This window comes from Acidobacterium sp. S8, assembly GCF_009765985.1.
GTDB lineage: Bacteria > Acidobacteriota > Terriglobia > Terriglobales > Acidobacteriaceae > Alloacidobacterium.
On record NZ_LMUM01000023.1, the window covers coordinates 1 to 89,177 of the forward strand.

Annotated in this window: 76 protein-coding genes and 1 tRNA gene; 36 read left to right on the forward strand and 41 right to left on the reverse strand. The window is 55.2% G+C overall.

Annotated elements, in window-relative coordinates; translation table 11 throughout:
- Nucleotides 1-66: 66 nt before the first annotated feature.
- Together GSQ86_RS08195 and GSQ86_RS08200 are read right to left on the reverse strand one after the other, a co-directional pair.
- On the reverse strand, nucleotides 67-444 hold the full coding sequence (locus GSQ86_RS08195) for a helix-turn-helix transcriptional regulator (RefSeq protein WP_158749483.1): 378 nt from the start codon (nucleotides 442-444) through the stop codon (nucleotides 67-69).
- Between the two features lie 19 nt (nucleotides 445-463).
- A complete protein-coding gene (locus tag GSQ86_RS08200) occupies nucleotides 464-856 on the reverse strand; it encodes an AraC family ligand binding domain-containing protein (RefSeq protein ID WP_158749484.1) in 393 nt (130 codons plus the stop codon).
- Between the two features lie 57 nt (nucleotides 857-913).
- On the opposite strand from GSQ86_RS08200, the gene GSQ86_RS08205 reads away from it, so the two are divergent.
- Complete coding sequence (locus GSQ86_RS08205; protein WP_158749485.1) at nucleotides 914-1,894, forward strand: zinc-binding alcohol dehydrogenase family protein; 981 nt, start codon at nucleotides 914-916, stop codon at nucleotides 1,892-1,894.
- A gap of 101 nt (nucleotides 1,895-1,995) precedes the next feature.
- Here the strand turns inward: GSQ86_RS08205 and GSQ86_RS08210 are convergent, their stop codons facing one another.
- Nucleotides 1,996-2,556, reverse strand: a complete 561-nt coding sequence (locus GSQ86_RS08210) for a TetR/AcrR family transcriptional regulator (protein WP_216841060.1) — start codon at nucleotides 2,554-2,556, stop codon at nucleotides 1,996-1,998.
- Between the two features lie 193 nt (nucleotides 2,557-2,749).
- Here GSQ86_RS08210 and GSQ86_RS08215 point away from each other — a divergent pair, with 193 nt between their 5' ends.
- The gene (locus tag GSQ86_RS08215; RefSeq protein WP_158749487.1) at nucleotides 2,750-3,619 is read left to right on the forward strand and encodes an alpha/beta fold hydrolase; all 870 of its coding nucleotides are present in this window, start codon (nucleotides 2,750-2,752) and stop codon (nucleotides 3,617-3,619) included.
- Nucleotides 3,620-3,933: 314 nt separating this feature from the next.
- Here the strand turns inward: GSQ86_RS08215 and GSQ86_RS08220 are convergent, their stop codons facing one another.
- The 11 genes from GSQ86_RS08220 to GSQ86_RS23715 all read right to left on the reverse strand — a co-directional run bounded on the left by GSQ86_RS08220 (nucleotide 3,934) and on the right by GSQ86_RS23715 (nucleotide 12,580).
- A complete protein-coding gene (locus GSQ86_RS08220) occupies nucleotides 3,934-4,509 on the reverse strand; it encodes a hypothetical protein (protein WP_158749488.1) in 576 nt (191 codons plus the stop codon).
- A 101-nt stretch (nucleotides 4,510-4,610) separates the two neighbouring features.
- Nucleotides 4,611-5,522 carry an AraC family transcriptional regulator gene (locus tag GSQ86_RS08225; protein WP_158749489.1) on the reverse strand — a complete coding sequence of 304 codons (912 nt, stop codon included), beginning with the start codon at nucleotides 5,520-5,522 and terminating at the stop codon, nucleotides 4,611-4,613.
- A gap of 90 nt (nucleotides 5,523-5,612) precedes the next feature.
- Entirely contained in the window at nucleotides 5,613-5,903 is a 291-nt protein-coding gene (locus tag GSQ86_RS08230; RefSeq protein ID WP_158749490.1) for a DUF1330 domain-containing protein, read from the reverse strand.
- A gap of 160 nt (nucleotides 5,904-6,063) precedes the next feature.
- Complete coding sequence (locus GSQ86_RS08235) at nucleotides 6,064-7,065, reverse strand: zinc-binding dehydrogenase (RefSeq protein ID WP_158749491.1); 1,002 nt, start codon at nucleotides 7,063-7,065, stop codon at nucleotides 6,064-6,066.
- 58 nt (nucleotides 7,066-7,123) lie between these two features.
- A complete protein-coding gene (locus tag GSQ86_RS08240) occupies nucleotides 7,124-7,699 on the reverse strand; it encodes a nuclear transport factor 2 family protein (protein ID WP_158749492.1) in 576 nt (191 codons plus the stop codon).
- Nucleotides 7,700-7,754: 55 nt separating this feature from the next.
- On the reverse strand, nucleotides 7,755-8,042 hold the full coding sequence (locus tag GSQ86_RS08245; protein ID WP_158749493.1) for a muconolactone Delta-isomerase: 288 nt from the start codon (nucleotides 8,040-8,042) through the stop codon (nucleotides 7,755-7,757).
- Nucleotides 8,043-8,158: 116 nt separating this feature from the next.
- Nucleotides 8,159-8,848: a type 1 glutamine amidotransferase domain-containing protein gene (locus tag GSQ86_RS08250; protein ID WP_158749494.1), complete on the reverse strand. Its 690-nt coding sequence runs from the start codon at nucleotides 8,846-8,848 to the stop codon at nucleotides 8,159-8,161.
- Entirely contained in the window at nucleotides 8,845-9,420 is a 576-nt protein-coding gene (locus GSQ86_RS08255) for a hypothetical protein (protein ID WP_158749495.1), read from the reverse strand. Before GSQ86_RS08255 ends, GSQ86_RS08250 begins: the two co-directional genes overlap by 4 nt.
- Before the next feature lie 51 nt (nucleotides 9,421-9,471).
- Nucleotides 9,472-9,891, reverse strand: a complete 420-nt coding sequence (locus GSQ86_RS08260; protein WP_158749496.1) for a nuclear transport factor 2 family protein — start codon at nucleotides 9,889-9,891, stop codon at nucleotides 9,472-9,474.
- Between the two features lie 124 nt (nucleotides 9,892-10,015).
- On the reverse strand, nucleotides 10,016-10,858 hold the full coding sequence (locus GSQ86_RS08265; RefSeq protein WP_158749497.1) for an alpha/beta fold hydrolase: 843 nt from the start codon (nucleotides 10,856-10,858) through the stop codon (nucleotides 10,016-10,018).
- Between the two features lie 90 nt (nucleotides 10,859-10,948).
- The gene (locus GSQ86_RS23715) at nucleotides 10,949-12,580 is read right to left on the reverse strand and encodes a cyclic nucleotide-binding domain-containing thioredoxin-disulfide reductase (protein ID WP_158749498.1); all 1,632 of its coding nucleotides are present in this window, start codon (nucleotides 12,578-12,580) and stop codon (nucleotides 10,949-10,951) included.
- Between the two features lie 1,155 nt (nucleotides 12,581-13,735).
- Between GSQ86_RS23715 and GSQ86_RS08275 the strand changes: the two genes are divergently transcribed.
- Both GSQ86_RS08275 and GSQ86_RS08280 read left to right on the forward strand, forming a co-directional pair.
- Nucleotides 13,736-16,333 carry a sensor histidine kinase gene (locus GSQ86_RS08275; protein ID WP_158749499.1) on the forward strand — a complete coding sequence of 866 codons (2,598 nt, stop codon included), beginning with the start codon at nucleotides 13,736-13,738 and terminating at the stop codon, nucleotides 16,331-16,333.
- Complete coding sequence (locus GSQ86_RS08280; RefSeq protein ID WP_158749500.1) at nucleotides 16,330-16,962, forward strand: response regulator transcription factor; 633 nt, start codon at nucleotides 16,330-16,332, stop codon at nucleotides 16,960-16,962. The genes GSQ86_RS08275 and GSQ86_RS08280 overlap by 4 nt, the downstream gene beginning before the upstream one ends.
- Before the next feature lie 607 nt (nucleotides 16,963-17,569).
- Here the strand turns inward: GSQ86_RS08280 and GSQ86_RS08285 are convergent.
- The 3 genes from GSQ86_RS08285 to GSQ86_RS22960 all read right to left on the reverse strand — a co-directional run bounded on the left by GSQ86_RS08285 (nucleotide 17,570) and on the right by GSQ86_RS22960 (nucleotide 19,238).
- Nucleotides 17,570-17,656: transfer RNA gene (locus GSQ86_RS08285), tRNA-Leu, on the reverse strand.
- Between the two features lie 137 nt (nucleotides 17,657-17,793).
- Nucleotides 17,794-18,381: a LemA family protein gene (locus GSQ86_RS08290; RefSeq protein WP_371720453.1), complete on the reverse strand. Its 588-nt coding sequence runs from the start codon at nucleotides 18,379-18,381 to the stop codon at nucleotides 17,794-17,796.
- Between the two features lie 62 nt (nucleotides 18,382-18,443).
- Entirely contained in the window at nucleotides 18,444-19,238 is a 795-nt protein-coding gene (locus GSQ86_RS22960) for a YgcG family protein (RefSeq protein ID WP_158749501.1), read from the reverse strand.
- Nucleotides 19,239-19,302: 64 nt separating this feature from the next.
- Here GSQ86_RS22960 and GSQ86_RS08300 point away from each other — a divergent pair, with 64 nt between their 5' ends.
- Both GSQ86_RS08300 and GSQ86_RS08305 read left to right on the forward strand, forming a co-directional pair.
- Complete coding sequence (locus GSQ86_RS08300; RefSeq protein WP_158749502.1) at nucleotides 19,303-19,875, forward strand: hypothetical protein; 573 nt, start codon at nucleotides 19,303-19,305, stop codon at nucleotides 19,873-19,875.
- A 33-nt stretch (nucleotides 19,876-19,908) separates the two neighbouring features.
- The gene (locus tag GSQ86_RS08305) at nucleotides 19,909-20,595 is read left to right on the forward strand and encodes a M48 family peptidase (RefSeq protein ID WP_158749503.1); all 687 of its coding nucleotides are present in this window, start codon (nucleotides 19,909-19,911) and stop codon (nucleotides 20,593-20,595) included.
- A gap of 6 nt (nucleotides 20,596-20,601) precedes the next feature.
- Here GSQ86_RS08305 and GSQ86_RS23350 read toward each other — a convergent pair whose 3' ends face one another.
- The 4 genes from GSQ86_RS23350 to GSQ86_RS08320 form a co-directional block, all read right to left on the reverse strand.
- Entirely contained in the window at nucleotides 20,602-22,983 is a 2,382-nt protein-coding gene (locus GSQ86_RS23350) for an exo-beta-N-acetylmuramidase NamZ domain-containing protein (RefSeq protein WP_254062230.1), read from the reverse strand.
- A gap of 6 nt (nucleotides 22,984-22,989) precedes the next feature.
- Nucleotides 22,990-24,492, reverse strand: coding sequence for a sodium:solute symporter (locus GSQ86_RS23355; protein WP_254062231.1), 1,503 nt, complete (start codon nucleotides 24,490-24,492; stop codon nucleotides 22,990-22,992).
- 16 nt (nucleotides 24,493-24,508) lie between these two features.
- Nucleotides 24,509-26,590 (reverse strand): glycoside hydrolase family 20 zincin-like fold domain-containing protein, encoded by a 2,082-nt coding sequence (locus GSQ86_RS08315; protein ID WP_254062232.1) that lies wholly within the window; start codon nucleotides 26,588-26,590, stop codon nucleotides 24,509-24,511.
- 112 nt (nucleotides 26,591-26,702) lie between these two features.
- A complete protein-coding gene (locus GSQ86_RS08320; protein WP_158749504.1) occupies nucleotides 26,703-28,226 on the reverse strand; it encodes a YncE family protein in 1,524 nt (507 codons plus the stop codon).
- A gap of 174 nt (nucleotides 28,227-28,400) precedes the next feature.
- On the opposite strand from GSQ86_RS08320, the gene GSQ86_RS08325 reads away from it, so the two are divergent.
- Nucleotides 28,401-29,261, forward strand: a complete 861-nt coding sequence (locus GSQ86_RS08325; protein ID WP_158749505.1) for a DUF92 domain-containing protein — start codon at nucleotides 28,401-28,403, stop codon at nucleotides 29,259-29,261.
- A gap of 4 nt (nucleotides 29,262-29,265) precedes the next feature.
- Here the strand turns inward: GSQ86_RS08325 and GSQ86_RS08330 are convergent, their stop codons facing one another.
- The 3 genes from GSQ86_RS08330 to GSQ86_RS08340 form a co-directional block, all read right to left on the reverse strand.
- Nucleotides 29,266-30,021, reverse strand: a complete 756-nt coding sequence (locus GSQ86_RS08330) for a CAP domain-containing protein (RefSeq protein ID WP_158749506.1) — start codon at nucleotides 30,019-30,021, stop codon at nucleotides 29,266-29,268.
- A 123-nt stretch (nucleotides 30,022-30,144) separates the two neighbouring features.
- Complete coding sequence (locus tag GSQ86_RS08335) at nucleotides 30,145-30,519, reverse strand: septum formation initiator family protein (protein WP_158749507.1); 375 nt, start codon at nucleotides 30,517-30,519, stop codon at nucleotides 30,145-30,147.
- Between the two features lie 88 nt (nucleotides 30,520-30,607).
- Nucleotides 30,608-32,011 carry a phosphoglucomutase/phosphomannomutase family protein gene (locus GSQ86_RS08340; RefSeq protein WP_158749508.1) on the reverse strand — a complete coding sequence of 468 codons (1,404 nt, stop codon included), beginning with the start codon at nucleotides 32,009-32,011 and terminating at the stop codon, nucleotides 30,608-30,610.
- Between the two features lie 104 nt (nucleotides 32,012-32,115).
- On the opposite strand from GSQ86_RS08340, the gene cutA reads away from it, so the two are divergent.
- The 3 genes from cutA (at nucleotide 32,116) to GSQ86_RS08355 (ending at nucleotide 34,223) form a co-directional block, all read left to right on the forward strand.
- Nucleotides 32,116-32,433, forward strand: a complete 318-nt coding sequence (cutA, locus tag GSQ86_RS08345) for a divalent-cation tolerance protein CutA (protein ID WP_158749509.1) — start codon at nucleotides 32,116-32,118, stop codon at nucleotides 32,431-32,433.
- Between the two features lie 217 nt (nucleotides 32,434-32,650).
- Nucleotides 32,651-33,250, forward strand: a complete 600-nt coding sequence (locus tag GSQ86_RS08350; RefSeq protein ID WP_158749510.1) for a biotin transporter BioY — start codon at nucleotides 32,651-32,653, stop codon at nucleotides 33,248-33,250.
- 76 nt (nucleotides 33,251-33,326) lie between these two features.
- Nucleotides 33,327-34,223: an MqnA/MqnD/SBP family protein gene (locus tag GSQ86_RS08355; RefSeq protein WP_158749511.1), complete on the forward strand. Its 897-nt coding sequence runs from the start codon at nucleotides 33,327-33,329 to the stop codon at nucleotides 34,221-34,223.
- Nucleotides 34,224-34,400: 177 nt separating this feature from the next.
- Here GSQ86_RS08355 and GSQ86_RS08360 read toward each other — a convergent pair whose 3' ends face one another.
- Nucleotides 34,401-37,724 carry a TonB-dependent receptor gene (locus tag GSQ86_RS08360; protein WP_158749512.1) on the reverse strand — a complete coding sequence of 1,108 codons (3,324 nt, stop codon included), beginning with the start codon at nucleotides 37,722-37,724 and terminating at the stop codon, nucleotides 34,401-34,403.
- 239 nt (nucleotides 37,725-37,963) lie between these two features.
- On the opposite strand from GSQ86_RS08360, the gene GSQ86_RS08365 reads away from it, so the two are divergent.
- Together GSQ86_RS08365 and GSQ86_RS08370 are read left to right on the forward strand one after the other, a co-directional pair.
- Complete coding sequence (locus tag GSQ86_RS08365; RefSeq protein WP_254062233.1) at nucleotides 37,964-38,830, forward strand: ABC transporter permease; 867 nt, start codon at nucleotides 37,964-37,966, stop codon at nucleotides 38,828-38,830.
- A gap of 131 nt (nucleotides 38,831-38,961) precedes the next feature.
- Nucleotides 38,962-41,136, forward strand: a complete 2,175-nt coding sequence (locus GSQ86_RS08370) for a lipopolysaccharide assembly protein LapB (protein ID WP_216841061.1) — start codon at nucleotides 38,962-38,964, stop codon at nucleotides 41,134-41,136.
- Here the strand turns inward: GSQ86_RS08370 and GSQ86_RS08375 are convergent.
- The gene (locus GSQ86_RS08375; protein ID WP_158749514.1) at nucleotides 41,133-42,923 is read right to left on the reverse strand and encodes a long-chain fatty acid--CoA ligase; all 1,791 of its coding nucleotides are present in this window, start codon (nucleotides 42,921-42,923) and stop codon (nucleotides 41,133-41,135) included. The two genes, GSQ86_RS08370 and GSQ86_RS08375, sit on opposite strands and share 4 nt — an antisense overlap.
- A gap of 136 nt (nucleotides 42,924-43,059) precedes the next feature.
- Here GSQ86_RS08375 and GSQ86_RS08380 point away from each other — a divergent pair, with 136 nt between their 5' ends.
- Complete coding sequence (locus GSQ86_RS08380) at nucleotides 43,060-43,506, forward strand: DoxX family protein (RefSeq protein WP_158749515.1); 447 nt, start codon at nucleotides 43,060-43,062, stop codon at nucleotides 43,504-43,506.
- Between the two features lie 51 nt (nucleotides 43,507-43,557).
- Here GSQ86_RS08380 and GSQ86_RS08385 read toward each other — a convergent pair whose 3' ends face one another.
- A complete protein-coding gene (locus tag GSQ86_RS08385; protein ID WP_158749516.1) occupies nucleotides 43,558-44,754 on the reverse strand; it encodes a tetratricopeptide repeat protein in 1,197 nt (398 codons plus the stop codon).
- Between the two features lie 91 nt (nucleotides 44,755-44,845).
- Nucleotides 44,846-48,166 (reverse strand): carboxypeptidase-like regulatory domain-containing protein, encoded by a 3,321-nt coding sequence (locus GSQ86_RS08390; RefSeq protein ID WP_158749517.1) that lies wholly within the window; start codon nucleotides 48,164-48,166, stop codon nucleotides 44,846-44,848.
- A 346-nt stretch (nucleotides 48,167-48,512) separates the two neighbouring features.
- Between GSQ86_RS08390 and GSQ86_RS08395 the strand changes: the two genes are divergently transcribed.
- Nucleotides 48,513-49,925, forward strand: coding sequence for a glycoside hydrolase family 30 beta sandwich domain-containing protein (locus GSQ86_RS08395; protein WP_158749518.1), 1,413 nt, complete (start codon nucleotides 48,513-48,515; stop codon nucleotides 49,923-49,925).
- Nucleotides 49,926-49,936: 11 nt separating this feature from the next.
- Here GSQ86_RS08395 and GSQ86_RS08400 read toward each other — a convergent pair whose 3' ends face one another.
- The 4 genes from GSQ86_RS08400 to GSQ86_RS08415 all read right to left on the reverse strand — a co-directional run bounded on the left by GSQ86_RS08400 (nucleotide 49,937) and on the right by GSQ86_RS08415 (nucleotide 56,609).
- Nucleotides 49,937-51,028 (reverse strand): LacI family DNA-binding transcriptional regulator, encoded by a 1,092-nt coding sequence (locus tag GSQ86_RS08400; RefSeq protein WP_158749519.1) that lies wholly within the window; start codon nucleotides 51,026-51,028, stop codon nucleotides 49,937-49,939.
- A 67-nt stretch (nucleotides 51,029-51,095) separates the two neighbouring features.
- On the reverse strand, nucleotides 51,096-54,056 hold the full coding sequence (locus GSQ86_RS08405; protein ID WP_158749520.1) for a glycosyl hydrolase family 28-related protein: 2,961 nt from the start codon (nucleotides 54,054-54,056) through the stop codon (nucleotides 51,096-51,098).
- 154 nt (nucleotides 54,057-54,210) lie between these two features.
- Nucleotides 54,211-55,437, reverse strand: a complete 1,227-nt coding sequence (locus tag GSQ86_RS08410; protein WP_158749521.1) for a DUF5009 domain-containing protein — start codon at nucleotides 55,435-55,437, stop codon at nucleotides 54,211-54,213.
- On the reverse strand, nucleotides 55,437-56,609 hold the full coding sequence (locus GSQ86_RS08415) for a glycoside hydrolase family 18 protein (RefSeq protein WP_254062234.1): 1,173 nt from the start codon (nucleotides 56,607-56,609) through the stop codon (nucleotides 55,437-55,439). Before GSQ86_RS08415 ends, GSQ86_RS08410 begins: the two co-directional genes overlap by 1 nt.
- Before the next feature lie 127 nt (nucleotides 56,610-56,736).
- On the opposite strand from GSQ86_RS08415, the gene GSQ86_RS08420 reads away from it, so the two are divergent.
- Nucleotides 56,737-58,491: a glycoside hydrolase family 9 protein gene (locus tag GSQ86_RS08420; protein WP_254062235.1), complete on the forward strand. Its 1,755-nt coding sequence runs from the start codon at nucleotides 56,737-56,739 to the stop codon at nucleotides 58,489-58,491.
- 78 nt (nucleotides 58,492-58,569) lie between these two features.
- Entirely contained in the window at nucleotides 58,570-59,706 is a 1,137-nt protein-coding gene (locus tag GSQ86_RS08425) for an IS4 family transposase (RefSeq protein ID WP_158749524.1), read from the forward strand.
- Between the two features lie 1,041 nt (nucleotides 59,707-60,747).
- Here GSQ86_RS08425 and GSQ86_RS08430 read toward each other — a convergent pair.
- A complete protein-coding gene (locus GSQ86_RS08430) occupies nucleotides 60,748-61,119 on the reverse strand; it encodes a DNA-binding protein (RefSeq protein WP_216841062.1) in 372 nt (123 codons plus the stop codon).
- Nucleotides 61,120-61,319: 200 nt separating this feature from the next.
- On the opposite strand from GSQ86_RS08430, the gene GSQ86_RS08435 reads away from it, so the two are divergent.
- The 4 genes from GSQ86_RS08435 (at nucleotide 61,320) to GSQ86_RS08450 (ending at nucleotide 64,882) form a co-directional block, all read left to right on the forward strand.
- A complete protein-coding gene (locus tag GSQ86_RS08435; protein ID WP_158749526.1) occupies nucleotides 61,320-62,066 on the forward strand; it encodes a YebC/PmpR family DNA-binding transcriptional regulator in 747 nt (248 codons plus the stop codon).
- Nucleotides 62,067-62,169: 103 nt separating this feature from the next.
- Entirely contained in the window at nucleotides 62,170-62,895 is a 726-nt protein-coding gene (locus GSQ86_RS08440) for an acyloxyacyl hydrolase (RefSeq protein ID WP_158749527.1), read from the forward strand.
- A 10-nt stretch (nucleotides 62,896-62,905) separates the two neighbouring features.
- A complete protein-coding gene (gene ftcD / locus GSQ86_RS08445; RefSeq protein WP_158749528.1) occupies nucleotides 62,906-63,847 on the forward strand; it encodes a glutamate formimidoyltransferase in 942 nt (313 codons plus the stop codon).
- A gap of 69 nt (nucleotides 63,848-63,916) precedes the next feature.
- On the forward strand, nucleotides 63,917-64,882 hold the full coding sequence (locus tag GSQ86_RS08450) for a hypothetical protein (protein ID WP_158749529.1): 966 nt from the start codon (nucleotides 63,917-63,919) through the stop codon (nucleotides 64,880-64,882).
- Between the two features lie 71 nt (nucleotides 64,883-64,953).
- Here GSQ86_RS08450 and GSQ86_RS08455 read toward each other — a convergent pair whose 3' ends face one another.
- Both GSQ86_RS08455 and GSQ86_RS08460 read right to left on the reverse strand, forming a co-directional pair.
- Entirely contained in the window at nucleotides 64,954-67,467 is a 2,514-nt protein-coding gene (locus GSQ86_RS08455; RefSeq protein WP_158749530.1) for an ABC transporter permease, read from the reverse strand.
- A gap of 15 nt (nucleotides 67,468-67,482) precedes the next feature.
- Nucleotides 67,483-67,824 carry a PadR family transcriptional regulator gene (locus GSQ86_RS08460; RefSeq protein ID WP_254062236.1) on the reverse strand — a complete coding sequence of 114 codons (342 nt, stop codon included), beginning with the start codon at nucleotides 67,822-67,824 and terminating at the stop codon, nucleotides 67,483-67,485.
- A gap of 89 nt (nucleotides 67,825-67,913) precedes the next feature.
- Between GSQ86_RS08460 and GSQ86_RS08465 the strand changes: the two genes are divergently transcribed.
- A complete protein-coding gene (locus GSQ86_RS08465; protein WP_158749531.1) occupies nucleotides 67,914-68,666 on the forward strand; it encodes a class I SAM-dependent methyltransferase in 753 nt (250 codons plus the stop codon).
- Between the two features lie 32 nt (nucleotides 68,667-68,698).
- Here GSQ86_RS08465 and GSQ86_RS08470 read toward each other — a convergent pair whose 3' ends face one another.
- Nucleotides 68,699-70,444, reverse strand: coding sequence for a thiamine pyrophosphate-dependent enzyme (locus tag GSQ86_RS08470; RefSeq protein ID WP_158749532.1), 1,746 nt, complete (start codon nucleotides 70,442-70,444; stop codon nucleotides 68,699-68,701).
- Between the two features lie 199 nt (nucleotides 70,445-70,643).
- Complete coding sequence (thiC, locus tag GSQ86_RS08475) at nucleotides 70,644-72,134, reverse strand: phosphomethylpyrimidine synthase ThiC (RefSeq protein WP_158749533.1); 1,491 nt, start codon at nucleotides 72,132-72,134, stop codon at nucleotides 70,644-70,646.
- A 163-nt stretch (nucleotides 72,135-72,297) separates the two neighbouring features.
- On the opposite strand from thiC, the gene GSQ86_RS08480 reads away from it, so the two are divergent.
- The 4 genes from GSQ86_RS08480 to GSQ86_RS08495 all read left to right on the forward strand — a co-directional run bounded on the left by GSQ86_RS08480 (nucleotide 72,298) and on the right by GSQ86_RS08495 (nucleotide 74,691).
- A complete protein-coding gene (locus GSQ86_RS08480) occupies nucleotides 72,298-72,783 on the forward strand; it encodes a cytochrome c maturation protein CcmE (RefSeq protein ID WP_371720465.1) in 486 nt (161 codons plus the stop codon).
- A 101-nt stretch (nucleotides 72,784-72,884) separates the two neighbouring features.
- Nucleotides 72,885-73,547, forward strand: a complete 663-nt coding sequence (locus tag GSQ86_RS08485) for an ABC transporter ATP-binding protein (RefSeq protein ID WP_158749535.1) — start codon at nucleotides 72,885-72,887, stop codon at nucleotides 73,545-73,547.
- Nucleotides 73,544-74,023 carry a Cys-tRNA(Pro) deacylase gene (ybaK, locus tag GSQ86_RS08490; protein ID WP_158749536.1) on the forward strand — a complete coding sequence of 160 codons (480 nt, stop codon included), beginning with the start codon at nucleotides 73,544-73,546 and terminating at the stop codon, nucleotides 74,021-74,023. Before GSQ86_RS08485 ends, ybaK begins: the two co-directional genes overlap by 4 nt.
- Complete coding sequence (locus GSQ86_RS08495) at nucleotides 74,020-74,691, forward strand: heme exporter protein CcmB (RefSeq protein WP_158749537.1); 672 nt, start codon at nucleotides 74,020-74,022, stop codon at nucleotides 74,689-74,691. The genes ybaK and GSQ86_RS08495 overlap by 4 nt, the downstream gene beginning before the upstream one ends.
- Nucleotides 74,692-74,697: 6 nt before the next feature.
- On the opposite strand, the gene GSQ86_RS08500 is transcribed toward GSQ86_RS08495, so the two are convergent.
- A complete protein-coding gene (locus GSQ86_RS08500) occupies nucleotides 74,698-75,063 on the reverse strand; it encodes a VOC family protein (RefSeq protein WP_158749538.1) in 366 nt (121 codons plus the stop codon).
- A gap of 64 nt (nucleotides 75,064-75,127) precedes the next feature.
- Here GSQ86_RS08500 and GSQ86_RS08505 point away from each other — a divergent pair, with 64 nt between their 5' ends.
- On the forward strand, nucleotides 75,128-76,180 hold the full coding sequence (locus tag GSQ86_RS08505; RefSeq protein ID WP_158749539.1) for a 3-deoxy-7-phosphoheptulonate synthase: 1,053 nt from the start codon (nucleotides 75,128-75,130) through the stop codon (nucleotides 76,178-76,180).
- Nucleotides 76,181-76,234: 54 nt separating this feature from the next.
- Entirely contained in the window at nucleotides 76,235-76,945 is a 711-nt protein-coding gene (locus tag GSQ86_RS08510; RefSeq protein WP_158749540.1) for an HAD family hydrolase, read from the forward strand.
- 39 nt (nucleotides 76,946-76,984) lie between these two features.
- Here the strand turns inward: GSQ86_RS08510 and GSQ86_RS23360 are convergent, their stop codons facing one another.
- The 3 genes from GSQ86_RS23360 to GSQ86_RS08525 form a co-directional block, all read right to left on the reverse strand.
- Entirely contained in the window at nucleotides 76,985-80,197 is a 3,213-nt protein-coding gene (locus GSQ86_RS23360) for a hypothetical protein (protein ID WP_254062237.1), read from the reverse strand.
- 113 nt (nucleotides 80,198-80,310) lie between these two features.
- Complete coding sequence (thiS, locus tag GSQ86_RS08520; protein ID WP_158749541.1) at nucleotides 80,311-80,526, reverse strand: sulfur carrier protein ThiS; 216 nt, start codon at nucleotides 80,524-80,526, stop codon at nucleotides 80,311-80,313.
- Between the two features lie 19 nt (nucleotides 80,527-80,545).
- On the reverse strand, nucleotides 80,546-80,767 hold the full coding sequence (locus GSQ86_RS08525; RefSeq protein ID WP_158749542.1) for a hypothetical protein: 222 nt from the start codon (nucleotides 80,765-80,767) through the stop codon (nucleotides 80,546-80,548).
- 272 nt (nucleotides 80,768-81,039) lie between these two features.
- On the opposite strand from GSQ86_RS08525, the gene GSQ86_RS08530 reads away from it, so the two are divergent.
- From GSQ86_RS08530 to GSQ86_RS08570, 9 genes are all read left to right on the forward strand, one after another.
- Nucleotides 81,040-81,447 carry an NADH-quinone oxidoreductase subunit A gene (locus GSQ86_RS08530; protein WP_158749543.1) on the forward strand — a complete coding sequence of 136 codons (408 nt, stop codon included), beginning with the start codon at nucleotides 81,040-81,042 and terminating at the stop codon, nucleotides 81,445-81,447.
- Between the two features lie 62 nt (nucleotides 81,448-81,509).
- On the forward strand, nucleotides 81,510-82,004 hold the full coding sequence (locus tag GSQ86_RS08535) for an NADH-quinone oxidoreductase subunit C (protein ID WP_158749544.1): 495 nt from the start codon (nucleotides 81,510-81,512) through the stop codon (nucleotides 82,002-82,004).
- A gap of 86 nt (nucleotides 82,005-82,090) precedes the next feature.
- A complete protein-coding gene (gene nuoD, locus GSQ86_RS08540; RefSeq protein ID WP_254062240.1) occupies nucleotides 82,091-83,245 on the forward strand; it encodes an NADH dehydrogenase (quinone) subunit D in 1,155 nt (384 codons plus the stop codon).
- Nucleotides 83,242-83,613: a hypothetical protein gene (locus GSQ86_RS08545; RefSeq protein ID WP_158749546.1), complete on the forward strand. Its 372-nt coding sequence runs from the start codon at nucleotides 83,242-83,244 to the stop codon at nucleotides 83,611-83,613. Before nuoD ends, GSQ86_RS08545 begins: the two co-directional genes overlap by 4 nt.
- Before the next feature lie 66 nt (nucleotides 83,614-83,679).
- Entirely contained in the window at nucleotides 83,680-84,189 is a 510-nt protein-coding gene (gene nuoE / locus GSQ86_RS08550; protein ID WP_158749547.1) for an NAD(P)H-dependent oxidoreductase subunit E, read from the forward strand.
- Nucleotides 84,189-85,496, forward strand: a complete 1,308-nt coding sequence (gene nuoF, locus GSQ86_RS08555) for an NADH-quinone oxidoreductase subunit NuoF (protein ID WP_158749548.1) — start codon at nucleotides 84,189-84,191, stop codon at nucleotides 85,494-85,496. The genes nuoE and nuoF overlap by 1 nt, the downstream gene beginning before the upstream one ends.
- A 15-nt stretch (nucleotides 85,497-85,511) precedes the next feature.
- On the forward strand, nucleotides 85,512-87,860 hold the full coding sequence (nuoG, locus tag GSQ86_RS08560; RefSeq protein ID WP_158749549.1) for an NADH-quinone oxidoreductase subunit NuoG: 2,349 nt from the start codon (nucleotides 85,512-85,514) through the stop codon (nucleotides 87,858-87,860).
- A 21-nt stretch (nucleotides 87,861-87,881) separates the two neighbouring features.
- The gene (nuoH, locus tag GSQ86_RS08565; RefSeq protein WP_158749550.1) at nucleotides 87,882-88,937 is read left to right on the forward strand and encodes an NADH-quinone oxidoreductase subunit NuoH; all 1,056 of its coding nucleotides are present in this window, start codon (nucleotides 87,882-87,884) and stop codon (nucleotides 88,935-88,937) included.
- A 42-nt stretch (nucleotides 88,938-88,979) separates the two neighbouring features.
- The coding region (locus tag GSQ86_RS08570; RefSeq protein ID WP_174239950.1) for an NADH-quinone oxidoreductase subunit J at nucleotides 88,980-89,177 on the forward strand (198 nt) is incomplete at its 3' end.

Here is an 89,177-nt window from a genome sequence, read left to right on the forward strand (position 1 = left end):
TTCATGGGAATAGTCTCTCTCCGTTCCGGAAGACCTGCTCATCCACATTTATCAGGACTTAGAACTTCACTGCTGCTGAGCGTATACGCTAGGCGTCACTCCAACGATTTGGCGGAAGGATCGAGTAAACGCTCCGGCACTCTCATAGCCGACCTCAAGAGCAGTCTCCGTCACCGACCATCCCTCTGCCAGCAACTCGAGCGAGCGGAGTAGCTGCATCTGCCGACGCCATTGGCCTGGGCTCAGGCCGGTTTCCTTCTGAAAGTTGCGGAACAGCGAGCGCTCGGACAAGCCGACCTCGTGTGCCAGCGCTGCCAGATCCTTGGTATCTCCAGAAATCTCCCCCAGCCGCTCCGCCAGCCGCCTCAGCGCCGGGGCACGAGGTACCGGCAGGTGCAGATCGACCTGAGAGGCCGTACGAATCTCATCGTGCAACACATCCACCAAGCGCTCCTTGGCTGCATTAGCCTCCGGGTTTTCTACCCCAGGTCATCATGCGGACGACAATCTGTTTCAACAGCGGAGACAACGCCAGAACGCGAGGTTCGGCGGGGAGTCTTGCTCTTTTGCTTGTAGCTTTTTCATCTGTGGAGAGGCGCATCATCCAGCCACTGATCTTGCCGCACGACCGCAGGGAATGCACCATGCCGGAGGGAATCCACACGCAACGTCCGGGCGGGCACGTCCAGGCGCCGGCCTCTGTCTCCAAAATCGCGAGTCCTTGATCGAGACCGCACAACTGCGCCTCAGCATGGCTATGAGCAGGCGTTTGCCTAATGCTAGCTCGGGGCAGCTCCCACGCAACTACGCCCAGGCTTTCGAGAACATCTGGCAGTTTCGGTTCATCCTTTGGCATACATGGTCAAGCACGGTACAAACGGTTTTCCTAGACTACTTGAAGAGGAGCACACTTATGAAAGCAGCCATCGTAACGTCCGCTGGAATGAAACCCACCTTTGGCGAGTTCGACAGCCCCGTTCCGCGGGAAGGTTTCGAAGTCATCACGGTCACTGCTGCAGCTTTGACCAATCTGACGAAAGGACGAGCCGCCGGCTCGCACTACAGCGCGGATAACCACTATCCCTTTGTTCCCGGCGTGGATGGCGTGGGGACCCTCGCCGATGGGCGGCGCGTGTACTTCGCCATTCCCGAAGCTCCCTTTGGAGCGATGGCGGAACAGACCCTCGTCGACCCGCGTCGCACCATCACCTTGCCCAACAATCTCGACGATGTGAATGCTGCCGCGCTGGCAAATCCGGGCATGTCCTGCTTCGCCGCACTCGTTGAACGTGCCCGCTTCAAAGCTGGCGAGATTGTTCTCATCAACGGTGCAACGGGGGCCGCAGGGTTTGTTGCTGTTCAGGTCGCGAAAGCACTTGGAGCGGCAAAGGTGATTGTGACGGGCCGAAACGCACCGGAACTCGAAGCGCTGCGTTCTGTCGGTGCCGATGTCGTCATTCCGTTTGATCTTCGCCCTGAGAACGAACGTGGGGTTGAAGACTTTGAGGAGGCGCTCCTATCCGTATTTGCCGATGGGTTGGATGTCGTCGTTGATTACCTTTGGGGCAGCAGCGCGCGCACCATCATCGTCGCTGTAGCGAAAGCGGTTGAAGACGCGCACCCGGTCCGCTTCGTCCAGGTGGGGGAGGCCAGTCGTGAACCTGTAGAGGTTCCGGCCGCCGCATTGCGCTCCTCAGCGATCCAAATCCTGGGCAGTGGTCTCAAGTCTGTCCCTATGCCGAAGCTTTTGGAAGGCATCCGCCAGACCTTCGATCTGGCGGCGCAGGGCAAGCTCTACCTTCCTACGAAGGTCGTCCCGCTTGAAACGGTGGCAGAAAACTGGGAGGCTCCCGGCAAGCCGCGATTGGTATTCACATTACGGGAAAGTTTGTAGCAGGCAGGGCCATCCCGCAGGCCTGCGAGCCTTGATGCCAGGTCCCGATGAGTCGGCTTCTCGTCGGCGATTGCAGCTGACGAGAAGCGCGTCTCCCGGTACTAATTTTCAGCTGGCCTTCTAACCATCTGTTGCCAATTCGCCATAGCAATCTTTACTACCTGCGTGAGCGTCTTTAGCGAAGCGCCATCTCGTGATTGCAGCGCGAGGCCGTGAAGCACGGTCGAGAAGTACGCTGTCAGGGCTGTAAGGGATGCTGTTGTTGGCACGTCGCCATCGTGTTGTCCCTTTTTCAGGCGATCTAGGATGGATTGCGTAATTTGGCGACGTATCGCTAAGAGGTGCTCCTGCACGGTCTTGCTCTCCACTGGGCAATTGGTGGCTCCCAGAATCAGTAAGCAGCCTCCAGGCGAATCGGGCGCGGAATATGCATCCACGGCCGCCTGCAACATCGCATGGATTGCGTCACGAGCACTGTCTCCCGTTGCAAGGGCAGCCGTCGTACTTAAGCCCGCCGTTTGGCGGTAAAGCTCGACTGCCTCTTGGAACAACTGCTCTTTACTTCCAAACGCCGCATAGAGGCTCGCCTGCGTAATGCCCAATTCCGCGCGTAAGTCCGCCATCGAAATGGCGTCGTAACCGCGCGACCAAAAGAGCCGCATCGCTTTGTCTAGCGCCTGGTCTCGATCGAATTCACGCGGTCGACCTCGATCGCGTTTGGGACGTTCTGCATTATTTGTAGATCGAACGGTCTTTATATTTGCTTTTCTACACTCCGACATGTAAGTATTTATAGACCAGTCGATCTTAAAATGGAAGGGCTGGCCAATTCATTCCTCAAATCAGGAGCACATCATGAACCTCAACGATCACTGTTCGATATCGTTTCCGCCAGCCTTCGAGACCCGCGAGATAGAAACCAACGGTGTAACGATCCATACCCGTGTGGGTGGTCAAGGACCGGCAGTAGTCATGCTGCACGGCTTTGGCACAACCGGCGATATGTGGATCCCGATGGCATCCGCACTCGTAGCCGGCCATACCGTCATCGTGCCGGATTTACGCGGACTCGGACTGTCCTTAAGGGCGTCGGGAGGATACGACAAGAAGACGCAAAGCCACGATGTGGCAGGCGTGATGGATGCTCTAGGCGTGTCTCGCGCCGATTTCGTGACGCACGATATCGGGAACATGGTCGGCTACGCGTTCGCCGCTACGTCCTCAGACCGCGTGAGCCGTTTCATCCCCATCGACGCCCCTCTTCCCGGAGTCGGTCCATGGGAACAGATTGTGCAGGATCCCCGCATGTGGCAGTTTGGTTTTGGCGGCCCTGACATGGAGCGACTCGTCGCCGGCCGAGAACGCATCTATCTCGACCGTTTCTGGAATGAATTCTCACTCCACCCGGAGCGATTCGATGAAGCGAGGCGCCAGCACTATGCAGAACTCTATGCAATGCCCGGTGCGATTCGCGCAGGCTTCGCACAGTTCGCCGCTTTCGGACAGGACGCGCTCGATAGCAAGACCTATCTCGCCAAGGGTAAACTCACCATGCCTGTTCTTGCCATCGGAGGCGAAGCAGCGTTCGGAACCATGATGGCGACAGTGATGCGTATAGCTGCAACGGATGTGCAGGAGGCAATCGTCCCAGACTCCGGTCATTGGATTATGGAGGAGAATCCAGTCGCAACCACCAAACTCGTTGCTGCCTTCCTGAAATCGTGAGATCGGTGTGACTGTTCACTTCGTAAACCCCAGTTTGGGCTTCTCGTTACCAACTGCCTTTCGATCCACAGGTTGGTAACGGGAAGTCGGCTTGTGTTTACCGATGTGCTCTGCTTCAAGTGTCCGAATAACCGGCTATCCGGAATGCTGGTTAGATCCGAATAGGTCCTGATAAACGCGGTTGCGTTAACTGATCATTGGGTGAAATCCCGATCGCTCTTTCAGCCACTGACGGTTCGCTGCCGAGAGCCGTACCAATGGAACGCCTCTAACTGCTTACTATCCGAGCTTCAAGGTTAATAGGCTTGATTCCACTACTGCTGAGGCCAATCTTTAAAGGGCATGATCAGATAGAGCTCGGAGTGCCCTGGCAGATGTGAAACGTAAATCTGACCCGTAGAACCGTCGTGATTGAATTTTGCGATATCTTCATTGTGAGGGGTGATGATCATTGCATGTGGTCCCACATGATATGTGTGATCGACACTTGGGGACGTTCCATGCAGGTCCGGGACCCACGCTCCGGAGAACATATACATCACACCGATTTGGTCGATGTGGACAGGCCGGTCAGCGAGGCTGTCTTTGATCCATTGCATCGAAGTCTTATCCAGGCACATTGGTTCATCATGGGGATAGCCGGGAATTCCTGGCAGGCATGTCCAGTCGCTCTTGCCAGCTCGTAGAACCCGGTATTCAGCGTTTGGATCCTTCGGGTTCGTCGGCCAGTCTGCAAGGACAGCGTCCTTTGTGATGAACAGCGGTCCTGCCCGCAGAGCATCTGCGATTTTCTGTTTATCTGTGGATTGAGGCCCCGAAAGTTTCATATCCATTTGTGCTGAAGCGGCGAGCGAAGCTGCAAAGGTAATGGCGGCGACTAGCTTGTACATGTCTATCTCCCTACAAATTTTACGAATTTCTCATCTTCTGCAGATTGATACGCATTCGAATTGTAGAGGTGATTGGCGCAGTGAGTCTTGAAGGAAGCTGCTCAATGATGGCCTTTTCTGCTCCTGCGCCACTCGCCCGGACTCTCTCCTAAAACGCGCTTGAAAGATCTGTTAAGGGCGGATTGATCGGCAAAGCCGCACTTGCTTGCAACTTCTGCGAGTGTCAACCGTGAGGTTAGCAGGAGGTTTTTTACTGCGTCGATGCGACGTTCCATAAGCCAACGGTGCGGGGGTCGCCCAAAGGTCCGCCGAAAAGCGTGGGCAAAATGGCTTACCGATAAATTGCATTCGGCTGCTACGGAAGCCAAAGAAACATCACCATACAAGTTCGCGTCTAGGAACTCCATCGCGCGCCGCGACTGCCAAGGGACCAGTTGTCCCCGGATCGGACCGGGCGCAGCTGGAGTGGCCCCATAGATGGAGGTGGCATGCGCAAGGATGGTTTGACCGATGTAGTCCAAAAAGATCTTCGGTGTAGGCTCATTGCGCTGAATTGCGGAGAGAACGGCCATCCCCAGATGTTTGAGCGTTGCGTCCGTCTCACAATGGGGCCAACTGAGCGTATTCACCATGGCAATGCGGTTTTCGTAAGCAAACTCTTCAAGTGCCATGCGCGGTATATAGAACTGCACGACGTCAATAGGATTCGGAAAAAACGCAATTGGGTCTTCTTCGAGATCGAGGATCGTCACTCCTCCCGAAGGTCGTTTCCCGGTGGGCACCAATTTGCCAGAGAGCCACAGACGGCCTCCCTGGTTTGCGCGAAGATGCAGATGGATTGAAAAAGCCTTTTCTAACGGAATAGGACTTGTCGGATCGGTGAAGCCCATCGGTGCTTGAAGCCTGGTTACAGCTAGTTCGGATCTGCCGGAACCCAGAGCCGCGTGGATTGGCACCCCGGTAAGGTGTAGATAGCCAGCCATCCGTTCCCCGTATGCGCCGGCTTCGATCATGAGACTGCGCTCCTTAACATGAGGTCCGTCCTAAATAAGTTTCCCTACTTCGCAATGGCTATTTTGGGGAAACGAAGCGGATCGTTGTCGTTACACTCCCACCAGAATGCGAAAATCCCTTTCGACGCCGCCCATCATTGCCGCGAGAGCCACACGATAGGCTTCGCTCTCATAGGCGGCTTCCGCCATTTCCACGCTGTCAAACTCAACGATAACGGTCCGCTCGACCCAGCCTGTTTCGTGCGCCTCGATAGCTGTACCGCGCGACAGAAACTTCCCACCTGCAGCCTCAATAGCTGGACCCGCCAGCGCAGAGTAATTCTTTAGCGCTTCGGGATCTGTAATCATTCGATAGCTTGCAACCCAATAACCCTTTTTCATACGCTTCCTTCCGCTACCCGCGGTTGGCATAATGAAATGTCCTTGCTCTCACAACTACAAAAACAGATTCAACAGACCTCGGCCGTTCTTGGGCTAGCGCTGAACTTTCGTAGTCACGATTCTCAGTACCGAACGAAACTCGGCGATGCGTTTGGCCTCGTCAGTACCGGGGATCGAGCACGACAGCACCAACCACACGGCGCTCCTCAAGAAGACGGTGCGCTTCTGCGGTCTTGCTCAAAGGAAGGTGCACTGATACCTGGGCGCGAAGATTGCCGGCAACCGTCTGATCGACGAGATACTTCATGCCCTCTCGAATCAATTCTGGCTTTGCGTCAAAGACTGGGAGGTAAATGCCTGTCATGGTCTGCGATCTGCTCATCAGTCGTCGCGGCTCGAATGGTTTGCCCGGACCACGGGTCGAGCCAAAGATGATACAGCGACCAAAGGTCGCCAGACACTGGAAATTCTTCTCGAAGATTTCGCCACCAATGGATTCCAGGATGACGTCGACGCCGTTACCTGCAGTGGCGGCTAGCACGTCACTCGGCCAAGTAGGAAGGTCGTAATCGATCGCGACATCTGCGCCAAGACTCAAAGCGAATGCTCGCTTCTCTTCGCTTCCAGCGGAAGCAACGACCAAGCCGGCGCCCATCGACTTTGCGATTTGGACCGCCATGCTACCTACACCTCCTCCGGCTCCATGAATCAGGACGCTCTCGCCTGGGTGGAGTTGGGTAGATGAGTTCAACATCAGCCAGGCTGTCATTCCTTGGGTTGGCATGGCCGCGAACATCACGTCGTCGGCATCCTGCGGTATGCAGACTGTTCGATCAGCACGCGCGGTGACAAATTGGGCATATCCTCCGGAGGAAAGCAAGACCACCACCCTTTTGCCCACCAGACTGCGGTCACCCGCTGGACCTACTGCCACGACATTTCCGACGGCTTGCAATCCCGATATTCGTGGCAGCACCTTATCCTGGCCTACATGCGTCTCGGGCCGTGCGTAGACTCCCATGCGCTCTCTGATGTCAACAAAGTTGACGCCTGAGGCGGTAACCTCGATGAGGAGATCGTCGGCTTGTGGGAGGGGCTTTGCTACCTCAACGTATTCGAGGACATCCCTCCCGCCGAATTGAGAAAACTGGATAGCTTTCATCGCTTCCTTCCTCCATTTCGTAACGTCGGTCAAATTCGGATGTGTGGTCAAACCGCTGCTAGTCGGTCTGCGAAGGAGGCGGCGGGACAGGGATCGCGATATCACTCGCCATCTTCCAACCCTCCGGAGTCTTGACCCACTCCATCAGTATGAGGAAAGGTTTCGGGACTGCTTGCTGTCCCGCATAGCCGACCGTGATCTGAACTGGCACATAGGTTTCGGCGACATCACCACTGATGGCGACGGCCTTCGCCCTTGTGTAATCGGCCTCCATATGAAAAGGCCCCCCGAAGATCACATCATGAAGATGCTGGACCACCGCGTCGTGTCCCCAGAAGCCGGCCCAGTTTCCCTCGGCGGCGGTGGCTGTTTTAGCCACAAAAAGCGCCGACGGCGAGTTCCATACCATCTGCTTCACCGCGTCAAAATCCTTGCTGTTCTCGGCGTCGATGAGGCGCCGGTTGAGTGTTTGGACTTCTCGTAGTGCGCGTTCGTTGAGCGGTCCAGCATCGGACGCGGAGTTGGTCAGACCTCCAGGTTCTCGTAGCGCGGAAACCGAGGTTGGAAAGAGGCCGACCAAACAGGCGATTGCGAAGACAACGGAGGTGAGTTGTTGTATGAAAGTACGGTACATAGAGGCTCCTTTGATCCAGAACGGATGCAGTTGGCTCTGCCACATTGCCGGGCGACTACTTGTTCAGCTCCAGGGAGCCTGGGTGCTTGCAGAGGGCAGTGACTTCAACTTCCATGAAGGGATTGAGCGGCAGTGAGCTAAGGGTATCGTGTAACTCAGCAGGATCCTCGACATCGAAGATACTGATGTTCGAGTATTTTCCTGCCACCCGCCAAAGATGTGTCCACTTTCCCTGAAGCTGCAATTCCTTGGCTCGTTCGTGCTCTCGGGCGCTCAGATCTTTCAGCTTTTCCGGGTCGGTGTTGAGGGGAACGTGAACGTCAATACGCACATGAAACAACATAGATCTTCCTCCGGTTGGGGCGTTGGATGTTACTGGCCCGGGGGACTCCGAGCTGCGGCAGAGAGGCCGACTGCCCAGAGCCCGCGATTGCATTAGCAGCGCGCCAGTCGTCGTAGTTAAACCACCGTGACCGGGCTATGGCCGGTCATCAGATGCAACAGCGCGAGCGCATACTCCGACGCGGCGGACTGGTCCTGGCCGGTAATCAGCTTGCCATCGACCACGACTTTAGGCGTGTACGGCTGAATGCTGGTATAGACCGCGCCAGTCCCCTCGAGGACCGTCTGCGGATAATGCGGGATGATGAATCCGCTTCCAAACATCGCCTGAAGCTGCTTGTCCCCCTCAAGTGTGAATCCGGTCACCTGACGACCTTTGATCCGGTCGGGAATATTGCCGAGAGCGACGGCACCGTGGCAGATGGCGCCGACGACTTTATCCTTGGACCAGAAATACTCCAGCGCCTTCGCTACGTCCTCATTAGGAAAGAGATCGAAGGTGGCACCCCTGCCGCCTGCAACGTGGATCGCATCGTACTCGCTCAGATCAACGTCTTTCAGCTTCAGGGTCGTCTCTAGTTTTGCGATGGTCTTCTTGTCCGATAGAAAGCCCTTGCTTACGAGATCGTTGGGCTCAAGCGACCTCTCAAAATGTGGATCGCTATAAGGATCGAAGACGACCTTGCCTCCGTTTGGACTGGCGAAGTCGACTTCGACCTCGCGTTCCGTGAGGTGCCAATAAGGATGTGTGATCTCCGACAGCCAGAATGCTGTATCGGAGCTGCTGATGATGAACAGGACCTTCATTTCTTATCCTCCAAAGCCATGGAATTTGCTGCTGCCTGTGCGTGATCTAGCCCTAGTGCTTTTTGCTCGATACTCTTCGCGAACTTTGGAGTCTCCTCCTGATTGTGCGCATGCGATGCCTGCTGCCGAACTGCGTGTGCCTTCTCGAACTGAATGCCGTGTTCTTTAAAGAAGGTCAGGGTCTGATCGGTTGCAGTTGAGTGAATATGGTTCGTGTACTCGCATGTATGATCGTCGACCTTCTTGACACTGAGCTCCCAAACGACCTGCAATTTGGTACGCCCAGCAGGGGAGATGGAATCGGAGATCGAGACCATACGGCAGAAATGCGGTTCCTGAACTTCGGCCACATAATGCTGAACTACAAAGGCATCGCCGATTGTTTCAACGTTGATCGACATAGGACGCCCATCATCTGTTGTCGTTGCTCCCGCAGCGATGTGCGCCGTCGAACAACGCTGATACTCAGCATCGGGAAGATGAAGAACCCAATCGGCGATATTTACCTTCTCGATAGGAGCGTAAATCTTAGCGGTCACCGTAGAAAGCGAGAGTGTGTAGTCGTTCGACATATATTCCTTCTTTGCAAAGTTGGCGCCTGTTGGGACGCGGCAGTGTATCAGTTACTTTTTGTTGATCACATCTGCTATTCCGTTGGGAAACATGCCATCGGCGGCAGCTAATACATTGAGAGCCTCCCGCAGCAAAACGATCTTGCCATTGGCAGCAACACAGTGACCGAAGAACCGCTGATGCACATTCTTGCCGGAGATCCCCGACTTTTGGTGAATGGTGTATTCCCCGAAGGCCTGGTCGAGTGTATCGATATAGATCTTCACATCAACAAACCTGAAGTTCGGATACATCTTCTCGTGCAGGAAAGTAAGAAAGGTCCCAATATTTTTCGGTCCTTCATACCTCGGTTCGACACCGAGGTCGGCCAGATATGGCAATTCGAGTGCGCCTTTGTCCGCGAACAAGGCGGCGGACTCCAGCGCAGAACCACTGATATAGGCCTGGAGAAGTTCTTTTGCTGTCTTCATAGATGCGTCCTCCCTGACGCGCAATGTCTTTCAACTGGTGTGCGGGCCTGGAATGTTGCCCGAAGTTGTAATGAAGGAACCACAAACCGTTTGAGCAATGAGTTGTCCCGGTGAAATGTATTTGCTAGAGTTCCGCGTAACCGCCCTGGATAAAGTCGCACGCCAGTTTTCCGTACTCTTCGGCAGCATCCTCCCAGACAAAATGTCCGCAATCGATGACATCGAGCCGGCTCTTCGGTAATCCTCGATGCAGGCCTTCCGCATTGGAGACAGGGACGAAAGGGTCGTATCGACCGACGGTCAACTGGCAAGGGACTGTAACCTCAGATAGGCGGGTGGCGAGACGAGGAAGAGCTTGCGGATAATCTCGAACGAAGGCCATCGCATCCCAGAACTTTTGTCCAGCATAAGAGGCGATGTAATCCTGTAGTGCATGGTCCGGTAGTTTGTAGTGCTTCATATCTGCGACAGCCGCGCGAACGAACTGTTCTCCCGTCAGATCCTTGAATGGATCTAGGGATGGGGCGTTCACAATTCGGTCTAGGTCGCCGAGAATATCTGTGTGATCTGTTGCTCCGCTTCCGATCACGAGACTTTTGAAGACTCCGGGGTGATTTGCGGCTGCGAAGAGACAAGCAGGAGTTCCGATGTCCGGTGCTATCACGTGTGGCTGATTCATTCCGAAGGCGTCCACGATGCGGAGAACGAAATCTCCTACAACTTCCGGAGTTCTCGTATCTGCCCTGGTTTCCGAGCGGCCGAATGGAGGAAGGTCCACCGCAATGGTTGGCCCCAAGTCCGCAAACATATTCCACGTGGGAAGAAATGCGAGGATGCTCTCGGGCAGCGGACTGAGCAGCAAAATAGGGTCGCCACTCTTCTTGTCGTTCGTCGCAAAGCGAATCTGCAGTCCATCGATGGTTTTGTACTGCATTGCGTGCAGGCCAATTTTATTGTTGGCGCTCATCTTGTCTCCTTGTGTGGCCGTCGGCTTCGGCTGATCGCGGGCTTTAAAACATGGTCTGGCTAATTGCTCAAAGTGGACTGCAGATGGCTTCTACGGCTCCGTCAGCGCCTGGTGAACAAGATGAAGCACAATCGAACCCTCACCTACCGCCGAAGCCACACGCTTTACGTTGCCGGAGCGCGCGTCTCCAACAACGAACACTCCGGGCAGACTCGCTTCAAGCATGTAAGGCGGCCGATCGAGCAGCCAGGGAATCGGAGGTTTCGCGGTCTCAAGATCACGGCCTGTAAGAATGAACCCTTTCCTGTCCAGGGCTAAACAACTTGAGAGCCAGTCGGTCTTCGGGGAAGCACCTGTCATCATGAAGACGTGCCTGATGGGCTGACTGAATGTTTTTCCGGAGGTTTTATCGCGCCACTCTACGCATTCGAGATGCTCGTCGCCTTCGAGGCCTGTAAGTTCGCTTGAATAATGCAATTGAACCAGTGGATTTTCTTCAATTCTCTGGATGAGATAACGGGACATGGTGTCGGCTAGACTGTTCGACCGCACCAGCATCGTTACACCAGCAGTATTCTGCGAGAGGAAGACCGCTGCCTGTCCCGCCGAATTCCCTCCGCCTATAACGATGACCTGTTCACCGGTACAAAGCTGGGCTTCCATGAATGTTGAGTTGTAGTAGATTCCTTTACCGGAGAAGGACTCCAATCGCGGAAGAGCAGGTTTGTTGTATTGCGCTCCTATTGCGAGCACTATGGTTCGCGTGGGAATCTCATGGCCGTCATCGAGCGCAACCGTGTAGGGACGCTGATCGCAGCTGAGGCGTTCTACCGAGCGCGCCACCATAATGCGGGCACCAAACTTCTCAGCTTGCGCGATGGCTCGATCAGCGAGTTCCTGACCCGATAAGCCAGTTGGAAATCCTAGGTAGTTCTCAATTTTGGAACTTGATCCAGCTTGCCCGCCAGGGGCCGCTTTTTCGACGACCAAGACATCAAGTCCTTCGGACGCGGCGTACACCGCGGCAGCCAATCCAGCGGGCCCAGCTCCCACAATAACCAGATCTCTCACCTGAGAGTCATCAATGTTGCTGTTGAAGCCAAGGCACTCGGCAATCTCTTTTGTCGAGGGATTTTTCAATACCTGCGTGTTGTTGCAGATCACTACGGGGATATCGCTGATCGCGACGTCGAAGCGGTTGAGCAGGTCCTGCGTCACAGGATCGGAGTCGAGATCGAAGTAGTTGAACGGGTGACCATCACGGGTTAGAAATTCTCGTATCGCAAGGGTGTTCGTGGAATATTTCGAACCAAGAACCACCACATTGCCTTGTCCCGTCTCTTTCAACGAAAGGCGCCGGGCAAGGAACGCATTCATGATGATGTCACTGAGCTCTGCGTCTTTGCCAATCAGAGTTCGTAGATCTTTAGGGCACAGTGCGAGTAATGTCCCAGCTTCGACGGCCTGGCAACGGTAGATCGAACGTCGACCGGAGATCATTAGCAACTCGCCAGAAAACTGGGTGGGTCGATACGTCGTTACGGTGCGTTCTTTCTCTCCACCGACGGCCACGATCCTAATCGCACCGGATATAACCACATAGACTGGCGGTGTATCGAAACCTGGCTCGTAAAGAACCTCGTCCGCGACGACTTGTCGTGGCTTGGCATACTCGCGAATACGTTCGATCTGGTCTTCGGTCAAATACGGTGCATAAGCCATATATCCTCCTTTCTCGATCCAAGTCTGCTAATGGTCTTCAACTTATCGCTTTACTCACGTCCCATAAACCGCCATTCGGAGGATGGACCGATACTGCATTCGCCTGAGTGACTCATGGTTCTCTATCGTGAATTGGAAACCTGATAATCTTGCGGCCGAACATACGGGCATCAAGTGAGTACGCTCCAGGACCCAACACCCCTAGAGCCGCAGTAATCACTATCGAGATAATGATGGGGAATTCCGGCTGAGTTCCAGATCGGACAATTATGGCGAGTTCAATCAGGCAGCTGACTGTTGATGTGTAGGGAGTAAGAATACCGAGGCATAATGCGCCCGCTGGCAACGCAAGAATGACGACGGTTCTTGTCAAGGTAGCGAAGAGGGACTGTCGCCAACCGCACTCCAACAGAGCGGCGGCAGAGGCAAGCCTCAGGATTAGTAACGCAATGCCCGCCGCTCCTGCCGGAAACATAGAGAAGAGTCTCTGCACGGTCTGGAGGCTAACCATCTTCCAGTTGGGTCGCAATGCCAAAGGAGGGATACCGGGGCAGTTCTTTAGGAGGAGCAGAATTGTTGGCATCCGGAGTATCCTAAAACTCCCGGTCCTCCACACAAGCGGATACTATGGCTCTGACATTGCGTCAAAAGACACCTACAGCCGCGATCATTGTGAACCCGTCCCGATGTAGCTTTGTCGTCACACCGATCTACATCTCGAGTTCTCAAAAAACCGGGCGACACATTCGGGTGCTGTGGCCGACTTTATTTGCTCTGCTTCTATGTACTCCATTGTTCGCAATCGACCGGGATCGAAGGATTGATCAGATTTATCACACAAGCTGGACTCCTGAAAATGGAGTTCCTGAAAGTATTCGATCGATGGCGCAAACGTCTGACGGATTCTTATGGCTAGGAGCTCCGAAAGGATTGTTTCGGTTCGATGGAGAGCGGTTTGAGCGTTATCGACCACTCTCCGGGCCAGACTTCCCCCGAACGAACATTCTCTCTCTTCTCGCAACGCCAGATGGAGGTCTATGGGTCAGCTTTGATCGGACGATCGGTTTTCTAAAAGACGGAAGAGTCACTTATTACGGTCCTGAAGATGGGTTCCCGAAAGGGCGGACGAAGCAATTTGTGAGAGATCGGCGAGGAATGATCTGGGCAGTCAGAACGGACGGATTGGCAAGATTCAACGGTTCTCGCTGGAATCAAATTGCGAGCGACTGGAACGTCAATGGAGACTGTTATTCCGCCTACGCGGATTCTTCAGGAACTTTATGGGTCAGCACCGAACGCGGAGTGATCTTTCTACGTGAGGGAGAAACCAGGTTTCGAGAGGCGAGCGATTCGCATACAGTTGGCGGAAGCATGGCCCAGGCCAGGAACGGTGAGATGTGGATCGCGCAGACAGAGCGATCGGTTCATGCTGTTCCTGTTCTGTGGCAGACTGCGGGAAAACAGCGACACTCGGAGATTCGTGTAGGCTCGGATGCCATTTTGATCGACAATCAGGGCAGCTTGTGGATCACGACGCTCGGTGATGGCCTGCGCCGTGTCCCCTTTCCCGAACACCTCAACGGTCCGGATATCTCTGAGTTTGGTACCGAGATTGAGGCGTTTACACACGCTCAGGGCCTGACTAACGACTATGTACGATGCATCTTGCAGGACTTCGAAGGAAATATATGGGTCGGAACCAGTGAAGGCCTGGATCGATTTCGACAAGGGGCCTTCACCCCGGTCGCGCTGCCATCAGGCACTATCGGTTTGTCCCTTGTTGCGCGCGACAGCGGCGAGGTCTGGGTAGCAGCAATCAATCGTGGTCCCATGCGTATCGTGGACGGGAAATTCAATACGGAAGGACTGCCAAAGCATCTGGTCTTTTGTATTTTTCAGGATCGACAAGCAACCATTTGGATGGGCTCTCATCGAAAGCTCTTCCGTTTTAGGCACGGCCGGGTTGGGAAGCAACCGGAAGAAGTTGCTACACCCGGAACGTCGCCAGTCGCTATTGCCGAGGACTTATCCCAGAGGCTGTGGGTTAATGTGGCCGATCAGGGATTGATGCGAGTGGAAGATGGCAAGTGGCAGTCTCTCGAAAGCATGGGCGGACCTAAGCTCGTATCTTCAAACGCATCCGAGGCTGCGGATGGGACCATTTGGTTTGGTTCTGCGAATTCCACCATCGTAAAAATCGATGGAGATACAATTCATGTTTTTACTTCAAAGGACGGTATCCGGGCTGGAGATGTGAAATCCATTCAGCGCCGAGGTTCCGATGTCTGGGTTGGCGGGACTCGAGGCCTGGATTATTTTGACGGAAAACGTTTCAAGCCAGTGATTGCAGCAGAAGGAACGAGCTTCGAGGTAATCGAAGGAATGGTGGCCACGGCGGATAACGGATTGTGGTTTAGCGAAGACCGCGGGATCATCCACATTCCTCAGAACGAAGTTGAACAATTCAAGAAAGACCCGGAACATCTGGTGAGTTATCAACTCTTCGATGTTTTGGACGGTCTTCCAGCGACTGCGCAGCGTGGCGTGTTGGTTACACCGTCTGTGATCGAAGGGACTGACGGGAGGATTTGGTTCGCATTGAATCAGGGACTGGCTTGGATCGACCCGCATCACATTCCTCGAAACGCCATACCTCCAACTGTGTCGATTCAGTCGGTTGCTGCGGCGGGTCTTGTGAGCAGGCTGCCACCGTCGAAGTTGCCAGCCCACACCACAACCCTGCAGATAGCCTATACAGCGCCCAACCTCTCCATTCCTGAACGAGTCCGCTTTCGTTACAAGTTGGACGGACAGGAAAAGAATTGGAACGATGCAGGTCGACGCCGCGAAGCTTTCTACACCAACCTCGGTCCAGGACATTACAGCTTTCATGTGATCGCTTGTAACGATGATGGGGTGTGGAACGAGACAGGGACAACATGGAATTTCTTCATAGATCCTGCTTGGTACCAGACTCTCTGGTTCAAAATGTTGCTGGGACTGATTGCAATCGGACTGGCATGGATGCTCTACACTCTTCGGTTAAGACAGGCTACCGCCCAGATACAGGCACGTCTGGGAGAAAGACTCGAAGAGCGAGAGCGCATCGCTCGGGAACTGCATGACACTCTCATCCAGAGCGTCGATGGATTGATGCTGCGGATCCAGACTGCGCTGAGTGAGGCTGACCCCAAACGGAGTCGCCTGATGATCGAGAAAGCTCTTGATTCCGCTGACGAGGTAATGCTAGAAGGCCGCCAGCGCGTGCATGCGCTGCGTGCAGAAGCGACTACAGTCAACGAATTGTCAGAAGCGCTTGCCTCCTATGGTAGAGACCTTGCCGAAGATCACCCAGTTGAATTCTCGGTCGCGCTTCTAGGCTCGCCGAAATCCATTGGTGCGTTTGTGCGAGATGAAGCATACCGTATCGGACGAGAGGCATTGGGAAATGCATTTCAGCACGCCGGTGCGACCAAGGTCGAGGTTGAGGTCACTTACGACCACGCCATGGTTCACATGAGAGTCCGAGACAACGGCCGTGGCATCGATGAGCACACTCTGAATGGGGGCCGACCAGGTCATTGGGGTCTGCGTGGAATGCGTGAGAGAGCAAACGTCATAGGAGGCAAACTGGTCATATGGAGTCGTGCGGGCGTGGGAACGGAGATCGATCTGGAAATACCGGCAGATGTGGCCTACAAGAAAGTCTTTCCTGGTCTTAGTCTGCACTGGATGAAGAGGCTGATGCGATGAGCGGGGCAAGGAAGATCAGAATACTTGTCGTGGACGACCATCCGTTCCTGCGCGAGGGCATTGTCGGAGCAATCAATAGTCAAAGCGACATGGTTTTAATAGGCGAGGCCAGCAACGGACAGGAAGCCATCGAACAATTCCGCTTACATCGTCCTGACGTGACGCTGATGGACTTACAGATGCCCACGATGAATGGGACCGACGCAATCATCGCGATACGCGGCGAATTCCCGGCGGCTCGTGTCGTTGTCCTTACTGCGTACAAAGGAGACGTTCAAGCGTTGCGAGCCTTCAAAGCCGGAGCGGTTGGGTACCTGCTGAAGAATATGCTTCGCAAAGAACTATTGGATACTATTCGAATTGTCGATTCCGGACGACGGCGTATTCCACCCGAGATTGCAAGAGAACTTGGCGAGCACGTCGTCGATGACGAACTCAGCGAGCGCGAGATTGAAGTGCTGAAACTGATCTCAGCTGGAACATCAAACAAAATCATTGCGTCTCAGTTGTCTCTTGCGGAGACAACGATAAAGACCCACGTTCAAAATATCCTCCTCAAACTAGACGCAAACGACCGGACACACGCTGTTACGATCGCTATAAAACGCGGATATATAGACTTGGGATGAGTGACTTCACTGGGCGGAATCTACCTTCCGATCCAGTCTCGAGCTAAACAACAGAGCACTGAACGCATTATCGCCAAGTCACTCATAGTTTCCAGATCAGTAACGGGAAGTAGTCTTGTGTTTACTTACGATCGATCTTATTGAACTCTCATTTGGAGATATCAGGGCAATGCACCCATCGAGGTATCCGGATTGATCTGTGTCTTCGGCAAGTTGCCGAATAACCGGCTTCTCGTACAAGTGATTGCGGCCAATTGATTCGTTAAGGTTTTTCATTGGGTCACCCGTCGATCAGTGGCATAGATTTCGGCGAGAGTTGAGATTTGGGTGGACTTCTATTGATCGCAAATTCAGCGATGCCTGTAGCTGAATTCGAACAATGATCCGCAGCGCATTCCGTAATCGAGCGTAAACGAGCTAAATTTCGTGTAGGGCCGTGCCCGCTGCAAGAACGGATAAGTTCGTTCCGCATTGAAAATAAAGAGGATGCGCACTGTACCTGAATTTGTATCTAGATTTAAACGATTACGCCGAAGGACTCGCAGAAATAGCGCGTCTAAGTGTTCATTACGGTAAATAGATTGAACTACATAGCGTAATTGTAGGATGGTGCCCGGAGGGGGACTCGAACCCCCATGGGATTGCTCCCTGCGAATTTTAAGTCCGCTGCGTCTGCCGATTTCGCCATCCGGGCAAATTTTCTTCGCGAATCTTCTCATTTTAAATGATGTACATCCGCTGGCACTAGAGATGACACGGATCGAGGGCGATAGCGAACTTCGCCATCACCCTCGGTCCATCAAACATCGATTTTCCGGTGCTTAGGCTGGTCTAAAACTTTACGACCGGAGCCTGCTTTGAGGCCTCGCTAGCCTGAAAATATGCGTTGTCTGTCTGGAAGCCGGCCATCCCCGCCCAGATGCTGTTCGGAAACTGGCGGATGAAGGTGTTGTAATCCTGCAGTGTCTGATTGTAGCGACGCCGCTCTACGGCAATGCGATTTTCTGATCCCTCCAGCTGATCCTGAAGCTGAAGGAAATTCTGGTCTGCCTTCAAGTTTGGATAACTCTCAGAGAGCGCAAGCAGGCGGCCAAGTGCAGAATCCAGCTGCCCGTTCGCCGCAATTTTTCCCTGCGGATCGCGTGCATTCAGCAATGCAGAGCGTGCATTTGCGATATCGGAAAAGACGGTCTCCTCGTGTGTCGCATACCCCTTCACTGTGGACACAAGGTTTGGAATCAGGTCGGCTCGACGCTGCAATACTACGTCCACCTGCGACCATTGGGCGTGTACCGCCTCTTGCTTCGCCACCATTTGATTTTTCGCGCTAATATAACTGCCGAATACCAGCAGGAACGCCAAAAAAATTACAACCACCACTGCAATCGCAACCCACAACCCACGTCTCATCACGGGCATTTTTTCTCCTTGCTGGTTAACCTGTATCTCATCCAGAGATTACACGACCTAGTTCTTAACAACTACCAGTCTCCACCCGCACCACCACCACCGGTGCTACCGCCACCGAAGCCGCCAAATCCGCTGCCACCGCCATCTCCGCCGCCGAAACCACCACCACCACCCCAGCCACCGCCTCTTCCACCGCCGCCCAAAAACATTCCCAGCAAAAATCCCAGCAGACCCGAGCCCCCGGCTCGCGCCAGGAACAAGATAACCAGGAAAATGACGATGCCGAAAACAATGAGCTGCCCTAGACTCAGTCGAATCGCCTGCTGCTGCGCCTGCCCGCGCCTTTGCAGTGGTTGCAGGGTAACGCCGGCGTCGCTGGCAATGATCTGCGATATCTGGCCGACGGCCAGTGAAACGGCATCGTCGTAGTCTCCGCTTCGCAGATACGGAATCATCTGGCGTCCAATATCGCCCACTCTGGCATCCGTGAGAATCGACTCCAGACCATAACCGGTGGTAATCCACCTTTTGCGATCCTGCACCGCCAGCAGAACAAGAACACCTCGATCCTTCTGGCCGATCTTCCAGGCATCCCATAGCTGCACAGTAAAGTCTTCGATCGGCACACCCTCGAGTGTCTTGATCGTCACGACAGCAATCTGCGCGTGCGCCTGGTGGTCTACCTGTCCGCACAGTCGATTGACCTGCTGCTTTGTCGATGCTGAAAGCACATCGGCAAAGTCGCTGACATAATCAGTAGGTCGAGGTAGGTCCTTTACCGCTTCGGACCACGCGGAATGCGCCGTGGCAAAACAAATCCATACCAGGACTACGGCGCAAATTCCGCGTCTGAAGTGAGCCACCATCTGCCTTATTCTACTCGGTGGCTTGAGATCATCACGCAAGCTGCGCTGGAAAAGGTGCAAATCGATGAATAAGCATCTAAACTTTGCAGCTAAGGACAACACTATGCGCTGGCGCGTCGTTCTGGCTTTCACCATCCTCTTTCCTCTTCTGATCCTGCCGTCCTGGTCGCAGACAAAGAAAGACCCGCTGAACGACGACGAAGTCGATCAGGTTCGGGAATATGGCGACCGCCCGAATGAGCGCCTCAAGCTATTCGCAAAATTTATTGAGCAGCGCGTCACCGCGATCAAACAGCTCTCCAGCGATAAAAAAGTGGCATACCGCGGTGCGGAGCTGCGAGGCAAAATTGAAGAGTTCACACGGCTGGTCGACGAGCTGCAGGACAACCTTGACACCTATGACGAGCAGCACGCCGATATTCGCAAGGCACTGAAAGACCTTGTTCCGGAAATGGAAAAATGGGAACCGGTTCTTCACCTGCCTCCGACCAATCCTGACTACGATTTCGCACGCCAAACGGCGATTGAAGCAGCGAAGAGCGTGGACGAGCAATCCAAAACGTTGCAAAAAGACCAGGATAAATATTTTGCCGAGCACAAAGATCAGGCAGGTAAGAACGGCACCGGCCCATCTTAATCGCAGCACGCGTTTATGCTAGTCTCAGCTTGAGTGCATTCAGAGCTTTCGCAACTTTTTGAAGAGGAATACCGCGCCATTCGCCCACGCGCGCCCATTCCTGCCATGCAGATTCGCTTTTACCGGTTTACCAGCCTCAACACAACGATTCGCCTGCGAGAAGGGCAACTGAAGGTGCATCTTTCCGATTTGCTGGAAGGCGCGCCCGAGTCCGTGCTGCGAGCGATTGCCCACATCCTGCTCGCCAAGTTGTACCGTAAGCCGCTCGATGCCTCTCACTCCGCCCGTTACCGTCGGTTTGTTTCAAGCGATGCCGTGATGCGGCAAACTGAACGGATCCGCCAGATGCGCGGACGAAAGAAAATCTCTACCGCAAAGGGCGATTATTACGATCTGGATGAGGTCTTCGAGACGCTGAACCGTCAGTTCTTCCATGGCCTGCTGGGGCGCCCGTTACTGACCTGGAGCGAGCACAAGGCACGCCGTCTCCTCGGCCACTACGACGCAGCGCATAACACCATCATGATCAGCCGCGTCTTCGACCGCCGTAACACTCCACGGTATGCGATTGAATATCTGATGTACCACGAGATGCTGCATCTCAAGCACCCGGTTAGAGTACGCGGAGGTCGCCGCTGTATACATCCCAGGGAGTTTCAAGCTGACGAAAAGCTTTTCCCGGAGCTCGAACAGGCCAAAGCCTATCTCAAGCTACTGTAGTGGGATTCAATACAGCAGCGCCTCTTTCTTCTTCAGCTCAAACGCCTGCAGCGAATCTCGCCAGTCATCGGCAATTCTCGATGGATCGACACCCTTCATAAGCTGTTCCAGAACAGACTGATTCGCGAGCAGCGTCTTGATGTGTTCAAGTTTGTAGTCCTGCGGATAAAGCTTGTGCAGTGCCGCGGCAATCTCAATTCCCAGTTGAGGCGCATCGAGTACATTCCGATCCACCACCAGAATGCGCACGCCATGACAAGCCTGACCCGCATAGGGATAAGGCTTCTGCGGCGTGAAATCTATGGGCACAAAGCGCACACCGGGCAGGAAACGCTTGTTTAGATACCGCGCCAGATTGCGGCCGTCCATCCAGGGCGCGCCAAAAATCTCGAAGGGTGTATCAGTCCCCCGCCCTACGGAGATGTTCGTTGTCTCAACAAGGCCCAGAGCAGGATAAATCTCCGCTTCCTCTAAGTCCCGCAGATTCGGGGATGGGTTGATCCACGTCAGCCCGGTCGAGTCATACCAGTCGCCGCGCTGCCAGTTCTGCATCTTCACCACAGTAAGAGACGCGCGCAGCTTGCGCTGCTGATTAAAGTATCGCGCAAGCTCCCCCATCGTCATGCCATGCCGCACAGGCAGCGGCATGTAATGCACGTAACTTTCATCGCCGATATCCGAGAGCGGCCCCTGCGCGAAGGCGCCATTGATAGGATTCGGTCTGTCGAGCAAGACAATTTTCGTTCCCGTCTTCGCCGCAGCTTCCAGAAAATAGCCGACGACACTTTCGTAGGTGTAGAAGCGCACACCGGCGTCCTGCAGGTCGATCACTACAGCATCCAGATCACGCAAAGAATCGGGCGATGGCCGCCGCTGAGCATCGGTCGCGCCATACAGGCTTACCACTGGCAGCCCGGTGGCTGGATCCGTCGCATTCCCGATGTTCTCCGTATCCTGAGAACCGGCTATGCCATGTTCTGGACTGAAGAGCGTCTTCAACTCAATGCCCTCAGCGTGCGCAAGAACATCGATCGTTCTGCGCCCTTCCATATCCACGCCGGTCTGATTTGTCAGCAATCCGATCCGAAGATTCTCTCTATGCTCTTTGACAAGCGCATGAAGTTCGGCGAAGTGATCGGCCTCGAGCACATCGATGCCGGTCTTGACCTCGCCATTGCGGGCAATCCAGTGACGCATGCCGCTTAGTGATTCGTTATAGCCGGTGAGCCGTGCTGAAAGCTTCCCCTGATCGGGGACAATTCCAAGACCAACTGCCGCCGCACTGGCAATGCTAGCCCGCAGCGCTACGGTGCTCTTTCCTCCATTCGGATGGACCGCGTTCGCCAGCACAACTACATAAGTATCGGAAGATGGATCAATCCAAAGCGAAGTTCCCGTAAAGCCAGTGTGCCCAAAAGAACCGACAGGAAATATCTCGCCGCGATTACTCGAATATGGCGTCTCGATATCCCATCCGAAACCGCGCAACGCTGTGCCGGTAGCTGGCTGTTCCGGGGTCACCATCTTTTCAAGCACGCCCCGCGATACTGGAAACCGGCTCGGCTTCCCGGCAAGGCGATCGAGCAGGCTCTGCGCATAGACAGCGACATCATCGGCGTTACTGAAGAGTCCCGCATGTCCAGCTACCCCACCCATCCGTCGTGATGTTGGATCGTGCACCACGCCGCGCAACATAACGCCATACTCATATTGCGTCGGAGCGATTCGTTCGCGCCACTCGGCCGGAGGCATATAGCGAGTGTGCCGCAAGCCCAGCGGCGCAATGATATTTCGCTGTACATACTCGTCTTCCGGCATGCCGGAAAGTTTTTCCACCAGCGCACCCAACACAATGAAGTTGATATCGCTGTACACAAAGCGAACGCCTGCCGGAGTCGCTGGCGCAATGGCAAAAGCTCGCCGAAACGCCTCAGCTTTTCCCTCCCACGGCTCTTCCAGAGATAAATCGGGAGGCAGTCCCGAGTAATGGGTCAGCAGTTGACGGATGGTGATGTCTTCTTTTCCATTCGCAGCAAACTCCGGCAGGTATTTCGCAACCGGATCATTGAACCGGAACTTGCCTTGTTCAAAGAGCTGCATCACAGCGGTCGCTGTCATTAGAGGCTTGGTCAGCGAAGCCATGTCGAAGATCGTATCGACAGTCATCGGCTCGTGGTCCGGCTCCAGCGACCGCTCGCCATAGGCCTTGCGAAAAACCACATGCCCGTTGTGACCAACTTCGACGACAGCCCCAGGTAACCGATGTTCAGCAATCGCCTGATTCACCAGTGTGTCGATTGGAGAAAAATTGCCCTTCTGCGCATCTGCCAGGCTGCACAGATATCCAAGCGACACAACAATCACCACGATCCGAAGACAGCTGGCCATTTTCACCTATGTATAGCTCCTCGTTCCCTGCCGACTTGTAAAAAGACTCATCAGGTATCCAACAATGAACGTAATCGCCGCGCCGATCGCGACATACCATGTCCACGCTATCTTCGGCATCAGCACGGAATATCCCAACAAACTCATATGAATTGGCCCGCTTTGTTGCCAGACCAGAAGGTTCACAACACAACCAACCAGTAACCCGATGATCGTTCCTGTTTCATTCGCGCGCTTTGTTACTGTCCCTAGCAGGAAGACGCCTAGCATCCCGCCCCAAAGTACAGAGGCGATGGACAGGCCGATCTCAAGTACATGTCCGCTGCCACGCGAGACGATCGCGAGCGCCAGAAGTACAGCGGCCCAACCCAGTGTCATCAGCCGCGAAAGCCGCGATTTGTGTGCTCCGCTCACATCCGGGCGTCGCAGCAGGTAGAAATCCACCATCGAAGTGGACGCCAGAGAATTCAGCGCAGCGCTTAAATTCGACATCGCCGCAGCAAGGATGGCGGCAATCATCAGCCCCGATATGCCAACAGGCATCTGCCGCACAATATATTGCGGAAAGATGCGGTCCGCGCTGGCCACATGCGGCGCAATACCGCTCTGGCCGTAGTACACATACAACCCCGCGCCGATAAAGAGAAAGAGCGTGAACTGTACAAAGATCACGACACCGCTCGAAAGCAGCGCCAGCCGCGACTCGCGAAGATTTTTCGCAACCAGCAGCCGCTGCACCATCAGTTGGTCGGTGCCATGGCTTGCCATCGTCAGGAAACATCCGCCAATCACGCCCGCCCAGAATGTATACGTCTGCGAGACAGACCAAGCGAAATGAAAGACCGTCAGTTTATGTGCTGCTGATGCCACGGAAATGAGCGTATGCGCTCCACCATCGATATGTGAGCAGATCGACCAGAGACTGACTATCGTGCCGATTACGTACAACCCCATCTGCAGCACGTCCGTCCAGATCACCGCCTTCATGCCGCCCTCAAAGGTATAAAGCAGCGTCAGAAGCGACAGAATCACAATCGATGCGATATCGCCGGTACCCAGGGCCACGCCTACCACAATGGCCACAGCAAACACACGCACCCCTTCAGCCGCTGCTCGCATGATCAGGAACAACAACGCAGTCAGCCGATGCAGCCGCGATCCGAAGCGCTGGCCTATCAGCTGATAGGCCGTCATCAGTTCGCCACGAAAATACTTTGGCAGAAATAAGAGGCAGATCACAATGCGACCCAGCAGATACCCAATCGCAATCTGTAGAAAACCGAAATCACCCGTAAACGCAATTCCCGGAACGCTGATGATGGTCAGCGTGCTCGTTTCTGCCGCAACGATGGAGAGAGCAATCGCCCACCACGGAATGTTGCGGTCAGCAAGAAAGTACGTCTTGATCGACCGATCACCCTGCTTGCGAAAACGCAGCCCAAACCAAGTGATGCCTGCCAGATAAAGGATGACGAGAATCAGATCGGCAGTGCGAAGTGGTATATGCATCAATCTCAGTTACAAATCATTTTGAAATGGAAACTTGTTCAATGCCGATTGATTCCGGCGTCGGCAGCGTGTGCAATGTAAGCCATTGCTGCCGTGCCATTCGTATTTTGTCCGCCCTGTTGATCCACAGTTGCATGGAAACATCGTATTGCGCCAACACATTGTCCAGCCAGAAGGGGCGGTTCTCTTTCAACCACGCAGTCTGGAACATGTCGCGAATATAGCCGTAACCATCGCGAAGATCCTGGCAGCGGCCGTTCACGCCGGAAATCTCAAACAGGTCCCGCGACATGTGCTTGCGGATCTCCGGGTCTTCCCTGCCTCGATACAACTTCAAATATCCATCAGCAATGTCGCCGGCAGTCTGAAACTTGAAGGCAAGAAAGTCCATGCGGCGCGCTCCCATTTCCATCGCGTCTACCGCCTCCGGCTCCCGCAGGTCTGTCGCCTGCCGCGCCTGCGCAATCAGGGTCAGAGCACGCTCGGCATGTTGCCTCACTTCTTCAAGCGCAGGCTTGATTTTCGCTGCCGTCTCCTGCCCCTCAGCACTCCATGGATCCACCCAGAACATCGAGTCGCGAACATCGCTGACGCCGGTCTTCTGCATCGCCAGATGACCAGCAATCAATTCCATCTGCGCCTGGTCGAGATCGCCCGTGGCGTCGCCGTGAAAAACACTTCCATAATTTTTCTGGAATTCAGCAATGTCGCTGCTTCCCGCCTGCCATCCGGCGGCAGCACCGAAAAGAATGCCATACCAGTCCTCGGCAAACAACCCTTCGCCATCGTCATTCCAGATAGTATTCAGCATGCCGGTGCTTCCCGCTGCTTGCCCGGCGGCAACAAAGCCCTGAATATTCTTAAGCGCAATATCGTTGTTTGGATAAACGAGGCTCCAGTTGTTCACACCCGGCGCAACCCATGTCTCCATGCCGGCTTTCGTATAGGGATCGAGCCACTTACTGAAGTTGGCCTCTGGCTCATAGTGCCAGGCGACTGCAATCATGTCCTTCGGCAATCCGGTCACGAGTTGTGGATCGTTCATAGCCACATCACCCCAGAACAATAATCTCCGATGCAGCGGCGCCAGCTCAGTGTGGATCGCCTTCAAAAAATCCATATACACAGCACCAAGCCCACGCTGCTTCACCTCTTCCGCCGTCTTTCCCCTGCCTAATTCAAACGTCTCGTCTGCTCCGATATGCAGAAACGGCCCTGGAAATACTGAAGCCAATTCAGTAAACCATTGCTGAATCAGCTGCAAAGAACCAGTCTCGCCCGGAGCCAGCACCGCCCCACTCGGTACCTCGGCAAGATGTGCATATTGCTGCCAGGTCAATACGTGATGCAGGTGTCCAAAGGCTTCCTGCTCCGGCACGATGGTGACGTGGTACTGCTTCGCATATTCCACGAGTGCCTGCGCGTCTGCCTTCGAAATTGAACCTCCAGGAAGCGCAGGCAAAGGATTCGAGGCATACTGCATCGTGTTCTCAAAATATGGCGAATACACGTTGAGCTTGTAAGCTGCAAACGTGCGAATCTGCTTCTTTTGGAATTCGAGCGTCGGTACCGGTCCACGCGACAGATCGTCATGCACGCCTCGATACCGCATCGCAGGCCAGTCGCGAATCACGCATCCCTCAAAAACAGCCTTATCGCCAGATCCGCTGATCAATTGCTTCGCCGTCTGCGCACCATAAAAAATGCCGGTCGCCGAGTGCGCAATGACGTATACAGAATCTTTCGCCGTGAGAAGAATGTACCCTTCATCCTGCATCGCCGCATCGAGAGATTGTTTCTCCGCCGCCATCAGACGTTTGGCAGTCGCGGATTCATCCCGCATGAAGCGTATGCGCACGCCCTTGGACACGCGAGGAATCTTCCGCTCTTTCAGAAATCCCGCCAGATCGTCTACGGCAAAGGAATCGTCTGCTTCTTTGGATTCGGAAGCAACGGAGACACCATGTCCAAGCGAAAGATGATTACGGGATTGGAACTCGCGTGGTTCGGGAATGAGTGCTGGCCGCGTCGTCTGAGCAACCGCAGGCAGCGATACGCTCAACAAGAGGGTAAAAGTACAAAGCAGGGTCCTGATCAAGTGTCACATTCCCCGGGCAATGAAGTTTTGGCCTTCACATGGAAGGCCAAATCAAAAGCATATTGTTTCAGCGAACTACATCGACCGTGTCAGCAACGCCGAGCTCTGCACTTTACGGTGCGCCAGACCCAGCCGACCGGCTTTGCGTATTGTTATTTGCAGGAGCCGAAGTCGAGCTGCTTCCCGCATACTGCGTCGTAGTATGCAGATCCACGCCATTGCCCTGCAGGAGAATCGACGAGGAAACAATATTTGTATCCGTGCGGATGACCGTCAGATAAGGGCTGTCATTCGCAACGGTATAGACCTTACCAACCGGAGCATTGTAGGTGGAGGCAATAGAACGCGGATGTCCATTGACCGTCAACACCGACTGCACCGTGAAGCTCGAAAGATTGACCATCGTTACCGTGCCGTCACCTTCATCGGCAACAAAAGCGCGGCTGCCGTCCTGCAGTATCGTAACCGCCGCCGGATGGCTTCCAGTCGCAAGCTTTACTGTCGCAAGTACTTGTCCGAAGGTCGAAGTATCTGAATAACCATCTACCGGACCATTGATAGGAACGCTGATAACGCTGATCGAATCGTCATCGTAATTCGCCGTCACCAATAGGGACGAGGGAGCGTAGTAGTCGGCGTAGACCGGTCCTTTACCAATATTGATCGTCGCGTTCTTCATATACTGGCTTGCCGAATCCGTATCGAGCTGGTTTTTATTGCTGTCAATCACGGTAATGGTTCCGCTACCGCGATTGAGAATAAACGCGCGCCGTCCATCCGGAGTCATCAACCCATAAACGGGGCAAATGCCGACCGGAAGCTGGCTTGAGAGCGTGTTCGAGGTGACATCAATCCCGTCAGCCTCTCCATTTGTCGTCACTGATGAGGGTGTATCGCACTGTCCCCACGTCACTCCACTGCCGTTCGAGCTGTTGCCCTGGCTGATGCCATAAACCCGCTGCCCGCCCGCCGTGCCAATCACGTTTACCAGCGAAGGAGCTACTGGAATTTCCTGCTTCAGCGAAGCGACTCCGGATGTGTTATTCGTCAGCACGCCCACGGCTGCCTTGTTCCCCAGATCCACCGCCACAGGCTCAGCCACATATTCGCCGCCCGTCGTCACCAGCAAATTCGTCAACAATGTGTTGATGGCTCCGCCGGTGCTGGGATCCACAATGCTGGGCAGTGTAGTCGTCAGTACATTTTTTGACTGAAGCGTATTGCTCAGCGGAACTGTGCTAACCGTCCCATCGCAGTTCGTGCTGTAAGCTGTTGATCCTGAGGAATCCAGCGCGAATGTGAGCGGCCCCGTGCCAAGGGTGGCCTGTGCCATCACGCTATCGCCAGAAAAGTCGATCAGCGTCACAACACCCGGCGACGTAGCCACACCAGAGGAAACAAGAGTATTTGGGCAAGGAGTCGAAGCCCCAGGCTGGGGTACAGTCAAAGTCGGCTGTGAAAACGCAACTACATAACCCGAAGGCTGCGCTGCCGGACCAGTTGGCGTGACTGGCGTGACCACGGGGCGGTATTGATTGCCACATCCAGCTGACACACCTGCCAGGGCCACCAGGGCCCCGCAAACAAACCATGGGCGCTTAGGCCCGGTGACACTTCGCACTCTCAGATACCTCATTCAGCAACAAATCCTGCAATTGGCAGTGACGCCGGGTATTTCGACCATTCCAAATCGGAAAAGGTCATCTGGCAAACCGCGGCAAAGCCTGACACAATCGAAGACGACCGCCTCGAAACTAGATTGTAAATCACTCACGCATTTCGATTTGCCATACACCCTGGGAAAATTACTATGTACCCGAAAAACAGGCAATCATCTCCGCTGCAGTGGCAATCGCAACTACTGCTCCTGATTGTAGTTCCTGCCTGCTGCATCTGGATATTCCTGCAAGCCAGTCGCGCCTGGACCTTCCACAGCCCGGTCTTCATCCAGGCAGCGGGAATCAGTATCGCCTTTGGCCTCACCGTCTGGCTGCTGCGTGCTGCCACCGGCGCCGCCGCGATGACAGGCGCACTCATCGCCGCATGTCTCTATCTGCGCACCCCCGGCTGGCGAACCGCCCTTATTCCGCTCGGCCTGATGCTGATTCTGGCGCTTGCCGCCACCCGCGCAGGCCGCGCCCATAAAGAATCGTTAGGCATCGCCGAAGCAAAACGGGGCCGAGTACCCTCACAGGTGGTTGCCAATCTCGGGATCGCCGCTCTTACAACGCTTCCCCTGACCGCAAATCAGCTTTTTTCTCCGTCCGCCCATTCTGCTCTTTTGTCGATCGCCGCACTTAGCGCTGCCTTGGCGGAAGCTGCCGCCGACACCGTTTCGTCCGAGTTGGGACAAGTCTTCGGCGGCATGCCTCGCCTGCTCACGACCCTGAAGCCAGTCCCCGTCGGAACCGACGGAGGAATCACATTCGCCGGAACGGTGGCCGGTTGTATCGCCGCCGCGCTGGTAACGGCCGTTGCCGCGCTCACGCTCCCGTTGAGCGTCCGCACCGGTTGCGTGGTCTTCTCGTCTGCAATCTTCGGACTCTTCTTTGACAGTTGGCTGGGAGCCGTCTTCGAGCGCCGCGGCTGGCTCAACAATGATGCCGTTAATTTTCTTTCCACGCTCGCATCGGCATCCATCGCCGCAGCTCTGCTCGCTCGAAGCCACTAGCCGATCAGTACAGGAGCACGGCAATGTTGTAAGTAGTAAATCCCTGGTTCCCACCCTGCTGCCCGCTGCACGCACCAACCGACGCCGTCTTGTATTTGCCGGAGCTGATCCTTTGCTCAAGCGGATCGGGCAATCGTGAGAGATCAGAGCTTTCCCACCGCATCACAAACAGTGCATGAGAGCCGCTGACATCGCCGCTATCCACCGCGCAGTCCTTACGTGCCGCGCCAGGCGGACGCGACGGGTCAATATTGTGTTGACGCAGCAAGGCCGCAACTTTCTGCTCCACTTGCTCCGGACCCATAGAGTCAACCGCACTGTCGAATACCACGGCGGCATACCAGTAACCGGCATGCTCCACCACGCCAATTCCAACATTCGTGAGCTTGGGATCAAGAATATTGGCGCGATGCGGCGACGACTTCATCCATTCCTGCTGCACACCCTCGGCGCCATTGCCCATGGCCACGTTTTCAGCGATCTCGCGAAAATGCGCACCCGCCTGCCCTGCGCGTGCCTGCAAATCAGGCTCGCCCGGAAGCTGATGCGACAGCGCCTTCTGGTCAAACATCTTCTGCGCATGGCCCTGAGCCGCGGCAGCCAGCGAGGCATCCCAATGCAGCGGCTGCAAACCCTGATCCATGCGTGCCTGGTTCGTCAGCGTAAGTAGCTTCTGCTGCTGATCATTTGGCAACTGCTGGGCCACGCCAACGGAAGCGCCCAGCAAAAAGAAAGCGGCAATTACTCGTATCAGACGCATATTCACTGGATTGAGATGCGGGATCCGGCACTTCCGCGCTCACGGTTACGAGCTAAAAATGCCGACACTCTGAGTCACAGGTGAAGAATCCCCAATACTCCCCACCGGCAATCCATCCTTATGTCATTTCGTTGTGGAAGGCTTTGCAGCAGCGGGATCCGCAGGCTTATCGTTCAGCGTGTAAATCACTTCCCCCGGACGGGTATAGTGCAGCCGCTCGCGAGCTTCGTGCTCAATCGCATCGGGGTCATTCTGCAGGTGATCGACGTGGTCCTTCATGCGTCCGTTTTCATCCTGCAGCTGAAGAATCTGCTTCTGCAGCTCTTTATCTTCCACCCGTTTCGCCTGGTATGCGGTAACGCCGTTCTGACCGAAGATTACGTGGTAGCCGAGAAACACCGCCAGCACCACAGCCGCTGCCGTAGCAAGTCGCCTGCGCATGTGGTACGCCACGCCGACTGCCCGGATCAGATTCGGATTTTGAACGACCTGTTTCATCCTGATACAAGGGGCCTCGGCCCCTTCCCTTCCACTACGTCATGTGCGGGCCGAAACCCGCACTATGCTTACTTATCGGACGCTGAATCTATTCCAGCACCCAGTCTTTTGCCGCCTGGCTCAGAGGTTCGCTGTCGCTTTCTTTCCGGGCTTCCGAATAGACGCGTACCACCGGTTCCGTTCCCGAAAGCCGATAGCAGACCCACGAGCCGTCCTCGAGAATCAGCTTCAATCCATCGGTGCGGACAACTTGCGTGACTTTGCGGCCGCCCAGCGTCTTCGGATCTTCCTTTACCTTCTCAGTAAATTTTTCTTTCACTTCCGGAGTCAAGCGGAAGTTCTCTCTTAATGGATAAAAGGAACCAACCTTGGCAAATAATTCCTTTAATTGTTGCCCAACACTCTTGCCGCGAACGGCAACCATCTCGGTGACGAGCAGTCCAGCGATAATGCCGTCCTTCTCTGGAACATGGCCGCGAATGGTTAATCCCGCGCTCTCTTCCCCGCCAATGGCAATCTTGTCCTCGTCAATCAGGGCGCCAATGTACTTGAACCCGACAGGCGTTTCATAGAGCTGAACCTTGTGCAGATCGGCGAGCGCATTCACCAGGTTGGTCGTCGCTACCGATTTGGCGACACCGTTCTTCCAGCCGCGCGTTTCAACCAGGTAATCGAAAAGAAGCGCAATGATGTAGTTCGGCTGGATGAAGGTGCCGTCCGCATCGACAACTCCAAAGCGGTCGGCGTCGCCGTCGGTAGCAATTCCAATGGCAGCACCGGTTTCCTTCATCTTGGCCTTGCAATCGCCTAAAAGATGATCATCCGGCTCCGGTGCATGGCCGCCAAACAGAACATCGCGGTAGTCGTGCACCGTGGCCACTTCGATGCCGTTATCCGCAAGCAGCTGCGAGGCGTAGCCTCGTCCCGCTCCCCAGAAAGGATCGCAAACCACCTTGATATTCGCCTTCTTGATCGCTTTGATGTCCATCAGTTCCGCAAGATGCTTCAGATAATCAGCCTTTACATCCACTTCTTCAAATTTCGCCTTCGGCTCAGGCGGTGCCGGAACCGCCTCTTCGCCAAGCGCGGCGATGGCCGCCTCCACCTTGCTCGTCGTTTCCGGCAGGGCTGGCGCACCGTCTGGCGTCGAGAATTTGATCCCGTTATATTCCGGCGGATTGTGCGAGGCGGTGAAGTTGATGGCACCGCCAGTCTTGAGCTGCCGCACGGCATAGGCAATCGCAGGCGTCGGGGCCGCTTCAGAAATAACGATCGGGGTCACTCCATTGGCGGCTAGAATCTTTGCCGCATCGGCAACGAACGTTTCCCCCAGAAAACGCGGGTCGCGCCCCACCAGTACATTCTTCACTCCCGGCTGGGCGGCAACATACTTGGCGATGCCGGTAACGGCGCGGCGAATGTTGGCGATAGTAAACTCGTCGGCGACGATGGCGCGCCAGCCGGACGTTCCAAACTTGATCTGCGTGGCCATGATTCTTTCCTCAAGTGGTTGTGAAAATAAGGGATGACTGTTTTAGGATGCAGGAAGCGAACAGGATACTGCTGCCTTGTCATCTTAAATCGCCGGATGGATTCATGGAGCCTTATCGAGTTGTTTTGACCACCGTTTCTTCACTGGAAGAAGCGCGGCGCATGGCATCTTCCCTCGTCGAACAGCGGCTCGCGGCATGTGTCAACATTCTGAATGAAATTCAATCTGTCTATCGATGGCAGGGCGCAGTCGAAGAATCCTCAGAAGTGCTGCTCCTGATGAAAACCCGTGTGGAAAAGCTCGAGGCCCTGGAAGCCGCCGTGCGTAGCCTGCATTCTTATGAAGTACCGGAGTTTCTGGTTCTCCCCGCAAATGGAGGCAGTTCAGCGTACCTGAAGTGGATCGATGAATCTGTCGAATAGCACACCCGACTTTTTGTTATTCTCAATTTGACCCATGCGTGTGCTCTATGTCGTTTTCGTCCTGAGCATTTTTGCGCTCATCTGGACAGCGGTTGCTGTTGCCCGCCACGTACGTCGTCATGAAGCGCATGGCGAACCGCACACGGAAGCAGAAACATTGGAAGAACCGGCAACCGTTTCTAAGTCCGACTCTGAATAACCGGGAGAACTTCGATCTATGGCTCTGATCTCAGCATCGTCTAACGCCGCCGGCAATACACGCGGTTACGCAGCAGCCCGCTGGACCGCAACCGTGGTCGCCGGCAGTGTACTTGTCGCCATCTGCGCACATATTTCCGTGCCGCTCTTCTTCACCCCCGTTCCCATGACCCTGCAGCCGTTTGCCGTATTGCTCCTCGGCCTGCTCATGAGCCCATCCGCCGCTTTTGCCGCACTGGCTCTCTATCTAGTTGAAGGCGCATCCGGTCTGCCCGTCTTTACACCACAGGGTCCGGGCGGAATTCTCCAGTTGATGGGACCAACCGGCGGATATCTGATGTCTTACCCCTTCGTCGCCGCGCTTGTCAGCGTTATGTATCAGCGCCTGCGCATCGGTTCATTCGTTAAGGGATTGGTCGCAGCCGGAGTCGGCGACCTCATGATTCTCGCCTGCGGTACAGACTGGTTGGCAATCGTCACGCATCAGCATATTTCCAATTTGCTTTCTCTCTCAGTAGTCCCCTTTCTTCCCGGAGACGCGCTCAAGGTTTGCGCTGCCGCGGCCATTGCCGCCGGCTGGCTGCGTGTGCGTAGAATGGAAGAAACGGTTAACCGCTGATTTCCTCCCACCCCCATTGCGTGAGCGCCGCGAAGAGTTCGCGCTCCTATAGAAGTAGAAAGGAATCAAACCCGCAGTGACTGCATCCGCTTCTTCTCCGAAAACCGAATCTGCTGAACCGCATTCAAACTCTGCGCAGACACGCGAAATTGCGATTGCACATAGTCCCGACTCGGACGACGCCTTTATGTTTTACGGGCTGGCGACAAACAAGATTCGCGTCAACGGCTACAAATTTACCCATGCGTTGTGCGACATCGAGACACTGAATCAGAGGGCAATGAACGAGGCCTTCTACGATGTAACGGCGATCTCATTCCACGCATATCCCTATATTCAGGACAACTACGCCCTGATGGCCTGCGGCGGGTCGGTGGGCGAAGGCTACGGGCCTATGATCGTAGCCAGCCAGAAATTCACCCTCAGCGAAGTCAAGAAAATTAAAATCGCTGTTCCCGGTACCCTGACAACGGCATATCTTGCGCTGAAACTCTTCGCTCCGGAAATCGAAACCGCAGTAGTCCCCTTCGACAAGATCATTCCTGAAGTGCAGGCCGGAAATTTCCAGGCCGGGCTCATCATCCACGAAGGTCAGCTAACCTACGGACAGAGCGGGCTGCATAAGATCATCGATCTCGGCCAGTGGTGGCGCGAAGAAACAAAGCTGCCGTTGCCATTGGGTGGCAACGCGATTCGCCGTTCTCTCGGAAACGATGTCATGCTCAAGGTCACGCAGGCTCTGCGCGACAGCATCCAGCACGGACTCGACCATCGCGAAGAAGCGCTGGACTATGCCATGCAGTTTGCCCGCGACCTCGATACAAACCTCGCAGACAAATTCGTCGGCATGTATGTCAATGAGCGCACGCTGAACTACGGTGAAGACGGCCGCGAAGCCATCCGCAAGCTGCTCACTCTCGGCTACGAACGCGGCATCATTCCGCATCCCGTGAAAGTAGATTTCGTCGGATAGCTCTGCAACAGTCCTGTGAAAAATGCCATCTCGCAATCGAGATGGCATTTTTCTTTGAGGATTGCCTTTGCCCTTAGATAACTGAGCCATCCGTAGTGGGCATTACCAGATAGCAATCCGCGAATAAAACAAAAAAAGCCCCGCCTTTCAGCGGGGCTTTTGTCGCAGGGTTCAGGTTTAGAAGAACAGTTTTGCCGAGAACTGCAGCTGTCGCGCCCCGTACAGCAGGCTGCTAGTCGAAGTCGGCGTACCCAGCGGAATGCCAGTAGTAGGCGCAATGCATCCACCGGTAAGCGCGCTGGCGTCGAAGTTCTTGCAGGCTCCCGATCCCGCAGCGCCGGCCGTCAGCAACGAATAGCCAGTCGTGTTCACGCCCTGATTAATCCGCTGGTTCAGCAGGTTGAAAGCTTCGCCGAGAATCTGGAAGTTGATCTTCTCCGTGATCGGAAAATTCCGGGTCACGCGAAAATCAATATTACGAATTCCAGGCCCAGGAAACGCGTTACGGCTTGCCACCTGGTTTGGAACGCGTCCATTTGCCGCCGTGCCGGAACCGGAGCTGATCAGACCACCCGTCACGCCGCCATCCGCGCCGCCCTTCGGATAACCACTCAGTGAAGCGGTAACCGGGAAGCCAGTGCTCTCGGTCGCCGTACCAGAGAAAATAAAGTCGTCAAACAGGTTCTTCACATACCAGTTGCTGCGCAGAATCTGCGGCTGGTATACGACGCTGCCGACAAACCGGTTCCGAACATCAAGATCGGAGCGGCCAGATTCCAACTTTAGGTTATTGGGATCGAGTGGCGAATCGGAGCCGTAAAACGTGCCGTAGGTTCCCGGCACCTGCGCTAAATCGACAGCCTTCGCCCAGGTGTAGTTCACCAACAGCTCAAGACCATTTTCAAATGGCTTCTTCACGGTGACAGCCATCGAGTGATACCAGCTGTTCACCGAACTGAAGCCGGTATTGAGTGAACCAATCGTGCTGTCGCGACGATCCGACGGTAGATAGAACGGCAGCGTGAACGACTGGCCGACCGCATTTCCACTTGCGTCGATCTGCTGATAGGTCTTCGTGCTGCTCGGCGTCTGGCCGATCAAGTTTGCGTCCACAAAAGTTGGAAGGTGCAGACCGCGTGTGCCCACATACCCAACTGAGAGGGTCGTGCGTCCGGGCATCTGCTGTTCCACACCAAGTTGCATTTCGTGTGCGAGCGGCGGTACGAAATTCGGATCCAGTCCGTGGAAGCTGGGAACCGGCTTAAACCCTGCAGGAAGTGGTGTCACCGTCGAGGGCGCTCCGCCAAAACTCGCCGGGGTAGGCACTCCGTACAAGGGTGTTGAATTCAGCGCGGGGCCCGGAGGAGTGAACAGCACATTCGGGAAGAGTGGCGCGCCCGTTGGCAATGTGCCACCCGTGCCACCCGAACCGGTAAAGCTGTAATTCGTCTGGTAGACGCCATTTTCTACGCGCATCGCATAGTAAGTGCTGCCCTGGTTAAGCGCGCTGAACATGCCGTAACCACCGCGAACCACCGTCCCCGGCTGAGGATTCCACGCGAACCCAATACGCGGTTGAACGCGATCAAGAACATTCTTGAGCGTCTGGTTGTAATACGTGGTCAGCGGCGTGCTCGTGTTCGGATGAAGGGGCTGAGGCGTCAGCTGCACGTCATAACGCACGCCGAGATCGAGAGTAAGGTCATGCGTGATCTTCCACGAATCTTCCGCGAAACCATCGACCATCTTCATCCAGAAGTCGTCTTTGCCCGTGCCCGTAATCTGATCGATCGTCTGCACAAACGTGTCGTAGTGCGTTCCCGCCAGCGGATCCGACGCAGAAGCAGGAAAGAAATCCTGTACCCACGATAAAAAGTTATCTGAAGGCCCAATGCCCTTGGTGTAGCTGTAAAGACCACCACCCTGATACAGATTAATCATGACCTCATGGACGAGGTTCAGATCGCCGCCAAATTTCAGCGTGTGCTTTCCGTGAGTCGTTGAAAAAACGTCAGTGAACTGAAGGCGATGTTCGTCTGGTTCCGCGGTACGAGGCAGAGCATTCGGCATGCCGTACGTCTGCACGTTCGTCAGCGACACGCTCGGAGCAGGAGCGTTCGCTCCGGCAGTCTCAAGATCGCGTCCCCACTGGAAGCGAACTTCATTCACAGAGTGATCGGTCAGCGCATCGGTCCACTGCGCAACGACGAAGCGCTCATGAAAGTTGGTCGAGCCGTTTGTCGTGACTGAAGAATTTGAGTACGAAGGATTGGATCCGTAGCTGCTGGGCGAGTGGTAGTTGGAGAAGTTGAAATTGGCGAAGACGTGATTACGATCGTTGATCTGCCAATCTAAACGCGGGAAGAAAATGTCCTGAACTCCAGTACGCGGATAGCTGCCGGAAAGCGCTTGCAGATATTGAATCGCATTGGAGCATTGACCGGCAGTAATGGTGCTCGGACACTGCGCCGGCGTGATGTTGTTACCGTGATCACCGTATGCGCCGGCAGGCGTGAGCGAAATACTCGCCGTCGAGCTGTAGAGCACCGGATTCACCCGGCGAAATCCGTCATAGGTGAAAAATCCGAAGAGCTTGTCTTTAAGGATCGGGCCGCCTACGCTGCCGCCAAACTGCTGCTGTTGGTGAATCGGCTGCGTGAGCAGTAGCGGATTATGATTCAGAATCCCCTGTCCCTTGTTGTAAGGATCGAGCGCATTCAACGACGGATAGCGCAAGTAGTAGAAGAGATCGCCATGCAGCTGATTGGTACCCGACTTCGTGATGGCATTCACCTGCCCACCGGCCGCCTGCCCAAACTCTGCGCTGTAGGTCGCCGAAGCCACCTGGAACTCTCTGATCGAATCGAGGCTGTAGATATAAGGAGCGCCGGAAGCGCGTCCACGCGCTTCAGAAAACAGCATCTGGTTGTTGTTGGCGCCGTCGACGAAATTGCTGTTGTAAAGGCCGGAGATGCCATGAAAGCTGAGGAGCCCGCTGCCGCCATCGTTGACTACGTTCGGCGTCAGCAGTACAAAGTCATCCCAGCGGCGTCCATTCACCGGCAGATTCTGCACCAGCTTTTCGCTCACCACCTGCGAGACTTCCGTGCGCTCAGGATCGAGCAGCGGACTCGCAGCCGAGACTTGCACCGTCGATTGCACCGATGCCGGAGGCAGAGGCGCATCGACAGTCACAGTGTCACCCACATGCAGCTGGATATTTTTCTGTTCGAAATTTCCAAAATTAGGTGCGCTCACAGAGACGGTGTAGTGGCCCGGCTGCAGAAGCGCCGCTACATAACTGCCCGCGTCATTTGCAGTCAGCGTGCGTGAAGCCCCTGTATCGGTATTCGTAATGGTTACGGATGCGTTGGAAATGATTGCGTTCGAAGTGTCTGTCACCGTGCCGCTGATCGTTCCAGCGCCGGCACTCTGTGCCCATGTGGCAGTACATGAGCCAAACAACACTCCGAGTAACACCAGCCTCAAGATGGTTTTCATAAATAAGATTCCTTTGTTTGTATCGCTTGCTGTCTATCTTCCAGAAGGACTTTGAAAATGACGCAAAACTGAAGGCTGCAATTTTCAGGACTTACCCGTGCAGATGGGGAAAACTTCGCAGCTCGTTTATTTGTGCTTATTTTACTGTATTTGGCTGCGATCTCCGCTGACAGAGCGGTTGGCGCGACCCACTCTTTCTGTGGAAAAGTGGCCCGTTATCGAAATTCTTCACTCAGAGATTGCTGCTACTCTCATCTTTGGCCATCTCCTTCTCAAAGACCCTTCGCACTCAGCCGCTTGCCATCATCGGCCTGTCGCTCCTCGTTCTTTTTATCGTGATGGCGCTCTTCGCTCCTCTGCTCGCGCCGTATAATCCCGCAGCCATCGATCTGAATCATCGCCTGCTTGCACCCGGACACGTACACTGGTTCGGAACTGACGAGTTAGGAAGAGACATCTTTTCGCGTACGCTCTACGGAGCGCGTCTTTCGCTTGCGGTAGCATCCTCTGTCGTGGCCTGCTCACTGTTTCTCGGTGTGGTTCTAGGCGGCCTCGCGGGCTACTACGGCGGCGCACTCGATATCGCCCTCAACATCTTTCTCATGAATGCATTTCTTGCCCTGCCGGGAATTCTTCTGGCCATCGCCTTTGTTGCTTTCCTCGGACCCGGACTCATCAATCTGATTCTTGCCCTCTCCATCGGCGGATGGGTAGGTTACGCGCGGCTGGTGCGCGCGCAGGTGCTGGCGGTGCGTGAACGTGAATTCGTCGAGGCTGCGCGGTCCCTCGGCGCAACTGATTTGCGCATTTTCATTCGACACATTCTGCCAAATATTCTGCAGCCTATCATCGTGCAATCAGCCATCGGAATGGCGGGTGCGGTGCTCGCCGAAGCTACCCTCAGCTTCCTCGGACTCGGCGTACCCCCGCCGGCGGCAAGCTGGGGCTCAATGCTCAACGACGCACGTTCACATCTCTTCGACGCGCCGCATCTCGTCATCTTTCCGGCAATCGCCGTGATGCTCTGCGTGCTTTCGTTTAATTTTCTGGGCGATGCCCTGCGCGATTATCTCGATCCGCGCACACGTATGAGCGTCGGACTATAGCCGGCAGCGAAGAGAGCTATCCCTTGCGCGACGCAAACGAGGGCAGTCGCCCGGCGACCTTCTGCCAGAGAAGCGCGCGCACTTCGTCCACGCGGAAAACCCAATAAGAAATAGCGCCGGTGATGGTCGTCGTGTTAAAGACTGCCGGTTATGACGCATGGCCGGCGCTGATCGGCAGTTCGATCAAGCCGAATCCGGACCTGCCTTCTCCGGGCCAGTTCGACCATGTGATTACAGTGGTGCCGCGCGGCGACAAACAGATATGGCTCGACAGCACGCCGGAGATCGGTCCTTACCGCATGCTGATCTACCCATTGCGAGATAAGCAGGCACTCGTCATTCCTGACCACGGCCCTGCGTCTTTGATGCGCACGCCTGCGAACCCACCTTTTCCCGCCATCGATCAATTTGAGACTACCGGCAAGCTAGACGGACACGGGACCTTTACGGGGCATATGAGCATGAGCCTGCGCGGAGACAACGAACTGATGTATCGCGAAGTCTTCCATCAAACATCGCGAACGCAATGGAACGATGTGGCGCAAAGCATCTCTCAGAATCTTGGATTCGGTGGAACAATCAGCAATCTCGATGTCTCCGTTCCGGAGCATACGGCCGATCCCTTTCACTACTCCTACGACTACACGCGCAAGGAATACTCAGACTGGACGAATCGCCGCATTCAGCCGCCGATGATGCCTTTCGGCATGCCCAGTGCAGAGGATGATGACAAGCCAGCAGACGTGGTGACGCTGGGCGCTCCGCATGTAGAGGTAAGCCACTCGGTTATCGAGCTGCCGCAGGCATATACCGCCGTGCTGCCGAAATCGGTGAAGTATTCAACGGCGTTCGCTACCTATGAGGCGGATTATAAATTTGACGATAAAAATCATCTGGTTGCTGAACGGCGCGTAGAGGTGCTGGAAAGCAAGGTCCCCGTTTCTGAATGGGACGCCTATAAGAAATTCGTTAAGAACATACAGGATGATCAGGCTCGATTTGTTCAGTTAGCCGCCCCAGGTGTAGCTGCGGTTGCTGAAGAAATCAGTAATCCAGATGCAGAGCAACTGGTCCGCGAAGCCTATTTAGATTTACAAAGTAAGAATTTTGATGGTGCTCATTCCTCGCTCGAACAAGCGGAGAGGTTAAATCCACGACAACTTGGATTATGGTCTGCATATGGCGCGCTTAACATGCGCAACAACAATATTGACGAGAGCCTTATTGATTTCAAGAAGGAAGTCTCGCTTCATCCCACCAATCCAAATGTCTATCGTGCTCTCGCCGGCGTCCAGGTCAACTACAAGCAATACGATGACGCAGAATTGACGCTGCGAGCCTTGTTGAAGGTAGTTCCGAATGATGCTGCTACAGAGCTGTGGCTGGGATCGCTTCTGATGCAGCAAAAGAAGTACCAGGATGCTGCCAATCTGCTTACTGCGGCGCAGAAGACGTCGCCCAATAACAAGAATCTTGCAATTCCGGCAGGGAGAGCGCAGATCTTCGCCGGACATCCGAAGGACGGCGAAGCCACGCTACGAAATGCTCTTGATGGAGCAACCGACCCAGAAATCCTGAATGACGCGGCATACGAGCTGGCAGATACGAATCTCGATCTCGATCTAGCCGAGACAAGCTGCAAGAAGGCTCTTGAGCTTCTGGATAAAGAGGCTTCGCAGTTTACGCTTGCAAATCTGAACAACTCTGATCTGCGCCGGCTGCAGTTGGTCACCGCGACATGGGACACGATGGGATGGATTTATTTCCGCAAAGGAAACCTGCCTCTGGCAGAAAACTATGTGAACGCAGCCTGGTATGAAGGCCAGCATCGTGAAGTCGGCGACCACCTCGGACAGATTTACGAAAAGGAAGGCAAAATACAGGAAGCTGCGAACATCTACTCTCTGGCAGAAGCTTCGAGCCGGATGTCTCCTGACCCTGAAGGCCGCACTGAAATGGAAAAGAGACTTGCCGCCCTAAAGAGCCAGGGCATTCGCGTGTACGCCGATGCCGGGCGCGAACTCGGCGAACAACGTTCTGTCTATATTTCCAAAGTCACGAAGCAGTATGCGTCGGCGGAATTCTTTGTACAGTTTTCTCCAGACAAAGTAGAGAACGTTACCTACATTCATGGCGATGAGAGTTTAAGAACTGCTGGCGACACTCTACAGAAAGCAGAATTTCACGTCCCGTTTCCGAAAGATTCGCAGGCGAAGTTGATCCGGCGTGGCGTTCTTGTCTGCTCTGAAGGCAGCGACAAGTGTCAGTTTGCGATGTTGCTTCCGCAATCGACCACGACTGATTAGCCTTTTGCTGTGGCCTCATCTGTATAGAAAGCGGCGATCTCTTCGGCATACTGCTGGTTGACGATACGCCGCTTCAGCTTGAGGCTGGGCGTCAGCTCGCCCCCTGCGAGGGACCACTCTTCAGATACAACGCAGAAACGCTTGATTGTTTCAAATTGCGCAAGTGTACTGTTCACTTCGTCGACAACTTCCTGGTACTTCGCCATTACAGCTGCGTTGTTCACCAGTTCGCGGCGGGTGGGCGCACTGATTCCCTGCTGCTTTGCCCATTCTTCGAGAACCGGAAAGTTGGGCGAAATGATCGCACTCAAAAATTTATGTTTGTCTCCAACGACAGCTGCTTGTCCAATGAACAGGAATGACTTCAACTTGTTTTCAATCGGCTGAGGCGCGATCAGTTTTCCGCCGGAAGTCTTCAGGAGCTCCTTTTTACGATCCGTGATGTAAAGAAAGCCATCGTCATCGATACGACCGATATCTCCGGTACGAAACCAGTGCTCAGTATCGAAGGATTCTGCTGTCTCACCTGGTTTGTGCCAATAACCGGTAAAGACATTGGGTCCGCGAACCAGTAGTTCGCCGTCTTCTACGATCCGGCATTCCACATTTGGCAGAGGCTTTCCTACCGAGCCTATGCGATAGGCTCCTGATGTGTTGATGGCCAGTACGGGCGACGTTTCTGTCAAACCGTATCCCTCGAGTATTCGAATGCCCATACCCGCAAACCAGCCGGCTGTGTCGATTCCAAGAGGAGCTCCGCCGGCGATGTAATAGCGAACACGCCCACCAAAGCCTTGTTGAATTTTGCTAAAGACCAGCTTATTCGCCATCTTCCAACCGAGACTGGATGGCGTGTTTCCCTGGAGAATTTCTTCTTTGTGTTTTTGACCGGTCTTAATCGCCCAGCCGAAGATACGTTTCTTGGCTCCGGAGAGTGAAGCTTGCCGCTCTGCTTCCTGTCGAACTTTCTCATAGACGCGCGGCACCCCCACTAGAACAGTGGGTCGTATTTCCTTGAGCGCAGCTGGCAATTTTTCAAAGCCCGGGCAATAGGCAACCGTCGCCTGCCGGGTATAAATCGCATAATCCAGATGCCGCGCGGTGATGTGCGAAAGCGGCAGGAAAGAAATGCAGGAATCCTGTGATGAAATTTCAAACCCGGCCAGCGAATAGTTCACGTTCGAAGCTATATTTCCGTGCGTGAGCATGACGCCTTTTGGCTCACCCGTTGTGCCGGAGGTATAGATCAAGGTTGCCAGATCGTTTGGACCTATATCATAGGCCGCGCGGTCAAATGCGGGGTCACGATCGTTTCCGCTGCTGTCCGCATCCTTCAATAGGGACGACATGAGCACTGCGTCGGCTACGCCCTCATCATCCATCAGCACAATGCGTTCTATGGCTGTCTTTCCACGGACGGCGGCTACCTTGTCATATTGCTGCCGGGAAGAAACAACCGCCACGCGAGCGCCGGAGTCCGACAGTAAATCACCAATTTGATCCGCAGTCAGTGTGGGATAGATGGGAACATCCACTGCTCCAATTGCCAGCGAGGCAAAGTCGGCGACCGCCCACTCCCAGCGATTTTCTCCCAGAATTGCAACCCGGTCCCCCTTTCCTATTCCCCATGCGGCGAGAGCATTGGCGAAGGCACACACACGCTGGTATATCTGCATACCCGAAAATGCCTGCCATTTCCCTGTCGCATCCATGTATAGAACCGCGCGCGGGTGTGCACCGGTGGCAACCAGAAAGAAGATATCGTTAAGCGTTTTTAGCTGAAGCATATTGTCTCTTCACTGACTCCGACCAATCTATAGAAGCGGCAACCAATTGCCAAGCTTCGAGCTGAAAACACTTCATGCCTTTTCGATTCTGTTCGATCAATCTGTTACAACAAATTTCCTGGCGAGAGGCGCATAAATGAAACCTATTCTTCACACCACGAACGATATCGCTCTTGCGATTGCCCGACTGGTATTGGGTATTGTGTTCTTTATCCACGGAGGGCAGCTGGCCATGGGATGGTTTGGCGGCTATGGTTTCAGCGCTACGATGCACTTTTTCACTACGCAACTTGGAATTCCAGCCATCTTTGCGGCTTTGTCAATTCTGGCGCAATTTCTCGGCGCCATCGGTCTTATCGTCGGATTTCTCAGCAGGATTGCGGCGTTCGGTATCAGCATAGTCATGCTGGTGGCGATCGTAAAAATTCACCTGGCGGTGGGCTTCTTTATGAACTGGTATGGCACGCAAAAAGGTGAAGGCTTTGAATACCACCTACTGGTCCTCGCGCTTTGCCTGCTCATCATCGTCAAAGGCGCGGGTGCTTTTTCGATCGATTGGCTATTGAGTAAAAAAAGTATTTAGTCTCTGGTATGGATCAGCTTTTGGTGTTAGCTAATACTCGTTTGTGCTGAGCTACTCAGGCACATCGGAAGCGTCGGCATTTTTCTGGTTCGAAGCGACTCGCATGTCGTGGAAGATTTTTTCCAGCTTATCCGTCATATCCTTGTATTTCTTGTACGCGGCAACTTCCGCATTTGCCTTTTCCATTTGCCCTTGCCGTCGATACAACGCAGCGAGACGATAATGCGTCACGTAGTTCGTAGGGTCTATTTCGACCGCGCGCTCCAGCAATTGCTGCGCCTTGTCATCCTGATGCATGGAGACAAGCACTTTAGCCAGTTCCAGCATTGCGTCGCTATCGTCCGGCTGCAGGTTCAATGCGCGTGATTCAGAATCATATGCGGCCTTGTAATCACCGCGCTTTGCCGCAATGATGCCGAGCATCAGCTGCGCTTTCTCGTCGTCGGGATTGGCCAGAATCGCCGCTTTGAACTCGCCTTCCGCCTGCGCTCTCAGGTTTTCCTCGCTTGAATTGAAGAGAAGCGTTCCGAGCTCAGTATGAATGCCGGATAGTTTGGGATCGAGCTGAAGAGCCTCACGGTAATTTGCTATAGCTGCCGTATCATCTGAGTGCCGAGCCAGTTCGCGCGCCATGAGCTGGTGCATCTGCGCGCTGTTCGGGGCTGTCAAAGCCATGGTGATCATCGCTTTATCTGAGAGATCGCTATAGAGATGGTAGGCGGTATACAGCATCGCGGTGTTAGTAGGATCGGAAGCCAACAACGCCGATGCGATCGTAGCCGCCTTCTCAAGATCACCCGTTGCGGTGTAGCTGTCGAGTAAAGCCCGGCCTGCCTCGAACTTAAATTTCTCCTCGGTGAGATGAGGAAACGCGGCTTCTAAATCCTGTTGACCGGTGCGTACGTCATTCGTTCGAAGCTCCGCCAGGCCGAGCAATCCCTGAATCTTCCACAAGTTTGGCTGCAGCCTGGTGGCTGCACGAAGATGCGGTACGGCACCGGCATAGTCGTTGCGAAAGAACAGCAGCACGCCGAGGTTTCCCTGGGCATCGGCGTTCTCTGGGTCCAGAGCGACGACCGCTTTCAGTTCGGGGATAGCAAGATCGGGCCGCTGCCCATGCAGATATTGCTGCGCCAGACGCAAATGCTGGTTAATCTCTTCCTGCTTATTAGCTGGAGTTTGTCCAATGGAAAAAACTGGAGCGGCTGAACAGAGGATAACGGCGAACAAAACGGCTTTCGAGGGCATAGCAATCACATCATACCGGGAGATGGAAAACACTCAGAAAATACAAAGGACGGCGTGGTTGCGCCGTCCTTCAAAGCAAGACAATGGGAGGTTAGAAAGAAATTCTTCCGTAGAGCTGCATGGAGCGTCCGCCCACAGTCACAGTAGTAATCGTGGAAGCTTGTCCGGGTCCGAAGACACCGTTTGGCTGTCCAAAACTGGCGTGGTTGAAGACGTTCGTTGCATCTCCGCGAATCTCAAAGCTTACCCGTTCCCAGATAGGGAAGCTCTTTCCAAGAGACAAGTTCACGTTTGTAAGTCCGGGGCCATAGAGGCTGTTCCGTCGATAATCTCCGTACGTGCCGGCAGCAGGCTGAGCATACGCAGACATGCTGTACCACTCATTGATGCTGCGTCCACCTGGAACATTCAACGGATTCCCGACAACGTTGGGATACTGCGTGTAGTCTCCCGACTGATTGTATGAGTTGTTATTACCACCCGTCGTGATGGGGAAGGGATTGCCACCCTGGAGGATAATCGTTGTGGAAGTGCGCCACCCTCCGATAATTTCGTCGAGCAAAGCGCTATTGTTCAGGAATGGCTTTCCTCTTCCAACCGGCAACTCATAGACGACCGAGCCCTTGAACATATTTCGTATATCAAAGTTCGATGCACCGTAGTTGGCGGAAGGAACATAGGCATTCTGGTAGTTCTGCCACCCACCGCGGCTGCCCCAACCGGAAGAGTCCATCTCATCGAGGAAGTGCGACCAGGTGTAGTTGAAGTTAAACTCCAGCCCGGAGGTGAAGCGTCTCTGGACTGAGGCCTGTAATGCGTTGTAATTCGAAACTACGTTATTGGTGCTCCCGGTGATCTGACCGAAGACTGGATACGGCTTATTGCCTGTGTCGTTCAGAGAGAGCTTAGATTCGGGAACCTGGTTAACATCAACCGGGAAGTTCAGGTTATATCCGTGACTGCCCACATAAGCGATCTCGAACATCATATTGGTGCTGAGTTCTCTTTGGACACCGAAATTCCACTGGTAAATCTTAGGCACCGGCGTGTGGTACTGGTTGTATGAGACGTCCTGTCCGTTGTAGGCATCAGGAGTCGTCGGCGACGAAAGATAGGCTGAATTCACGCTTAAGCCGCTGGGCTGCGAAACTGAACTGCCATCGCCGCCAAGCAAGGTTACAGGGTTCACGCCATTGGTTGTGTCGGTAAGTCCACCACTGGAGCCGAATGCGGCACCCATACCCGCGCCATACGTATCGTCACTCCATGTATAAGCGTAAAGTCCGAAGCCGCCGCGAATGACCGTGTTCGGACGATATTGGTATGCGAATCCTACGCGAGGAAGGAATGTGCTCCAGACCGATGCCTGCAAACTATCACGGCCATTTGCGTGCGTCACGCCGTACCACATAGCACCGTTTGTATTGGTAGCAGGATTCATAACATTCGGATCAAAGGCACGCATATTGCCCTTCACCTCGTGCCAACCAGTCATGCCCTGAAAACGAATGCCCGCATTCACTGTGAGGTTTGGACGCAGCTTGATATCGTCCTGAACAAAAAGCTGGGGGCTTTTGAGTCTGCCACCCCATTCCGGCGTGACCTGTGCACTCCATGCCTGTGTATACCCAAGCAGGAAGTCCGCGTATGCAACGCCTGAATTGGCATTGTCGCCCTGGGTGGAAGTGGTGTAGACGCCGTTATATTGCATTTTGCCCGCGTTGATGTTGCCCCAAGCAGTGGAGTCTGCGCGACTGATGAGGAATTCACCGCCAAAATGCAGGACATGGCGACCGTGAATCAACGTCACTACGTCTGAAGGATCAAAGACAAATTCTTTATAGACCGCGTTCGATGCGGGTTGAAGTTCATAACAGCAGGCGCCACTCACAACAACGTCCGGGAAGACATCTGCTTTTGAGAACTGCCATCCCAATTTTGCAGGAAAGCCCTGGTTGATGGAGTACGGCGTGAAGAAGTTCAATTGATCGGTGAAACCCATGCGGGCTTCATTGATGAAATTCGGGCTGAAGGTCCATACGTCGGATACTTGCGCGTTATCCCGGCTGACGTCTCCATGCTGACAGTTAATCGGACATATTCCCTGATTCAGATAGGTGGCTGGGTTGTCGCTATTCGTTTCAGAGACAGTCAGGCGGTTATTTTGCGTGACGTCGTAGTCGAGGCGACCAAAATACTTAGTGAATGGATTGCTGCTGGGTGTGTTGTAGAAGTAGTTGTTGGTTACCTGACCGTTGGTAAGTGTTCCAGTTGCATTGGGTTCCGGATAGTACTTCTGAATGGCACCAGCAACGGCGTCGACCATGTTTGTCGGGATTTTGTTGCCGTTGTTATATTCCTCTGCGAAGGACTTGCGGTGTACCACGCCGTTCGCGTCGACGGTTTGCGTCGTTGGATCGTAGATCGTGGGTTGGCCGGTAAAATCGCCGCTTCTCATGAGATCGGTGGGAACAGTGATGAACCCGTTAGAAGCGCCGCCGTTCTGGAGGGTCTTGTCGTAGTTGAAATAAAAGAAGAGCCTGTTTCTCCAAATCGGGCCGCTGACAGATCCGCCGAAGTTGTTGTAGCGGAGAAATGGAACCGTCGATTTTTGACCGAAGGCATAAGGATTGGCATTCATGGCGTCGTTCTGAAAGTATTCATATCCAACACCGTGCCATTGATTGGAGCCACCCTTACTAATCTGGTTAAAGATAATGCCGCCGATTCCGTACTGTGCCGAGAATGCCGAGTTGCTGATCTTTACTTCAGATACAGTCTCGAAGACATTCACGTCGGAGTTCTGGCTCATGGGCAGCGTCGTTGTAGCACCATCAGCAAGCACTGAGCTGTATGGAAGATTGCCATTCATCGCGGCTATCTGACCGGGGTTCAGCGCATTCGAAGAGTTCTGCTGGACGCCCGAAGTGCCGGGCAGCAGAATCACAAAATTCTGCCAATCTGCTCCGACTTGCGGCAGTTCGGCCATGGTCTTTGATGTAAGAGTGGATGTTTGCGAGCCGGATTCAGTATCCAGCAGCGGCACATCCGTCTTCACGATGACTTCCTGTGATGCCGCACCGACAGTTAACTGCGCGTTTACTGTCTGAATGCCCACCTGTAGCGTAATAGGTCCGCGCACATAGGTCTGAAATCCATCTCTTGAGAAAGTGATCAGATAATGATCCGGAACGATGGGTCCGGTATCAAATAATCCCGCACTATCTGTCGTGTAGGTGCGAACAACCCCTTTGTCCACGTCTTCAACTTTGACTGCGGTATCAGGGATTACTGCTCCGGTTGCATCGGTAACTGTTCCGCGAATGTCTCCGGAATTTGTGTTCTGCGCAAAGCCATTGATACCTGACAATGCCAAGGCAACCATAAGGCTGCCACGAATCGTTTTCCACATACCCGCCTCCTAAAAACTACCTTGCTCGCGTCCGGCGCTCCATTTGCCTGGAGCTGCGGACTTTTTATCTATTACTTCGTTGCCGCCCAACGTTGTGGATTGCAACTCCCTGCGTTACATGTAATTCCTGTCTTTGAACCAAAGTCGGATCTGGAAGGACACTTGCTTAGACAAGCGTTTGCTTTATAGATCCAGCCGATCACAATGACGTTGACCGTCGATGATAAAAACAATTCACCAATACGATTGTCAAGGAAATTCTTTTGCTGCAATTTTAATAGACAAACCTTTGTCTTGGAGGATATGAATGTGATATTCAAATCCAGCTGCAAGCTATTGATGAATCATGGATAAGACGAATCGCCGTAATTTCCTTAAGCTGGCGGCCCTGGCCGCTTCGACGCCTTTAGCTACGTGGGCAAATATTCGACCTACATCTACTGAATCGGTTCTCCGCGCCTGGCGCACGACCGGGCAGCAACGTTACGTACCGATCGAAGTTCCGGCATGGCGTGCCGGAACGCCGACATCCGCTACGAGTATTCACCTTGATCCGGAGCAGCGTTATCAGCAGGTGCTCGGTTTTGGCGCTGCGCTAACAGATGCCTCATGCTATCTGCTGGAACAGCTCGATCCCACTAAACGGAGAGCTCTACTGGAAGAGTGTTTTGGAGTCTCCGGGCTTCGCATGTCTGTTGCCCGCGCGACAATCGGCTCCAGCGATTACTCACTCAATGCCTATACCTATGATGACGTCTCATCACCGGATCCGGATCTGACGCACTTCAGTATCGATCATGATCGCAAATACATTCTTCCCGCGCTCCAGGAAGTCCAACGGGTCAATCCCGAGTTATTTTATTTCTCATCTCCATGGAGTCCGCCCGCGTGGATGAAGGCCGGTAATTCCCTGCTGGGCGGATCTATGCGCAATAAATATTTCGATGCCTATGCGCAATACTTCATAAAGTATCTTCAGGCCTATGCAGCCGCAGGCGTTAAGGTCAGCGCTGTGACGGTGCAGAACGAAGTCGATACCGATCAGGATGGCCGTATGCCCCAGGCACTGTGGGGGCAGGAGTACGAGATGGAGTTTGTGAAGAGCCATCTGGGGCCGGCTTTGCAAAAAGCAGGAATCGACACAAAGATCTGGATCCTCGATCACAACTACAATCTGTGGGGCCGTGTTGTGGATGAGTTGAGCGATCCAGATGTCTATAAGTATGTCGATGGCGTAGCATGGCACGGATATTTCGGACCGCCAACTGCGATGACGCGCGTACACGATATGTTTCCAGAGAAGAACGCATACTGGACGGAGGGCGGTCCCGACTACACGCTGCCTGACTATGCTACGGATTGGACAAACTGGTCGAGTACCTTCACTGGTGTCCTGCGCAACTGGGCAAGATGCATCGTGAGCTGGAATCTGGTCCTGGACGAAAATGGGAAGCCAAACATCGGTCCATTTTCCTGTGGCGGCATGGTGACACTCAACTCAAAGAGCCAGGAAATCACACAGAGCGGTCAGTACTGGGCCTTCGCTCATTACTCGAAGGCCATTCAACGAGGTGCCCGTGTCTTCGCGTCGTGGGGAGAATTGGAAGGCATGGACCATCTTGCAGTCGAAAACCCTGACCACAGCCGTGTTCTCATTCTGACAAACAAAGGCCGTGAGCAAACGGTGCAATGTACCCTCAAAGACGAATCGCTATCCGTTTCTCTGCCGCCAGACTCGGTTACGACACTGGTCTGGTAGCAAAGCGCCGTCTACTTTGAGATGCCTCTCTTGCGAGTCTTGCTTGTTCCCGCCTTCTCACGTAAGTGACGTGGCGGGGATGTAGACTCGCGCACAATGAGGCGAGGCTTCACTGCCACTTCCTGAGAAGTGAGGCCCATTCCATTCAATCTCTCAAGCAACAGCTGTGCTGCCAGCTTTCCCATCTCATGCAGTGGTTGACTGATGGTCGTCAGGCTGGGAGTCTGAAACGCGGCTTGCGGAACATCATCGAAGCCGATGATCGAAATATCTTCCGGCACGCGAAGCCCTGCGTCGTGCAGCGCGCGAATCGCCCCGATAGCCGCCATATCGTTGAAGCAGATCATGGCACTGAAGCGGCGATGATGCGCGAGCAACTGCTGTACGACGGGATAACCGAGTTCAGGAGAAGTCAGATCTTCGGAGAGCTGAATCGTAAGCTCGGGCTTGATTGCCAGCCCGAGATCCCGCGCCACCTTTGTAATCGCTTGCCAGCGTACTTCAGAATCGGAACTGTAAATTTGACCACGCATAAAGGCGATAGCGCGATGACCTTGATCGTATAGATGCCGAACGGATAGTTCTGCGGCGGTGCTGTGATCGAGCACGACATTTGTAACGCCTTGAATCCTGCTGTGCCCTGCCACGGCGACGACTGGTACCGTTAATTTGTGGTTGAGGTGAGTATCGATGGCGATGATGCCTTCGGCTCCGCGGCTTGTCAGCAGGTTCGGATATTGCTCGATCAAATCGGCACGGTGCCGATGGTGCGCGATGAAATAAAAATAGCTTTCTTCCAGCAGATGATCACCAATGCCGCTCATGACTTCAGTGTGATAACCATCTGCCAGTACCGGTACGAGGATCCCAATCGTCATTGTGCGGCGATTCCGCAACGATCGCGCAACGAAGCTCGGCTGATAATTAAATTTTCGGGCCGCAGAACGGATTCGCTCTCTGGTCGCTTCAGGAATCGATCGACCGGGAACATTGTTCAGGACAACGGAGACGGTCGCTGGATCAAGCTTTAAGTATGCAGCCAGAACTTTTAGCGTTACTGGCTCACCCGAATTGTCGGCACTACCCTGTTTTTTCTTTGGCATAGAAGCGCCACAACCCGATCCCTGCTGGAAATGTTAAGCGGTCTTTTCCAGGCTCGTTGCGTTTATCTTACAATCCTGCGGTATTCGTCCGGATCGCATATAGAGAAGCATGAGTGAGAATATACAGTGTCTTTCGATCGCTGCCGCCAAATGCAAGGCAGATCGGCCTCTCGGGGACGTCAATGTGACCCGTCACCTTGCCTTGTGAGTTGAAGACGAGCACCTGACCAGCCGCGAGATAAACATTCCCATTCACATCCTGCGTCACGCTTTGCCCACCAGCTTCGGCGAAAAGCTGCAAGTCGGTAATCGTGCCGTTTTCGGTTACTTGTCCTTTGTAAGTCCTTTCTTCTGACTCATCGCTTATGTAGAACGGATGCCCAGGTATTGCCTTGGCAAGGCTGAATGCCCGGAGCACGTTGGCCATCTTGGTCCCATAGTAAAGTTCGCCTTGTACAAAATCTTTACCTGCGGGAACAAAGACGGAGCCGTCAGGTGACACATATTGATATGGCCTGTCGCCGGGAATGCTCCGGCTGCTCCACACATCTACCGGCAACACGGGAAGCATGCCTGGTCGATTCGTAGCGGCCTCAGGCTGCAGTACCGTTATCTGATCTTCCGGTGTCCCCGGCTTAAAGGCATAGACAGTTCCGTTGCCCTGATAAGAAACGACCAGCAGATTTCCCGCTTTGTCGAAGGCGAGATTCACGGGGTCGAGCGGATTGTCGCGCTCGACGATTGCCTCTCTTGTCTCGGGTGACCATCGATAGATTTTCTGCCGGTATGCATCCACGAAATAAAGCTTGCCGTCTGCATCTACGGCGGCGCCGGAAATATTGAAAAATCCAGAGGCCAGCTTCTCTACCTTTGCATTCGCTTCCACTACAGGCGCGGATATATCTGAGCCGGCTGAGCGCGGATGCCCTGGCACATCGAGAGAGGCGAACTCGTATGCTCGCACCTCCGCAACGTTCGTCGAATCAAAAACCGAGTTATCAAATGCGGCTTTGCTATCGCTGTCTACATGGACGTTGCGAAAGCGGATATCCTGCGATTCCGAAACCTTAATTGCGTATGGAAAGGGCTGATATGTACTTACAACCCGGTACCCGTGATAGTTGGCTATGGTGATGTTCTTCGATTGCGAAATTTCGAGCGGCAACGCGAACCCGCTCTCACCGCGTTCTTCCTCGGTCTGCAGCGCGGCAATTTCCCAGTTCTCTACCTGGTTCAGCTTCACCTCATTGCGAACATGATGCTCGCTGGAGAGTTCATAGACGTGGCCGGGTGTGCTGGTATGCGAAACGTATAATCCAGCCTGCGCGAACGTGCTTGGCGTCCAGATATTGGCAAACGTTCCACCACCGCCATTCGTTACCCATAGGCTTGGATATTGGCCGTCCCACCGGCGATGTATGTCGGGATCTGCTGTATGCGTATTGTTGTAGGGATTAACGCGAGTTCCATCGGCGGCGTTCGTTCCGTGGCCGCCCAGAAAACGCACGTCGTCCATGAGAGAATCCGCCTCCGCCATCCACATAGCGCCAACAGCGCGGCTGTTGATTCCTCCGGTGTAAAGGCCGATTCCTGTCACGATATTATGCCCGCCAGCAGGGGCTTCCAAAAGCGGCTTAGGCGTGCCCGGCCCTTGGAATGCGGCGGTTCCATCCGGGAGATCAAACTGCGTCATGCTGGGATGAAGTCCGATCAGAACTGTATCCGGACGCAGCTTCAACGTGTCGGTAACGACGTAATGTCCCATCGGAATGTAAAGGACACGATGCTCTGCGATGGCCTTCTGAATTGCGGCGGTGTCATCGGTGACACCGTCACCCTTCGCACCAAGCGTTTGCAGATTCGTCCATGACTCTATGGGCGGTAAGGACGCAATGGCAGAGGGACCGAATGGAATAAGGTCTTTCAATTCCTCAGGATCGAAATGAGTCTCGATTGCGCCACTGGTTCCCGGCGCGCTCATCGTTAGCCCATGGGAGAATTCCTTAACCCGATAGCTCTCACCAGGACCGGCGATCTGCTTATTGGTTTCACGCAAAAGAGCAAAGACCCCGACATGGTGGCAGGAAACGTCCTCAAGGTTGATCTCTGTACGGGGATTGTTCACATTGCTGATTGTTATTGCCGGGCCGTTAATATTTTCAAAGCGCACATCCCTCGCCCACAGCTCCTCAGCATAGTCAGGATCGATGGAGATAGCTTGGGGCACGTTGCGAAACAGATCGTGAATCAGCGTCAATCCTGCCTCGTGCTCTTTAATGGCGGCCTTCCGCTGATCTTCAAATGTGGAATCAAGCAGAGTGAACTGCCAGCCAGGCGAAGGTTTCTGAGTAATGATGCCGTAGTCACCACCGTAGAAGTGCAGGTCCTCGGCCTCATTACCAATATCTTTCAAAGCAGACAATCCCGAACCAGTGTGAAAGTCCATGTGCGCAAGATAACAATGCTGCGCTACGTGAAACCGAATTCCCACGGCCGCGGGATTGCCCTCCCCTATCTCGAAGTCAATGTTGCTCATCGCTGAATAAAATGTTCCGGGATTCGCGTCGATGACCGTGTTACTCGCAGGTACCGTTCCTTCCATGGGAGGACGAACGCCGTTTGCGGGACGTCCACGCCAGCGACCGCTGCCTGGCCGTCCCCCGGTAAAGAAGAACATGTAGCCAATGTCCTTCTGATATCCCGGAGTGTTATTTGCGAGCACAAAGACGGGGCGTGTTGCACCGTAGCCGATGACACGTAGACCGGGCCACACATAGATCGTGCGTGTTATGCGATATCTGCCTGAGGGGATAAACAGAATACCCTCGCCATGGTCGGCTTCGACTTTATCGATAGCCGCCTGCAAGGGTGAGCTGTCATCAGCGACGCCGTCAGCACGAACCTGGAAGCGTTCTTTGGTGAGGTAGACCGCCCTTGGGTCATCCAGCTTTGCGGGATAGTACGAGGCTGCTTTGAGCGGCAGAGCAAAGCCAAGCAGAACAATTCCAGAGAGGATCAGAGTCTTCATTCTTTTGACAGGGATACAACGTTAAAAGCAATGGCCCTCCTATTGAGCCAAACGAGTTCAACGGCTGTCAAGCAATTTCAAACAAAACAAACGTTTGTCTCTGCTTTATTTTACTGAGGCGGCGATGAACAACCAGTCTAAGCTTTGTTGATCTTTAAAGCTGAAGGCGAACCTTCCATTTCGTGAGCACGGCGGAGATCGCGAGAATGCACGCTGTGAAGATTACTGCCCTGACTGCTCCCGGCCAACCGTAATTGAAGTGACCCTCGAAATAAGTGATTCCGGCAGCAGCAAGAATAAAGTAATAGAAATCCGGCAGCAGATAAGTGAGCAAAGTATTTGCTCCTGCCGGTTGTACAAAGAAAGCCCATCGCGTCTGCTTCTTCACGTCGCAGATCCAGTAAAGGATCGTGAACGACAAGACCGCAGCGCCGACGCTATAGAGACTCCATGTCGGAGTCGCGCGAATCTTCGAAATGCCGAGCGGCGTCAGCAGTCGGGCTGCCACCAAGGCTAAAAAGGCGAATGCAACTGCAAGGATGATCTTATCCCGGAGTCCTTTCCAGCGATGATCTCCGAGAAATATAACGGAGGTCACGATACCCGCCATCGTAATGGATGCCATCGCGCCATTGTCGAAAGGCCAGAAGTAAAGAGGCAGGTGACGCGGAAGAACAATCCATTTCGCGATGCATAACGAATTGAAGGTCACAAGAGCCACAAGCCAGCCCAGGGGAGCCCACAGCCATCGGCGTGTAGGAATATAAAGCAGCGAGACGGCAAAATATGTGTATCCGATAAGTCCAAGAATTTCAGGATACGATCCGTCAATCCATCCGGCATCTCCGGTATGAGTGGTTCTGCGGAAGATCGCATACGTGGCGACGACCAGAGCCAGACCGATGACCTGCAATAGTCTATGCGCCTTTTCGCCACGCTCTGAACCGGTATAGATGCTCAAGTACAGCGCCGCTCCGAGCATGGCGGTGAGCGCCCAAACGTTGCCATTGATAACCATGCGCGCCGGGTCGGCCTTCTCCGCGTTTGCCAGAATAAGACCGAGAACAATGAGGCTCGCTGACCGGATGAAGACATGTTTCCAAAGCGAAAGCGTCGATCCTTTCTTCAATCGCTGCTTTACTGCTATCGGAATCGATAAGCCAACGATAAAGAGAAAGAAGGGATAGACCATGTCCACGTAGGTCATCGCATCTTTATTGGCAGGCATGTGATAGTTCCACCACGGCAGGCCATGCACGCTTGCCAGATCATTGACGAAGATCATGACTGCGATTGTGAGGCCGCGGAATATATCGATGGATGCAAGCCGCGTAGAAGGCTTGGCCGTAATCTCAACCGCTGCCGTTTGTACTGAAGCCATTAGCGCATACCGCCTTGCGATGAGGTGTTCACATGCAATCCCTGATCGATTGTGTCGAGCAGAGCACCCGATGGATCACCTGAATAATCCCAGAACATGATGCCTCCAAGCTGATGGCCCAGCACATAGGACGACTTCAAGCGGAGTGATTCCGGATCTTCATATGAGACGAATATCTTCTGCCCTGCGCTGTACAGGTATGGAGCCGAGGCTGCAGCATCCCAATAACGCTCATACCCGTGATTCAGCATCGTGGCCGTAATGTTGCCGTATGAGGCAAAAGCGTTTGTGACTGGCTTGCCGGGTTGATAGAGGCCGTGGTTTACATCCTGCACCTGTCCCCATACATGGCCGTAAAACGGAACGCCGAGGACGATCTTCGCCGGAGGCACGCCTGCTTTTTCGTACTCACGCACAGACTGGTCGGCTGAGATCTTCTTCGGATCGCTGGGATTGGTATAGAGAGGGGCGTGGTGCCCGGTCGTTGTGTCGGAATCCGGCTCGTAGTAGTCGTAGGCCATCAGATTGACGCTATCGAGGTACTTCTGCACTTCGCCCATTTCGGTGTGATCCAGAAACTCGGTCGACGCACCTGCAGCAACCGAAAGCAGCAGGGAATGGTGCAGCGTTTTTTCTTCATGGTTGAAGCGCTTGCGAAGCTCCTTAAGCAATTGCGTGTAATTCTGCTTATCTTCGGGGCGGAAGTGATTCCCTGCTCCGACCATTCCGGGATATTCCCAATCGATATCGAGACCGTCGAGCTGATACTTGTCGATGAATGCAACCACGCTGTCGATGAACAATTCCCGGCTCTGTTTCGTCAGCGCCATATCCGAGAAATTGCCCGACCACAGCCAGCCACCGACGGAAACCAGCACTTTCAGCGATGGATTTTCCTTCTTGAGCGCGACCAGAGCAGGAATATTCCGGTCATCCTCGGCAAAACCGTTGATGATCTTTCCTCCCTGCAGATTGGCAAAGGCGTAGTTGATGCGGGTGAGCTTCCGAGCCGCGATATCACCTGGCTGAATCAACTGATGCTGCGGGAATACGTAGGCAATCACTTGTGACTGCGCCCAAACATTGACTGTGGCTGCGTAAACGCAAATACCAGTGACGCAAGCGAGTGCAAGACACCGCAGAAACCTGTTACGAACATTCTGTAATTTCATGGCCGGTAACGTCATCTTTTACCGCAAGGCTATCCTTCGAGACTGCTAAATTATACGAATGCGCAGCAGGTTTCTAACTTTTATTTATTTAGCCCTTTTTGTTCCAACTGCTTATTGCCAGGTTCGAGTGCTGGTCGATCAGGTCGGTTATGAATCGGCTGCAACAAAGCAGGCTTTGATCGAGGGTACCGCGAACGATCACCCGCAGACATTCGCTCTTATCGACGCTGCAACCGGACAGACTGTGCTGCATGGGAATCTGGTTGCTGCGGGCGAGGTGCACGCCTGGGAGGGCCGCCTGTTTTGGGTTGCCGATTTCTCCTCGTGGCAAAAGTCTGGTCACTACACGCTCAAGGCGACTACCGATAAGGGTGAAGCTACCTCCTGCGACTTCGAAATTGAAAATGATCTTCTTGAGCGCGATACGCTCTCGAATGTCGTCTACTACTTCAAGGGCCAGCGCTCCAGCGGACTTATCGATGCTGCTGATCGGCATCTGGCGCTTCCTGGAGGCGGCAGCTTTGTGGATGTGCATGGCGGCTGGTACGACGCTACCGGCGACTATGGGATCCATCTCTCACATCAGAATCCGACCTCCTATTTCAATCCGCAGCAGGTGCCGCTTGTGGCGTGGAGCCTGCTGAAGAGCTACCTGACACTGGTTGCGCGGCACGATGACAACTTCAGCGAGTACGAGCGACGCCTGCTCGACGAAGGACTCTTCGGCGCTGATTACCTGGTACGCATCAAACGGCCGAATGGGTCGTTCTTCGAGAGCATCACTGGTCCTGGCAAGGACAAGCTGCCGCAGGATCGCGCGATCGGCAATCCTAACTGGCGCACGCAGATCAAGAAGAGCGCCAATGATTCTACTGAGAGGCTGCAGCCGGCCGATGGTCAGCATGCTTATGAGGCCAGCTTCCGCGCCGGCGGTGGGATGTCGATTGCTGCGCTCGCGCTGGCAAGCACGATGCCTGCCGATGGAGACTTTCCGCGAGCCACTTACCTGCGAACTGCGGAAGAGGCTTTTGATTTCCTGGACAAGCACAATGCCGAACTGCTTAACGATGGCAAAGAGAACATCCTCGACGACTATTGCGCTCTGATGGCAGCGACCGAACTCTATCGAGCTTCCAAGCTGCAGAAGTACAAGATTGCTTCCGACAAACGGGCCGAGCATCTGATGGCGCGGCTTACGACTGAGGGTCATTATCGCGACTACTGGCGCGCGGATGATGGTTCGCGACCTTACTTTCATCCTTCGGATGCGGGTCTTCCTGTGATCAGCCTATTGGAGTATGCGGAGACGGCTGATGCGGCAACGAAGGCGAAGGTCCGTGGTGTTGTTGAGCGCTCCCTGCGCTTTGAACTTTCGGTTACTTCGGAAGTGAACAATCCATTTGGTTATGCGCGGCAGTTTGTTCGCATGGGCGACGGAAAGACTCGCAGCGCATTTTTCTTCCCGCATGACACGGAAGCTGCTCCGTGGTGGCAGGGTGAGAATGCCCGGCTGGCCTCTCTCGCTGCCGCTGCGCGCATGGCTGCGCCTTTGTTCGCGGACGATCCGAAGTTCCAAACCGAGTTAGAACAATATGCGTGGAACCAGTTGCACTGGATTCTGGGGCGGAATCCGTTCGACTCAAGCATGCTGATGGGCAGCGGCCATGGGAATGCGCCCTACATGTTCTTCAAGTCTTACAAGTACACGAGCGCTCCGGGCGCGATTCTTAACGGCGTCACCGCTGCCTCCGATAATGAAGACGGTATCGCCTTCAACGAGGGCTTTGCCGTCACCGGAAAAGACGAGGACTGGAGATGGACCGAGCAGTGGCTTCCGCATGCTGCGTGGTATCTGTATGCGGTCAGCCTGCCGCATCCGTAATCCCGGGTACCCCCCTCCCCCACATAAGCGCTAAGATAAGTATTGACTGATTACTGAGCTGAAGGGTAGCCTGAGCGCATGTCTGACCTGGAAGACTGGCAGGTGTTACTGGGCCTGTTTCCCTCCGAGTGGCGGCAGTTGGGCAGGAGCAGCGGTGCGGTGAAACGGTTGCGCGGCTTTCCTTCGCTGGAAGCGTTGCTGCGCACCTTGCTGTTGCATGTGGGTTGCGGGTGGTCGTTACGCGAAACGGCGGTGCAGGCTAAGTTAGCGGGCATTGCTGAAGTCTCCGATGTCACGTTGTTGAATCGTTTGCGGGATGCCGAGGATTGGCTGAGGCAGCTATGCCAGCAGTTGTGGAAGGACAACGGAGTGGAATTGCAGCCGGGTTTCGAGGGGAGAACTGTGCGACTGCTGGATGCAACAGTGGTCAGAGAACCGGGCAAGACGGGAAGCCAGTGGCGGATTCATTACAGTCTGCGTCTGCCGACACTGGAGTGCGATTCTTTCGATCTCACCCCGACCAATGGTGCCGGCGCTGCGGAGAGATTTGGGAGGTTTCAGTTTCAGCCCGGCGAGTTGGTGCTGGCCGATGCGGGCTACTGCCATCCTGCTGGAATTGCGGCGGTGGTCGAACAGCATGCGGACGTTTGCGTGCGCATGAATCCTTACGCACTGCCGTTGTGGAATGAGCGCGGAGCCTCATTCTCATTGCTCGAATCGTTAGCGAGCCTACGCAAGGCCGGGGAGTTGGCAGAGTGGCCGGTATGGATCCTGCCAGGCCAGGCCCGGTCATCATCCGGTCGGCAAAGAATCGCCGGACGGGTCTGTGCGATTCGCAAGAGCCGGGACGCCATCGAGTGGGCTAAGCGTCGGTTGAAAGATAAGGAGCAAAAGGGAAAGAGGGTAGGTCCGGCGAACCGTAAGTATGCCGAATATGTGCTGGTCTTCACCACTCTCCCCGCCTCCGAAGCCAGCACGGAACAAGTCCTGGAGGCTTACCGGCTGCGATGGCAAATCGAGTTGACCTTTAAGCGATTGAAGTCGATCGCCCAGCTCGGACATGTGCCGAAGCACGATGACCAGAGCAGCCGCGCCTGGTTGTACGGCAAATTGTTCGTGGCCTTGCTGAGTCAGAAGATGGCACGGGTAGGAAGCACGATTTCCCCCTGGGGCTACCTCCTTCCGGAAGCCGCGCACTCCGAGCCAGTGGCGTGAATTTCAGTTCGCCTTCCATCAGGTACTCGCCGCCATTACTCCTATGCTGCCACTTCAAACGGTTCTTCAAAACTGGAACGAGGTGGCTGCGGCTCTGAGCGAACCAAACCGCAAACGGAGACCCCAGCTCCAAGCCTTATCTTAGCGCTTATGCCCCCTCCCCCTCCCCTGAGCGGCCTCTTTTGTTTGTTTTCAATCACATAGCGGGGGATCATCCCCCGCTATGCTGCTGATTTTAAGAGGTTTAAGCCGTTTCTAGTGTTTTCAATCATTTACGGGAGGGTCCTTGTTCTCTCTGCCTGATTTGCTTCTATTTCCAGTTTAGCGTTTATTGAGGTAATTCTCTGCCAATTGGTGTTGCAACAGATATCCTGCCTTATCAGAGAGATAGATGAGCCGAGAGAAAATTGGGGCTTGACAGGTTTTACCCGTGACTCGGAGAAGGTTAGCTGCCCGTGCCTGAAGGCCCTTTTCAGTTTTCGAGCTGACGCCGGACTAAAGTCCGGCTCTTCTACCCGTAATACGCGAAGGAGCAGGATTGGACTGAAGTTTGGCTCTACCCCGTGATATTCGAAGCAATACAGGGTTGCGCCTGACAGCGTTTTACGCGCGAAATTGTGATTCATAGCGTTGTTTTACGCGCAAATCTCCGCGCCGTTGAAAGCTAAGTTGCCCAGGACTGAAGGCCCTTTTCATTTCCGAGCTGACGCCGGACTAAAGTCCGGCTCTTCTATCCATTAATATGCGAAGCAACGCAGGATTGCATTTGACAGCGTTTTAGGCGCGAAATCGTGCTCGATAGCGTTATTTACGCGCAAATCAGCGCGCCGTTGAAAGTTAAGTTGTCCAGGACTGAAGGCCCTTTTCATTTCGAGCTGACGCCGGACTAAAGTCCGGCTCTTCTACCCGTAACCCGCGACGGGGCGGAGGATTGGACTGAAGTCCGGCTCCTACCAAGCCACGCCCTATCCTCGCTACCCGAACCATGCCCCTATCTCGATGCTCCTCGAAGATGCAGGGCGTGGAAAACGCAAATTCCTATCAGCGTGAACGCGAGGCCTTGTGCGCATGAAGAGAGAGTGCCTGCCGGGACACTGTAGAGCGAGGCTCCTTCTTTAAGGCCTCCACTCGTGAGTACGACCGCTTGGCTGATGTTTTTGTTTCTCCGGCTTGCCCCTTCTTGTAATCGCGCTCCGCGCTCGCTTGCGTGGATTTCTTTGCGTGTCCTTTTTTCGGGGGCAGCAGCGGAATCCCGGCTCGTCTCGCCTTGCTCAGACCGATGGCGATGGCCTGTTCCGGCGATCGTGCGCCATGCTTGCCCTCGCGGACATGCTCGATCTCTTCGCGGACGAACTCTCCGGCTGCTGTTGAGGGCGCCTTGCCTTCTTTCAGATCTTCTTCCGCTCGTTGCATCGTCTCTTTTTCCGGCATGGGAAATACCTCTGTACATAGGGATGCCGAAGACCTCCTCCCTGATGTCAGCGGCTCCGGCGACCCGGTGCCACGGGATAAATCCGCCTGCTATACTTAGCTGTTGCGGAGGGTGCGTAAAACCATTCCTGTTTTCAAGCATTTCGCCGCACGCCAAAACATATAAGCTTCCGAGGTTTCCCATGTCCGGCCATTCAAAATGGGCGACAATTAAGCACAAGAAAGGGGCTCTTGACGCCAAGCGTGGCAAGGCCTTCACCCGTCTCATTAAAGAAATCACCATCGCTGCCAAGGCTGGCGGCGATCCTGACGGAAATCCGCGACTGCGTACTGCCGTTGCTGCCGCAAAGGCAGAGAACATGCCCGCGGATAACATCAAGCGTGCTATCCAGCGCGGTACCGGCGAGCTTCCCGGGGCGATCTATGAAGAGATCACCTTCGAGGGTTACGGTCCGGGCGGTGTCGCTGTGATCGTCGAGACAACGACGGACAATCGAAACCGCACTGTGAGCGAGGTTCGTCACGCCTTCTCAAAGAACGGCGGAAACCTCGGCGAGTCCGGCTCGGTGCGCTTCATGTTCACCAAGAAGGGCATCATCGCTGTTCCCAAGTCCGCAGCTGACGAAGACAAGCTGATGAACATTGTCCTCGAAGCGGGCGGCGACGACCTCAACGATGAAGGCGACAACTGGGAAATCATCACCGAGCCAGCGGCCTTTGAGGCTGTCGCTCAGGCGATTCGCGACGCCAAGCTCGAAACTGTCATGTCAGAGATTACGATGATCGCCTCGACCTATACCAAGCTCGAAGGCTCAACGGCATCGCAAATGATTCGTCTGCTCGAAACGCTTGAAGACCACGACGATGTTCAGAACGTCTATTCGAATTTCGACATGGACGCGAAGCAACTGGAAGAAGTCGCAGGCTGAAGCGGCCGCAGCAAGGATTTATGAGGGCCGCCCCAGTGGCGGCCTTCCTTTATGTTGAAGCATTACTCTGCACGGAGCATCAGAAAAACATTACGCACATACTATGCTGAAAAACTTTGTCCCTTCTCTCGTTCTTGCGGCCACCAGTCTGCTTTCCATTCCGGCCATTTCGCAGTCGACGCAGACCCTTGCTACGCCCAATGCCAGCCCGGCTTCGGCTGTGCTGGCCACGCGCCCATGGGAGTTTGGCCCGTTCTTTCAGGGCGGCTTCGGCGTCGGTGACCGCTCCGATTTCAGCTTCACCAGCGCGGGTGTCCGTCTGGGCAAAGTGATCACGGACCAGCATCTGCCCAGCTTCCTGCGCGGACAATTTGAATACGCGGGTGAACTGATGCCGTACTGGCAGTCATTCACGCCTGCTCCGCATTATCAAAACACGCCGTACGATTGCGGCGGACAAACCTGCTATGTCCTGCTGCCGGTCAACGGTGGAACTTTCACCGGACTCAGCATTACGCCGATTATTCTGCGCTGGGATCTGAAGCCGGGAAAGCGCTTTGCTCCTTTCCTCCAGGGTGCCGGCGGCTTAATCTGGACAAACCACAAGTATCCGCCTGATATTCAATTGCCCCATGGCGAACCGGGCGGCACCAGCGTATGGAATTTCACGCCACAGTTTGGCATTGGTTTTCACTATTTTGTGAAGCCGAAGCAGTCGGTGACTTTCGCCGCGAATGCGATTCACATCTCCAGCGCATCGCTTGGCGATCGCAACCCGGGCGTGAATGCAAGCGTGCAGTTCCAGATCGGCTATACCTGGTGGAAATAAGGAAGAAAAAATGAGCGACGCGATCATCGAGTGTGTGCCGAATTTCTCCGAGGGGGCAGACCTTCACAAGGTCGCGTCCATCGTTTCGGCCATGCAGATTGATGGCGTATCGCTTCTAGACTGGTCGCTTGACGGCGACCACAACCGATCTGTAGTGACCATAGCGGGAACGCCCGCCGCGGTCGTCGAAGCGGCGATTCGCGCTGCGGGCCGCGCTTCTGAGCTGATCGACCTTACCTCGCAACATGGAGTGCATCCGCGCATCGGTGCTGCCGACGTCATTCCCTTCGTTCCTGTGCGCGGCATTTCGCTCGAACATTGTGCCCTGCTCGCTCGTCAGGCGGGGATGGAAATCTGGAAGCGTTATAGGGTACCCGTCTATTTTTATGAAGCAGCCGCGGCCCGGCCCGATCGCGCATTACTCGAAGACGTGCGTCGCGGCCAGTTTGAAGGCCTGCGGGACGCTGTTCGCAAGGAAGTATCGAGACGGCCCGACGTAGGCGGTCCCGATCTGCACCCCACCGCCGGAGCATCTGCCGTGGGTGCTCGTCGATTCCTCATTGCCTACAACATCTATCTGGATACGGAAAACGTCACCACGGCAAGGGCTATCGCTAAGGAAATTCGAGCGTCCGCAGGCGGCCTCTCCGGCGTAAAGGCAATGGGTGTCGTCGCCCACGGCATGGCGCAGATCTCCATGAATATCACTGACTTCCGGCAAACCTCGGTGGCTGACGCCTATGCTGCCGTCAAGCGCCAGGCGGCACGTCATCGCACGCAGCCGGTGCGCGGGGAGCTGATTGGATTGCTCCCGGAAGCCGCTTTTGAGCAGGATAGCGAGTGGGTGCGTCAATTACATGGGTTCGATCCGGACCAGAAGCTGCTCGAACGCAAACTGGAGCGTCCTATTGAGTGGCCAGTGCCGGAACGGAACCGTGCCAGTCTAAAATAGAAGTAACAAGCATAATTTGCTTCTCCAGCAGATACATGGGTGGCACAGAATATAGGTGCACCCGGAGGTATGAATTTGAAGTTTGGCAAGAATCTTACGCTCGCCGCAGCCCTTGCGTTGGGCACCTTCGCATCGTTGCCCGCAAGAGCAGCGCAGCTTGGCGGCGACGCCCGTGCCGCAATTCCGAAGGACGTGCAGCAGCTTATCGTGGTCGATTATCGCGCGATGCAGAACTCAGACGCGGCGATGAACCTGAAAGCCCGCGTGCTTCCCCCCGAGTTGAAGCAGCTTGAAACTGCGCTCAAATCCTCGGGCCTCAACGACAATCACGATATCGATGAGCTGGCCTTTGCAGCATTTCGCACTGCAAACAGCGGCGAAAGCACCAAGATCATCGGCCTTGCTTCGGGCCAGTTTTCTCTGCCCGACATTCTCGCCAATTTCAAGAAGCACAAGGTGAAGGCGACGAAGGTACGCGACAACATGATTTACCCCATGGGCGACAGCGGCATGCTGGTCAGCTTCCTGAATCCGACGACGATGGTCTTCGGCTCAAGCGACGCCATCAAGTTTGCGCTCGATGCCCGCGATGGCATGGCGCCCAGCTTCCTGAGCAACGACACGATGATGCAACAAATGTCGAGTGTCGATTCAGAGCCGATCTGGAGCATACTCGATCAGAAGGGGACGCAGATGATGATGCGTGGTGTTCTTGGAGAAGCGGCCCAGCTGGCCGACTACGAGACGATTAAGAAGCGCCTGGTTGCGTCGCGTTACACCATGAACTTCAACAATGGGGTGAAATTCAATCTCGACGTCGTTACTCCTGACACTTTCACCGCCGCCACGATGTCGTCGCTGCTCAACGCGGCGGCGATGTACAAAAAGGTCAGCGGCACCGCGATTGAGAAGTCAGCTATCGACAGCACGACCATCGACTCAAACTCAGGCATCCTGCAGGTAAGGTTCGCTACGTCAGACAGCCAGTTCTCAAGTCTTCTGCAATCGCCGCTCTTCCAGTCGGTTGTTCACTAAAAAGTCCGACCAAAGAACGGCAGCTCGACATGAGTACCCCAGGTTTGCAGCTAGCCTGGGGTATTTTGCATTTACTCCTCGTGCAGCGCGCGCACTGGATCGACATGCAGAGCACGCCGTGCCGGTAGCAGTGCCGCAACCGTGGCGATGGCAATGAGGACACCGATTCCGCCCGCATATCCAATGGGATCCAGATTACTGATTCCGTAAAGAATCTTGCGTAGAAATTGCGAAACAGCGGCCGTTACCGCTGCTCCCGCGAGCGCGCCGCAAAGAACAGGAACGAGAAACTGCCGCAGGACGACGGAGAGCACATGCAATGGCTTCGCCCCCAATGCAATGCGAATCGCAATTTCTTTCGTGCGCTGCGAAACCGCATAGGCTACCAAGCCGATGATTCCTACCGCAGCCATCAAGACCGCCAAGAGTCCCAGCACGCTGGCCCCGAGCGCGGTGTTTTCCAGAATCTTTGTGTAGTCGCGGAAGCCCGACTTGAGCAGCCATATGTAGGGAAACAATTTTGGGTCGAGCGATTCGACGATTGATTTTGCCTGCGGGACGAGTCCATCGGGAGCGCCGGCAGTTTTCACCAGCAGCGTCATCGAAGGCATGTCGGTTGCTTGCGTCGCCCAGTACACTTCGGTCGCGTCGCCATCGTTCAGTGACTTGATGCGCGCATCCCCTGCCACGCCGACGACGAGATCTTTAACGTCGCCGAATTTCTTCCCGAGTGCTTCCTGTCCCGGCCACTGTCTGCGGGCTAATGACTCGCTCACGACTACAGCATGCGTCTCGCCCGGAAAGAGGTTCCGTCCCCGCAATAACGGAATTTCCATTGTCTTGAAAAATTCGGGGTCGATCCAGTTGGGATATACATTCACCGCTCGGCCATTCATATCGACCGTCATATATGCGGAAAAGCCATTTCCCAGCAGCGATATCTTCGACAGGGCCACCGACGCGACTCCTGGAGTGCCAAGTAAGCGTGCCTTCAGCGTCTGAATATAGGCGGTCGCAGCTTCCGGCTTGTAGCCATGGCTGTCAAGGCCGGGACTGATGCCGATCACCTGCTCATATCCGAATCCCGGCTCGGAATACAGCATGTGATGCACCGCGTGCACCAGCAAGCCGGAGATAATCAGGAGTATGCAGCTGGCGGCAATTTGTACCGCCACCAGAACCTGACGCGCCATCGTTTTACGCTGGCGTTGCCGTGCGATCTGCAGCGACGGAGCCAGCCCAAAGAAAACGGCTGCGAGAAATGCCATGCCCACCGTGAACAGCATGACGCGCCAGTCCGGCGCGAAGCTCATCCACGCCGGTGTCGGAAAAACGGCGCACATAATGCGCAAACCGGTATAGCTCAGCGCCAGCCCGGCAAAGGAGCCGAGCAGGGCCAGCAGCACGCTCTCTGTGAACAGCTGGCGAAAAATACGCTTCCTGCTTGCGCCGATTGCAAGGCGGATGCCGATCTCATGCTCGCGCGTCACTCCGCGCGCCATCATCAATCCACCAAGGTTTGTGCAGGCCACGATAAAAATAAGCAGCACCAGCGCCGCGATCATGGCAAACGCGCGATACATCTCCGGCTGCATTACCTGCAAATGGCCGCCCGGGTCGCTGCGGATATATTCCTTGTCCCACACCAGCTTTGGAGATTGTTTCCGCAGCTCGTTGGTAAGTGTGAGAAGTTCCTGCTCGGCCATCTTGGCAGTAACGCCGGGGGCCAGCCGCCCCCACATGCGGACGCCGGCTCCGCCCGCTGCGTCATTGAGTGCGGTGCTGCCCTGCACAAAATATGGTTGCTGAATAAGCGGCAGCCATACATCGGAATATTGTCCGCCCACGCTGACAAAGTTCTTGTCTGTCACTCCGACTACCGTTACCGGCTTCTTATTCAAACGAATCACTTTACCCACAATGTGAGGGTCGCCATCAAAGCGCTGCTGCCACAGGTCGTAGCCCAGCACCACGGCTGGTGGCGCGTTGGCGCTCGCGTCCTGCGTCACATTGAACAGGCGGCCGGTTACAGCTTCGCCACCCAGTTCAGAAAAATAATTTGCCGTTACATAGTTGATGGAGACAGGTTTCAGATCGTCATCCATCTCCATTGCTGGTGCGCCCAGGGTGGCGAACATAGCAGAGAGGGTCTTCACATGGTCGCGGTAAAACAGGAAGGACGTATATGGCGTCTCCGACGTAATGTTTTCCGGCGAACGCCGTTGCAGCCGCACAATCGAAGCAGGGTCCCGCACTGGAAGCAGCTTCAGCGCGAGCATGTTCAGCAGGCTGAAGGCCGTAACGCTCACGCCGATGCCAAGGGCCAGTACGACCATCGCCGTGATTGCAAACCCGGGCGAGCGCCAGAGCATCCGTGCGGCGTAACGCAGGTCCTGCAGCAGGCGGTCGATCCACGTCCATCCCCACGCCTCGCGCGATTGTTCGCGCAGGCGGAGCGTGTTGCCAAAATTCCTTCGCCCTTCGCGCGCGGCCATCTCGCGATGAAATTCCATTTCGTTTTCCAGCTCGCGGTCAAGGCGGCGGCGTTGCAGCAGATAACGAAGACGGCGAAAAAGTTCACCCATGATCAGGCTCCAGTCTCAGGCAGTGCGCAGTATGGTTTGAATCGCTTCCGTCACGCGGTCATAGCTCGATATCTCCGCCTGCAACTGCTTGCGTCCCGCAGGGGTCAGCCGGTAAAAGCGGACTTTCCGGTTTGTCTCCGAGATGCCCCAATCCGCCGTCACCCAGCCTTTCAGCAGCATCTTCTGCAGAGATGGATAGAGCGAGCCTTCCTCCACTGCCAGCACTTCGCTCGAAAGCACATGAATACGCTGAGCGATGGCATAGCCATGCAGCGAGCCGGAATGGAGAACTCTCAGAATCAACAAAGTAAGCGCGCCCGGAGGCATATCTGTCTTAGGCATAATCGATATAGGCATAGTCAATCTATGCCTATATCTTTGTCAATCAAAAAATGCACTCGTACGAAAGACAACAGAGGAATTCCGACTGTCCTACAATAGCCACCATGAGCGGACAAACCTGGAATGCAACCCAATACGCGCTGAATGGGCGCTTCGTCGCCGACCTCGCCGGAGGTGTTATCGATCTGCTGGATCCCCGTCCCGGGGAGCGCGTCCTCGATCTGGGCTGTGGCGATGGTGTGCTGACGGCGAAGATTGCTGCCGCAGGCGCTAAGGTGAAAGGCATAGACAGTTCTGCCATCATGGTTGACGCCGCACAGAAGCAGGGGGTTGACGCTCAGGTGATGAGTGCGGATGCGCTTGAATTCAATCACGAATTTGATGCCGTCTTCTCGAACGCCGCGCTGCACTGGATGCGAAATCAGGATACGGTTCTCGCCGGAGTTCATCGCGCACTGAAGACCGGTGGCCGTTTCGTAGCCGAGATGGGCGGCCATGGCAACATCGCTGCGATTCAGGTCGCGCTGCTTGCCGTGTTTTCAAAGTATGGAATCGATGCGGTCAACGCCGAGCACAATTACTTCCCTACCCCGGCGAGCTATGAGTCGCGCCTGCAGCATCATGGCTTCGATGTGCATTACATCGAGTTGATTCCGCGCCCGACGCCATTGCCGGAGAGCGGTATGCGCGGCTGGCTCGAGACATTCCGACGCGGACTCTTTGATCAACTGCCCGAAGCGCATCGCAAAGATGCTCTGAGCGATGCCGTTCAGCTGCTCAAACCGGCTCTCTGCGACGATCTCGGCAAATGGACCGCGGACTATGTGCGTCTGCGTTTTCTTGCAGTCGCTTTATAGTGTCGGGCACAGAAAATTAACGCGGACGCGCCCTACACCAATTCACGCACTTTATCGTGGGCATTGGTGAGCACAATTTTTGATCGGTTCGGCTCGCCGCGTACAAGTGCTTCCGCCAGCTTCAAAGCCTGCGACGCCTTGATTTTTGCCGGCATCGGCGGAGTGAACTCATCGACGACGGCTTCAATCAAAACCGGGCCCGGTCTGCCAATGACACCGTCTAACTGAGCACCACATGTTCCAGGGTCCTCTATTTGTATCGCCTCGATACCGCATCCGCGAGCAATAGTGACGAAATCTGCCGGAAAGAGATCGCAGGCATATTCAGGATTGCCGAGGAAGACCATCTGCTCCCATTTGATCTGGCCGAGCGTATTGTTCTTGATGACGATGATCTTGATATTCAGCTTATATGCAGCCACGGTGATCAGCTCACCGAGCAGCATGCTCAAGCCTCCGTCACCGATGATGCAGAACACTGGGCGCTCAGGATAGGCAACTGCCGCAGCGATGGCGTATGGAAGACCGCAAGCCATCGTAGCCAGATTTCCCGAGCAACTATGCTTCTGGCCTCGCAACGCAGGCACGTAGCGCGCCCACCATGTTGTGATCGTACCGGAGTCGGAAGTCACGATAGCATTCGATGGAATGCGTTTTCCTAATTGCCATCCGACCACCTGCGGCTTCATTGGCTTATCGTCGCGCGTGCCTCGTTCTTCCATCAGCTTCAGCCACTCAGCTTTTGCCTTCTGCGCCTTTTCCAGAAAACCCATGTCATGTTTCTGGAGCAGTGGCAGCAGCGCGCGCAGGCAGCTTTTTGCATCGCCTACGAGGGCCACATCGGCAGGATGCCGCAGGCTGATACGCTGCGGATCGATGTCTACTTGAACACACTTAATGGAGCCTGGCTCCGGTAAAAACTCAATGTAAGGAAATGATGTGCCTACCATCATCAGCGTGTCGCAGCCTTCGATTGCATCCTGCGACGGCTCCGTACCAAGCAGGCCAATGCCTCCAGTTGTATACGGGCTGTCGTCCGGAACTGCCGCCTTTCCAAGGAGTGCCTTTATGATCGGCGCACCCAGCATTTCCGCAAGCTCTTCCAGTTCCTGCGTGGCGTGCAAAGCACCCTGGCCTGCAAGTATCGCGATCTTACTTCCTCGATTGAGAATGTCAGCCGCATGCTCCAGCTCAATCCTCGACGGCATCTGTTCAAAGTACGCGGGAACCGCCGATGTGTGATGTACGGGGTTACGCTCGGATCGTCCCTTCTTCACTTCTTGTACCTGTACGTCGACAGGAATCGTGATGTGGGCCACACCTCTCGATGTGAGCGCGGTACGAATCGCCAGGTCGGCTACGCTCTCCATGTGCGCGCCACTCATCACTCTTTCGTTGTATGAGGTGACGTCGATAAAGAGCTTGTCCAGCGCCACATCCTGCTGGGTGAAAGTCCCGATGAGGTCGCTATGTTGCAGACCGGTGATGGCCAGAACTGGAGCATGGTCCATCTTTGCGTCGTAGAGTCCGTTCAGAAGGTGGATACCGCCGGGGCCGGAAGTCGCGATGCACACGCCGAGGCGGCCTGTGAACTTTGCATACGCGCAAGCCATGAAAGCGGCAGCTTCCTCATGCCGCACATGGATGAAGCGGATCTTTTCCTTCTGCTTGCGAAGCGCCTCAAAAACTCCGTTGATACCATCGCCGGGCAATCCAAATATTGTGTCAACTCCCCATGCGATGAGTCTCTCTACGAGTATGTCCGATGCATCGGTCACGGTTATCTCCTGTTTGCGGTTCGCGCTCGCGTCTTGCTGGATACTGGCTTGGACGCGGGTTCTCCAGCAGGAGTTTTCCAAAGACCCGACTCGCTGTGCGTAGCGTTTGAATGGACAAGAGAAAGGACAGCCTTGCGTCCATAAAAATGCGGAGGGCACGTCGGTGCCCTCCGCATGTGCTGCGTGGTCGATCGCGCTGCTAGTTTTTGCCTGCCAGTTGCTGCGCCTGTAATGTGACCAGACCGCTCAGGTCGGCCTTTTCGAGGCCGTGAACTGTCTTGTTGAATTCGTCCACCTTGCTCGACCAGTTCATGGAGCAGAACTTCGGCCCGCACATCGAGCAGAAGGCCGCTTCCTTGTAATAGTCGTCGGGCAACGTTTCGTCGTGCATCGAACGCGCTGTTTCCGGATCGAGCGAGAGCGCGAACTGTTTCTCCCAGTCAAAGGTGTAGCGGGCGTAGCTGATGGCGTCATCGCGATCACGCGCACCGGGGCGGTGACGGGCAATATCAGCGGCGTGGGCGGCGATCTTGTAGGCGATCATGCCGTCCTTCACATCTTTCTCGTTGGGAAGGCCGAGGTGCTCCTTCGGCGTGACGTAGCAGAGCATGGAAGCGCCATGCCAGCCGATCATCGCCGCGCCGATGGCCGAGGTAATGTGGTCGTAGCCGGGCGCAATATCAGTGACGAGCGGCCCGAGCGTATAAAACGGCGCGCCGAAACAGTATTCCACTTCCTTGTCGACCTGCTCCTTGATCTTGTCGAGCGGCACATGGCCGGGGCCTTCGATCATGACCTGAACATCGCTCTCCCACGCTTTCGCTGTCAGCTCGCCCAGCGTTTTCAATTCAGAGAACTGTGCGTCGTCTGAAGCGTCTGCCACGGAGCCGGGGCGCAGACCGTCACCGAGCGAGAAGCTGACATCGTACTTGGCCATGACTTTCACGATGCGGTCGAAGTGCTCGTAGAGGAAGTTCTGCCGGTGGTGGTGCGTCATCCATTGCGCGAGAATTGCCCCGCCACGGCTGACAATGCCGGTGATGCGTTTGGCGACCATCGGAACGTACTGAATCAACACGCCGGCGTGGACGGTGAAGTAATCGACGCCCTGCTGTGCCTGTTCCTCGATGACTTCGAGATAGACGTCGATATTGAGGTCTTCGAGCTTCTTGACGCGGTTGAGTGCCTCGTAGATGGGCACGGTACCGATGGGCACCGGCGAATGGCGGAGGATGGTGTCGCGGATTTCAGGGATATTGCCGCCGGTCGAGAGGTCCATGACGGTGTCCGCGCCAAATTGGACGGCCATGTGCAGCTTACGCAGCTCTTCATCAATATTTGAGGTGACGGCGGAGTTGCCGATGTTCGCATTGACCTTGCAACGCGAGGCTACGCCGATGGCCATCGGCTCGAGCTCAGGGTGATTGATGTTGGCAGGGATGATGAGGCGGCCGACAGCAATTTCATCGCGGATCAGCTCGGCGGAGATGTTTTCGCGCTTTGCGACGAATTCCATCTCTTCGGTGATTTTGCCTTGCCGCGCGAAGTGCATCTGCGACACGTTGGTGTCGCCTGTCCGTGCCGCCTCGGCTTTGCGTTTCTCAACCCATTCCGCCCGAGGCTTCAGAATTTCCTGTGTCGACTGCACATCCGAACTGGTGTGGAGAGTGCCGTTGCCATTGCCGCTCATAATTACCTCGTTGGAAAAGGATGGTTGCGTAATTCGATGCTCGATGAATGCGAGATGAATCCTGAAGGCGATTATAAACTTCTTCGGACCGCGCTATTCTTGTGTCCCGAACCGACATATCTTTTGCGAGCAGGGGCACCCACTCCGGGAAAACCGCAGTAGAATGAATGCAGCCATGAAGAGCAAAAATCAAGGCATGCGTGTCGGTATCGCCATCGTCGTGATCCTCGGAGCGATCATTTATCTCGCCATTACCGGGGTACAGGCGAACAAGAGCTATTACGTCACCATCCAGGAATTGCAGGGGATGGGCAACAAGGCTTACACCCGGCATCTGCGTGTCGCCGGAAATGTGCAGCCCGGCTCCATTCAGCACAAGGGCATGGGCGCTGATTTCGTTCTCGTGGAAAATACCCGTACCTTGCACGTTGCCTATCAAGGCGACGAGCCTCCGCCGGATACATTCAAAGACAACGCGCAGGCGTTAGCCATCGGCACTTTTGGGCATGACGGCGTCTTCCATGCCACGCAACTGCAAGCGAAATGCGCTTCGAAGTATGCGCCTGCTGCTCCGGGCCAGAATCCAGCTGCTGCGCAGGCAACGGGAACGGCGTCAATCATTGCTCCGACCACAGCGGCTTCGAAGTAGGCAGTTTCGCAAAATCGATGAGCTGACCTCGGCGGTCACACTCCGCTGAGGTTTTCACAGCAGAAACCTTTCGCCTCGCCTGTAAACTAATCCCTTAGTCCATGCCTGTCACCGCGCAGCTTGAAGAAATATCGAAGCTCTATGGCACATTTGCCGCGCTGCGCAAGGTTTCGCTTACGCTTGAAGTGGGTCGCTGCTATGTCCTTCTGGGAGAAAACGGCGCAGGCAAATCGACGTTGTTGCGAGTATTGGCAGGGCTTCTGAAGCCTTCGTACGGCAAGATCACGGTGCTCGGACTATCGCCAGACGAGGCGCGTGAACGTGTCGGCTACATGAGCCATGCGCCGATGCTCTATGACGAATATACGGGCATCGAAAACCTGCGATATTTCGCCGATCTGTACCGTACACGGCCCTGTCTTGCTCCAGAAGAGATGTTGCGATGCGTGGGGCTCGATCCTGCGCTTACGCGGCCCGTGGGTCAGTATTCGCAGGGCATGCGGCAGCGCGCATCGCTGGCTCGCGTGCTGCTGTCGCGGCCCGAAATGCTTCTGCTCGACGAACCCTTTTCCAACATGGATATCGGGAGCGCCCATCAGATGCTCGCCCTGCTGCAGCGCATCAAGGCAGATGGATGCACCGTCGTGCTCACTACGCACCAGCGTGAGCTGGCCGAGCCGATCGCCGACGCGCTCATCACGCTCATTGCAGGCAGCGTGGCAACCACCACAGGCAAAATAGAGGCAGCCGCTCTCCGACCATGAAGACCAATGCCGCCCGCTATCTCGATTCTCTCGGCGTTCACTACGAGCTGCGCGACTATGCGCTCGACACGGAAGATTTTTCCGCGATTCTGGTCGCCGAAAAAATAGGGCTGCCGCCCGAGCAGGTTTTCAAGACGCTTCTCTGCGTCACCAGCGAGAAAGAACATGTTTTCGCAGTCGTTCCCGGCAACGCCGAGCTCGACTTCAAGAAGCTCGCCCACGCCGCAGGCGCGCGCAAGGCGGAGATGGTTTCGCTCAAAGATATTCAGCCGCTTACGGGATATATTCGCGGCGGAGTTACTGTTTTCGGCGCGAAGAAGAGCTTTCCTGTCTATGTGGATGAGACGCTGGAGCTGTTTGATGTGATTTCGGTTTCGGCGGGAATCCGCGGCACGCAGATGATTCTGTCGCCTGCGGATTATCTCCGCGCCTCGCAGGCAATAACGGCTGACATCACGAAAGCGAGCACGTCGTGAGACGCCCCTACTTCCTGACTCATCTGCTCAAGGACATCCGCCTGGAGTGGCGCTCAAAAGACGCCATCAACTCGATGCTCTTCTTTGCGCTGCTGGTGGTCGTGCTGTTCAGCCTCGCCTTCGATCCCACGCGCGAGTCTTCGCGCCAGATTGCTGGGGGAATCCTCTGCGTGGCAACGATGTTTGCCTCCGTCTCCGCTCTGAACCAGGCATGGACACGCGAGCTGCGCCACCAGGTGCTCGATGCGCAGCGCATGACGCCTGCTCCGGCATCGTCACTCTTTCTCGGCAAGGTGCTGGCGAATTTTCTTTTTGTCTCGATCGTCGAGATTATCCTCACCCCGGTCTTCATCATTTTTTACAATCTGCACGCGCTGGGAAACGGCTGGCTGCTGGCGCTGGTGCTGCCGCTGGGCACGTGGGCGCTTGTGGTGAATGGAACGTTCTTCGCCGCGCTGTCCATACGCACGCGCAACCGTGAGCTGCTGCTGCCGCTGATTCTCTTCCCGCTGTTTATTCCGGCGCTTCTGGGGATGGTACTGGCTTCGAGCTACATTCTGACCGGGGAGCAGGACCCGAGTTTATGGATCAAAATGCTGGCCGGTTACGACGTGATTTACACGACCATCTGCCTGCTGCTCTTCGAGGTCGTTCTGCACGCCGAGTAGCCATTCCTAACCTGGCTCCTGATAGAGCCCCACTACATTCCCTGCCGGATCACGAAAACGCACCGTAATCTCGGGAGCATCCGCGCCGACCGGCTGCACAATCTCGCCTCCGTTTGCGATGACTGACTCGATCGTGTTCTCTACGCTGTCGACCATGACATAGATCATGAAGCCGGGCTGCGCGGCAGGAGGCCGTCCGAGAACCCAGGCGCCGCTCACCTCGCCTACGGCATCGTCAAAGGCTGTGGCTCCATCCCCGCGCGTCCTGATCTCCCATCCAAAAACGCTGTGATAGAACGCTGCTGAACGGGCAATATCGATCGCAGGAATCTCGATATAGCAGATTTTTCCGTTTTTCAGAGTTGGCGGCACAGCACCTCCGTAAAGCACTCGCGATCACTCTATCTTCCGGGCTGATAAATTAAAAGTAAGACCCATGTTCTATCCCACAGATGACCTACGCATAAAGTCGACGAAAGTCGTGCTTCCCCCGGTTTTTCTTGAAGAAGAGCTGCCGATTACCGAAAAGGCTTCCGCGACCGTATTTCAGGCGCGCAACGAGATCATAAAGATTCTGAACGGCGATGACCACCGCCTTGCAGTCGTTGTCGGTCCCTGCTCCATCCATGACCCCAAGGCGGCCCGCGAGTATGCGGGATTGCTCAAAAGCTCGGTCGCCGAGTTTTCGAATGAGCTGCTGCTTATTATGCGTGTCTATTTTGAGAAGCCGCGCACCACTCTCGGATGGAAGGGACTCATCAATGATCCGCACCTGGACGAATCGTTCCGCATTAACGATGGCCTGCGCATGGCGCGTCATCTGCTGCTCGATCTCGCCGAAATGGGCGTACCCGCGGGAACCGAATTCCTCGACATGATTTCGCCGCAGTATGTGGCGGAGCTGGTCAGCTGGGGAGCTATCGGCGCGCGCACCACGGAGAGCCAGGGTCATCGCCAGCTCGCATCGGGCCTCTCGTGCCCGGTTGGCTTCAAAAACGGCACTTCGGGTAACGTGCAGATCGCGATCGAAGCCATCGTCTCCGCCGGCCACCCGCACACATTTCTCGGTCACTCAAAGAATGGCCAATCGGCGATTCTTTTCACTGCCGGCAATCCGGATTGCCACGTCATTCTGCGCGGCGGACGCCAGACGACAAACTTTGACGCTGCCTCCGTGGCATCCACTGCCGAGCAGATGGAGAAAGCGGGCGTAAGGCCGCGCATCATGATCGATTGCAGCCACGCCAACAGCGGTAAAGATCACCGCAAGCAGGGTATAGTCTGCCGCGATGTTGCCGAACAGATCGCCGCAGGTGATCGCCGCATCATGGGCGTAATGCTCGAGAGCAACCTCGTGGCCGGTGCGCAAAGCCTGACTCCTGAAAAGCACCTGACCTACGGTCAGAGCATCACAGATGCCTGCATCGATTGGAAGGAAACGCACCATCTCCTGAAGGAGCTGGCAAAAGCCGTTCAAGCCGGCCGCTGATGAATCTAACGAAGAGGGCTAGAATGGCCTGAACTTCTGAAGGGAACGCACGGCATGCCGCAACGCAAGCGAGCTTCGATAGGCGATTCCAGCCACACTCCCGCATTTCTCTTCGATCTCGATGGAACGCTCATCGACAGCGTCTATCAGCACGTCATCGCCTGGCGCGAAGCGCTTGAGGAGACGGGACTTTCGTTGGCTGTGTGGCGTATTCATCGTCGCATCGGGATGAGTGGCGGCCTGCTGGTACAGGCACTGGGGCGCGAGATCGGGCGAAAGATCACCAAGAAGCAGGCGCAGGAGCTACAGGATCGGCATGCAGAAGTATTCAAGCGATATCGCGGCAAGATTGAACCGCTTCCCGGCGCTCCTGAACTCCTCGCATACCTGAGCAAAGTCAATGTCCTGTATGCGATCGCAACTAGCGGAACGCCGGAAGGAACAGACAAGGTCTTCCAGGCACTGGGTTTGAGGCCGGAGATTCCCGTCATCACGCGCAGACAGGTGGAACGGGCAAAGCCCGATCCTGACCTCTTCCTGGCTGCTGCCGCAAGCCTGAATGTTTCGATTGCAAAGGCTGTCGTTGTGGGCGACAGCGTGTGGGATTTGCTGGCGGCGCGCAGAGCTGGATGTCTCGGGATCGGACTCCTGTCGGGAGGCTACGGCAGAGAGGAACTCCAGGAGGCGGGTGCCTATCGGGTATATCAGGATCCCGCAGATCTTCTGTTGCATCTGGATGAAGTCGGCGTGCGCGGGACAGACTGACACTGATACTTCACATGCAGCCGAGCTCAACATTCACTTCTACTTCAATAGCCCGAAGACTGCGACCCCGGTTGGCGTGCCGATATACACCTTGCCGTTTACGATCATGGGCGTGATGAATTTGTTGCCATTGCCGAAATTATCGCGTCCTCTGGCAGCTTGATTGCTGTTATAGAGTTCGCGATCCAGACTCGAGGCGTCGTATGCGTGCAGCACCGCGGGCGAGCTGTTTTCCACCGCCCACACAATACCGTTCTGGCCGCCATTTGCGCTCACGCCGGGCGTTGTTCCAGGAAAAGTGAATACAGTGGATGTCTGGCTCGAAGATGCGGTGGCCAGCTTCCCTGCCTGCAGGGGAAAAGCCTGCAAGACGTTGTTGATGCTTCCGTAGTAGACCGTGCTATTGAAATATGCGGCCATGCCGAATTCACTGGATAGAGTGCCCGAGACTTCCTGATAGTTCTGGTTTCCGTTCGGGTTGAACTTGCCCAGATTGTCCCGGTCGACAACATAGATGTTGCCGTCCTTTCCTGCACCGACTGCAAGGTGACGAGTCTTGCCAGTGGCGTCGGTGACATCGGGCAACAGCAGCGCGCCGCCGGATCCGAAATCGCGATCGGCAATAGAATCGGTGACCGTGTCAAAGGTCGAGAAGTAGTCGGCTGGAGTCAGCTTGCCGTTGCTCGATGAGACCTTCATGAAGGCATTGCCATAGTCGCCGTGCGCGGGCATGCCACTTCCATCCAGGTCGGTATCGAAGCTGCCGTTCGCATCGAGGAAATACACATTCCCTGAGGAATCTCCTGCGAGCCCCGCGCCAGCCATCCAGATGGAACCTTCGCCGTCGTTATAGTGCACGGTGCTCGTGCTGTTCGGAGTGAGATTCAGTACGCTCTTCTGGTGCAAGGTGGCCTCGTCGTACATCATCAGCCAGCCGGTATATGGGTCGCGATCGCAATGCGAAGTCCAGCCCAGGAACAGGGATCCATTCATGAGCAGCAGGCCCACGCGTTCGGCGTATTGTGCCGGATCGAAGGTCTGGACTCCGTTTTGTGAGCCGTAGCCGGTGCCGGGGAAGGATGCGGAGATCTCCGTTGGGCCGCCCTCGATCTCTGCTCCAGTAGTAAGACTCAGCGCGTGCAGCCGATGATGGTAGGCTCCGGTGCCGTCCACGGTCATGGCAACAAAGAAAATAGCTCCATGCGTCCGGTCGATCACGGGCGTATCCGTGATGCCGATCTCCGGGGAAATCTGGTTGCAGCTGTGGTCATCGCTCGAAGACTCGCCGGAGGCAAGCACGGATTTCTGCCATAGAATACTGCCGCTATCGGCGTCGAAAGCATATGCGCTATCGTGTTCCGTCACAACATAGAGGACGTTGTGGGTTTCTCCATTGACGGTGAAGCCCGAGAGGTACAGCGGCTCGGCGTCTACCTTGCCATCAGTTGGATAAAACCCAACCTTGCCGAAGCCTGTCGAGTTCACATTCGCCAGAATCAGCTTGCTTTCATTCGCGTTCAGACCTGTCCGAGAATTGTCATAGTGATACGTCGTCACATCGACGACGACCGGCGGCGTCGGATTGACCGTCAATGCCAACGTTGCCGTGTGGGTCAGCGGAGATGTTGCACCGGTGAATGTCACCGTGACTTTCCCGGTTGCGGCGCCCGATGCTGCGGTCAGCGTCATATTCTGCGGCGTTCCGGGTGTCAGGGTGAGTGTCGACGGCGACGGAGTTACTCCGGAAGGCAACCCGCTTACCGAGACATTGACGGTACCGGTGAATCCGTTCTGCGCCGCAGCGCTGACGGCAATCTGCTGCCCGCTGGCGCCCGCCGTAAGGGTGAGAGACTGCGGATTCACACTCAGCGTAAAGTCAGGCGGAGGCGGAGCGGGAGCGACTGTCAAAGCCACGGCAGCAGTATGCGTAAGAGCGCCTGATTTACCGGTGAAGGTGACGGTCGCCTTTCCCACGGCAGCGTTGGCGGCTGCGGTGAGTGTTACATTCTGCGGAACTCCAGGCGTTAAATTCAATGTGGAAGGTGACGCGGTCACTCCTGCGGGAAGTCCGCTGACGGAAACTGCAACGGAGCCGGTGAACCCGTTCCCTGCAGTTGCCAGCAAAGAGACGGGTAGTCCGGTAAGGCCAGCAATAATTGACAGGCTTCCGGGCGTAGCGGTGAGGGAGAAATCGGCAGCCGGGGGCGGTGAAGCGACGCTCAGCGCAAGAATCGCGGTATGGCTCAGGGAGCCAGACGAGCAGGTAACGGTGATGTTCGCGCTGCCGATGTGCGCATTGGCGGCAGCGGTGAGCGTGAGGCTCTGCGAGGAACCGGCAGGAATGCTCAGCGTGGATGGGCTGGCGGTCACGCCAGCGGGCAATCCTGCAAGTGCGACATCCACTCGCCCCGTAAACCCATTCACGGCTGAGATGGTTACCGTGACGGCCTGTCCACCTGCGCCGGCTGTAAGCGCTAACGCGGTCGGCTTGATTGCGATTGTAAAGTCTGCTGGTGGCGGAGCGGCCACTACGGTCAGCGCCACCGTCGAGGTATGAGAAAGCGAACCGGATACACCGGTCACTGTTACAGATACAGTTCCGAGTGAGGCGTTGGCGGCGGCGGTCAAGACGATGTTCTGAGGCGATCCGGGCGTGAGGGTCAACGTCGACGGCGAGATAGTGACGCCGGCGGGTAATCCGCTGAAGGAAACATTGACAGGGTCGCTGAATCCATTCACAGGAGCAGCATTGACGGTGAGCGATTCGCCGGTTGCCCCGGCTGTCAACATCAGGCTTGAAGGGGTGACCGATAGCGAGAAGTCCTCGGCTGGCGGCGGTACGCTGGTCACTTTCAGCGACAGCATGGCTGCATGACTGAGCATTCCGGAGGTGGCAGTGAAGGTCACGGTGTCGTCGCTTGCGGCTGCGTTGGCGTCTGCCGTCAATGTGACTTTCTGTGGGACACCAGAGGTCATATTCAGAGTAGACGGGGCGGCGGTAACTCCCGAGGGCAAACCACTGATGGCGACCTGTACAGAGCCTGTGAAGTTATTTTGAGCTGAGACGGTAACGGTAAGACTCTGCGCCGTCCCGGCTTCTATGGAAAGGCTGGTTGGGGATAGCGCCAGCGAGAAGTCCGGGCCCGGACCGCTTGCGTTCGTCTCCGTATGACTTCCACATGCTGCCAGCAGAAGGAGAACGCAGGAGAATGTCCCGCAAACACACTTTTTCGACCATGAGGATAGCAGCATGGCCTTCTACCCCTGGCGTCTCCTGTAAGTAGAAGAACGCTGGGACTTTGATGGCGACATTCAGGGAAACGTTGTGCCTGGTCCGGAAAATTTGCCGGGTGGCAAAGTGAACGCTAGGACAGACCGCCGCCAACGAAATGCACGATTTCCAGCTTGTCACCGGATTGAAGCGAAGCCTCTGCCCAGGATGAGCGGGAGACGATTTCGCCGTTCTGCTCGATAGCAACACGGTCATTCTTGAGGCCGAGATACGAGATCAGGTCAGCAATCTTTGCTGCGGACGAAAGCTCGACGATCTCCTTCGGCTGGCCGTTGATCACTAGCTGCATAGCCTGAGAATATCAGAGGCTATCGCACGTGCAGATAGTGCCAGACTTCCCAGCTGCAGACGAAGACGGTAGCCAAAAAAATATTGAAAAGCAGCGCAACCACCAAGCCCCGGATGCAGCCGAGGCCGTCGTCCGCAGGTATTGTCTCCCGCTTCTCGACGGATTGCGGTGTGGATACAGTGGATACCAGGGCGAGCCGCCTTGCATGAACCGGAGACAAGGAATGACTGAAAGTGCTCATGGCTTTTCCTCTCACGGAGTCTATCGGTCAGCGAGGTTGAGGACTTCAGCGAACATCGAAGAAGGCAGGCCTTCTGTTCCGAATTGAAACAGCGCGCCAAATCGGAACGGTCAAAAAAAGTGACGAAAACTTCGCAATTTTGCGCAAAAAAGTGGCGATTTTGCTCTCAAAACGAGCAGGAATTACCCGCTCTTCCTTGACGGCAACAGCAACCAGAAACTACTCTCAACAGAGAGGCTTCGGCGATAAAACGCTTAAGCGGTGAGACTAGGATGCAGGGCGCAAATTATTTCTGGAATTACGTACCGCTGTTGCTGCAAATTCTTGCTGCGGCTGGGCTTGGCGCAGGAATGATTACCGCGTCATGGTTTCTGGGGCGGCATCGCAACACGAAGGCAAAGCTGGATGCGTACGAGTGCGGTGTTCCGGTGGAAGGCGACGCGCGCGGACGATTTTCTGTGCGCTTCTACATGGTTGCCATGCTCTTCATTCTCTTCGACGTAGAAGCCGTGTTTATGTTGCCGTGGGCAGTGATTTATCGTGAGCTGCCGAAGATTTCCGGCTCGCGTCTCTTCGGCTTCTGGGAGATGCTGGTTTACCTCGGCTTTGTGCTGGTCGGCTTCTTCTATATCTGGAAAAAAGGCATTCTCGACTGGTCTGCGGATAAGGGTGATCTCTAGCTCTTCAACTGAATGTTTCTGACCTGGGCCTTGACGACGGCCCGCAGCAAAGTAAGGACTCGATGGATTCAGCTGTTCAAGGGAAAGATGCTGTTCTAGCGGCCCTGCCGGAAAACCGGGCGCTCGCTTCCCTCCTTCAATGGAACACAGATGCCGTTCTCGACGCGCAATATGCTCTCAAGGAATTGACCGTTACCATCGCCCGCGATGAGATTCGCGGCGCCTGTCAGGCGGTAAAGGACGCTGACTATAACTTCCTTGAAGATGTCACCTGCGTGGACTGGTATCCGAGCGAGCCTCGCTTCCAGGTGACGTACCACATTCTTTCGCACAGTTTGAAAGACCGGGTACGGCTTATCTCTCCCGTCGAAAGCATCGATCCCACCATTGACAGCATTACTCCCGTCTGGCCATCGGCAAATTACTATGAGCGCGAAGTCTGGGATCTCTTTGGCGTGCGCTTCCACGGGCATCCGGAGCTGCGCCGCATCATGATGCCGGAAGAGTGGGATGGTCATCCGCTGCGCAAGGACTATCCTGTGGAGGGCTACCGCTAATGCCTACCAGTCCTGATCTGGCAAAATTCGTTGAAACCACTACGCTGCTGAAGGCGCGTCCCGAAGAAGGCTCGAAAGATCGCACGATGGTCCTCAACATGGGCCCGCAGCATCCTTCGACGCACGGCGTGCTGCGCCTGGTGATTGAGATTGACGGCGAGACGGTGCTGAAGGTGGTTCCGGATATCGGATACCTGCACACCGGCATTGAGAAGACCTGCGAGGCGAAGTTTTATCAGCAGGTGGTTCCGATGACGGATCGCATCGACTACCTCTGCCCGATGACCAACAACTTAGCCTATGTTCTGGCGATTGAAAAGTTGTTGCAGCTGGAAATTCCAGATCGCGCGCAATGGATTCGCGTGATGCTGAATGAGCTGACGCGGTTGAATTCGCACCTGGTCTGGTTGGGCACGCACGCCATGGATATTGGCGCTCTGACCGTCTTCCTTTATTGCTTCCGCGAGCGTGAAGATATTTTGCGCCTCTTCGAGCAGGTCTCGGGCCAGCGCATGATGACTTCGTACTTCCGCGTAGGCGGGCTGGCGCTTGAGCCGCCGCTGGACTTTTTCGATCGCGTGCGGGATTTCGTAAAGCTCATGCCGGAGAGGATCGATCAGTACGAGAATCTGCTGACCGGCAATCCGATTTTCGTGAATCGTCTGAAGGGTGTTGGCCACCTGAGCGCCGCAGATGCGATTGCTCTTGGTGTGACCGGGCCGCCGCTGCGTGCCTCGGGCGTGGACTGGGATCTGCGGCGCGACATGCCGTATTCGAGCTACGAAAAGTTCCAGTTTCAGGTGCCGGTATCGAATGACTGCGATGTGTGGGCGCGTTATGTGGTCCGCATCCAGGAGATGCGCGAGTCGGTGAAAATCATCGAGCAGGCGCTGGATGGGATGCCGGAGGGCCGCATTACCGCCGATGCTCCGAAGGTGGTACTGCCGGATCGTGAAAAGATGAAGACCCAGATGGAGTCGCTCATCTACCACTTCAAGATTGTGACCGAGGGCTTCACTGTTCCTGCAGGTCAGGTGTATCAGGCAGTGGAATCGCCGCGCGGGGAGATGGGCTATTACGCAGTGAGCGACGGCACGGCCAAGCCATACCGCGTGCACATGCGGAATCCTTCATTTGCTACCCTGCAAGCGCTGCAAACGATGTGCGAAGGGCGTTTGATCGCTGATGTGGTGGCGGTCATCGGATCGATCGATATTGTTCTCGGAGAAATCGACCGGTGACGGCTGAAATCACGGGCGATTCGAGAATATTTGCAGAGCTTTGGATTTCATTTGCTTCTCTAGTCCGCTCGTATGTAGCGGCACATGATCTGGGAAGAATTGAAGGTCGTGCCTTCGTGGATGAAGGAAACGACGATCGGCTGACGATCCGCGAAGGAAAAAGAATTCTTGTTATCGAATTTGATGGGCAGACCGGAAATGGTCAGTGGACGATATACGAGGACGATCCGGGACCGGAACGGCAGTTGAGCAGCGGCACGTTTCGTATCGACGATGACAGCCTGGTGACCTTCAGTGATCGTCGCGGGACTATGGAACTGGAAATTGCGGCAGAAGCATTTACCGCAAAGATTTTCGATCAAGACTAGAACTGCAGATCCCTCGGCTCCGCGCTACGCGCTTCGGTCGGGATGACAAACGTTAGAGGATTCGGCATGAGCACTTCTGCAACGACAATTTTTTCACCGGAGACTGCGGCGCGCTTCGACCGGCTGGTCACGCTCTACCCGGTCAAGCGCTCGGCGCTCATCCCCATGCTGCTCTACGCGCAGGACGAGATCGGATACATTTCCGATGCGGTGGTTGTCGAGATTGCGCAGCGCATTGGCATCAGCGAGCTCGATGTGCGCAGCGTGTTGAGCTACTATTCCATGCTGCGGACCAAGCCCGTAGGCAAGTACAACGTGCAGGTGTGCACGAACATCTCCTGCATGCTGCGCGACGGCTACGGAATCATGGAGCACTGCAAGAAGCGTCTCGGCATCGGACACAAGGAAGTGACTTCGGACGGATTATTTTCTCTGGAGGAAGTCGAGTGCATCGGCGCCTGCTGCTGGGCTCCCGCCGTGCAGATTAACTACGACTTCTACGATGATCTGACGACGGAAAAGATGGACCAGATTCTCGACGACTACAAAGCAGGACGTGGAAAGGAGACAGTCTAATGCCCAGGCTTGTTTTCCATCCCGAAGAAGTAAAGATCATTTCGCGCCGCTTTGGACAGGGCGCTGCAGACATCGACAAATATATTGCGCTCGACGGATACAAGGCCGTGCAGACCGCGATTGAAAAAGGTGTCGACTGGATCATTGCCGAGATGAAGGCGTCTGGTCTGCGTGGGCGCGGCGGCGCTGGTTTCCCGACCGGCATGAAGTGGTCGTTTGTTCCGAAGCAGTCGGAGCGGCCGAAATATGTGCTCGTCAACGGTGACGAGAGTGAGCCGGGAACCTGCAAGGACCATGTGATCTTTTTGCACGATCCGCATGCCGTGATTGAAGGCACCATGATTGCCGGTCTTGCTATCGGCTCGAAGATGGGCTTCATCTACCTTCGCGGCGAGTATCGCTACCTGCTGAAGATCATGGAGAAGGCCGTTGCCGATGCCTACGCGAAAGGTTTTCTTGGCAAGAACATTTTTGGTTCCGGCATTGACTTCGACATCGTGACGCAGACCGGCGCAGGCGCTTACGAAGTTGGCGAAGAGTCGGCGCTGATGGAATCGCTCGAAGGTAAGCGTGGTGTGCCGCGTATCAAGCCTCCCTTCCCTGCTGTGGTGGGTCTGTACGGCGGCCCGACGGTTATCAATAACGCAGAGACGATTGCCAGCGTGCCGCACATTCTGTTGATGGGCGGCGAGGCATACGCCAAGGTTGGTTCAGAACGCAACGGCGGTACGCGTTTGTTCGGCATCAGCGGCCATGTTGTGAACCCCGGCGTGTATGAACTGCCGATGGGTTACAACCTGAAGAAGGCCATCTATGAAGTTGGCGGCGGCATCTCTAACGGTCGCAAGTTGAAGGCTGTAGTTCCCGGTGGCTCGTCCACACCGGTGCTGACTGCGGATGAAATCGACGTCGGGCTCGACTTCGACCAGATGGGCAAAGCGGGAACGATGCTTGGCTCGGGTGGCATCGTCGTGATCGACGACCAGACATGCATGGTTGAGTTTGCGCTGCGCACGATCAAGTTTTATCAGCACGAAAGCTGCGGCTGGTGCATTCCCTGCCGCGAAGGCACGGATTGGTTAAAGAAGACGATTGGCCGCGTGCATGCCGGCGGCGGCGTTGCGAAGGATCTCGATAATATTCGTTATCTCGCTGAGAACATGTTGGGCCGCACTTTCTGCCCGCTCGGCGATGCGGCAGCGATGCCCACGATCGGATTCATCAAGAAATTTCGGCATGAGTTTGAAGACCACTTGAACGGCAAGCCTTGCCCTTACGCGCACGCAGAAGAACCGGCGCTGGTATAGAGGATCAGGAAGAAAATGGCTGACGTAACGTTTACAGTCGATGGCAAGAAGCTGACCGCGCCTGCGGGAACGCTGCTGATTGATGCCTGCAAGAATGCCGGCATCGAGATTCCAGCGTTCTGCTACTACCCGAATCTGTCGCTGCAGGCAGCATGCCGCATGTGCGTGGTGCGCATCGAGAAGATGCCCAAGCTGCAGACGGCGTGTACCACTCCGGTTGCGGAAGGCATGGTTGTTCAGTCCGAGACGGACGAGATCAAGCAGGCGCGCAAAGCGACGATTGAGCTGCTGCTCGGCAACCATCCGCTGGACTGCCCGGTATGCGATGCCGGCGGCGAGTGCGAACTGCAGGACATGACTTTCAAGTACGGCGCGGCTGAATCGAAGTACATCGAGATCAAGCAGCATCGTGAAGAGCAGCAGTGGTCGCCGGTGGTCTACTTCGATCGTCCACGCTGCATTCTCTGCTACCGCTGTGTGCGCGTTTGCGGCGAAGGCATGGATGTGTGGGCGCTCGGCGTTGAGAATCGCGGCGTGAGCAGCGTGATTGCGCCGAATGGCCAAGACCATCTGAATTGCGAAGAGTGCGGCATGTGCATCGATCTCTGCCCGGTCGGCGCGTTGACTTCCGGCACCTATCGCTACAAGACTCGGCCGTGGGAGATGAATCACGTTGCCACCATCTGCACGCATTGCGGCGATGGCTGCAAGACAACATTGGGCGTGCGCAGCGTGAATGATGGTGTGGAGATTATCCGTGGCGACAACCGCGACAAGAGCGGCATCAATGGCGATTTCTTGTGTAACAAAGGCCGTTACGGATTCGACTTTGCCAACCGTACAGACCGCTTGACCAAGCCGCTGGTTCGTCAGGCAGACGGCAAGTTTGCCGAAGTGAGCTGGGACAAGGCGCTTGATTTCGCTGCCAAAAAGCTGCGTGAGATTCGTGAGGCAAAGGGCGGCCAGGCGATTGGCGTAATCGGCTCGAACCGCACGACGAACGAAGAAAACTATCTGCTGCAGAAGTTCGCGCGCACGATTCTTGGCACTAATAACATCGATCATCACCGCACTGCGGATTATGTTTCCTTCGCATCGGCTTTGAACGGCAAGTCGGGTCGCACGGCCGGGCTGCGCGATACGACTTCTGCTCCGGCGATTCTGCTGCTGGGCAACAATCCCACGGATCAGCATCCGGCGCTGGCGTGGAATCTGCGCTCGAATGTTCGCCTGAACCGTTCGCGGCTGTATGTTGCGAATCATGCCGAGATCAAGCTGCGGCGGCAGGCAAAATCATTCCTGCAGATTCCGCAGGATGGCTATGCATCCCTGATTCAGTATCTCGGCGGAAACGACGGCGCGATTGCTGCCGATGACAATACAACTGCTTTCCGCGATGCGATTCGCAAGGAAGAGTCGCTGCTGATCGTGTTTGGCTCTGAGTATCGCGGACGCGACATTCAGGCGCTGGTCGAGTTCGGGCTTTCGCTGCCAAATACGAAATTTGCTGCGCTTGGAGACTATGCCAATTCACGCGGCGCAGCGGATATGGGCTTATTGCCTGATCTGCTGCCGGGTTATGTTCCGGTCAATGATGCGGCGCACTTCGTCGATGAGTACGGCGCAACTTTGCCAACGACGGCTGGGCTAGATTTACTGCAGATGTTCGACGCAGCGAGGAATGGCGATCTGGCAGCGCTTTATGTTGTTGGGTCAAATCCAGTCTCGCGCTATGGCGTCGATCCTTCGGCACTCAAAAATACATTTCTCGTAGTACAGGACATGTTCCTCACCGAAACGGCGCAACTAGCCGATGTGGTCTTCCCAGCCGCGAATCTTTATGAGAAGGCCGGGACGGTCACGAATACCTATGGCGATATTCAGCTGGTCAAGAAGGCTGCCGACAAGGCTGGTGTTCGTACCGATTTTGAATTGATCGTGCGCCTTGCAGACCGCATGGGCGCTGATCCGAAGAAGCTGGTTCCTTTCGGACGTGGCAGCTTCGCAGATATGGGGCAAACGCGCGGTGCGCAGTCTGGCGAGGCCGATCGTCACGCCGTCTGGCTTGCGGCAAATCATCTGGAACCGAAGCTCAGCCCGTTCGATCCGTTCGCAACGCTTGATGAGATTCAGCGGCTCGTTCCCAGCTATCACGTTTCGCGGCTGGAATTGCTGACAGGAAGCGAGCAGCCGGAAAAGTTTGACCTGGTACAGATTCAGCCTGCTGCTTCGCGGCGCGACCTGGTTCTGCCTGCAGAAGATACGCTCTTTACTTCAGGCACGCTGGGCCGCTATAGCGGCATGCTGAAAGACATTGTCGAGTCGCACACAACACCCAACCCCGCGGAAACAGCGGCGGATTAGCAAATTCTCTTGGAAGGCCCGATGGAAGTCAGTATTTGGATCTTTTTGCTGTTGAGCGTGCTGAAGGTCGCCGTAGTCACGGTGATTCTGCTGACAGCGGTCGCTTATACGGTGCTGCTGGAGCGCAAGGTTGTCGGACGCATCCAGAACCGCTGGGGACCCAGCCGCGTTGGACCCTTTGGCCTGTTGCAGCCGCTGGCCGACGGCCTGAAGCTCTTCCTCAAGGAAGACCTGATGCCTACCAACGTGTATAAGCCGCTGTACATTCTGGCGCCGCTTATCGCGCTGGCTTGTGCGCTGATTTCGATCTCCATGGTGCCGTTCGGCAAAGAGGTTCATTATCACGGCGTCGATCTCTTCCAGATTTCCGACCTTAATATCGGCCTGTTGGTGATTCTGGGCATTACTTCGATCGGCGTGTATGGAATTGCGCTCTCCGGGTGGTCATCGAATAACAAGTATTCGCTGCTGGGCGCAATGCGCGCCAGCGCGCAGCTGATCAGCTATGAGCTTGCGCTCGGACTTTCGCTTGTCGGCGTGGTCCTGCGCACTGGTTCCTTGCGGCTCCGCGATATCGTCGACGTGCAGGCGGCGCATGGGCTGCTGTCGTGGAATATCTTCGGTGGACTGCAGATCGTTGCCTTCTTCATCTACTTGATAGCCGCATACGCCGAGACTAACCGCACTCCGTTCGATCTTCCGGAAGCGGAAAGCGAACTGACCGCCGGCTACCACACCGAGTACAGCTCGATGAAGTTTGCCATGTTCTTTATGGCTGAGTACGCCAACATGATCACGGTCAGCTGTGTGGCCACACTGCTTTTTCTCGGCGGATGGTCAAGCCCGTTTGGAAACCTGCTGCCGGCATGGGGCGGTCCCATCGTGCAGGCGCTGCTGCCGGTCTTCTGGTTCGTGGCCAAGGTGTTTTTCTTTCTCTTTCTTTACATCTGGGTGCGTGGCACGTTGCCGCGCTTCCGTTATGACCAGCTGATGGGTTTTGGCTGGAAGTTTTTGTTGCCGCTTGCGATTGCGAATATTATTGCGACGAGCCTGTGGCTGGCTTTTCGCGCAGCGTAGTTTCAACCAGTTTGATTCTTTACGGTTTCTACTTTTAAGAGCATGCATCTAGTCCTGTTTTTCATCTTCGGCGGGTTATGTGTTGCGGGAGCGTTGAATCTCCTGCTGCAGCGCCACCCTATCAACAGCTCGCTTTCGCTGATCGTGGTGATGACGTCGCTCGCTGTGCTGTATCTTCTGCTGGGGGCCGAGTTTCTGGCCGCGGCGCAGGTCATCGTCTATTCGGGTGCCATCATGGTG

Excerpts from the sequence above, each read along its gene's own strand:
- GSQ86_RS08200 (WP_158749484.1), bottom strand. The coding sequence starts at position 856 with ATGCCAAAGGATGAACCGAAACTGCCAGATGTTCTCGAAAGCCTGGGC.
- GSQ86_RS08205 (WP_158749485.1), top strand. The coding sequence starts at position 914 with ATGAAAGCAGCCATCGTAACGTCCGCTGGAATGAAACCCACCTTTGGC.
- GSQ86_RS08210 (WP_216841060.1), bottom strand. The coding sequence starts at position 2,556 with ATGCGGCTCTTTTGGTCGCGCGGTTACGACGCCATTTCGATGGCGGAC.
- GSQ86_RS08215 (WP_158749487.1), top strand. The coding sequence starts at position 2,750 with ATGAACCTCAACGATCACTGTTCGATATCGTTTCCGCCAGCCTTCGAG.
- GSQ86_RS08220 (WP_158749488.1), bottom strand. The coding sequence starts at position 4,509 with ATGTACAAGCTAGTCGCCGCCATTACCTTTGCAGCTTCGCTCGCCGCT.
- GSQ86_RS08225 (WP_158749489.1), bottom strand. The coding sequence starts at position 5,522 with ATGATCGAAGCCGGCGCATACGGGGAACGGATGGCTGGCTATCTACAC.
- GSQ86_RS08230 (WP_158749490.1), bottom strand. The coding sequence starts at position 5,903 with ATGAAAAAGGGTTATTGGGTTGCAAGCTATCGAATGATTACAGATCCC.
- GSQ86_RS08235 (WP_158749491.1), bottom strand. The coding sequence starts at position 7,065 with ATGAAAGCTATCCAGTTTTCTCAATTCGGCGGGAGGGATGTCCTCGAA.
- GSQ86_RS08240 (WP_158749492.1), bottom strand. The coding sequence starts at position 7,699 with ATGTACCGTACTTTCATACAACAACTCACCTCCGTTGTCTTCGCAATC.
- GSQ86_RS08245 (WP_158749493.1), bottom strand. The coding sequence starts at position 8,042 with ATGTTGTTTCATGTGCGTATTGACGTTCACGTTCCCCTCAACACCGAC.
- GSQ86_RS08250 (WP_158749494.1), bottom strand. The coding sequence starts at position 8,848 with ATGAAGGTCCTGTTCATCATCAGCAGCTCCGATACAGCATTCTGGCTG.
- GSQ86_RS08255 (WP_158749495.1), bottom strand. The coding sequence starts at position 9,420 with ATGTCGAACGACTACACACTCTCGCTTTCTACGGTGACCGCTAAGATT.
- GSQ86_RS08260 (WP_158749496.1), bottom strand. The coding sequence starts at position 9,891 with ATGAAGACAGCAAAAGAACTTCTCCAGGCCTATATCAGTGGTTCTGCG.
- GSQ86_RS08265 (WP_158749497.1), bottom strand. The coding sequence starts at position 10,858 with ATGAGCGCCAACAATAAAATTGGCCTGCACGCAATGCAGTACAAAACC.
- GSQ86_RS23715 (WP_158749498.1), bottom strand. The coding sequence starts at position 12,580 with ATGGCTTATGCACCGTATTTGACCGAAGACCAGATCGAACGTATTCGC.
- GSQ86_RS08275 (WP_158749499.1), top strand. The coding sequence starts at position 13,736 with ATGATCTGGGCAGTCAGAACGGACGGATTGGCAAGATTCAACGGTTCT.
- GSQ86_RS08280 (WP_158749500.1), top strand. The coding sequence starts at position 16,330 with ATGAGCGGGGCAAGGAAGATCAGAATACTTGTCGTGGACGACCATCCG.
- GSQ86_RS08290 (WP_371720453.1), bottom strand. The coding sequence starts at position 18,381 with ATGCCCGTGATGAGACGTGGGTTGTGGGTTGCGATTGCAGTGGTGGTT.
- GSQ86_RS22960 (WP_158749501.1), bottom strand. The coding sequence starts at position 19,238 with ATGGTGGCTCACTTCAGACGCGGAATTTGCGCCGTAGTCCTGGTATGG.
- GSQ86_RS08300 (WP_158749502.1), top strand. The coding sequence starts at position 19,303 with ATGAATAAGCATCTAAACTTTGCAGCTAAGGACAACACTATGCGCTGG.
- GSQ86_RS23350 (WP_254062230.1), bottom strand. The coding sequence starts at position 22,983 with ATGGCCAGCTGTCTTCGGATCGTGGTGATTGTTGTGTCGCTTGGATAT.
- GSQ86_RS23355 (WP_254062231.1), bottom strand. The coding sequence starts at position 24,492 with ATGCATATACCACTTCGCACTGCCGATCTGATTCTCGTCATCCTTTAT.
- GSQ86_RS08320 (WP_158749504.1), bottom strand. The coding sequence starts at position 28,226 with ATGAGGTATCTGAGAGTGCGAAGTGTCACCGGGCCTAAGCGCCCATGG.
- GSQ86_RS08325 (WP_158749505.1), top strand. The coding sequence starts at position 28,401 with ATGTACCCGAAAAACAGGCAATCATCTCCGCTGCAGTGGCAATCGCAA.
- GSQ86_RS08330 (WP_158749506.1), bottom strand. The coding sequence starts at position 30,021 with ATGCGTCTGATACGAGTAATTGCCGCTTTCTTTTTGCTGGGCGCTTCC.
- GSQ86_RS08335 (WP_158749507.1), bottom strand. The coding sequence starts at position 30,519 with ATGAAACAGGTCGTTCAAAATCCGAATCTGATCCGGGCAGTCGGCGTG.
- GSQ86_RS08340 (WP_158749508.1), bottom strand. The coding sequence starts at position 32,011 with ATGGCCACGCAGATCAAGTTTGGAACGTCCGGCTGGCGCGCCATCGTC.
- cutA (WP_158749509.1), top strand. The coding sequence starts at position 32,116 with ATGGAGCCTTATCGAGTTGTTTTGACCACCGTTTCTTCACTGGAAGAA.
- GSQ86_RS08350 (WP_158749510.1), top strand. The coding sequence starts at position 32,651 with ATGGCTCTGATCTCAGCATCGTCTAACGCCGCCGGCAATACACGCGGT.
- GSQ86_RS08360 (WP_158749512.1), bottom strand. The coding sequence starts at position 37,724 with ATGAAAACCATCTTGAGGCTGGTGTTACTCGGAGTGTTGTTTGGCTCA.
- GSQ86_RS08375 (WP_158749514.1), bottom strand. The coding sequence starts at position 42,923 with ATGCTTCAGCTAAAAACGCTTAACGATATCTTCTTTCTGGTTGCCACC.
- GSQ86_RS08380 (WP_158749515.1), top strand. The coding sequence starts at position 43,060 with ATGAAACCTATTCTTCACACCACGAACGATATCGCTCTTGCGATTGCC.
- GSQ86_RS08385 (WP_158749516.1), bottom strand. The coding sequence starts at position 44,754 with ATGCCCTCGAAAGCCGTTTTGTTCGCCGTTATCCTCTGTTCAGCCGCT.
- GSQ86_RS08390 (WP_158749517.1), bottom strand. The coding sequence starts at position 48,166 with ATGTGGAAAACGATTCGTGGCAGCCTTATGGTTGCCTTGGCATTGTCA.
- GSQ86_RS08395 (WP_158749518.1), top strand. The coding sequence starts at position 48,513 with ATGGATAAGACGAATCGCCGTAATTTCCTTAAGCTGGCGGCCCTGGCC.
- GSQ86_RS08400 (WP_158749519.1), bottom strand. The coding sequence starts at position 51,028 with ATGCCAAAGAAAAAACAGGGTAGTGCCGACAATTCGGGTGAGCCAGTA.
- GSQ86_RS08405 (WP_158749520.1), bottom strand. The coding sequence starts at position 54,056 with ATGAAGACTCTGATCCTCTCTGGAATTGTTCTGCTTGGCTTTGCTCTG.
- GSQ86_RS08410 (WP_158749521.1), bottom strand. The coding sequence starts at position 55,437 with ATGGCTTCAGTACAAACGGCAGCGGTTGAGATTACGGCCAAGCCTTCT.
- GSQ86_RS08415 (WP_254062234.1), bottom strand. The coding sequence starts at position 56,609 with ATGAAATTACAGAATGTTCGTAACAGGTTTCTGCGGTGTCTTGCACTC.
- GSQ86_RS08425 (WP_158749524.1), top strand. The coding sequence starts at position 58,570 with ATGTCTGACCTGGAAGACTGGCAGGTGTTACTGGGCCTGTTTCCCTCC.
- GSQ86_RS08430 (WP_216841062.1), bottom strand. The coding sequence starts at position 61,119 with ATGCAACGAGCGGAAGAAGATCTGAAAGAAGGCAAGGCGCCCTCAACA.
- GSQ86_RS08435 (WP_158749526.1), top strand. The coding sequence starts at position 61,320 with ATGTCCGGCCATTCAAAATGGGCGACAATTAAGCACAAGAAAGGGGCT.
- GSQ86_RS08440 (WP_158749527.1), top strand. The coding sequence starts at position 62,170 with ATGCTGAAAAACTTTGTCCCTTCTCTCGTTCTTGCGGCCACCAGTCTG.
- ftcD (WP_158749528.1), top strand. The coding sequence starts at position 62,906 with ATGAGCGACGCGATCATCGAGTGTGTGCCGAATTTCTCCGAGGGGGCA.
- GSQ86_RS08450 (WP_158749529.1), top strand. The coding sequence starts at position 63,917 with ATGAATTTGAAGTTTGGCAAGAATCTTACGCTCGCCGCAGCCCTTGCG.
- GSQ86_RS08455 (WP_158749530.1), bottom strand. The coding sequence starts at position 67,467 with ATGGGTGAACTTTTTCGCCGTCTTCGTTATCTGCTGCAACGCCGCCGC.
- GSQ86_RS08460 (WP_254062236.1), bottom strand. The coding sequence starts at position 67,824 with ATGCCTATATCGATTATGCCTAAGACAGATATGCCTCCGGGCGCGCTT.
- GSQ86_RS08465 (WP_158749531.1), top strand. The coding sequence starts at position 67,914 with ATGAGCGGACAAACCTGGAATGCAACCCAATACGCGCTGAATGGGCGC.
- thiC (WP_158749533.1), bottom strand. The coding sequence starts at position 72,134 with ATGAGCGGCAATGGCAACGGCACTCTCCACACCAGTTCGGATGTGCAG.
- GSQ86_RS08480 (WP_371720465.1), top strand. The coding sequence starts at position 72,298 with ATGAATGCAGCCATGAAGAGCAAAAATCAAGGCATGCGTGTCGGTATC.
- GSQ86_RS08485 (WP_158749535.1), top strand. The coding sequence starts at position 72,885 with ATGCCTGTCACCGCGCAGCTTGAAGAAATATCGAAGCTCTATGGCACA.
- ybaK (WP_158749536.1), top strand. The coding sequence starts at position 73,544 with ATGAAGACCAATGCCGCCCGCTATCTCGATTCTCTCGGCGTTCACTAC.
- GSQ86_RS08505 (WP_158749539.1), top strand. The coding sequence starts at position 75,128 with ATGTTCTATCCCACAGATGACCTACGCATAAAGTCGACGAAAGTCGTG.
- GSQ86_RS08510 (WP_158749540.1), top strand. The coding sequence starts at position 76,235 with ATGCCGCAACGCAAGCGAGCTTCGATAGGCGATTCCAGCCACACTCCC.
- GSQ86_RS23360 (WP_254062237.1), bottom strand. The coding sequence starts at position 80,197 with ATGCTGCTATCCTCATGGTCGAAAAAGTGTGTTTGCGGGACATTCTCC.
- thiS (WP_158749541.1), bottom strand. The coding sequence starts at position 80,526 with ATGCAGCTAGTGATCAACGGCCAGCCGAAGGAGATCGTCGAGCTTTCG.
- GSQ86_RS08525 (WP_158749542.1), bottom strand. The coding sequence starts at position 80,767 with ATGAGCACTTTCAGTCATTCCTTGTCTCCGGTTCATGCAAGGCGGCTC.
- GSQ86_RS08530 (WP_158749543.1), top strand. The coding sequence starts at position 81,040 with ATGCAGGGCGCAAATTATTTCTGGAATTACGTACCGCTGTTGCTGCAA.
- GSQ86_RS08535 (WP_158749544.1), top strand. The coding sequence starts at position 81,510 with ATGGATTCAGCTGTTCAAGGGAAAGATGCTGTTCTAGCGGCCCTGCCG.
- nuoD (WP_254062240.1), top strand. The coding sequence starts at position 82,091 with ATGGTCCTCAACATGGGCCCGCAGCATCCTTCGACGCACGGCGTGCTG.
- nuoE (WP_158749547.1), top strand. The coding sequence starts at position 83,680 with ATGAGCACTTCTGCAACGACAATTTTTTCACCGGAGACTGCGGCGCGC.
- nuoF (WP_158749548.1), top strand. The coding sequence starts at position 84,189 with ATGCCCAGGCTTGTTTTCCATCCCGAAGAAGTAAAGATCATTTCGCGC.
- nuoG (WP_158749549.1), top strand. The coding sequence starts at position 85,512 with ATGGCTGACGTAACGTTTACAGTCGATGGCAAGAAGCTGACCGCGCCT.
- nuoH (WP_158749550.1), top strand. The coding sequence starts at position 87,882 with ATGGAAGTCAGTATTTGGATCTTTTTGCTGTTGAGCGTGCTGAAGGTC.